The sequence below is a fragment of the Bacillus infantis genome (assembly GCF_008180445.1).
In the GTDB taxonomy this organism is placed as follows: Bacteria; Bacillota; Bacilli; order Bacillales; family Cytobacillaceae; genus Bacillus_AB; species Bacillus_AB infantis_B.
Genome location: NZ_VTER01000004.1, coordinates 56,089 through 170,114, shown reverse-complemented (window position 1 = coordinate 170,114; position 114,026 = coordinate 56,089). Strand labels below are relative to the sequence as shown.

The window sequence follows — 114,026 nt, the reverse complement described above, 5'->3', positions numbered from 1 at the left end:
CCGGAAACTGATCCAGAAAGGATTTATTGAGATACTTGACGGCTTTTCGGATGATGGAATACGCTTTGAAAAGTATTCGCTCGAACCCCTTTGGGAAAGGGTGGTTGACCAATTTCTCCTCGAAGACAAACAAAAGGATCATAAATCCCACCAGCAGGAAGAGATGGATCTGTATACCTGCTTCGAAAAAGAATTCGGAAGGCCGCTTTCGCCTTTTGAATGTGAAACGCTGGCAATGTGGATGGATGATGACCACCATGATCCTGTCATCATTAAAGCGGCATTGCGGGAAGCAGTTATATCCGGTAAGCTGAATTTCCGTTATATCGACCGTATTTTATTTGAATGGAAGAAAAATGGAATCAAAACAATTGAACAGGCTAAGAGCTTTGGACGCAAATTCCGTCAAAACCAGCCGCAGTCTTCAAGGCAAAAAACGGATGAACGCCCTGTTCAGCAAAAATCAATTCCTTTTTACAACTGGCTTGAGCAATAATGTTAATGGCGGGGGACCTTCTCCCGCCCTTTTTGTATGATTTCCAGGATGCTCCCTCCAAGGTGCTTGAAGAGCGTTTGGAAGGACAGGATATAGAGAAAAGGGTAAGATAATGAAAACACATTTAAATACAGAGTGGTGATACAAATGCTGAATAAAACACAAATCAGGCATTGCCTGGATGTGATGGGCGAAATGTTCCCTGATGCCCATTGCGAGCTTAACCATGAAAACCCTTTTGAACTTGTTATTGCAGTGGCCCTTTCTGCTCAATGTACAGATGCACTGGTCAACAAGGTTACCAGAAACCTGTTTCAAAAATATAAAACGCCAGAGGATTATTTAGCTGTTTCCCTTGATGAGCTGCAAAACGACATCAGGTCGATCGGCCTGTTCCGGAACAAAGCAAAGAACATCCATAAGCTCTGCAGGCTCCTCATCGACGAGTATAATGGGATTGTCCCGCATGACAGGGACGAATTGACAAAGCTGCCCGGGGTAGGAAGGAAAACGGCAAATGTCGTCGTTTCTGTAGCTTACGATGTGCCTGCAATCGCTGTAGATACCCATGTGGAAAGAGTCAGCAAACGCCTCGGCTTCTGCAGATGGAAGGATTTTGTTCTTGAAGTAGAGAAAACACTGATGAAAAAGGTGCCTGAAGACGAATGGTCAGTTACGCACCATAGGATGATTTTTTTTGGCAGATATCACTGCAAGGCGCAAAACCCGCAGTGCGAAATCTGCCCGCTCCTTGACCTTTGCAGGGAAGGCCAGAAAAGGATGAAGAGGAAATAATGGCGGATAGCGAAAAAATCATGCTGCAGGTGTCTCCTGAAGTCTCCCATCCATTCCTGATGGGAGAGGAGGAAGCCTGGGATCCAGCTTGGGCAGATGAGTTTAAGGCAGATGCTATCTTCATCTATGAGATTGCTTTTTATAATGGGATTGAAGCGCTCAGGCCATGGGAGAAGGCGGAAGAGTTCTTTCCGGCCAGGATTGAACAGTGGGGGGAGGTAAAATCCTCCATCTCCGCTTTGCATGAAAAACGGGAGAGGTCGGGATTGGCGGAATTGATGAGGTCTGCTATAGGCCTTTTCGTTCAAATGCTGTTCTGGACCAACGGACAGCCGGCCAGGCTGGATACTCCCGAAGAGTTTATGCTATTGAATGTTAAGCCGGCCAACTTAAATGAACGGCTGGAATTTGTTTTGTCCAGGCCGCTTCTTTATCATTCTTTCATTCAATTATGTGAGCTGCAGGCTGAACTGGAAAAGCAGCGCCAAAAGAAAGCAAGCATAGAAAAAGCGTTTAAGCATAAAGCTTAAACGCTTTTTACATTTAGATTGCTTTTGAAAGATGCGCCGGATTAATTGCTGCCGTCAGACCCGGATCCGCTGCCTGATCCGGATCCGCTTCCGGAACCAGAACCTCCAGATCCAGTACCTGTGCCGGACCCTCCAGACCCGGATCCTGAGCCTCCAGACCCGGAGCCTCCAGATCCAGTACCTGTGCCGGATCCTCCAGACCCGGAGCCAGTTCCGCTGCCGGACCCGGACTGTCCGCCATTCTGGCCGGTTTGCCCGGACTCACCGCCGGAGCCGGATTCACCCTCAGAACCGCTGTCGCCGCCCTCTCCGTCATCTTCTTCATTTCCTCCATTGCCATTACCGTTGCCATTGCCTGGATTCTGATTGTCTTCCTCATTTTCCTCATCATTCTGGTTAGCATCGTCATCCTTGCTGTCGTCTTCCCCATCTTCAGGTTCTTCCAGTCCATCATCCTCAGGAGCTCCCGGGATGGTGACAGAAACAGAAGCAGGATCGCTGCGCATATCATCTCTAAACGCCGTTACGCTAAAAGTATATGTGCTTCCAGGGGAAGGAGCAGTGAACCTTAAGCCTTTTTCAGCTGTTACCGCAGGCTGCTGGCCGCTGCCGTCAACCGAAGCATTCACCTCGAATTGCACGCCTTCTTCTGAACCATATTCCCAGCCAACCACGACTTCATTGGCTTCAGGATCAAATACTGCTGATAAGCCTTGCGGCGCATCAAGTTTGTCGTATTTCTTTGAAACCTGTGTAGGCGCTTCTCCTTTAACTGCATATTCAGTAAGGATCTGGTCGCTTGGCGTATAGGCGCTTGCGAGCTTTGAAGTGCCTTTTTCAATCTTTACGACTTCTACGCTTTTCGGCATTTTGAAGTCAGGTGTTTCTTTGCCTTCCGACACATGGGCAATCAGGTTTTTAAATAGATTTTGAGCTATTTTCTGGTCTCTTCCGTTTGAAGGAAGGTAATTCTTCCTGTCTTTATAGCCAGTCCATACGGCCGCTGTATAATTCGTTGTATATCCTGCAAACCAGGCATCTGGAACCGCCCCGTCAGGGACATTGTATTTGGCTATTTCATCACTGCTGTAATTAGTTGTTCCAGTCTTTCCTGCGATTGGCAGGCCTTGTACATTGGCCTGCTGGCCGGTGCCATATGAATCCTTTACAACACTCTTGAGCATGTCAGTGATCATAAAGGCAGTATAATCTTTCATTACAGCCTTGGATTCCGGTATCAGGTCAAGCTTAGTTCCATCCCGAAGTTCAACGCTCTTTACAGTATGGGGGGCGTTGTAAATGCCGTTATTCCCAAATGCGCTGTATGCGCCTGCCATTTGCATGGATGTTACTCCATTTTTTAGTCCTCCGATAGCATAGGACTCCTGGATATCTTCCAATGGAATTCCCAGGTTAACAGCAAAATCTTTAGCCTTTTCAAGGCCGACTTCCTGCAGGGCCATGACTGCTGGCACATTGCGGGAACGGGCGAGTGCTTCCCTCATACTCATCGGTCCCATATGGCGGCCGTCCCAGTTATTGAATTTGGTCCCATTGGAATATGCATAAGGCTTATCATCCAATGTATGGTAAGTTCCCCAGCGTTCATATTCAATTGCCGGTCCATAATCTAAAATTGGTTTGATGGTTGATCCAGGCTGGCGTGTATGGCTGGTTGCGTAGTTGAAGCCAAATTCCACATCAGAGTTTCGGTTTCCGCCAAGTGCCCGGATTTCCCCTGTCTTTGTATCCAGGAGTGTTATGCCCGCCTGGAATTCTTCATTTGGAAATTGTACAATTTCATTGCCGTTAAGCATTGTTTCCACATATTCCTGTGCATCTTTGTCCAGTGTTGTGTATATTTTGAGTCCATCTGTAAAGACATTAATCGTTGGATATTTATGATCAATTTCCTTAATGGCCTGCCCAATGAAGGAATCATAAGGAATGTCTCCATTGATTTTTCGATTCTCTTCGGCGACCAGGGAGGATGTGACCGGGATCTTCTTGGCCGCTTCCATTTGTTCTTTTGTGATGTATCCATGCTTATTCATCAGCGTCAGTACAATATTCCGCCTTTTTTCAGCTTTGTCCGGGTGGTTGAAAGGATTGTAATTGTTCGGGCTTTGCGGCAGTCCTGCAAGCAGTGCTGCTTCGTGAAGCTCAAGATCCTTCAGCGGCTTGCCGAAGTATGTTTCTGATGCAGTCGCGAACCCGTATGAGTACTGCGACATATTCACTTTGTTCATATAAAGCTCTAAAATTTCATGCTTTGTATATTTGCGCTCCAGCTGGATGGCCAGCCATGCTTCCTGAGCTTTACGGGAAAGCTTTTTATCAAACTCGAGGAAATAGTTTTTAGCTACCTGCTGGGTGATGGTGCTCGCGCCTTCTGCACCGAAGCCTTCTGTGATGTTGGCAAGGACTGCACCGCCGAGGCGGATCGGATCAATGCCATGATGTTTATAAAAGCGGGAGTCTTCTGTTGCAATGACTGCTTCCTCAACGATCTTTGGTATGTCCTCATACTCGACATAATCCCTGTTTTCGGAACCAATGGTTGCAATCTGCTCCCCGTTCATATCATATATTTCAGATGCGATAGCGGATTTCAGCTTCTCTTCATCAAGCTTTGGCGTATCTTTGACCATGTATGCAAATGCACCGGCTCCGATGATGATGCCGGCAAGCCCGAGTGCGATCAGCACCAGAAATATCTTTTTGAAGATACCGCCTTTTTTCTTTTTGGGAGTTTTTTTCTTTTTGGTGCCGGCAGACTGCTGCTTCCGGCGTTCCTCCCTTGAGTTGTAGTTTTCTGCCATATATATATTCATCCTTTCTTACATCTGCATAAAATCATGTAAGATTATAAAGATAATCTATTACTTTAATATAGTCAATCCTGGGCTGGAAGCCAAGCTGGATCCTATGGCCATTTTCTTCTATTTCCGTTTTGGCAATGGATTTGCGCCCGCCATTCTCCATTCTCTCCCAAAAAGGGAAAAGGGAGCAGGCTTCCAAAAGGAAGATTTCTTCGCTCTCTGAGAAACGGAGCAGCACAAAACAGATCCCCCCCTGGGCAACTATCCTGCGCATATGGGATATCTGGTGGGCATGGAAGTTCTTAAGAGGAAAAGAAGTGCCATTTTTCGTTTCCTTTGCTTCAAAATCAATATATCTTCCTTTATAAAGGCCATTATAATCTGTGGTTGAGGCTTGCTTGAAATAGGCCTCCTTAATAACCGCAGCACTTCTTTTCGGATAGTCAACATTCACAATCTGGACTGGCGTGGGCTTTTTATGGATTACAGCCAGCCCTCTTTCCAGGTAAAAAGCATTTGTTTCATTTATATCATCCTCTAGTGTCATCCCCCTGTTGGAATATGTCCATTTTTTCTCCTTTTTCACAGGCGCAGCAGCCGCCTTTTGCGGCAAATACTTTCGTCCGTTCGGGTAGTGGAAATTCAATTGCATTCACCTGCCTGTTTTTCATTGTGCCGCTATGCCGGCAATCGCTCACTACTCATCATACCAAAAGTGCCGGCTGGAATGTTGAATAAAAAGCACCAAAAAGTGAACGATAACAACAGTGAGCAAGGAGGTTTGCTTTGAGAAAGACAGCCAATTTCACATTTGACAGCTCCGAACGGATGCTCGCCGAGGAAATCCGTTCGATTGCGGATCATTATAACAAAGATAATATCAGCCGGACCGATGCATATTTTGACTTTTATCAATCCCACCAGGACATCCTATGGGCTTTCCTGGCGAGTATGGTTTCCAGAAATGCAGGCTGGAATATGTGCGATCTGGAAGAGGATTCATTGTCCTGCCTCCTTGGACCGGAAATCAGGGAGCGGCTTTTCCTTACATATGAGCGTGCCAATTGGCTCATTTTCTCAGATGCCTTTCCACAGCTGCTTCTCTATGAATATTCGACGAAAAAAAACTCGCCAATGTTTCATCTTCTGCCATTCTTTCATGTTTCTTCATTTATGGAAGCAGAATGGAACCGCTACTGGCGGGAGGGGGACAGGGAAAGACTGATGACAGCCCTCATTATAAATGAACAAAATCTGATCCAGCGCCCTGTGATTGAACATCCGGTTTATAAAAGGAGGGTGTTTCATTCACTGTTTTTTTCCATCCAGGACTGGATGCATTTCAGCTCGGTCCTGCTTCCAACCTGCAGCGGCCGGCTTTATGGCGCAAGTGTAAAGAAATTCAGAAAAACAGACGAAAGAATCAAGCTTGGAAAAAGGCTTGCAGGGATTCTGTTCTCGCCCCCTCATTTTCCGGAGTTCCTGAAGTTTGCAGGAAAAGTGCCTCACACGGGATCAAGGGCGGATTACGAACAATTCCTCAATGGCGGGACAAGGCGTGCTTTGCAAACCTTAAAAGATACTTACCCCGTTATCAGCCATCACATACATGAAAGCATTGATTGGTCAGAGGAAAGAAGGGCCGACCCGGATTGGTTTGCAGAAGAAGGGGAAATCAAAGAGCCTGTCTTAATGACAGAGTGGTTTTTGCATAAGCAAAGGCAGCTGGACCGGGCAGCGGGATTAAAGAAGTTTATTTGGTTTAAAAGGTAAACGCAGTCCGGCATTGCGGATCAGCTGCAGATTGAGGGTTTTGTATGTGAGCAGGATATAGTTCACGAGCTGGCGCTGCTATTTAAAGAAAAACCGAGAAATAGCGGTTCTAGAACATGAGGCTGGGACCACTATTCTGCTATAAACGAAAAATAGTGGTTCTAGAAAGTCAGGCTGGAACCACTATTCCGGCAAAACCGAAAAATAACGGTTCTAGAACACCAGCCGGAACCGCAATGCTGACAAGTTCAGAATATAATAACCAAGGTCCAAAATACAGACTCTAATCTTCCTCTATCCTATTGAATGAAGTTCTAGGATTAAGGAACCTTGGTTTTACTAAAACCCATTCATAGTCTGCCCAGTCAGCAGCACAAAAAAAGCAAGGGATTCCCCTTGCTCTCATCAGGTGGAAGGTCTGTCCGGGCCTTCCAGCTTTTTGCTGCCGTATCCAGTTTTTGTTTCTTCCTGCTTTTTCGGCTGAACTTTATTTTGTTTTTCCTTGTTTGCCATCTTTCAACACCTCCATCCTTTAGTGTGTTCAATCACCAATATTTCATCCATTCAAGATGTGTCGAAACGTTCTTTGTTCCATTGAAAAATATAACTTTCTTTGGCGAATCGCTTCTAGTTTTGTCAGGGGTGAAGGGAAGTAAAAAGAGAAGGCGAATACAGTGAATAGCAAAAAGCCGCACAGTCGGGCAGATATATGCAAAAGGGAGGTTATATGATGAAACACACTTCACAGAAAGAAGAATTGCTCCATATGCTGAATGAGATATATGACCAGCTGGAAGAATTGGATGCAGCACTTGAGACAAGCCTTTCAAAATTCAGGGGAGAAATGGCGGAAGAACATCAGCAAAAGATGATATATTGTGAATCAAGGCTCGCCAATGCTGAGAATCGGCTTCATGAGACCGGGAAAAAGGACGGCAGGGACCGAAAGATGACAGGTGGAAATGACAGCATTAAGCTTGAATTGGGCTATTAGGTTGTCTAAAATAAAGAAAGATCTTTAGTAGCTGGATACCCACGCTACTTTTATTTTTTTGGACAAATATCCAACTGGAGATGAAATATATGGACGAGGTAAAACATTTAGACAGGCTGACTAGAGAGCTGCTGGAATGCACGGAGGAAGCGGCAGAGCATTACTGCCAGGCGCGGGAAAGAGGAACGAAGCCTGATTTCTATGCGGAAGTAAAGCCTTTTGCCGATCATAGCAAACAGCTGCTGGACGAATGGTCCTCTCAGGCTGCCCGCTGGATCTCGGAAAACAGGCCCAAGAACCTGCATGAAAATCAGATCAGTTCGGCAGCGGAGCATATAGAACTGATTACTGTCCAATGCTTTTTCCCGGAAACAAGCCGGACACGTTTCATTAATTACTATAACTCCACTAAATATGTCCTCAATGTGCTCCTTGGCCATTTAGACGAAAAAAAATAAAGCCTGCAGGACAATTGTCCGCAGGCTAAGCTTTTTTTTAGATTAAAGTTATGCGGCCCGTGTCCCGCTATACCCTCCGGGGATCAATTCTGCAGATTTGCTGCTGCGGTGAAGGAACAGTCAGCTGCGGCTCCCTGTGCTTCAAGCTCACGAATAAGGTTGCGGTATTCATTAATGGTGATCTCATTGTGGATATAGGCTTTCTTGGCGAAATCCAATAGTTCATTGACGCTCTCGGGGCTATAATCTTTCAGCTGCAAAAATTTCAGTCTCAGTTCGTGAATGTTCATTAATGTTCCTCCTCCGCCTTTTCCCATATCGTATCATGAAACAAAAAAGTTTCTCCGTTTTTAAAAAATTGAAACTTCCGACAAAATTCATCATAAGCAGACAAAACCGGATAATCTTACCTGCAATGCACAAATTGGGCAGATGCATCATAATTTAAAGTAGCGACCAGTATTAGGAGGATGTCTGCCCATGTTTCAAAAAAACAGAAGATTTCCGGCACGAGTGCAGCAGCCAGGGGGCAGCGGCATAAACGGCCGGCACCGGTACTATTCTGCATTCCCGACTATGCAAGGAAGCCCCCAGGCTCAATATCAGCCACAGTACCAGCCTTTTGCCGGCAGTCAATCAGCATACTTCAATCCGTTTCAGCAGGCACATAATCCGCCGCCCTATTTCCAGGGCTATCAGCATCAGATGCAGCCGCCCATTCAGCCTCAAGTCCAGCCTCAGGCCCAGCAGCCTGTAAGCCAGGGGCTTTTTCAAAATCCTCTGCAGCAGGAGGAAGCATATCAGCAGCCGCAAAGCCAGCAGCCCAGCAATCCGTATCCTTTCATGAATCCGTACCCGAAGCAGTCTTTCATGGCAAAGCAGCCTTCAGGGGTCCAGTCGATCATGAATTCCTTTAAAGGCCAGGATGGATCCCTTGATTTCAATAAAATGATGAATACAGCCGGGCAGATGATGAGCGCGGTCAATCAGGTTTCATCCATGGTCAAAGGGCTGGGAGGTATATTCAAAGTATAAAGAACAGCTGATGCAGGCTGTTCTTTTCTATGTGGCTTATAACAATATAAAGCGAAAATTTCGGAATTCACGGAATATTATTGACAAAATTGTGAAGGAATTGGAAAATGGAAACATTGACTGTAGGTCATATAAAAAGGGGTGGTCAATATGCTTAGGCAAATACAGCAGCTTATCATCGTGGTATTGCTTATCCTGCTCATTGCCTCACTGCCGTTGATGGTAACCGCGGATCCGGAAACACAATCGCTGAGCTTTGATCCGGGTGCGCTGCCGCAGGTGTACGGCGAATTTTTCACACAAATAGCAGACGGGGATTTAGGTACATATCAGCAGGGGACGAGGACGCGGTCCATCGGGGAGGATATCGGGCGGTTCTTTATCACAAGCCTGAAAATCATGGAAGCAGGGATCCTGGCAGCGGTCGTGCTCAGCCTGGTTTTCGGTGTCTTTATCAGCAGGTTCCGGGCAGCCAGGGGATTCAATTATATCCTTAACATTCTGGCATCCATTCCGGATTTCATCATTATTGTTGCCAGCATGATCCTTGCGGTGAAATTTTATAAAATGACGGGGATCAGGATCATTTCCCTGAGGCCGGATTCCGGTGCGCTGAACACGTGGTTTCCGACAGTGCTTGTGGCGATAGCCCCCACCTTGTATCTGTTTAAGCTGGTGGCGGTGAAATACTATCAGCTGAGCGGCGAAGATTATATCAGGACCGCGGTGGCTAAAGGGATGCGGCTGGATTATATTAATCTTCAGCATGTTTTTAAAAACATCGAGCCTTTTATCCTGGCGGAAATGACAAAGGTGATTTCGCTTGGGATAGGAAATTTATTTATCGTTGAATACATAATGAACGTTTCAGGAATCACAAAATTCATTTTCCAGGCTAATGGATTCCAGCCCATTGCGATCGGCTTGTTCGCAATGCTTTTGATGTCGCTGATCGTTTATCTTTCTATCAGATTATTATTTTACTTATTTAAGCGGGTGCTGATCCATGAATAAGCTCCTCAGAGTGAATTACTCATTATATATTGGCGTATTTCTAGTCAGTGTTCTGCTTTTCTTTGCTGTTTTCGGGCCGTATCTGGCGCCCCATCAATTATCTGAAGCGCTGGAGACTCAGTATAAGGATGGAAAGGTGCTCGCACCGCCGATCCAGCCGTTTGAATCTGGCGAATATCCATTGGGGACTGACAGATGGGGCTATGATATTGCATCCATGATTCTAAATGGCCTGAAATACACAGTTTTCATCGCGATTGCCGTAACTTTTATCAAGATGGTGCTGGGCACTATTATCGGCTTGTATGTGGGGACCTGGAAGCGGACACCGGGATGGCTGCTGGCGTTTGAAAATGCGTGGAGCTTTGTCCCGCTGTTTCTGATCGTTTACTTTTTCTTCAGGGGAATTAATGCGCTGTCATTCATTCCGACATGGAAGCTTATCATGCTGTTCATCCTGATCACTTCCCTTGTCAGCATTCCAAGCATTGTCTCATCTGTCCGGCAGAAAACGGCAGAGCTGAACAAATCTGTATACATAGAAGCTGCCAGGGCATTGGGGGCAGGGAGGCACAGGCTGATCTGGAAACATATTTTCCCTCAGCTCAAGGAAACATTTCTTGTCATGTTCATTCTTGAAATTGTCTATGTGATCACGATTATGGGGCAGCTTGGCCTGCTGGAGATATTTGTCGGCGGTACAAGGGTCACCTATGATCCGCTCTTGTTCCATTCCATAACGAAAGAGCTGGCAGGGCTGGTCGGCCAGGCGAGGGGGAATATTTATGGGAACCTTCATATTTTAATGGTGCCCCTTGCAGTCTTATTGATCACGACCATTTCATTCAGCCTGCTGGCCAATGGCATGAAAAACCGCTTCCAGTCCAATTACCAGAGAACACCTTGGATCAAAACCGGACAGGAGCCAAAGCTGAAGCCGGTAAGGAAAAATTATGATGCCCAAAAAGGAAGGAAGCTGCTGTCGCCTGAGCCGATGGCGCTTATAATCCTTTTGATCCTCTTTATCAGTGCCGGCACTTATGTGTATGCCACAAAGGATCAGGATATAGGGGTGAAAAACTTCAGCCAGGCTGAATATGACCTGAGCCTTAAGATGAACAAGCAAGGAGAATTCTCATCGACAGCCAATATTGAAGTGAAGAATGAGTCAGAAGATGACTGGGATAAGCTGGTGTTCTATTTTATCCCGAATGTATTCAAGGAAGGCCATTCATTCCAAAGCGTGGAAGGCTACGCCTCCGTTACTCTGGATACCATCAAGGTGGACGGGAAGGAAGCAGACTATGAACTGAAGGATGATACCTTAACCGTCTTCCTTTCAGAAAAATTGGGTGAAGGCGATAAAGGCAGTGTTGAGATAAACTATGAATTCACCCTTCCCGAAAACGGGAATCGTTTCTCAAAAGTGGATCATAATTATTACCTTGCCCAATGGTACCCGATGCTGGCAACCTTCCGTGAACATAAATGGAATAAGGAGGAATATTCCGAAGGGCTGGAAACCTATCATACCGATTTTTCGGATTATAAGGTTACCTATGATATACCAAAAGGCTATACGATTGCCTCAACAGCAGATGAGGACCCGCCAGCTTCTGAAACCAGGGGAACTTTGAAGGCTGAAAAGGTCAGGGATTTTTTCATCAGTATTCTTAAGGATACAAAGGTTTATGAAGCAGAAGCAAAAGATGGGGTTAAGGTAAGGCTCTTTACGAAGGATGATCATAACAAAGATCCTGAACAGTCGCTTGATCTTGCCAAAAAGGCTCTTTCCTTCTATCAGGATAAAATCGGGGATTATCCTCATGAAACGCTTGATGTCGTCCTGGATGAAGGCCAGTTCATGGAATATCCCGGCATCGTTACGATTAATCCGTATATTGAGGATTCGTATTTCTACCAGGTTTCCATCGTCCATGAGATCGCCCATCAATATTTCTACGGAACCGTTTCTAATGATCCTTATTATGAAGCATGGGTGGATGAGGGGATTACCGAGTTTGCAACCAGCATGTATTTCTATGCGGGAAAAGGCGAGGGGGAAATAAGGGCTTTTTCTCTTCCTCTTAACCGGATGAAGAGTATAGAAGAAGAATCGGTTAAACGACAGCATTCAAATGTGCCGCTGGATGAAGTGGCTCATAACGGATTTGTATACGGACAGCCGGCAGTCAAGCTGCTCGAACTGGTCAATAACCGTTTCATGGTTAAAGGCAATGACCCGCGTGATGTGGGAATGGACTTCCTCTCAGCGTATTATGATAAGTATAAATATAAAGAAGTGGATTCTGAAATGTTTGTAGATTTTGCTGCAGATTACTTCTTTGTGCCGCGGGGCTATTTTACAGATTGGCTGGAGCTCGAATAACAGTCTTCAGCAGAAGAATATATGCAAAAAGCTCCCTTGCCGCAGCAGCAAGGGAGCTTTTCAGCCTGTAAAGAGGAACTTTTGCTGCCGCTGGCAGGGGAGTTTCCCGATAAGCATTAATTGTTTTCATCAATGATGATTTTCTTGCCTGACTGCTTAGCTATCCGGATGATCAGCAGACCGTCCTGGTAAGAGGCCCTAACCTTTTTTTCATTGATAGGCTGAGGAAGCGGGATGGTCCTGGATGATTGCTGCATCGTCTGCTTCCGGCTGAAGGTCCTGTGTTTATCATCTTCCTGCAGGATGGTTTCCGCATGGCTGACTGAAATCGTAATATAATTGTCCAGTACATCAATATGGATCTGCTCCCTTTTTATCCCCGGCAGCTCTGCTGTAATATGATGCTCTTTATCGGTTTCAGATACCCGGACAGAAAAGGTACTGGTACTCTGCGGAAACGGGGTCTTAAAGAAATCATCAATGCTCTGCAAGAACCCTTTGACGGGTTTTTCCTGAAAGAATGTGTTCATCGATTTCATGATATCGCTGAAAGGCTCATTTTTCTCTTTCTTTTTTGGGCCATCAGGCAGCTGTGAAGACATTCATGCATCTCCTCCCAAAACAGAATCTTGGGATATATTATGCAATCAGCGCCCGATTGGTCCCTTGGAGAAAGGCTCAGCCTCTTACTTATAGATACCTGATTTTCCGCGCAAAAATATTCTTGATCCCCTGGGAAAGGAGATTGAAGGTGAATATAGAAAAAGTCATGAACAAGGCTGCAAAAAATGGAATCCAGATCGGGCCCCGGATGTCGATAAACGCATCCTTTAGGAGCATCGGCCAGGAGATGGATGTGTTGACAAATTCCCATAGCCCTGTTGGCGTCTGGACAAACTGCTGGGAAATGAAGATGCCGACAAAGCCAAGCTGTCCCAGGAGGAACATGACTTTTCCCAGGTCTGAGATCATATAGACCAGAATTTTCCCATACAGAAAAGGCATATAATATCGTTTGAACATGGCAAAGGGAGTGGTTCCTGCTGCTATTCCCCCTGTAATGAAGTCTTTTGATGATACTTCGTCGAACTCCAATTTGATCATGTCGGCAGCCCTGGCTGCTTCAGAAAGGGCAACCACAAGGATCAGCCAGAAAGGCCGGTCTTCTGCAAACAATAAAGGCGGCAGATTGACCACCAGTATGACAATGATGATGGTCGGGATATAAGATAGGAAGCCATTCAGCCATTTCAGGACAGAATCGGCCGCCAGCACCTTTTTATGCGCCAGGAAAGCAAAGGGGATTGCCAGTGCATATCTGAGGGCTGTAATGACAATCACAAGGAGAAGCGTTTCCTTGGCGCCAAGCACAATGATGCTCAGCAGATCCCTGCCCGATTTGTCCGTTCCGAGGGGGAAGTCTTCATTTGGCCCGTATGGCGGGATGACAGGCTTGCGGTTCTCATCCATAATATAAGTGATTGTGGACAGCTCCCGGTCGATAAAAGGGAGGAAAGGGCCGATGAAAGCAATAAATGCCAGGATCCCGAGACAAACCAGGCTTATAATAAATACACTATATTTTTTCCACTGAAATTTTCTGTTCATATCAGTTCACTTCCCCCTGCCCTTTTTGGCATAAAGAGATATTTAGCTGATTGAGAGGCCAGTATGGTTAAAAACATCAGCACCAGGAACGGCAGCATCAGCGCAAAAGAAGAAACATCATTATAATTCAGGATGCTTTTAAGCAGATTGTTTCCTGCTCCCTCGTAGCCGGATAATTTCTCCACGATCGGCAGGCTCGATAAGATATACAGCATAATGAACTGCGCCTGATTGAGAAGTGTCCCGGCACAGTTAAAAAGGATATGCAGATAAATCTTTTTCTTTCCCAGCCCTTTTGAGTAGGCTGTCCGGATATAATCTTCCCCGCTTTCCTTGTCCATCGCAGCAGCGGTAAAATTGACCATATGAATGAAAGGGAAAAGTGTCAGTGAGATCATTGGGAGAAGGAAACTGTACCAATGCTCATGGCCGTATAGTGTAATCTGCGGAAATCCCCATTGAATCAGCTTGATCAGTATATACTGCAGGCTCATATACAGAAAAAAATCAGGAACCGATGAAAACAGCCAGGACAATGCTTCCTGAATTTTACCCCGCATACGGAGGCGCATCGAAAACTTGGCGATTCCGGCCAGTATGCCGGCTGCCATGCTGATGAAGAAAGCAGGAAGTATGATTCCGAGGCTTCTTTTCATATAAAGGATGGTTTCTTCGGACACCTTCCTTCCAGTCCGGCTCTCGCCAAATCCATTTTCCTTCTGGATAAATTGAAAGAAGGATGTAATCTTATTTTTGTAGGCCTCTGCACTGAAAGGATAATCCATTTCAATGTGAAATGCGGAAGGCTGATGGATGACAGGTTCTCTCGGCAGCAGCAGAATCAAGAGAAAGCTCGCCAGCACAAGGATAAAAATGAACAGCTTTTTAAGCAGCAGCATAAAACGATTGACCCCCATTCTTCTATATATCTGTTAAAATAGGTTAACTGCGGCCAAAGGGCCGCTTTCAAAAAAAATATATCTGAATTGTCGCAAATTTTATACCAACAGTCAATTTGTTTTTTGGAAAAATCTGATAATGTTAAAAGCAGGCCGGCTGGTTCTGTTCCAAATAAATCCAACAGGAAAACGAAAGAAAATCCTTTTTGAACGAACGTTTATTCGGTAGAATGAGTGTATGAGGTGAACGGAAAATGAAGCTCAGGAAAAATCTCCAGGAGATATTGAATGATTTAAAGATGACTGAAGAATTCAAGGACAATATTGTCCATTGGCATACTATTGAAGAAAAAGAGGCAAAAACAGAGGAACTGCCGGAGGATATACATCCGTCCTTGAGAAATGCTTTGGAAAAGCGGGGCATCAGCCGTCTTTACACACACCAGAGGTCTGCCTATGCGGCTGCTTCTGAAGGAAAAAGCCTTGTGGCTGTCACTCCAACTGCATCCGGGAAAACACTATGCTATAATCTTCCCGTCCTGCAGACGGCCGTCAGCGATCCGAAGGCGAGGGCATTGTATATATTCCCTACCAAAGCACTGGCCCAGGACCAGAAGAGTGAAATAAATGAATTGATCCAGGAAGCGGAGCTCCCTGTCAACAGCTACACGTATGATGGCGACACTCCGGCTAATATAAGGGAAAAAGTCAGGAAAGCAGGCCATGTTGTCATAACGAACCCTGATATGCTGCATTCGGCGATTCTTCCCCATCATACCAAATGGGTTTCTCTTTTTGAAAATCTCAAATATGTTGTCATTGACGAGGTTCATATATACAGAGGCGTTTTCGGCAGCCATGTGGCAAACGTGATCCGCCGCCTCAGGCGCATCTGCCGTTTCTACGGGAGCGATCCGCTCTTCATCTGCACATCGGCTACCATTGCCAATCCGCTTGAGCTTGCTGAAAACCTGACGGAAAAGAAAATGGAGCTGATTGATAATAACGGGGCGCCAAGCGGAAGGAAGCACTTCTTGTTCTATAACCCGCCGATCGTCAATATACCGATGAATATTCGGCGAAGCGCCACGCTTGAAGCAAGGAAGCTGGCCGGGAGGCTTTTGAAAAACCGCATCCAGACTATTGTATTTGCCAGGAGCCGGGTCAGAGTCGAAATCCTGCTCACCTACCTCCAGGAGCTGGTCAAGCATCAGCTGGGGCCGAAAGCCATCAGAGGCTACCGGGGAGGCTATCTGCCGACAGAGAGAAGGGCGATTGAAAAGGGTTTGCGTGCGGGTGAAATCTACGGGGTCGTCAGTACAAATGCATTGGAGCTTGGCGTGGATATAGGCCAGCTTCAGGTATGCATCATGACGGGTTATCCGGGGTCAATTGCAAGCTCGTGGCAGCAGGCGGGACGGGCAGGGCGGAGGCATGGCGAGTCTCTCGTCATCCTTGTCGCAAGCTCCAGCCCACTGGACCAGTATGTCATTCAGAACCCGGACTATTTTTTTAATAAAAGCCCGGAAACGGCCAGGATCAATCCTGACAACCTTATCATTTTAATCGACCATATGAAGTGTGCCGCCTATGAGCTGCCATTTAAATATGGAGAGAAATTCGGTACTGCGGATACAGAGGAACTCCTTGAATATCTGACAGAAGAAAGGGTGCTGTTCCAAAACGGCGATAAATGGCATTGGATGAACGATTCTTTTCCTGCCCACAATATCAGCCTGCGGTCTGCATCACAGGAAAATGTCATCATCATTGACCAGTCTGACATTGCAAACGTGAAGGTGATAGGTGAAATGGACCGTTTCTCTGCGATGACGCTCCTGCATGATGAAGCCATTTACCTCCATCAGGGCACCCAGTTCCAAGTTGAGTATTTGGATTGGGATGAAAAGAAAGCGTATGTGAGGGAGGTTGATGTGGATTATTTCACAGATGCCAATCTTGCCGTTGAGCTGAAAGTGCTTGAAGAAGATAAAAACAGGTCACGCGGTGAAATGGAAATCGGATATGGCGATGTGAGCGTGCTGGCCATGGCAACGATATTCAAGAAGATCAAGTTTGAAACACATGAAAACATCGGTTCCGGGCCGATCCACCTGCCGCAGGAAGAGCTGCATACAAGCTCGGCGTGGATATCCATCGGCAAGGAGCAGATCCAATTTGATGAAGACAGGATTGAAGAAGGATTGATCGGGACCGCGCATGCACTCAAGCATATTGCCCCGCTGTTTGTCATGTGCGATCCGCAGGACATTTTCGTTGTGCCGCAGGTAAAGGCTGCGCATAATGAGAAGCCGACCATCTTCTTTTATGACCGCTACCCGGGAGGCATAGGTCTGAGCGAAAAGCTCTATGATGGGATTGAAACGGTCATACTGAAGGCTGAAGGCATGGTAGCAGGCTGCTCCTGCGAGAACGGCTGCCCATCGTGCATTGGCACTGATTCAGCTATGAATACGGCAAAAAGCGATGTTTTGAAGCTTTTGGCATTATTCAGAAAAACGGCTATGGAGGGGGAGCGGTATGAGCCTCAAAAATAAGCTGAACCGATTAAAGCCTCATCTCTCAAAAGAACAGGGGAGTGAACCGGCTAAGCCTGCCGTGGCAGCAGAAGTCCCCGAGGATTTTATGATCCATGACCTGTGGAAGGAAAACGGGGTTGTCCCATTTCATTTTGAGGACAGCTTCTGCCTCGTCAGGGAAAAAGAATATCCGCTTGACTGGAAACATGGGAATTACCGGTTCTCTGATTTTGCGGCAGCAGTGAATGCCTGGAACAGCGGGGATGTATCCCATCCGCTTTCCTCTGCGGGGCATCAGCCTGATGAGCTGTTCTTCTTTGATACAGAAACCACGGGTCTTGGCGGCGGCACCGGAAACACGATTTTCCTGCTGGGGCATGCCAGTGTGACGCGTGATGGTGTGAAGCTCAAACAGCATATCCTTCCCCATCCCGGTGCAGAGGTGCCGCTTTATAAGAGCTTCCTGGACAGCGTGGATTATTCAACCATGGTCACCTATAATGGCAAAGCTTTTGACTGGCCGCAGGTGAAGACAAGGCATACCCTTATCAGGGAACAGGTGCCCAAGCTTCCGCCTTTCGGGCATTTCGATCTTTACCACGCATCCCGAAGGATCTGGAAGCACAGGCTTGAGAGGCTGAAGCTTTCCATCGTCGAGAAGGAAGTGCTTGGCGTTGAGCGGAAAGATGATATACCAGGCTTCCTTGCACCGATGATCTATTTCGATTACGTCCAGACAAAAAACCCCGAAGGCATGCTCGGAATCCTGAAGCATAATGAAATTGATATCCTGTCGCTCATAACGCTGTACACACATCTATCCTATCAGCTCCTCGGGCTGGACGGCAGCCGGACCGCAGCGGAAACCTATGAAGTAGGGCGGTGGTTTTCTTCTCTCGGCAACACTTCTTCGGCAAAAGCAGCCTTTGTGCAGGCAGCACAGACAGACAATGAAGAATCAGTGAAGGCCAGGAATGCACTCGCCTTTGAACACAAGAAACTGAAGGACTGGGAACAGGCGGCAGCGCTGTGGCAGGAATGCGCCGATTCGGAGGCAGATCCGAAAATTACGGCTGAATCATCCATTGAACTGGCAAAATACTTTGAGCATCGAAGCAAAGACCTTGGACGCGCGGTCCATTATGCTGAAAAAGCGAGAGAGGCGCTGGAAGCCGTTCCTGCACCAGGTACCTCAGATAAGCTCAAACCGGAAACAGATAAAAGGATCCGGAGGCTCTATGCTAAGCTGGAAAAAGAACTGTCCCGGAATGATACCGCTTCTGCAGGCAGAAAAAGCGCAGCATCAGGAAAATAACATCCTGGCTGCGTTTTTTTGTACCCGGAAAAGCCGCGTTGCCCGCTGTAACAAAACTTTAATATTTCTATGTGTAAAAACCATTATTTATTGGTTGTCTGTACCTCATTGAAGCTGTAAAATTGAATGTTGTATGCTGCATATGCTGCATACAGTGAATAAAAAGAGTGAGGCTGGTTTGGATGTATAAAGCAATATTGTTCCTGTTTTTTGTTGTCATCTGTCTGACAGTCATTATTTTTTCCAGCATGAAGGACAGTTTTTATGTTATGCTGTAGCGAAAAAAACCCGGCAAATGCATAAAATTAGGTGTTTTCCTTAGTACAAGATTCCCCCTTTCATCATAACTTGTTAGTGTAAATATAACAGAATGAAAGGAGATCTTAATTATGCATTGCGGACCAAGACCGAATATTTGCCCGGCAGTTGTCCACCCGACAAAATGCTGTGTAAATCATACTTTCCAGAATAATGTGGTGCCTCATATCCATCCTACACACACTACGACAGTCAACCACATTAATTTTCAGCATCAGCATTATTTCCCACAAACACAATCAGTTGTAAATGAAGTGACAAACCAGCAGTTTGTCGCAGGCCCTGGACCGGCACCTGGATTTGGAGGACCTGGCTTCGGAGGCCCTGGAGCAGGCGGCTTCGGCGGACCTGGGTTCGGAGGCCGCCCTGGCTTCGGAAGATAATAACCTGCCATATTAAGATGCATTACCAAGGCAGGGGCCTGTATACAGGCCCTTGCTCAATTTTTTCCCATGAATGGCATATTATTTTTACATAGAAAGGAGCAGCCCAGATGAAAACAGCGGTTGTCTCAGGCTATAAACCCCACGAGTTGGGAATCTTCAAACGAAATGACCCTGCAGCAGCTTTCATAAGGGCTGCTATCAGGAAGAGCCTGCTCGGTATGCTTGACGAAGGGCTTGAATGGGTGATCATCAGCGGGCAGCCGGGCGCAGAGTTATGGGCTGCTGAGGAGGTCTTCCAGCTGCAGCTTGATGAATATCCTGATCTGAAGCTGGCCGTCATCACACCTTTCCTTGACCAGGAGCAGAACTGGAGCGATTCCAATAAAGAATGGTATGAATCTGTGATTTCCCAGGCCGATTTTGTAGATTCGGTAACAAGGAAGGCTTACGAAAAGCCTTGGCAATTCAGGCTGAAGAATCAATTCCTTATCGAAAAAAGCGATGTGCTTCTTCTCGTCTATGATACGGAAAAGGAAGGAACGCCAAAATTCATTTATGAAACAGCTAAAAGCTATCAGGAAAAGAATCCATATGAAATCAGGATGATTTCCTTTTATGATCTTCAGCTGATCGTTGAAGAAGAGCAGCTGAAGAACCAGGATTTTTAATTTAGTTCCAAAGATAAATTGACAAAAGTACATATTTTTGAAAAAATATATTAAGATTATTCAGCGATAGACTGAGGTGAATGTGATGCTATCCGATAAAGTTAAGTTAACAGCAAAAGACATTTTGGAAAAAGAATTCAAGGCAGGGATGCGGGGGTACAAGCCTGAAGATGTCGATAAGTTCCTGGATCTGATCATCAAGGATTATGAAACCTTCCACCAGGAAATTGAAGATCTGCAGCAGGAAAACCTGCGCCTGAAGAAACAGCTTGATGAAGCCTCAAGAAGGCCTGCAAGCACCCAGACTGCCGGAACAACGAACTTTGATATCTTAAAGCGCCTTTCCAACCTGGAAAAGCATGTTTTTGGCAGCAAACTTTATGAATAACAGCTTTTAACTGATTTTCCTTTTTAAAACCATTGCTATTGGAAGCCAGATTGCATATAATATCATTTGTAATCATTAATAACGTTCGGGTAATCGCTGCGGCAGCTTGCTGCTGCAGAGGAAAGTCCATGCTCGCACGGACTGAGATGTCCGTAGTGTTCGTGCCTGGCGAAGTCATAAGCCAGGGCAGCCGGGCGATTGCGCGGCTGACGGCAGGGAAAATGCCTAAGTCCTTCGGGATATGGCATGAATACCTTGAAAGTGCCACAGTGACGGAGCCTTTCCAGAAATGGGAAGGGTGGAACGAGGTAAACCCCGCGAGCGAGAAACCCAAATAATGGTAGGGGCACTTTCTCTGAGGAAATGAACAAGGAGAAGGACAGATTTTATATCTGTAGATAGATGATTGCCGCCTTAGTACGAGACGCAGGTCGATTGCAGTACAAAGGAACAAAACATGGCTTACAGAACGTTATTAGTGAGATGATTTTTGAAATGGTAAAGCTCTCCTTTTGCAGGAGGGCTTTTTTAATACATACCAAAACCCGCATGGGGAACACTTGCACGCGGAAACTTCTTCAGGCTATCATGGATGAAGCAGACCGCTGGCCGGCAATAATTAAGGGAGACCTACTGGAAAGGATGTCTTACATGGGAAAATATCAAATCATCGCTACAGCGGCAATGGGACTTGAAGCGCTCGTTGCAAAGGAAGTGCGGGCACTTGGCTATGAATGCCAGGTGGAAAACGGAAGAGTTGAATACACAGGGGATGAGACAGCCATAGCGAGAAGCAATTTATGGCTGAGAACGGCAGACCGGATCAAAATCAAAATCGGCGAATTTAAAGCTTATACTTTCGATGAGCTGTTTGAAAAAACAAAAAGCCTTCCATGGGAACAGTATATTGCAGAAGATGCTGAGTTCCCTGTAATCGGCAAGTCTGTCAAATCAAAGCTGTTCAGTGTTTCCGACTGCCAGGCAATCGTCAAAAAGGCGATTGTCGAGAAGCTGAGGACAAAGTATAAAAAAACAGGCTGGTTTGATGAAACGGGTCCATTATGCCGCATTGAAATCTCTATGCTGAAAGATACAGCAACCCTGACCCTGGATGCCAGCGGAAGCGGACTTCATAAACGTGGATACCGGGCAGGACAGGGAGAAGCGCCGCTGAAGGAAACACTGGCTGCTGCGCTCGTCCAGCTGACGAACTGGACACCGGACAAGCCATTCGCAGACCCTTTCTGCGGATCCGGGACCATCCCGATCGAGGCGGCCTTGATCGGGCAGAATATTGCCCCGGGCTTTAACCGGGAATTCACCTCTGAGAAGTGGGGGTGGATGCCGGAAAAAGTGTGGGATGATGCGAGAGATGAGGCAGAAGATCTGGCTGACTATGATCAGGCATTAGATATAACCGGATCGGATATAGACCACAGAATGGTGAAGATCGCCCAGGAGAATGCTTTTGAAGCAGGGCTTGGAGATATGATCCAATTCAAGCAGATGCAGGTACGGGATTTTACCACGACTAAGGAATATGGCGTGATCGTCGGCAACCCTCCATATGGTGAAAGGCTTGGAGAAAAGGGTGCGGTACAGAAAATGTACCGTGAAATGGGAGAGGCCCTCTCAGGACTTGATACATGGTCCATTTATATGCTTACATCTGATGAGGACTTTGAACAGCATTTCGGGCGCCAGGCAACCAAGAAAAGAAAGCTGTTCAACGGATTCATCAGAACGGACCTCTACCAATACTGGGGCAAGCGCCCGCCAAGAGAAAACAGGCAGAAAGAGGAATAAAAGGTTCTCTTATTGAATAAACTAGCAATACTATATCGTTTTTGGATTAGATAGCCTAGTTTTATTTACAGGAGGAGAGCCAATGGATTACAGGACTCTTGATTTCAATAGAATTTCTCAGGCGCTTGACTACTCAATGGAAATGCTGGTAAAAGAAACGCCTGCCGATCAGGTGCTGGATGAATTGAAAAGCGCCCAGCATGAGCTCCGGCAGGCCCTGTCCTTTTCCCTTTCCGGCAGGCAGCAGTAAATCCTGCCCGGTGAACGGCAATAACCAGGCACCAGGCTGGCCCCCTCGAAGGGAGCGCCGGTTTTTTGCCGTTCAAATGATAATTGTACAGCCTGCCCTGACGAATTCCTGATTCATCCCTTAGTGCTCCCGGCCCCTTGAGCTTGACTAGTTGAAAAAATAGTATAAAATGATTCTTGGCCTCCTGGTTTGGAGGCCGAAGATGCTGCATATGGCAGCTTGTATATAAAAAGTGAAGGGCCGTGCTTCCATGGCCATAAATAATATTGAAAATCACCGCCTGTGACAGGCGGTTATACTTTTTTATGCTGAGAAATCGCAGGAACTTCTGCATGTACAGGAGTTTTTCCGCTATAGGCGGACGAGGCACACAGGCCGATGTCCGGTCCCCCGCCATTTTCCAAAGATACAGGAAGCCCCCGGGACGCTTCTGGATATAGGAGGATTACATGCAAAACCAATTGCCCTTTGCAGTAGCAAAAACAGAATCATTTTTTGAAAAGCTTGGCGACTGGATCGGGGATGTTTTCTATGACCTGCTCCCTGAAGCCGGTTTTGAATTAAGAGACGAACAAATCTATATGGCTTTCCAGCTGGAAAATGCCTTTAAGGAGAAAAAGACGATCTTCGCTGAAGCTGGTGTCGGGACAGGAAAAACGCTTGTGTATCTCCTGTACTCCATCTGCTATGCAAGATATACGAATAAACCGGCTATCATCGCCTGTGCAGATGAAACCCTCATTGAGCAGCTTGTTAAAAAGGAAGGGGACATCGCCAAGCTTGAAAAGGCGCTTGGACTGAATATTGATGTGCGCCTGGCAAAATCCAGGGATCAGTATCTCTGCTTGAACAAGCTGGACAAGGCCGTCGCAGAACAGGACTATGAGGCATATGGAAACATTTATGACCAGCTTCCGTCCTTTACCCACAGCGGCGGATCACTGCAGAACTTCGAAAGATACGGTGACAGGAAAGATTATCCTGAGCTGACAGACAGCGAATGGACCGGTGTATCATGGGATTCCCTTCAGGATTGCTTTACATGCGAGAAAAGGCACCGGTGCGGGCAGACACTTCACAGAGACTATTACCGGAACAGCCAGGACCTGATCATCTGCTCGCATGACTTCTATATGGAGCATATCTGGACAAAAGAATCCCGCAAAAGGGAAGGCCAGCTGCCCCTGCTGCCTGAATCCTGCACAGTTGTATTCGATGAAGGGCATCTGCTTGAGTATGCCAGCCAGAAAGCCTTGACATACAGGCTGACCGAGCAGATTCTGGAATCGCTTCTTACCCGCCTGATGGCAAATGACGTAAGGGAAAAAACGCTGAACCTGATTGAAGACACTATCGTCCAGAATGAGACATTCTTCCATGCGCTTTCTGCTGCTGCCGGCAGCCGTACGGACTCTGAGAAGCAGCAGATTGCCAAAGGGCCGGCTGTTCTGAAGGAAGGAAAGCTCCTGCTTGAAATGATCGGCTCACTGGAAGAGGAGCTTGTCTTTGAAAGCGAAATGTATGTTATTAATGAATATGACCTGAAGGTTGTCGAAGAATATCTTGAGCAAATTTCATTCTCGCTCTCCCTGTTCATGAAAGATAAGGGCGGCATCAATTGGTTTGAAGAGCATAATGGTGAAAGGACACTTGTCATCATGCCTAGAATGGTAGAGGAAATCATGAGGGATGAGGTATTTTCACAAAAGAAACCATTCATCTTTTCTTCAGCCACTTTATCGGAAAAAGGCTCCTTCGAGTACATGGCTTCAAGCCTGGGCATCGACGACTATTTATCATTCACTGTAGCATCACCATTCAGCTATGAAGAAAAAATGGCCATTCATATGCCTGAATACAGTGAAGAAGATATGGCCGGCAAAATGGAATATACCCTGGAGCAGCTCAAGAAATCAGGGGGCAGAGGCCTTGTCCTCTTTACAGATCAGAGAGAACTGACTCTTTTTAAAGACTATGTCCAGGGCAAAACGGAATTCCCGGTCTATTTTGAAGGGGAGGCTGAAATCAGTACACTCGTCTCAAAATTCCAGAACGAAGAAGAAGCAGTCCTTTGCTCTACAAACCTTTGGGAGGGCCTTGATATTCCAGGCAGGTCGCTCGAAAATGTAATCATTTTCTCACTCCCGTTCCCTCCGCATGATCCGGTGTTTGATGCCAAGCGTGAAAGCGCGGAAGATTCGTTCCGGGAAATCGACATGCCATACATGCTCCTCAGGCTCCGCCAGGGAATCGGCAGGCTTATCAGGAGCCATGAGGACAGAGGAACAGTGCACATCCTGACCAGCAGAGAAGAAGATGTTTCTGTGCTTGAGTCTGTTGAAGCTGTGCTGCCTGTCACACCTGTTAAATAAGTTTTGATTGCCCCCCCTTGGCAGAGGGAGGGGCTTTTTGCATCCATTGAAGGGGACGGACAGGAAGAATATAGTTTACTTCGGTCCTCATTCGCTGCAGGTCTGTATGCACGTTTTTCAGCAGGGGCCAGCATGCAAACTAACGGCACAATCTTAAAGAGAAATCTATTCCTTCAGCCTTCTTCACTGCATTCAAAGCAGATCGTTTCCTTGTCATCCGTTATGATTCCATTGAAAAATCCGTCCAGGCAATAAATCGTTTTCCCGCATCGTACGCAGGTTCCGGCAGGTTCACTCATCATTCTTCCTCCTGTTTTTAGGTGATTTGCAGTTCTATTCTAGCGTTTTATTCAGAAAAATGTGATAAAATATATTTTGCAAATGATTTTTAGGGGGATGCCAGCATGAATGAAGCATTGAAAAAAACTGAAAAAGACTTTCTTGATTTTGTCAAAAAGATGGGCGCTTATAATGAGGCTCTGTCATTAATATACTGGGATCTTCGTACGGGCGCTCCCAAGCAGGGGGTGGACCAGCGCACAGAAGTAATTGGCATGCTGTCTTCTGAAGTGTTCAAGATGTCCACTTCCGAGGAAATGGCTGCATACATAGCAAAGCTTTCAGGAGAAGAAGCGGCTGCATCACTTGATGCGATTACTGTGAAGGTTCTTGAAGAAAGCAAGAAAGAATATGACCGGAATAAGAAGATTCCCGCTGAGGAGTATAAGGAATACGTTATCCTGCAGTCAAAGGCTGAAAGTGTGTGGGAAGAGGCAAAAGACAAATCGGACTTCACGCTTTTCCAGCCTTATCTGGAAAAGCTTGTTGAAGCCAATAAGCGTTTTATCCAGTATTGGGGCTATGAAGGCAATAAATACAACACACTCCTGGATATGTATGAACCGGGCGTGACAGTCGAAGTGCTGGATGAAGTCTTTGGCGAGCTCAGGAGCAAAATCGTGCCCCTCGTCCAGAGCATATCCGAATCAGATTCCAAGCCGGATACCAGCTTTTTGTATGAAAATTTCCCAAAGGAGAAGCAGCGTGATTTCAGCCTGGAAATCCTGAAGCAGATGGGCTATGACTTTGATGCAGGAAGGCTTGATGAAACGGTACATCCATTTGCGACCGGCTTGAATCCCGGGGATGTCAGGGTAACAACGAAATATGATGAGAAGGACTTCCGCACTGCTGTATTCGGTACAATCCATGAAGGCGGCCATGCGCTGTATGAACAGAATATTTCCAAAGACCTGATAGGCACTCCGCTGTGCACAGGGACATCCATGGGAATCCATGAATCACAGTCTCTCTTTTATGAAAATTTTGTAGGGCGCAGTGAGTCATTCTGGAAGAAAAATTACGGACTGCTCAAGGATTACGCTGATGGCCAGTTTGATGGAGTGGAGCTGGAAGATTTCTACCGTGCCATCAATGAGTCGAAACCGTCGCTGATCAGGATTGAAGCAGACGAACTGACCTATCCGCTTCATGTTATTGTCCGCTATGAAATCGAAAAAGGGCTGTTCAATGATGAAATTGAAGTGAAGGACCTTCCGGAAATCTGGAACAGCAAATACGAAGAATACCTCGGAGTAAGACCATCCAATGATGCGGAAGGAGTTCTTCAGGATGTCCATTGGGCAGGGGGAAGCTTTGGGTATTTCCCTTCCTATGCACTCGGCTATATGTATGCGGCACAGCTAAAGCAAGCGATGCTGAAGGATCTTCCGGATTACGACCAGCTCCTGGAAAATGGTGATCTCGCGCCAGTCAAGGAATGGTTCACGAAAAATGTCCATCAGTACGGCAAGCTGAAAAAGCCGCTTGAGATTCTTGAAGATGTGACTGGCGAAGGACTGAATGCCAGCTGCCTGTCTGACTATCTTTATGAGAAATACGGGAAGGTGTACCGTTTAAAAGAGTCCTCCCGTTAATTTGAAAAAAATAATGAAAGGGAAAAAGAGCGGGACGCATCCGCTCTTTTTCTGCAGGGTGAGGCAATGAAGAAGCTGATGCCGTATTTTGCAATCTCTGCCGGTGCATCTTTATGGGGCCTGATTGCCTATTTTATCAGGGGCTTGTCCGGGTTTGGCTTTTCTTCAATGGAAATCGTCGGGATCCGGGCAGTAACTGCCGCTGCGGCTTTGCTGCTGATAGGGCTTTTTTTGGGCCCTGGCCGGCTGGCTCTGAAAAGGCCTTCTGATATTGGCCTGTTTGCCGGCACAGGGATTTGCAGCATCGTATTTTTTAATTGGTGCTATTTTACCAGCATCAATCTGATGGATATCTCGCTTGCGGTCATACTGCTGTATACTTCTCCTGCATTTGTCGCAGTTTTGTCCTACCTTTTCCTGAAAGAGAAAATAACCGGGAGGAAAATCATTGCCGTTTGCGGGACCATTGCCGGCTGCATCCTGATTGCAGGGGTGGGGGGCGGAGCTGGTTTGAGCGTGACAGGAGTGATCATCGGGCTGGGAGCAGGTCTAGGCTATGCGCTTTACAGCATCTTTGGGAAGTTTGCTCTCCAAAAGTATGAGCCGTTTACTGTCACGCTGTATACCTTCCTGACTGCCTCGGCAGTCCTGCTGCCGATTACCAGGCTGTGGGAAAAAGCTTCTCTGTTTTTAAAGCCGGAGGTTTTGTTCCTTGGCCTTGGCCTCGGGCTGCTGCCGACCGTGCTTGCCTACTTTCTATACACCTGGGGCTTAGAAAAGACAGAAAGCAGCAAAGCAGCGGTCATTGCTACAATTGAGCCAGTTGTAGCCATCCTCATGGGTGTTGCTTTATATTCAGAATCACTGGGTTACATGCAGCTGTCCGGCTCTATCATAATCCTTCTGTGCGTCATCCTCGTGAACCTCCCGGAAAGAAAGGGGAGAACACCCCTTGAGACCGGCAATAGTGCATAAAGAAACACTCCAGCAGCTGCTGGAGTGTTTTCTTTCAGGCTGGAAAATTGTTTTGGCTTGTCTTAAGCTGGTCCCGCAGGACGCGGCGTTTTTCGCCTGTGTTCCTTACTCCGGGCAAGATGCCTACCACAGTTTATACCCCTTTGACCCCGGCGGTGCGTTTTGGATCAGGTCGATGAACGGGATGGTGTATGCAAACAGGATGAGGGCAGCGGTGATGCCGATCCAGAGCTTCCAGTTTTCAAAGACAAGCGGCGTTTTTTCGGCATTTTCCGCTGTTTCGCCTACCGGGAATTCTTCAGAGCCTTTAGGGGCCATGAACGCGAGATTTACAAATATATACAGCATCAGGATGATAGCAAGGAACAGGATGGATCCCCCGATTGCCTGTGCGACTTGATAGGGGATCCATTCAGCTGCCTGTGCCGCGCCGCCGTACTCGGAAAAGGAAGAGCGGCGGGGGGCGCCCAATAATCCTGCAGCATGCATGGCCCCGGACATGAATGTCATGCCGATTGCCCAAAGCACGCCTTGTGTAATGGCGAGGCGGTTCATCGCTTTTGTCAGGACCCTGCCGGTCAAATGCGGGACCAGCCAGTAAGAAATGCCGAAGAATGTCAGGACCACCGCAGTTGCCACGGTCAAATGGAAGTGGCCGGTTACCCAGATTGTGTTGTGCACTACCTGGTTCATCTGGTGTGATGCGTTAACAATGCCTCCTGCACCTGCAGGGATGAAGGCAACCATCCCGATGAATGGGACTGTAAAGCGGGCATCCCCCCATGGCAGTTTTTTGAGCCAGCCGAATAAGCCGGTTGCCCCTTTGGATCTTCCAAATCCTTCAAATGTAGCAAACAGTGAAAAGGCAGTCATTAAAGAAGGGATAACAACCAGGAATGTCAGGATTACCTGCAGGAATTTCCAGGCCGCATCGATACCCGGCTCCATCAGCTGATGGTGGAATCCGACCGGTATGGAAAATAGCAGAAATAGAATGAACGACATCCGGGCCAGTGAATCAGAAAAGATCTTTGCGCCAATTACTTTCGGAATGACAACATACCAGCCCATATAAGCAGGAAGGAGCCAAAAATAGACCAGCGGATGTCCGAAATACCAGAAGAGCGTCCGGCTTACTCCGACATTGACGGTCTCGACAAGGCCAAGCGACCATGGCAGCAGCTGGATCAGCACCGTTGCGGCCACTCCAATGGTAGCAACGATCCACATGATGGTATTTACCAGGCTCATGAATGTAAGAAGGGGACTCGGCTGCCCGGGATTATTCCTGCGCCATTCTGCATACTTCATGATAATGGCAGCGCCATCAAACCAGCTGCCGACTACTACGAAAGTCAGTCCAAGATAATAAATGGCATGTGCCTGCAACGGGGCATAAAAGGTATACAAGACGCTTGCTTCATTCAGCAGTATCATGACGGCTGCCATGATGGTTCCGGCTGTCATGAGCCAAAAACCGATCCATCCCATCGTCCGCTGCTTTTTCGTCAAGGTCCCGGCTGTTTTGCTGACTGCTGCAAGCTGGAAGCCCATAATGAAGAATGTTGTCAGTACCAGTCCCAATACGACTCCATGGACAGTGAGAATCTGATAATAGCCGATTCCAGCCGGCAGCTGGAACTTGCCGGAGCGGACGAGCACCTGCAGTAAGCCGGCAAGGCCGCCGATTGCGAGCGCTGTGAAGGCTACATAGAAATGAGCCATGGCGAGCTTCCCGTCCTGTCTGTCAACCTTTGGATTCTGATTTTGCTTCATGATGCTTCAACCACCTTTATTTTTGACGTCATCATATGATGTCCTGCACCGCAGTACTCGTTGCACAAGATAAGATACTCTCCAGCTTTATCGAAAGTTGCTGTATGCTCACTGATATATCCGGGCTCCAGCATCATATTGATGTTTGAGCCGGCGACCTCAAAGCCGTGGATAACATCCTTTGTTGTTGCCATGATCTTCACCCTTGATCCAAGAGGTATTTCAATATCGCCAGGATTATAGGAAAAGGCGGAAGCAACGAATACCAGCTCATAATCCCAATCCTTTCCCTCCACTTTTTTAAGGCCGGGCTCATTGAAAGGCGCCGTCTGGTCCACTTTCTCCGGATTGATGGTTGCAAGGCAGCTCGGGGGCTGGTTGCCAAGATAGAATGCGCTGATGCCAAGAACCGTCAAGAAAACGATCAGTGAGCCGATACCGAACCCTAGCCAGGCTTTTTCAAATTTATGCATATGCATAGCTTTCTTCTCCCTTCAGGCATTTCAATCATAATGGATTGCATGCTGGATGATTAAAATCGATCTGTAAATAAGAAATAGACGCCTGCCCATACCCCGATTAAAAATAAGCCCAGAATGAATACAGAGGCCAAGGTTCCCTTTAAAGAGGAAGCATCCTCGATCTTTGTTTTATTTTTCCTGCCAAGTTCCGTGTTTGCCATGGCTTTTTTCTCCTTTCAATATGGATGAATAAATAATGATTACATGTTCATCATACAAGGAATTCCTCCGGTTTCTACCAGTCTTCACCTGTTTCACAAAGTGTTCATTCACTCTGTTGGCACTATGCCAATAGTGTAAAATTGCTGCAGCAGGCCGGAAGGACCGGGATTTCTATAAAGAAATGTGAAATTTATGTGAAAAGGAGAAATACTCAGCTCGTCATTAAGAAAAATTGCCCAGGCTGAAGAAATGGATTGACACTCCACAGGGGATTATAGTCGATATTTTGGGATTATTCAGAAATGAACTATATAAATGCTTCTCAAGAGCCAAAAAGCACCTTATTACCACTAAAAGCGAACAATGCAAGTGAAATAAAAACAAATAATTCGACTTTTTCTCTTATGAATCTATTGAAATATCTTACTGGGATGTTATAATGAAACATAATTTCATAACGATACACTCATATAATCGCGGGGATATGGCCTGCAAGTTTCTACCGGACTGCCGTTAACAGTCTGACTATGGGTGAGCAATGGGAGGCATTGGGATCTTTTGCTGTGCCCCTGCCTTATAAAAGCCTGAAGGGATTGCTTCACTCATTTTTTTTGCAGTGAGTGATTTCCTTCAGGCTTTTTTATTTTTCTATTCAATAGGGAGGATAATGATGAAACTACTAGAAGAAACAATCAAAAGAGAAGGACGGGTGCTGTCTGACAGTGTCCTTAAGGTAGACTCGTTTCTTAACCATCAGATCGACCCTTTCCTGATGAAGGAAATAGGCAAAGAGTTTGCAGCCCGTTTTGCAGGGGAGGCTATTACGAAGATTCTTACGCTGGAATCGTCAGGGATTGCTCCATCTGTCATGGCTGGGATCGAGCTTGGGGTGCCCGTGCTGTTTGCTAGGAAAAGAAAATCATTGACTCTTTCAGAAGGGCTGCTTTCCGCCAATGTCTATTCTTTCACAAAGCAAGAGTCCAACGAGATTTCAGCATCTTCCAAATATATTGGCGCTGACGACAGGGTTCTTATCATCGACGACTTCCTGGCCAATGGCCAGGCTGCTTTGGGGCTCATCGAGCTTGCCGGACAGGCAGGGGCTTCAGTTGCCGGCGTGGGGATCGTTATTGAAAAGTCCTTCCAGGAAGGACGCAGCCTTTTGGAAGAGAAAGCTGTCAAAGTGGTATCCCTTGCACGGATCCAGTCGCTTGGGAATGGAAGCATCACATTCTTGGAAAATAGCAGGGAGGCATCAACACGATGAAAAACTCACCATTTAAAATAGCTTCATTGGGTATCCAGCATGTTTTAGCCATGTATGCAGGTGCTGTCATTGTACCCCTTATAGTGGGCGGGGCCCTGGGCCTGTCAGGAGAAGAGCTGACCTATCTTGTTTCCATTGATATCTTAATGTGCGGAGTGGCGACGATCCTCCAGGTATGGCGCAATCAATTCTTCGGCATCGGCCTTCCGGTTGTGCTTGGCTGTACGTTTACCGCAGTCAGCCCGATGATTGCGATTGGCGGGCAATATGGCATTACAGCTATTTATGGATCTATATTGGTTTCGGGTCTTTTTGTTATACTGGTAGGTAAATATTTCGGAAATCTTGTGCGTTTCTTCCCTCCGGTGGTAACAGGCTCGGTTGTTACCATCATTGGTATCACACTTATTCCGGTTGCCATGAATAATATGGCTGGCGGCGAAGGCAGTGCAGACTATGGTTCGCTCTCCAATCTGGCACTGGCGTTTGGGACTTTATTCTTCATCATTATTTTATATCGTGTGTTTACCGGGTTTATCCGCTCAGTTTCAATCCTGCTTGGTTTATTTGCGGGAACAGCCGCTGCATTCCTGATGGGGAAATCAGATTTCTCGGCAGTGGGTGAGGCTTCATGGTTCCATATGGTCCAGCCTTTCTATTTCGGGATGCCGACATTTGAACCTGCAGCAATCCTGACGATGATCATTATCGCGATGGTCAGCCTGGTTGAATCAACAGGCGTTTATTTTGCCCTGGGGGATATTTGCGGCAAGAAGCTGGATAAGAAAGACCTGGCAAACGGCTACAGGGCAGAAGGGCTTGCGATTGTCCTTGGCGGGCTGTTCAATGCATTTCCATATACAACGTATTCCCAGAATGTCGGCCTTCTCCAGCTGTCAGGCGTGAAAACCAAGAATGTCATTTACACAGCGGGCGTATTCCTTGTCCTCCTTGGCCTGGTTCCGAAAATCGGCGCCATGACTACAGTCATACCATCAGCTGTATTGGGCGGCGCAATGATCGCCATGTTTGGGATGGTCATTGCCTATGGAATCAAAATGCTCAGCCAGGTGGATTTTTCTTCACAGGAAAATCTGCTGATCATTGCCTGCTCTGTCGGCATGGGTCTCGGAGTCACAGCAGTGCCAGGCCTGTTTGCAGAAATGCCTGAGAGCATCAGGATCCTGACAGACAACGGCATTGTAGCGGGAAGTTTGACGGCTATTGCACTCAACCTTGTATTTAATGTAAAAACCTCGAAAGCAAAGACCGCGGCCTCCAATCTTGAAGAGAAGGCAGCATAATAATAGCCAGCCATCCTGATTTTTATGGGGATGGTTTTTTTGTGAAACATATTCTCATGACATTCGTATTGAATAACATGAAACTTAAAGGAGGAATGAGAGTATTGAAGATAATCTTCCGGCTGTTCATGTTGGCGGTGACAGCCCTTTCCCTTGCAGGCTGCTCCTTTCTCGAAGAGGCTGCCGGCACTGTAGAGTATAGCAATAAAGCTGCAGAGCATATTGAAAAGCTGAATGCGTTTGCCGAGGATGCCCCGGGGATGATTGAAGAAGCTGCCGGGGATTCTGAAATCCGGCAGCAGCTTGAGGAAAGGCTGGTTATGCTAAAAGAGGATATTGAGAACTTTATTCAGCTTCAGGATATACCGGCTGCCGCTGAGGCCATTCATGAGGAGCTGGCTGCCAAAAATGAAGTGCTGCTGGCAGAAATCAATCTGGCGATCAATGGCGGCAATCTGGCCCTTGATCAATTGGAGAGCTCAGAGATGATTAAAACAATTAATGATGCATCAGCCCTGCTGAACCGGATTGAAGGGCTGATGAATTAATGGATAAAAGGGCATCTTCAGGATGCCCTTTCAGCTTTGTCATTTTCCTTCCAGCAGCTCATCCGTAAATCTTATGCTCTTTTCCAGCCTCTCCCTGTAGCTGCCTTTGATTATTTTATAGGATACATGATGTTCATCAAGGAGAGATTTCAGAAGGAGGTGATTCTTCCAGCGCAAATCCTGATCCCCGAAGCTTCTTGTCCCGTCATCGACCCAATCCACATCCGGCTCCAATAATAGCCATAAATCATACTCCTGCAGCCTGGCCATTTCATCGAGCACAGGCTGTCTTTTATTCAGATAGGCGTGAGAGAAAAACTGGGTGGTGATTGCCTCAGTATCAACAAAAAGGATTTTGTCTGCCAGCTTCAGCTGCTTCCATTCCTCCAGCTTATGAGCATATGCAATATGGGGGTAATCTTCCGGTACTGTTATTCCCTCGCATCCTCCAAGTTCTTCGTAAAAGGTCCGGCCATACTCCTTCACAAAAGAAGTATTATAAAGCTGTGCCATATTGGCTGCCAGCGTGGATTTTCCGCAGCTTTCGGTCCCGGCAATCACCACTTTTTTGACGAAATGCGGCCGGACGCATTTAGGCACCATATCCCAATGCTTCAGCACACCATCTTTCCTGAACATCGTACCTGATACCGGATATCTTTTTCTCTCCGGATCTATGAGGATATGCTCAGCTTCCGGGTAAAGACGGGAAAAAATCGGTCCATAATCCGGCTCTGAGCTGAACACAAAATCAATCGGACTGCCGATTGCGGCACGGATCTTTTTTGCGCCATTTTCCCAATCGGAGAAAGAGCCGGTCTGTTCATCATAAATTTCATGGACATGTACATGCGGCAGCTCCCTGGTCAGCTGTTTCCACCAGCGGAGCCGCAGTGTAAAGCTGACATGCTCTGCACAGCTGCCTTCACAAAGCTTTCTTTCATAGTCACTGTCGTGTGAGATGATGACATGAAGCTCGTCAGCTATTGAAGCTGCCGCCGTCATGCTGTATACATGGCCAAGATGGGGGAAAGGAAGGAACTTTCCCCCGTACATACCAATTGTTTTTTTCTTCAAACCGCTGCAGCTCCCTGTTTTTTATAAAGTTTCGTCCAATTTATATAACCATAAATGCTGTTAAACAAGAATGCCGTCCACATGACGAGCATAGATATATCATTGCCCCCTGTTGAAATCAGAGCATTGAACCAGAGGATGACCGACAGGACATTAACAAGGATCCATAGAAGCCACTGCTCGGCAAATCTTCTTAGCATCAATATCTGTGCTGTTACGGAAAGGACATTTGTGGCAGAGTCAATATAAACAGATCTTCCTCCCAGATAGTCAAGGAGGAGGGCATATAGAAAAATGGACACCAGCACCGTAATTCCGAGAAGGGACCATCCCTTGGAATCAAGCGTTTTAACCTTCACATCTTCCCCTTTTATGCTGTCCTTTGTCATATTCTTTCTCCAGAGATAAATGCCGATAAACTGAATGGGAAAATAGAACAGGCCATTGAGCATGGCTTCCCCGTACAGTCCGTAGGTATAGGAAATGTAAGCATATGTCCCTGTCTGGATAATGCCAAAATAATAGTTTGCGATTTTTCCCTTTGCTACGAGGACAACGCAAAGCATCCCGGCCAAAGAAGAAATAAGGCCAAGAAGGGAATCCCGCCAGGCAATAAACAAATACACGTTAATAAGTGTAAAAACAAGAAGCCAGCTTATTTCAAATATCGTCCAATCACGGAATCTTTTCATGGTTTCCTCCTATAAAAGCAGATGCGGCCATACAGCCTAAAACTTATTATAGGTGATTATTTTCTGAATAGGGAATAATTTTCCTGTTTTTTTACCATGGAAGCTTAGCGCAGGAACAATTTGTTTTTATTAAAATAAAATATAATTGCAGCAATACAGACTGAGGGTGAAAAAGTGGAAAAGTTCTATTGTGAGCATTGCAGGCTCCTTTACAATGAAGAGGGAAGCTGTAAAGTATGCGGTTCTGCTGCAGGCAAAAAGATTATTATAAACGTCCAGGCACAGGAGCTTTCATCTGATAATTCCAAGGAATAGGCTAAAAGGGCGCCGGCTGCGTGCCCTTTTTCCTGCATGAGGCAGAGAGTTAGGTGTCCTGGCATGCTGTATGTTAAAATTTATATGAATTTTCTAAAAAGGGTGATGGATATGTATTTGCCTGATTTCAGGGTAGAGGGGAAAAAGGCATTAGTGACCGGTGCGGGGCGGGGAATAGGACGGGCCCTTGCGATTGGGCTGGCAGAGGCAGGCGCAGATGTAGCCCTGCTGGCAAGAACGAAGGCCGATCTGGAGGAAACCGCCGCAGAAGTGAGGAAGACTGGTAGGGAGGCCATCGTCATCCAGGCTGATGCAGCCAAAAGGGAAGATGTACATAATGCAGTCAGAACCGCTGCAGAACATTGGGGAAGACTGGATATTGCCGTCAACAATGCAGGCATGAATATCCGTTCTAAAGCGCTTGATGTAACAGATGAAGAATGGCAGACAATTATGGATACGAATCTCAAATCCGCTTTCATGGTCTCCCAGGAGGCCGGAAGGATTATGAAGGACAGCGGGACACCTGGCAGAATCATTACAATTGCCTCAGTTGCCGGACATGTCGCTTTAAGGACGGGGGTTGTGTATGCAGCAACAAAAGCGGCTTTAATCCAGATGACTAAAGTACTTGCCATGGAATGGGGCCCTTATAATATTAACGTCAATGCAATAGGTCCGTGGTATTTCAAAACGCCGCTTACAGAAAAGCTCCTTGCAGATCCGGAATATCTGCAGGAAATATTGGATGTTACGCCGCTGAACAGGGTCGGCGAGCTTGAAGAGCTGGTTGGTCCGACAGTATTCCTGGCGAGTGCTGCCGGCAGCTATGTGACCGGCCAGACACTATTTGTTGATGGCGGCATGACGATTAAAGGATTTTAGACAGGATAGCCAAATCCCCCGGCGATGTGCCGGGGGATGTCTTTTCTTTTTATCCAGCTGATAGGCGTGCGCTGAGATTATTCAAGCATCAGGACGACCATCAGCTCACCTGCGCCTGCAATCTTTACAGGCAGGCTGTAGGCCTTCTCAAACCCATAGACCTTCGTCTCGCCTACAAGGACAGTAGGGGTGGTGATATCAATTTGCAGGCCCTGCCCTGATAAATAAATTGATAGATTGCCGGCAATCATGTTTCCGAGTTCACCTGCAAAAGATTCCAGCATTTCACCTTCCAGAAGCATACCAAACATAGCTTCGCCGATTTTGCTGAAAACCTGCTCTTCTCCATCTATAATGATTCTGCCCGGCAAATCGCCCGTCATTCCAATCAGCACACCGATGCTATGCTGTGTAAAGGGCTGTGAAAATTGCGCCGGCTCCTCAACTGAAGACTCAAAAGGAAAAACACTTTTAATTGATTCAATAGTCCCGCTAATGATATCTTCAATACTTTTTGTCAATGACATGAACGATCCCTCCAGCAACCAGCTATCATTAATATTAACATAATTTCCCGATGCTGGTAGTATGTTTTTGCAAAAATACCCCTGATTATTTCCCGGGATACACAGGGCAAAAGCAGCAGGGATAAAAGTATCGCTCCAGGTGGATATTAATTGGAAAAGATTAAATAATGAATGCCCCTGTAAAACAATATATAATAAAAGAGCACAGCAACTCCTTCAAAACGTGAAGCTTCCTCCGGGCGGGGAAGCTTTTTTTTTGTTTCGTGCCCCTGTACATGCGCTTCCGGATTTCCATTCCGGTTGAAAACCTGTGTATAATACTTCTTTGTTTGGAAAAATTAACAAGGAATTGTTTATAGAGCGAGGAGCGTATTAGAATGCCAGCTATCATCTCGGCTGCTGAAGCCATTCCTGCCCACAGGCTGGAGCAGGGACAAGTAATGGAGTTTGCAAGGGACTTGTTTTCGGAGTCCTTCAAGGATGTTGAAAGGCTTTTAAAAGCCTTCCATAATGGCCAGATACATAAGAGGCATTTTGCCAAAGGAATGGACTGGTACAGGCGTGAACATTCTTTTGAAGAAAAGAATGAGGCTTTTATTGAGTGTGCGGTAGAGCTTGGGTCAGAGGCCATACGGAATTGCCTCCATAACAGACAGTTTCTGGGACGAAAAATAGATTATTCGGAGATTGATGCCATATTCATGGTGACAAGCAGCGGAATTGCCACTCCAAGCCTGGACGCAAGAATCATGAACGTCCTGCCTTTTTCACAGCATATAAAAAGGATCCCTTTATGGGGGCTCGGCTGTGCCGGAGGAGCGTCAGGGTTATCAAGGGCTTATGAGTACTGCCTTGCTTATCCAAAGGCGAAAGTGATTGTCCTGGCAGTCGAGCTTTGCAGCCTGACCTTCCAGAAAAATGATCGGAGCAAAAGCAATCTGATCGGCACATCTTTATTTGCGGACGGTGCTGCATGTGTCTTAATGGCCGGTGATCATGCGGAATTGGTTAATATGGAGCGTTCTCACGCCATTCCAAGGATAATTGGCACAGCTTCGACAACCATGCCAGATTCTCTTGACGTAATGGGGTGGGATGTGAGGAACGAGGGTCTCTTTGTAGTGTTTTCCAAGGATATTCCCTCCATCATTGAAAACTGGCTCAAGCCCAATGTAGAAAGCTTTCTGAAAAGGATGGACACCAGGCTGGACGAAATAGAACATTTTGTCGCTCATCCCGGCGGGAAAAAGGTGCTGGATGCCTATGTCACCAGCCTGCAGTTTTCTCCCCATATGACAGATATATCCCTTCAGGTGCTGAAGGAGTTCGGCAATATGTCTTCTGCTACGATCTTGTATGTACTGAGAAGATTCATGGAAAAAGGGAAGGCAGGCGAGCTTGGGATTGCGGCTGCACTGGGGCCGGGCTTCAGCTCTGAACTGCTGTTGCTGAGGTGGGAATGATATGGATTTGTTCACCGTTTTTATTTTGATCATCATGCTGCAAAGGGTCGGGGAACTGGCAGTAGCCAGAAGCAATGAAAAATGGATGAAAGGCCGGGGAGCCCTTGAGTTTGGCAAGGGGCACTACAGTATAATGGTCATGATTCATGCTTCTTTCTTTCTTTTTTACAGTTTTGAGGTTTTGTGGGGGGGCAGGACTCTTTCATCCTTGTGGCCAGCTATTTTAACAGTGATCATCATCACGCAGGCTGGCAGGCTGTGGGCGCTGCTTTCCCTGGGGAAGTACTGGAATACAAAAATCCTGGTTATACCACATGCCAATGTGGTCATGAGGGGGCCTTACCGGTTCATCCGGCATCCGAACTATGTAATTGTAACCTTGGAATTCCTCGCTTTTCCTCTGATGTTCCAGGCGTACTGGACATTGGCCGTATTTTCAATTCTCAATCTTGCCATCCTCTCGGTCAGGATACCTGCAGAAGAACAGGCTCTCAGCGGCCTGACTGAATACCGGCAAAAATTGCAGCATAACCGTTTTCTTCCTGGAAGAAAACGAATTCCTGAAGAAAGCAGTTGAAAATGATTATCATTAATGCTAAACTTCTAAATGAGGCTGAATATTATTCTCAATTGAAAAAATAATTCAACCAAGGACGGTGTTACATATGGTATCTGTTTTTATAATAGGTGTGATTGCTGTATACTCGTTTGTCATGAAGCACGTCTTAAGCCATGTTGCTAAGCCGCAGACAGTGAAATAAAATATCCCAGGCCCTTTCCCTTTAAGGAAAGGGTTTTTTGTTTATATTTTTTAGCTTGGCTGGGTTAGTGTACCTTGTTGATTTTGGGCTCACGCGTGTAAAACTCTGTTATACACGCATTTCAGCACAGCAACAATGTTCAACAAAGCCTTTAGCTTATAAAAGCTCCTTCCGCACGGCCTTGCAGCTGCATAGTTATAAATATATGAAAAGAGCGAATTATCGTTTAAAATGATAGTAAATTCATAAAAGCAAGGAGAAGTATCGGATGTCATTCACATTGCCAGAACAGCGGACAGCAGAGATGCTCAACAAAGCCGCTGCCCTTCATGATTATTTAGCAGAACAGAAAGATGCCCACACAGCGGAAAAGGCGGGCCAGCTTGCCAGAAAAATCAGCCGGGATGAGTTTACTATTGCTTTTTGCGGCCACTTCTCAGCCGGAAAATCAAGCATGATCAATAAAATCATCGGTGAAGACCTCTTGCCGTCAAGCCCGATCCCTACCAGCGCCAATTTAGTGAAAATTAAAGCGGGGGAGGATTATGCCAAGGTCTATTTTAAAGAAGGAAATCCCCGCCTCTATCCTGCTCCATATGATTATGAGCGTGTAAAGCAGTATTGCCGGGATGGCGGCCAGATCCACTCGATCGAAATCAGCAAGCCGGGAACAAGCCTTCCGGAGAATATTGCAGTCATGGATACACCGGGAATCGATTCGGCAGATGACGCCCACAGAATTTCAACAGAATCTGCCCTTCACCTTTCCGACCTCATTTTTTACGTGATGGATTATAATCATGTCCAGTCAGAGCTTAATTTTCTGTTTACAAAAGAGCTTGCCGCTGCTGGAAAAGAGATTTATCTGATCATCAATCAGATTGACAAACACCGTGAAGAAGAAATAAGCATGGCTAAGTTCAAAGCCAGTGTGAGAGAGTCATTTTCTTCCTGGGGGGTTCAGCCTGAACATATTTTTTATACATCACTAAAGCAAGAGAATCATCCTCATAATCAGTTCGGAAAGCTGCGCCAATTCATCCATGAAAAGATGGCTTTAAGCAGGGAATTGCTTCCCCGGGCGGCAGAGGAAGCTATAAAAAGGCTCGCTGATGAGCATATCCGATTCCGGGAGGCGCTCGATGAGTCAGAAGAACAGCGTTTGAACGGAATATTGGAAGGGCTTCCGGCACAGCGGAGGGAGACTTTAGAAAAGGACGCTGCTGCTTTGGAGGATAAGCTCAATAAGAGAAAGGCAGAAAGGGATTCCTTCCAGGAACATCTTGGAAAGGAGCTGGAAAAGGTATTAAAGAATGCTTACCTGATGCCTTACCAGACAAGGGAGCTTGCAGAAAAGTATCTCGAATCCCGTCAGCCGGGATTCAAAGTCGGCCTGTTTTTCTCACGCCAGAAAACCGGGGAGGAATCAGCCCGCCGCCTTGATGCTTTTTATCAGGATCTGCACGATCGGGTGAAGTCAGAGCTGGTCTGGCATATAAAGGAAGTGTTTTCAAGAACCATAAAAGAAAAAGAGCTCCATGATCCTGAACTGCTGGAGGCTGTGCAAAGCTTCTCCATCCCGTTTACAGCGCAGATGATCGAACAGACTGTGAAAAGCGGAGCCATGCTGACAGGTGAATATGTGCTTAACTATACAGAGGATGTTGCCTCAGCGGTGAAAAAAACGGCTAAGGATCATTTCGGACAGATCAAAAATATCATGATCCAAAAGGCGGCAGAAAACTCTTCCGAAGCCATTGAAAAATCAGAAGCGGAATACAGGGAAATCAAAGGTCTTGCAAAAGCGTGGATCAGCCTGAATGAAATGAAAGAAAAACAGCTGGCCGCAAAAATGAGGCTGGAGCATGTAATCCATGAAGACTATCCTTCTGATCAGCTCAGTGCCAGCGCAATCGAGCTGACAGCGGACACAGAAACAGCCGAAGTTGCGCCGGATGAAGAAGAAAACTTTGCAGATAAGGTGAACGATAAAGCAGAGATGGAAGAAGAAGAGCTTCAATTTGCCGGGCGAAGCGCAGACCCGGATGACATAATCAAAAAGCTAATATTTACAGCTGAAAATCTGAAGGGCGTTCCCGGCTTTTCCAAGACTGCTTCCGAATTGGCCAGAAAAGCAGCGCGGCTGAAGGACAAGGACTATACGGTTGCATTATTCGGAGCCTTCAGTGCCGGCAAGTCATCGTTCGCAAATGCGCTGATTGGCGAAAGGCTGCTGCCGGTTTCGCCAAATCCTACTACAGCAGCAATCAATAAGATCAGGCCTGTCGATCATGACCATGCCCATGGCACAAGCCTTGTGCATTTCAAAACAGCCGAGGTTCTTTACGGAGATGTCAATCGTTCCCTTAAGGCTTTCAATGAACAGGCATCAGATCTTGAAGATGCCCTGCGAAAAATCGGGAAGCTTAGTGAAGCAGGGGATCTGAACAGCAGTGAAAAAACCCATCTGGCATTTCTGAATGCCTTTTCGAAAGGTTATCCGGAGTACCGTGCCAAGCTGGGAGATACGATGACAGCGAGTCTGGCAGAATTCGGGGCCTTTGTGGCAGATGAAGAGAAATCCTGTCTGGTGGAGCTGATTGAGGTGTTTTATGACTGCCCATTGACGAGGCAGGGCATCACCCTTGTCGACACTCCTGGAGCGGATTCCATCAATGCCCGCCATACAGGCGTTGCATTCGATTATATAAAAAATTCTGATGCCATCCTTTTTGTCACCTATTATAATCATGCATTTTCAAGGGCTGACAGGGAATTCCTCATCCAGCTTGGAAGGGTGAAGGAGTCTTTCGAACTCGACAAAATGTTCTTTGCCGTCAATGCAGTGGATCTCGCCTCAAGTGAGGAGGAGATGGAGTCTGTGCTCCGCTATGTGGAAGATCAGCTGACTCAGTATGGTATTCGCCGGCCGCATCTGTATCCGGTCTCAAGTCTTCTTGGACTGCAGGAGAAGCTGGGGAAGGCAGCCGGCAAATCTTATTTGGCAGAGTTCGAGAAACGGTTTTATTCGTTCATTTCCAGCGAGCTCTCCGCCATTGCCGTAAACTCGGCTGAAAATGAATGGGAACGCGCAATCGGCCAGCTCAGGAGCTTTATCCGCTCTTCCCGGGAAGATGAGTCGGCAAAGCAGATGAAACGCGAGAAGATAGCGGGGGAGAAGGCTGGAGTCCGGGATATTCTTGAAAAAGGCTCTTCCCTGGTGCTGAAGAAAAGGCTTGAACAGGAAGCGGATGAGCTCATTTTTTACATTAAGCAGCGGGTATTTTTCAGGTTCGGCGATTTTATCAAAGAAGCCTTTAATCCTTCTGTCCTGAAAGATGATGGAAGGAATATGAAGAAAGCACTCCAGGATGCCCTGGCAGACTTTCTAAGCTCTTTCGGGTTTGATTTTGCCCAGGAGATGAGGGCGACCTCGCTGAGACTTGAGGTATTCGCCGGCAAGCTGGCAAAGGAAGCCCAGGCCTCCCTGGTATCTTCCATCAGCAAAATCAGCGGAGACATTACGTTTACAGAATTTGAAGTCTCCAGCCATTCAGGGCTTGATTTCACATCCGCTTTTTCGGACCTGGAGCACGTGCTGTTCAAAAAGGCTTTAAGCTATTTTAAAAGTCCGAAGACATTCTTTGAACAGGATGGCAGAAAACAGCTGGGCGAGGAACTGCACAAAGTGCTGGATGGACCGGCTGACCATTACCTGTCTTCCGGGAGCAGCAGGCTGAAAGACTATTATGCAGGCATTCTGGAAGAAGAATACCGAAAGCTGACTGCCGAAATGGCAGATCAGGCAGCAGAATACTTTGAAGGGATTTCCGCGGCGCTGAGTGATGAAATTCCTCTTGAAAAGTTGACTGAACTGGAGCGCTCACTCGTCCAGTTCACATCTGGCAGTAAAGGGTGATCGCGTGAAGGAGTGGCTTCAGGACCTGGAAAAGAAGCATAACATCACCATATATTATGCATGTGAAGCAGGAAGCCGCGCCTGGGGAACGGCTTCCGAACAATCGGATTACGATGTTCGTTTTATTTACAAATACAATGAGGTACGCAGCTATTTAGCATTAAAGCCTGAGCAGCAGACAATCGTCCATGCCTCGCCTGCAGACTCGGCAGGCTGGGATTTGTTAAAGGCTTTCAGCCTGCTGGAAAAATCGAATCCGAGCCTGTATGAATGGGCGTATTCGCCAATCGTCTATATTGACAGGCAGGATTTTGCCAGCCGCCTCCGGAACTTCATCAGTGAAGAATATTCTTCTTTTAAGCTTGCAAAGCATTATCAGGGACTGATGGTTCGGAACTTAAAAGAAATCACGGGCAAGGAATTGACGCCAAGGAGGCAGAAACAGCTGATCCACGCTGCAAGGTCCGGCCTGCTGGCAGGAATGCTGTCAAAAGAAAATAAAGCTGTGCCCTGGACCGATCTCTTTGCCTGTGCACCTGAAGCACAGGACTTTGCCAAAGTACTGCAACACTATCATATCCTTGGAGAAGCGAAGGCCAGCGGCAGACTGATAAAGGAAAGCGAAAGAGCAGAATTGGAAGTCCTTTTATTCCGGCAGACAAACCAGCTGGACACTCCGGCAGGGGAGGCCGGCAATAGGGAAAATACCAGGGGGAAGCTGAACCAATGGCTTTGGGAACTTCTCGATATTTAGGGGGGAATGATGGGGAAATCATTTCATGCTTGTGCTACCTGCATCCATTTCCAGGCAGAGAGGGCCGGGGGGAAAATGGAGTACCGGTGCAGGCGGCTCGGCTTTGACACATTGCCATATTACAGATTCAATTGCTGGAATCCAAAGGAAAATGTCAGGAAACTGATGGAGAAAAGGGAAGGGGGAAAAGAAAATGAAATGGGTGAAAGAACTGAATGAGGTGGTAGAAGGGCTCGGCAGCGAAGACGTCAGGTTCTGTGATTGCCGGTTCAGTCTGGGGGAGCCGGAAAAAGGGGAACAGGCCTATCTTGAGGAACATATCCCGGGCGCTGTTTATTTTCACTTGGAAAAGGACCTTTCCGGACAAGTGTCAAAGCATGGCGGAAGGCACCCCCTCCCGGATATGGATGATTTCAAGGGAAAACTTGAACAGGCGGGAATCTCCAATCATTCAACTGTCATTGCTTATGACGGCGGAGAAGGGGCGTTTGCTGCAAGATTATGGTGGCTGCTGAAATATGCCGGCCAGGAAAACGTCTATGTCCTGAATGGCGGCTTCAAAGCATGGAAGAAGGAAGGACAGCCTGTGACAAAAGAAATTCCCCACATTGCGAGGAGTGAATATAACTTAAGCCTGAATGCCGATATACTGGCTGATGCAGAAGAGGCAAAAAAGGTTTCCGCGGCTGAAAGCAAGAAAACCTTAATAGATTCACGGGAGAAAAAACGCTATCTGGGAATAGAGGAGCCTATTGATAAAAAAGCGGGCCATATTCCCGGAGCCGTCAATTACCCATGGACAGACGGATTCTATGGCGGAAAATACAGGAATGCAGAAGGACAAAGAAAAAGATTCAGCAGCATCAGCCCGGAAGATTCTGTCATTGTTTATTGCGGTTCAGGCGTCACGGCCGCCCCGAATTACATTGCTTTAAAGGAAGCAGGCTATGAAAATGTAAAGCTCTATATCGGCAGCTTCAGCGACTGGATTTCCTATGAGGAGAATCCAGTCGCTCAGGCAGCTGGCAAATAAAAAGAAAATCCCTTAAAAAGGGATTTTTTTACTTTTGCTTCTATTGTATAATTGAGAAGGTTCTGAAATATTATTAGGGGGATCTTTTTTCATGAGCACAGGCTATACCATTACAAAAAAGAGAAAAACGGAAAAGAGCCAAATCTTTGTTTCATGTGCGATCATCTTGATATTGTCGTCGTGTTTTGTGCCGATTTTCATCCTGATACCTCTGCAGGAAATCCTGTTTTCACCATCAGGGGAATGGTTCTTTGAACCATTGAGGGCTGCTTATGGCGTTTTCATTGCCGGCCTGCTGCTGCTTGCAGCCATATGCATAACTGCAGCTGTTCTCATTAGCAGGCAGAGAATGACAGCAGGATTGAAAGGGTTATTGGCAGGCAGTGCTGTTATTGGTGTGCTGCTCATCCTGCTTAGTACAGATGGGTATCATTATGCAGACCAGAAGGGCATTACCATCGACCCTATTTTTTCGCTGAAGGAAAAAACATACACATGGGATGAAGTGGCAGCTGCGGAGCAGACAGCCAAACTATCAGGAGGAATAGCAACTGATGACAAATTCATTGTGACCTTTAAGGATGGAAAGAAATATTCCATGGTGCTGAATAACAATGTAGTCAAAGCAAGGGTTGCCATGCAGTATGTACTCAAAGAAAAGGGAATAGAAGTCATAAAAAAAGACCCGCAGGCAGAGTGATGGACCTGTAAACAGAAAGGCCTTTACAAGGCCTTTTTACTGTTAAAGGACCCTAAATCTTTACAGGGAAGCCGTGTCTTCATCCATGTTATAATAGTGAAATATGAAGAGAAAAGGGGCTGTACAATATGAATGAAAATAAACCTTCCCTGCTGCTTGTTGATGGCATGGCGCTCTTATTCAGGGCGTTCTTTGCAACTGCTGTCACCGGCCAGTTTATGATCAATTCAAAAGGGGTTCCGACTAATGCGATCCAGGGATTCCTGAAGCATTTTTTCACGGCCGTATCATCCTTTAAGCCAACACATGTGGCTGTTTGCTGGGATATGGGCAGCAAAACCTTCAGGACTGAAATGTTCAGCGAATATAAAGCAAACCGCTCAGAAGCTCCAATCGAACTGCTTCCACAGTTCGATCTGGTTAAAGAAGCTGTAGAAGCTTTGGATATTCCCAACATCGGGCTGGCCGGGTTTGAAGCCGATGACTGCATCGGCACGATTGCGAGAAATCTTCAGCAGGAGGCCAGGGTTTCAATCCTGACGGGCGATCAGGATATTCTGCAGCTCCTTGACGAAGATATTTCGGTCATCCTGCTTAAAAAAGGGTTTGGCAATTATCTTGTCCATACAGCAGACACCTTTTATGAAGAAAAAGGGATTACGCCAAGGCAGATGATCGACCTCAAAGCTTTTATGGGAGATCCAAGCGATAACTATCCAGGGGTAAAAGGAATCGGCGAAAAAACAGCATTGAAGCTTCTGCAGCAGTTCGAACATGTGGATGGCGTTATCGAGAATCTGGATAAGCTCACAAAAGCGCAAAAAGCTAAAATTGAAGAGGGGCTGGAAATGCTCCATCTGAGCAGGCAGCTGGCAGAGATTAAATGCGATGTACCAGTCGAATGCGTACTGGAGGATGCCGTTTATAAAATCAATCAGCAAAAGGCGATGGAAAAGTTCAGTGAACTGGAATTAAGGGGGCTGTACAGGCACCTCGAAAAGCTTGAGGAAAGTAAGAGCCTTGCCTGAGTTCAGCATAGTATAAGATTGGAGGAGCTGCCATAGCTGCAGCTCCTTTTGCTGTTATTTCGTATTTTTCTTTTTTGCAGCATTCTCAAGCTTGCTTTTTGGCTCTTCGGCAAACTCGGCATCCTGTCCGTAGCCTTGGGGATTGACGCCAGGGGCTTTTTTCCCCCTGTTGGCATGGCCGTTTTTACTCACGTGCATTCACCTCCGGAAAAGGTATGCAGCTGCTGATTATTGCACCTGCAGCTTTAGTATTTGCCAAACGAATATTTAAACCCCCTCATCTTCACAATATAAGATGAGGTGATGGCCATTGAATAAAGGAGTAATTGTAGCGCTGCTCAGCATCTGCCTTGCACAGGGCATGAAAATACCTCTCCACTTTCTAAAGAAAAGGGAATGGAAGCCGGGTTTGTTTTTCCAGACAGGGGGGATGCCGAGTTCCCATTCAGCAGGCGTGTCCTCCCTGACTACATTCATCGCCCTGAAACGCGGGATGCCGACAATTGATTTTGCTTTGTCCCTTGTGTTCGGCCTGATTGTCATGTATGATGCCCAGGGTATTCGGAGGCAGACGGGCGAGCTGACCTTGAAGGTTAACTCTATGGAAGAGCTGATGGACAAAGTCCATAAAGATGAAGCTGTTGAATTCAGTGAAGAAAAACCGAAAAAGCTTAAAGAAATGCTCGGGCATCAGCCACAGGAAGTGCTGGGAGGCGCCCTGCTTGGAATCCTTACCGGTTCGGCAGGCTATCTGCTCTCAAAAAAAGATAGAAAATTGTCGAAATTTAAGGTAAAATTTAGAAGATAGGATGACAAGATTCAGGGAGCTGCAGCATATTGAAAACCGTTGAAGAATATTTGACTCACCTTGAAAGCAAAGGCTTTCAATTCCGTGAAGACGCAAAAGGATTTGTATACTTTGGCAAGCAATATACGAATGCCTCGGATGAACTGGCAAATGCCGCTATCGAAATAACACTAAAAGCACAAAAAGCCTTTGACGGGAGCTTTTATGTGTCCCTGCTGGAAATGCTGATAGCAAATGGGATCACTACCCGCAAAGAAGCGCTCCATTTCATCAAACAAAAAGAGCTTTTGGCTATATAAGCCAGAGGGGAGGCCCGTGCCTCTCCTCTTTTTTTATCCTGCAGTTTGGATTGGTGCAGCTGCCGGAGAAGAAATATAGGCCCTGGCAAGTGCCAGGGCCTATCGTCTCTATAAACGGCATTCAGCCGTGCTTTCTGCTGTCTTCTATATTAAGCGGATTTTTGCTCACGGGCCGCTGCTCGTTTTTCCTTACTCGAAGGCATCTCTGCATAGACCATGCCCGCAAAAATCAGCCCGCATCCAGCAAGGGCTGTAATGGTAAGGCGGTCCCCTGCCCAGAAATAACCGGCTGCCGCGGCAAAGACTGGCTCCATTGCAAAGATTAGCGCCACTCTCGTGGGAGTGGTGAATTTCTGGAAGGCAGTTTGAGCCAAAAAGGCGAGAGCGGTTGCAAATAGGGAAGTCACCAGCAAAGCTGTAACCACATTTGCTTCGAGGATGATATCAGGATTAAGAGCTGACTGCCAATCCTCGAAAAAGATAGCAGAAACACTTGAAAGAGCTGACACAGTCAGTATTTGCACAACAGTCAAAAGCAGGGCCGGATGATGTTTGCTGAATTTGCCGGTGAAAATGATATGAAGGGCAAATCCTGCAGCACAGACAAAGGTCAGCATATCCCCTTTGTTCAGGGAAGATGCATCAGTCATGGCGAGCAGATAGAGGCCGGCCGCCGCAGCAGCCACTCCGATGACGCTGTTGCCGCCTGGCTTCATTTTCAGGAGAGCAAATGATAATAAAGGGACCATCACTACACTTAAGCCCGTAATAAAGCCTGCTTTTGAAGAAGTTGTATAAAGAAGGCCGGCTGTCTGGAAGGCATATCCTGCAAACAGCCAAAGGCCAATAAATATTCCGGAGGACACCAGCTTCCAATTGAGATGGACCAGCTGCTCCCGTTTAAAAATAACGAGCCACACGGCAAGGAGCATACCTGCGATAAAAAAACGCACCGCATTGAATGTGAAAGGCTCCAGAAAAGAAATGGCATTCTGGACCAGCACAAAGGTTGCACCCCACACGAGTGCTACCAGAAGAAGGCAGATATCTGCCAATGACCGGGACTGTTTCATTCGACGGTCCCATCTTTCCCATTGCCGCGGACCGCTTTCCTGGCCAGTTCATCGGCTGTTTTATTCTCACTGCTTGGAATCCATTTCATAAAGAAAAGGTCGAACTGCCTGGAGAGGCCCAGAGCTTTTTCCAGCAGACTGCTGTAAAGAGGGTTTTTGACGAATTCCTTCTCGACTGCTGCATTCACAAGCTGGGAATCAGTCCGAAAAGAAACGGTCCTGTAGCCATTTTGCAGGCAAATCTCCAGTCCGTGGATAAAAGCGTGGTATTCTGCCTCATGATTGCTCATTTCACCGAGCGGTATGCTATGGCGTTCAACAGTGCCTCCAGCCTTGATGAAAATTCCGGCGCCGCTTGGTCCCGGGTTGCCGGCGCTTGCACCGTCGATATATACTTCGATCATCATCGCAAATCCTCCATATAAAAGAATGAAACTTGCTTATCCCGCATGAGAACGGGTAACACTATATGTAAGTTTATCACAGAAACGGTTCTTTCTTATCACCGTGAATGCAAAAAAAAAGAGTGCCGCGGCACTCTCTTCATTCTATTGGTCGATGGATGTTTTCGCCTTATTTGTTTTATGCATCTTCTTGGCAAGATAGCCAAAAGGCGTATCCAGGATGGCAACAAAGAACTTCAGCAGGTAAGTTGTAATGAATATCTGGATCCATTCATTGAAGGGAAAGACCCCTGCAAAAGCAATCCCGGTAAAAACGAGTGTATCAACAAACTGGCTGATGATCGTACTTCCGTTATTCCTGATCCAAAACTGGTTGTCTTTAGGGAATTTTCTTTTCAGGAACTGAAAAATATATACATCCAGGAACTGGCTTGCAAGATAAGCTGCAAGGCTTCCCAGCGCTATTTGCGGAAGAAACGAGAAAATCGTGCTTAATGCACCTTGTGCCATATCGATTTCATGCGGTTTGAAAAACAGCACCATCTGCATGATCACTGTCATGGACAGAAGTGTCAAAAATCCAAGCCAGACCGCCTTTTTCGCTTCTTCTTTACCGTACTTTTCGTTCAGGATGTCCGTAACAAGGAAGGCGGTGCCATACATGGCATTTCCCAGGGTGGCGGTCATCCCGAATATTTCAATTGTTTTTATAACCTGCAGATTGGCAAGTACAGTAGAAAGGCCAATCCAGACAAAAAGTCCGGTTTTGCCGAAAATGCGGTAAAATAATAGGACAAAAGCAAAATTAACTAAAGCAAAAATGAAGCCAAACCATTCGTTAAACATGAGATCCTCCTAGTTTTGATAGTGCGGGAAGTTGCGAACCGCCATATATTTAATTGTCCTTGACCATTATAGCGTGAATATAGAAGGAAAGACACATCTCAGGAGAAGTGAAAGTTTTAGCAATTTTGTGATACTTGTGCATGAACTGGAATAGGCTAAACAAATACTTGATACTGTAGCGAAAGGCGGATACTATGAAATACAAGTTAGAGTGGCTCTACAGGCTGAAAGGAACAGACGGAATCCGGTTCACCTCAGATTGGATGGACGGGGAAACTGCGCTCGAGCTCGGCGGAGACCTCGAAAAGGGAGGAAAGGCCCTGGATCTTGAGTTTTTCGATGAGATGGGAACCGGCTGGTCACTGAAGGAAATGAGGAAGCTGCTGGCCGAAGTGGAGGCCGAGCCTCATGACATAACCGTGTACTTTGACGGAGGATTCAATAAAGATACCTATCAGGCTGGACTGGGAGCAGTCATTTATTATAAGCAGGGAAAAAAGAAATTCCGCATCCGGGCCAATGAAAGAATCAGCGAAATGGAAACAAATAACGAAGCGGAATATGCTGCCATGCATTATGCTGTTACACTGCTGGAAGAAATGGGAGCTCATCATATGACATGCCGCTTCCTTGGTGATTCACAGGTCGTGCTTAAGCAGCTTGAAGGTGAATGGCCCTGTTATGAAGAGAGTTTGAACAGATGGCTTGACCGGATAGAAGAGAAAATAAAAAAACTTGGCCTTGAGCCGAAATATGAGCCTGTACCGAGGTCCGAGAATAAAGAAGCGGATAAGCTGGCCAGCCAGGCGCTGGAAGGAAAGCTGATCAACAGCAGGATGCAGATTATATAAAAGCTGGGATAATTGTTTTCTGAAGAGGAAAGGAAGGACAGAGTTGGAACGTAAGGATATCTATAAAGAAACAGAAGAGCTTATGGAACAGTACTGCAAAGGCTGCTTTCTCCACAAGTATCACAAAGAAGAAAAAGGGAAGAGGTTCGCCCACCGATTTTGCATTACTCAATGCACGATCGGGGAAAAAATAAAAAAATGCGGCAGCAGACTGTCTTAGAAACAGTCTTCTGCCGCTTTTACTTACCTATGTAAAAAAGGCTGGCAAAATGCCAGCCTTTTTTAATTGGTCTCCAATGGGCCAATTATCTATAAGTGCTGATTAAAGTTTTACAACATTAGCTGCTTGAGGTCCGCGGTTTCCTTCAACGATTTCAAAAGAAACTTCCTGGCCTTCTTCCAAAGACTTGAAGCCGTCGCCTTGGATAGCAGTGAAGTGAACGAACACATCGTCTCCGCCTTCAACTTCTATAAAACCAAAACCTTTTTCGTTATTGAACCATTTAACTTTGCCGTTTTGCATGTGAACTTTTCCTCCTAAGCCTTTCAAGACACAGATTGTGTCGAAATAAATATTATCACTAGCAGAATAATAAACTGGTACTATAACTTAATAAATTATTCTGTTAAATGATGTCTATAATATACACGAAGGAAAATTTCCAGTCAAGGAATAATGCAGAATTTTTACAAAAATCCCTTAAATTTTTCGAATCTTTTGTATTTATGAAAAAAAGGATAAAAAATGATAGGTGGCTTTTCCTGTTTTTGTTAAAATTAAAGCTATAAAATAATTCTGGAGGCAGGGTGAGATGGTGAGAACCTTTAAGGAACCCGGCAGGGAGAAGCCTTTATCTTCAGCAGAAATCGATCGGCTCCTTTTCCAGCTGAAAAGAGACAGGCCAGGACCTCCGGCGTTTGCTTCAGGCTGCATAAGCGATGGAGAAGGCGGGAAGGATACTGCCGGGCTGATCGATCATGCGGCGAAGCAGGTGGAGGATATATTTGCTGGAGCAAGACTAGGGAAGGGTGTTGGAATAACTGCAATCAAAAAAGATATATTGCCTGCCATCCGGACACTTGCTGATATTCCCGGAGTGTCCCATGTTTTCCATCAGCTCGACAGAAAAGACAGATATACCTCGAGCCATGCCGTATGTGTCAGTATGATAGCCGGGATGATCGGACGCTGGCTTGGCATTGGCGGAGCCCTGATGGAGGATTTGCTTCTGGGATCCATCCTTCACGATATCGGTAAAATTAAGATTCCGGATGAAATTCTATCAAAACCCGGAAAACTTACTCTATCAGAATATGAAAAAATGAAACTTCATACTGTTTATGGATATGAAATGGTCAGGGATTTGGATGCTGTCAGCCCAAAAGCAGCCCTTATTGTTCTGCAGCATCATGAAAGAGAAGACGGAAGGGGATATCCGCTGGGCCTGAAAGGAAGGGAAATAGAGCATTTAGCGAAAATCACAGCCATTGCAGATGTTTTCCATGCTATGTCGTCTGCACGCATTTACCATGAGGCCCTGCCTTTTTACCAGGTCATGCGCAAAATGAAGGATGGCGCTTTCGGTTCATTTGAACCTGGTTTTATGCTTATTTTTATCCAAAACCTGATGAACAGCCTGGCCGGTTCAAGGGTCAGGCTGACAGACCAGTCAGAGGGAAGGATCCTGATGATTCACCCATATGATCCTTTATCCGCACTTGTGCAGACAGAAGACCGCCTCATTGACTTAAGATACAGCAGGGAGCTGCAGATCGAACGGATATTATGAATAGGAGAGATTGCTTGTCATTTTCAGCCCTTTTTCTCATAAATTATAAAACAGCAGACTTCATCCTGAATAAGGTGCAGCCTGCTGAAAAACAAAGAAAAAGGTGAGAAGATGTTCAGGTTCTTGATAGGGAATGAGGAATGGATATTAAGGTTTTCCCCGAATATCGGGCTGGATCCTGAAATCAAACAGGCTATCTTCAGTTCGCTCATACAGCTGGGCAAAACTTTTGTGCAAAGTTCACACGGCGATTCCTTTTCTATCATAGATGAACAAATCGGCATGATCATTTTTACTCTCGAGAAAGTTCCGTCCCTGATCCTTACTGTATCACATGTGATTCCAAAAGAAAGATGGTATACCCAGTGCAATCTTTCTATAAAGCCATATCAACCCTAAACCGGCGCAGCCGGTTTATTTTTTTTATTTGCTTTGTTAAACACTGTTGTTGGTTTTTGGCTGCATTTCAGCTGTGCTGAAATGGTGTAAAACAGAGTTTTACACGAATGAGCCCAAAATCAACAAGGTAAGCTAACACAGCCTTTTTATAAAATAGATTGACATATCTTACAATGAGGTTAAAATGTTTACCAAGGGAAACTTTTATGTTTTAGTTTAAAATTTATAGTTATGTTTAAAAAGTGTGCACATCACTAAAAGAGGTGCATACAATTTAGGACTGAGGATGAAGAAAAAAAGAAGGAAGAGGTGTTGGAATTGAAAAAATGGATGATGCTGGCTTTTGCTTTTAGTCTGATTATGCTGGGAGGATGCTCCGGGACGACCGCTGAAAGTGAAGGGGATGGAGAGAAGCTTTATATCACCACAACGATCGGGCAGATAGCCGATGCTGTGAAAATAATAGCGGGGGATAAGGCGGAAGTGCACAGTTTGATGGGGCCGGGCACAGACCCCCATCTTTATAAAGCAACACAGGGTGATATGGAGAAGCTTCAGGAAGCGGATGTCATTTTTTACAGCGGTCTGCACCTGGAGGGGAAGATGCTTGATATCTTTGAGAAAATGAACGAACAGAAACCCACATACGCCATAGCTGAATCTATAGAACAAGAAAAACTTTTGTCTGCAGATGGCAGCAAAGCCCATGATCCCCACGTATGGTTCGATATCGATCTATGGAAAACAGCTCTGGAAAAGGCAGAAGAAGGACTGATTAAGGCAGATCCTGATAATGAACAATATTACCGGGAAAATGCAGATGCCTATTTTGCGGAAATGGATGAATTAAAACGATTTGCGGAAAAGGAAATGGCAGGGATTCCGGAAGAACAGCGTGTGCTGGTTACAGCCCATGATGCTTTTGGCTATTTCGGAAGAGCATACAATATGGAAGTGATGGGCCTTCAGGGATTGAGCACAGATGCCGAATACGGACTCGGTGACGTTCAGGAGCTAGTTGATACACTGGTTTCGCGCAATATTAAGGCAGTTTTCGTTGAATCGAGCATCTCGGAAAGATCCATCAACGCGGTCATAGAAGGTGCAAAGGAAAAAGGCCATACCGTTTCTATTGGAGGGGAGCTGTTCTCTGACGCAATGGGAGAGGAAGGGACAGAGGAAGGAACTTATCTGGGGATGTATAGGCATAATGTCGATACCATCGCGAAAGCGCTGAAATAGGAGGAAAGGCCATGAATCCAGTAGAGATAAAAAATCTGACAGTCGCATATCAGAAGAAGCCGGTCCTGAGCGATGTAAGCTTTTCAGTTGGGGAAGGAAGCCTGGTAGGAATAATCGGGCCGAATGGAGCCGGAAAATCTACGCTTATTAAAGCCATACTGGGCCTGATTCCGAAAGCCTCGGGGGAGATAAAGGTTTACGGCAAAGAATACCGGCCCAAAGACAGGCTCGTTGGGTATGTGCCGCAAAGGGGAACGGTAGACTGGGATTTCCCGACGAATGCGCTTGATGTTGTCCTTATGGGGCGATACGGCCATGTCGGCTGGTTCAAGCGTCCTAAAAAGGCCGATGTAGAAGCAGCAAGGGAATGCCTGCGCAAAGTAGGGATGGAAGCTTTTCAGCACAGGCAGATCAGCCAGCTGTCAGGAGGGCAGCAGCAGCGGGTCTTCCTTGCAAGGGCACTTGCACAGGATGCAAGCGTCTATTTCATGGATGAACCATTTGTCGGGGTGGATGCTGCTACGGAAAGGGCAATCATCAGCCTGCTGAATGAATTGAAGGCCCAGGGTAAAACGGTGCTGGTCGTGCATCACGACCTGCAGACTGTAAAAGAGTATTTTGATTCTGTCATTCTGCTTAATATGAGAACCATAGCCCACGGTCCGGCAGATAAAACATTTACAATGGAAAACCTGCACAAGACATATGGCGGCAAACTGGCCTTCCTGGAAAAGGGCCAAGTGATGGTCGAGCAAAAGTGAGGTGTTTTATATGAATGAACTATTGCAAATGCTGGGCAGCGCGAATACACAGTGGGTCCTCTTCGGAACAATGCTGCTGGGAGTGGCAAGCGGAGTGCTTGGAAGCATAGCACTTCTAAGAAAGCAGAGCCTGATCGGGGATGCGGTTGCACATGCAGCATTGCCGGGGATATGCATTGCTTTTATGCTCACAGGTGAAAAATCTCTCCCTGCCCTCCTTATCGGAGCAGCAATTACCGGTCTGCTTTCCGCCTATTGCATCCAATTCATCACTTCGAGCTCAATTTTAAAAGAGGATAGCGCGATTTGCCTGGTATTGTCTGTATTTTTCGGATTCGGGATTGTCCTGCTGACAAAGATATCCCAATCGCCTGCAGGCAACAAGAGCGGGCTGGATGACTTTATCTTCGGGCAGGCTGCTTCCATGGTAGGGAGCGATGTAAAGCTGATGGCAGGGGCTTCTGCCGTGCTCATCGTGGTAACTTTACTGTTCTTTAAAGAGCTGAAGGTCCTGACCTTCGATCCTGATTTTGCGAGGGGGCTCGGACTTCCTGCCGGCTGGCTGAACTTTATGTTTCTTACCCTTCTGGCTGCCACTGTCGTCATCGGTATCCAGGCAGTAGGCGTAATCCTTATGGCTGCAATGCTGATCACTCCAAGCGTTGCAGCAAGGTATTGGACAGAGTCACTTGGGAAAATGGTCGTCATTTCAGGAGGATTCGGGGCCTTATCAGGAATGGCGGGAACCCTTCTGAGCACGCTGGGGCAGGGTCTTGCAACTGGGCCGTTCATTGTTGTTACCGCTACTGGCTTATTTCTGTTCTCTGTCCTGGCTGCCCCGCAGAGAGGACTGCTGACAAAGCTGGCCAAAAGAATCGTCTTTAACAGGAAGACGAAGAGGAGCCAGGTGCTTAGGGCAATGTACAAACTGACAGAATCTGCTTACAGGGAGACAGGAAAGGAACAAATGATCATTGCCGAAAGCAGGATCTCCGATGAGCTCGCTTTCTCAAAATCACATACCATGAAGCTGATGAGCGACCTGTACAAGGAGCATTTAATTGCAAAAGATCCAGGAGGCTGGATGCTTACGGACAAAGGCGTTCTCGAAGGTTATATCCTGACGCTGAAAGGGCGCATAAATGAACTTTGCCTGATGCACAGTGAAGAATTCAATGAGGACCAGAGGGAAGCGCTGGCTGAAAAGCTGATGGTAAAACCGTCAGATCCGCTTGCCGAAAGAGCTGAGAAACTGCTCTGGCAATATAATATGATGCCGGCCCTTTCACCTTTTCCCCTTCCAGAAAGGAGAGAGAATCTATGAGCTATGAATTATGGATATTGGCAGTAGGATCACTGGCCGGAATCACCTGTGCCATCACCGGATGCTTCCTGATATTGCGGAAGCTGTCCATGCTTGCCGATGCCATCAGCCATACCGTGCTCCTTGGGATCGTCCTTGCTTTTCTGATCAGCGAGAGCATGAACGGATTTTACATGCTCCTTGGAGCAGCAGCTACGGGGCTCGCAACGGCCTTCCTTGTCCAGACCTTTAACAGCAGCGGCGTTCAGGAGGATGCTTCAATCGGTGTAGTGTTCACCTTCCTGTTTGCTGTAGGAGTAATCCTGGTCTCGCTTTTTGCTGAAAATGTCCACCTGGATGTAGACCATGCATTGATGGGGGAGATTGCTTTTGTTCCCTGGGATGTCGTCCGGATTGGAATGCTTCCAGAAGTCCCGAAAGCCTTTCTGATGCTTGGGGGTGTTCTGCTGTTCAATCTGCTGCTGATCGGATTATTCTACAAGGAATTCAAAATTACATCTTTTGATCCCCAGATGGCAGCAGCGATAGGGATTCCGGTTCTGTTCATCCATTACCTGCTCATGGGGATGGTCTCGATTACGACTGTAGCTTCTTTTGACAGCGTCGGGGCAGTTCTTGTCGTTGCTATGCTGATTGCACCGGGAGCATCAGCATACCTGCTGACAGACAGGCTTGGGACCATGCTTATCTATAGTGCATTGATCGGAGCGGCTGCGGCTGTCGGCGGATATTTCGCTGCAAGCTGGCTGAATGCATCGATATCCGGAAGCATGGCAGCTGCCAATGGAATACTATTTGCCCTTGTTTTCCTGTTTTCGCCTACTAAAGGGTATATAATGAAAAAACGGAACAGCATGCGGGTCCGTACAGCAGAATGATCATACTCTCTAGTCTTTTGGTTTGCAGGGATCTTTAAAGAGAGAAAGTTTAATAGTATAATAGAAGAAGCGCCGGGAATGGCGCTTTTTTCTGCTGCCTCAAGCCATATGTACATCAGCAGCTACCCTCAAGCCATCCATCCCCCATAGAAACTCCCCATAGATTCAATTCTGAAAAAAGTGCATGGTCTCAATCTGACAGGAGCTAAAGGGTGCCTGAACAGCCTGGAATCATGTATAATCTTTTTTTCGGGCCCTGCTGCCATTGAGGTTAGCAGTAAAATAATCAAGTCGGACTTGCGCAGTCCCGAGCAAGGAGAATGAATATGAAACTGATTATTGCAGAGAAGCCTGATCAGGGAATGAAGCTTGCCGCCCCATTTTCATTTAAGAAAAAAGAAGGCTATCTGGAAATCGCTCCGAACCACCTGTTCCCTGATGGTGCTTTCATGACTTGGGCCATTGGCCATTTATGTGAACTGGTTCCTCCCGAGGAATATGATTCTAAATGGAAAAAGTGGTCACTGAGCACTCTGCCGATACTTCCGGAGCAATTCAAGCACCGTGTATCCAAGTCAAAGTGGAAGCAATTCAAAGTCATCAAAGAACTGGTCCACCATAAAGAAGTCGATGAAATCATCATTGCCGGTGATGCAGAAAGAGAAGGGGAAGCCATTATCCGAGTCATTCTGACTCAGTGCGGCAGCAGAAAGCCGATGAAGAGGCTATGGATTTCATCGCTCACCGCCAAATCTGTAACAAATGGCTTTGCCAATCTCCTTGATGAGTCTAAGACAAGAAATATTTATTATGAGGCGCTCAGCAGGGCATGTGCCGACTGGCTTGTCGGTATGAATGCTTCGAGGGCATACACCCTGCTGCTCCAGCAAAAAGGGATCCAGGATGTGTTTTCTACCGGAAGGGTCCAGACCCCGACCCTTGCACTGATTGTAAAAAGAGAGAAAGAAATCGAGAACTTTAAGTCAGAGCCTTTCTGGGAAGTCATGGCTACTTTCAATATGGAAGGAAAGACATATAAAGGGAAATGGCATAAAGATGGGAATTCCCGTCTCGATAATGAAGGGATGGCCAGGAAAATCCAGCAGTTTGCAGCAGGAAAGAACGCCAGGATTGAATCGATCGATAAAGAGAGGAAGGAATTCCTGCCTCCTTATTTATTCAATCTCTCGTCCCTGCAGGCTGAAGCGAATAAACTTTACAAATTTTCCCCGCAAAAAACATTGGAAATCGCCCAAAAGCTTTATGTAAAAGGAATTATTTCGTACCCCCGCTCGGACTCAAGCTTTGTCACTAAAGAGGAAGCGGCGGCATTTCCTGAAACACTGGAAAAGCTTGCAAAAATGGATGCTTTTAAAGCCTTTTTTCCGCTTCCTGTTTCATCGATACTGGATAATAAGAGATTTGTGAATGAAAAGAAAGTGACAGACCACTATGCCATCATTCCTACAGAACAGGCAGCCGATCCGGCAAAAATGGGTGCCGATGAAGCAAGGATATATGAGCTGATTGTAAAAAGGCTGATTGCCGCCCATTATGAAAAAGCCGTCTTTGATTACACGACTATCCATACACTGGCGGACGAGAGGGCTGCCTTCCTTTCAAAAGGCAAGGAAATGATCCAGGAGGGCTGGAGGAAGGTCCTGTACAGCCAAAAAAAGAGTGCAGCAAAAGATGAAGATGAGCAGGATCTTCCGTCCCTGGAATCCGGCGAAAGAGGGATCGTGCAGGATACTGAGGCTAAAGAAAGCAAGACGCAGCCGCCAAAGCGGTACACGGAGGGGCAGCTTATCACCCTGATGAAAACCGCCGGGAAGCATTTGGAGGATTCTGATCTGGTTAAAGTAATGAACCAGACTGAAGGGCTTGGCACTGAAGCGACGCGTGCGGGTATCATTGGGATTCTTAAGGACCGGATGTATATTGATGTCCGCAAAAACCAGGTGTATGCGACAAACAAAGGAAAGCTTTTGATCGACTCAATCGGAGAAAGTGTGCTCGGCTCCCCTGAAATGACCGCCAAATGGGAGCAGCGCCTGAATGAAATCGGTGAGGGGGCAGCATCGCCCAAAGAATTCATGGAGCAGGCGAAGAAGCTGTCAATCAAGTTAATTAATGATGCGACAGAACAGAGTGCCCAGTGGAGCTTCGATGGATATGACCTGGAGGAATTTAAGGATAGAAGGCCAGGGAAGAAAGGAAAAAGGGGCGGTGCTGGCACGAAGGTCGGCAAATGCAAGCTTTGCGGCGGCGATGTTGTCGACAAAGGGACCTTTTATGGCTGTGCGAATTATAAAGCTTCTGAGTGCCGTTTCACCATTTCCAAAAAAGTGCTTGGGAAAACTGTGAGCCAGGCAAATGTCCGCAAGCTTTTGAAAGATGGGCAGACAGATCTTATCAAAGGGTTTAAAAAAGGCGAAAAGGAATTTCAGGCCAGGCTCGAATGGGGAGAAGGCAGGCTGAAATTCGTCTTTGAAAACAGCATAAAACAGAAATGAATGCAGGGGAGGAGCATCAGCTTCTCCCTGGTGTTTCGCTTGACTGACTTGTTTGTCCTCTCCATCTATAGTAAAATTTTTATTGGACAATTTTTACTGGGCTGCAATATGGACCTTTCTGTTTGCAGGAAAGCATAGGCCGGTGGATATTTTTTAGCAGAAAAATAGCAATGAAGCTGAAACCGGGTGCAGATTTCTGTCCGGCAAAAAGCTGGTTTTAATACTTAGGAGGTTATCGGATGCCTACTCCAAGCATGGAAGATTATATAGAACAAATATACATACTGATAGAAGATAAAGGTTATGCACGTGTATCCGATATCGCCGAAGCTTTGTCCGTCCATCCATCTTCAGTTACTAAGATGGTGCAGAAGCTGGATAAAGATGAATATCTTGTTTATGAAAAATACAGAGGGCTGATTTTGACTCCAAAAGGCAAAAAGATCGGCAAAAGGCTTGTATACCGCCATGAACTTCTTGAACAGCTGTTAAGGATCATCGGCGTGAAGGAAGAGAATATTTATGAAGATGTGGAAGGCATAGAGCATCATTTGAGCTGGGATGCGATTGACCGGGTGGGTGACCTTGTCCAGTTTTTTGAAGAAGATCAGGGGAGAGTGGATTCTCTCCGCGAAATCGCCAGGAAAAATGAGCAGACTGAAGGATAAAGTCAAAATAAAAAGCGGTTAGGTATGGAAGGATACCTTTCCGCTTTTTATTATCCCATTTTTTAAAAGGTAAAGAAGGGGTGGTGGTAATAAGAGAACTGCCATTTAATTTTTTGAGCCCTGTTGATTGGAGTGGAAGGCACGCAGACTCCTGCGGGATTGCAGCGGAAATGTTGAGACCCCACAGCGCGGAGCGCGAGGAGGCTCAACTTCGCCCCGCGGAAAGCGAAGTGCCTGGAACGCAAATCAACAGACTGCATTTGAAAGGCAAACTTCATGAAACTTTCTTACATATTTTGCTGAAGGCATAGAATAAATACCAATACCTATTAATTTTACATTAACAGCATGATTAAGCCTCGTATTTACCCCTATCCAAAACTCGGAAAATCCTCTAACAGATTCACCGTGTTAACATTGTTTTCCATCAGGCTGTGTTCCGCCTCTGCAAGCTCGATGAGCCCTTCCTCTGCCTCCATCAATGCTTTTCTGAACGATATGATGCGCCCGCCTGATGTCTGGAAAGACATAATCTCTCCCAGGTGGTTTCTTTGGACAGCTATTAATTTTTCCGGCTGCATGTAAAGCCCCTCCTTTAATTTCCTTAGTACAAAGGATTACCAGCTGCCCTTATAGAAATACAAGAATGAAACTTTTTTAGAATATATCCGTAATAAAAGTGAGGGATCATCACGATGGAATTTAATTGGGCCACTGAAGCAGAAAGGCTTTGGGATGAGAAATCCGGCTCATGGAGCCGGCAGAGCAGGGAAATGTGGGAATCAGGCAGCCGGAAGGAAATTGCAGGCTTCTTCAGTCAGCATGTCCCTGCAGGTTCTGCAGTCTGTGACCTTGGATGCGGAGATGGCTTTGGCACACTGAAACTCGCAAATGCCGGCTATAAAGTAACAGGGGCGGATGTTTCAGAGGAAATGATACATAAAGCCATCAAGGTGAATGAAGGAAATGATGCAAGATTTATTAAAACTGATATTGCATCTTTGGATATTCCAGATAATGCCTTTGATGCAGTGCTTGCGATCAATTCCCTTGAATGGACTGAGAGCCCCCTTGCAGTCCTCAGGGAAATGCAGAGGGTGGTCAGGCCGGGAGGATTTGGGTGCGCCGGCATTTTAGGCCCAACTGCGAAGCCGCGGGAAAACAGCTATGAAAGGCTTTACGGCAAGAAAGCTGTCTGCAATACAATGATGCCTTGGGAGTTCGAAAGGCTTGCTGCTGAAAATGGATGGAGCAGGACAGCCGGGTTTGGTGTTTATAAAAGGAGTGCAGAACAGATTTCCAAAGGCTCCTTAACAGAAGAATTGCAGCAGTCATTATCGTTTATGTGGGTATTCATGATCAAAAATGATAAATAAGAGGAGAGTAGTAGAATGAGCAGATATTCAATCGAAGAATTCGTCAGCCAGACAAAACAGCAGGATAAAGGAGAAGGCCTGTTTGAGCTTGAAACACCAAGGATGCTTGAGATCAACCTGACAAATCAGATCTGGGCAAAGACCGGTGCCATGGTTTCCTACAGGGGAAACATTAAGTTTGAAAGAGAAGGGATCCTGGAGCACGGTCTCGGGAAAATGTTCAAAAAGGCGCTGACAGGGGAAGGGACCTCTCTGATGAAAGCGACAGGGAATGGCAAACTCTATCTGGCAGACCAGGGGAAAAAGATATCGATCCTCAACCTTGGCGGTGAAGCGATTTTTGTGAACGGAAATGACTTGCTGGCATTCGAACCCGGCATCAGCTGGGATATCAAGCTGATGAAAAGGATCGCCGGCATGATGGCAGGCGGGCTCTTCAATGTCCGCCTTGAAGGGCGCGGCATGGTCGCCATCACTTCCCATTATGAGCCGCTGACACTGCTGGTCACACCGGATAATCCAGTGTACACAGATCCAAATGCGACAGTAGCCTGGTCAGGCAGCCTTCAGCCGGAGTTTGTGACGGATATATCCTTTAAGACCTTCCTTGGAAGAGGAAGCGGGGAATCAATCCAAATGAAATTCTCGGGCAACGGGTTTGTTGTAGTGCAGCCGTTTGAGGAAGTCTACTATAGCCAGCAAAGCTGATTGAATGGATGAAATGAAAATGGCTGCCTCTAAGAGTGCAGCCATTTTGCTATTCTTTCAGAAGACAGGGCGTTACCATTCGTATGGAGTTTCCTGGTATACATAATAGTTCAGCCAGTTTGAAAAAAGCAGATGCGCGTGAGACCTCCATCTGTTCTTTGGAGGCAGCATAGGGTCGTCTTCCGGGAAATAGTGCAATGGCAGGTCCGGCAAGAGCCCCCTTGCTTTGTCCCTTTCATACTCATCAGCCAGTGTGCGTGATTCATACTCGAGATGGCCGGTGACCATGATTCTTCTGCCGTCCTTAGAACTGATGATGAATGCGCCGGCCTCTTCTGATACGGACAGAAGCTTCAGGGAAGGATGCTCATTTATTTTTTCAATCGAAACGTCTGTGTTCCTTGAATGCGGGGCAAGGAAATGGTCATCAAATCCCCTCAGCAGCTTTATGGAAGGATCGCAAACGGTGTGGGCGTATACCCCGGAGCATTTCCGCGAAAGGATCTCCTTGCCGATCCCATAATAATGATAAAGTGCAGCCTGCGCACCCCAGCAGATATGCATGCTGGAGGTCACATTCTCTTTCGCCCAATCCATGATCCCGGTCAGCTCTTCCCAATAGTCGACTTCCTCGAAATCCAGCATTTCAATCGGCGCTCCGGTTATGATCATCCCATCGAATTTATGATGCCTGATCTCTTGAAAAGTAGTATAAAACTGCTCAAGATGCAGTTCACTCGTATTTTTTGAATCATGTGTCGCTGTTTTAAGGAACGATATATTTACCTGAAGCGGTGTGTTGCCAAGAAGCCTCAAAAGCTGTGCTTCTGTTTTTTCTTTTTCAGGCATGAGATTCAGAATGATGATATTTAGCGGACGGATGTCCTGCTGCCTTGCCCGGCTGTCATCCATGATAAAGATATTTTCTTTCTCCAGGATCTCACGGGCAGGCAGCAGAGGCGGGATACAAATGGGCACGGGTCCTTCCTCCTCGTTGGAATATTCAATTATCTAATTATAAAAGCAAACGGCATGATCAGGCAATGCCGGGCAAAAGATTCATTATTTAAAATTCTATCACTTATTATTGGACGCGGTGGTACAATATAGAAGGAAACTTTGCATATTTCGGGGGGACAAGAATGAACGTGAAACCAAAGGTAAAGTCAGATATCGAAATCGCACAGGAATCAGAACTGAAACCAATCAAAGAAATCGCAGCCGGAATCGGGCTGGAAGAAGATGATTTAGAGCTCTACGGGAAGCACAAGGCCAAGCTGTCATATGAGGCCATGAAAAAGCTGCAGACAAAAGAGTCGGGAAAAGTCATTCTGGTTACAGCCATCAATCCAACTCCTGCAGGAGAAGGGAAGTCTACAGTGACTGTCGGTCTTGGTGATGCCCTGACAAGACTCGGTAAGAAAACCGTGATAGCGATGCGTGAACCTTCACTTGGCCCAACCATGGGAATCAAAGGGGGCGCCACCGGCGGCGGATATGCACAGGTGCTGCCTATGGAGGATATCAATCTTCATTTCACGGGGGACCTGCATGCCATTACTTCAGCAAATAATGCGCTCTCTGCCTTGATTGATAACCATCTGCAGCAGGGAAATGAACTGGGTATCGACCAGCGGAGGATTGTCTGGAAGCGGGCAGTCGATTTGAATGACCGGGCCCTGAGAAAGGTGATCGTCGGCCTTGGCGGCCCAATGCAGGGAGTTCCAAGGGAAGATGGGTTTGATATTACGGTGGCATCGGAAATCATGGCCGTTTTATGCCTGGCATCAGATCTGGCAGATTTGAAATTGAGGCTTTCAAGGATGGTCATTGCTTATAATGATCAAAAAGAACCTGTCACAGCCGGCGATTTAGGTGCAGAAGGCGCACTTGCCCTGCTTTTAAAGGATGCCATTAAGCCGAATCTGGTCCAGACGATTGAACATACACCTGCATTGGTGCATGGAGGGCCCTTCGCCAATATCGCCCATGGCTGCAACAGCGCTGCCGCGACAACAGCTGCGTCAAAGCTGGCCGATTATGTGGTCACAGAGGCAGGGTTCGGTGCAGATCTTGGAGCGGAGAAATTCCTGCATATCAAAACAAGGAACGCGGACATCCAGCCTGAAGCAGTGGTAATCGTAGCCACAATCAGGGCGCTTAAGATGCATGGCGGAGTAAAGAAAACAGATCTTGCAGAGGAAAATGCCGCTGCATTGGCAGAAGGATTCGCCAATCTGAAGAAGCACGCTGAAACGATTAAGAGCTTTGGCCTTCCGTTCACTGTTGCCATAAATAAATTTGTAACTGATACAGATCTGGAAGTGAGCACACTGCTTGGACTCTGCGAGAAAGAAGGCTTCCCTGCTGCCCTTACAGAAGTATGGGAAAAAGGCGGGGAAGGCGGACTTGCATTGGCAGAAACTGTCCTGAAGCTTATTGATAAAAAGGAAAGCAGTTTTGCTCCGTTATACAGCCTGTCAGATCCGCTTGAAGAGAAAATCAGGACTATCGTCCAGAAAGTATACGGGGGAGCCGATGTAGAATTTGCGGGCAAAGCTAAAAAGCAGCTTGCTGATTTTGAGACCTTTGGCTGGGGAAGCCTTCCGGTGTGCATGGCCAAAACCCAGTATTCGCTGTCAGATGACCCTGCAAAGCTGGGAAGGCCTGAAGGATTCACAGTAACAGTCCGCGAGCTGAAGCCTTCCATCGGGGCAGGTTTCATCGTCGCCCTTACAGGAGATGTCATGACAATGCCGGGGCTGCCAAAAGCGCCTGCTGCTTTGAAAATGGATGTGGATGAAAACGGAAATGCTGTTGGTCTATTTTAAAAGGGGTGTTCAGCTTGTTTGACCCGACTGCGTATGAAAATATGAAGATCGTCATGGAAGGCCTTCTGTATGATAAGGACCTTGCCGGTCAAATCAGCATTATAGACCGCAATGAGCTGATCAATACCGCCAAGCTTTCGAGAACATTTGAAATCACTTTTCAGGACAGGGAATCTGTCATTGCTTCATGCACCTTCATCATGAAAGCGGCGCTCGAAAACCTGGCGGCTGAGCTGCATCCCGCCCTCCTTTCTGAAAAGCTCTCAGGCTGCATGATCTCTATCCGATTTTCCTTCAGCCAAAGAAATGAGCCGGAACAGACGGCCGGCATCGACAGGCTCATGAAGTCCATCTGGGGGGAAAACAGAACCATCACCCAAACGGTTTCCTATGATCCCTTAAGCGGGCCGGACACTCTGCTGAATTTAACGGAAATCACTTTTGGCAGACTTATTTATGAAGACCAAATCGATGATCTTGCCCTTCTGTCCGATCATATGGCCGAATGCCTGAGGAAGCTTGAGGATGTGCTCTCTTAAACAAGAGTTTAAACTGGCATTATAGGCTTATCGTGATTACGATAAGAGCAGGAGGTGCGATGATGTCTATATATCAATTTAATGCGATGAAAAGTGATGGCTCGGATGTACCGCTGAGGGAGTTTGAGGGGGATGTGCTCCTCATTGTCAATACAGCGAGCAAATGCGGCTTTACACCACAGTTCAAGGAGCTGCAGGAAATCTATGAACAGCTTAACAGGGAAGGCCTGGAAATTCTCGGATTCCCCTGCAATCAATTCATGAATCAGGATCCGGGCAGCAACGAGGAAATCCAGCAGTTCTGCCAGCTGAACTATGGGGTGTCGTTCCCGATGTTCGCGAAGGTGGATGTGAACGGGAAAAATGCCGACCCCATTTTTCAATATTTAACAGAAGAAGCGCCTGGCATGCTTGGCATGAAGGCTGTTAAATGGAACTTCACCAAATTCCTTGTGAACAAAAAAGGAGAAGTCGTCAAGCGGTATTCTCCCAATACAAATCCAAAAGAAATCCTCGGCGATATTGAGGAAGAATTGGCAAGATAATGCATCCGGTCTGGAACTGGATGTACAAAAGGCTCTGCTTAGGCAGGGCCTTTTTGCGTGCCATTTTTTCCGTTTTAAAAATTTAGAATTGTCTTTACTTTGATTCTTTAACCTAATACGATAAGAATGGGCGTGCCAAAATGTTCCACCAAAGGGGAACAAGGCAAATAACTGCCCTGATTGAAGGAGGAAATAAGATGGACAAAGCAGGAAAAATACAAATTCAATGCAGCGATAAGATGGAAGGCACGTAGTTAAGAATCGAGGAGGAAGAGACATGGAAAAAGTGATGAATAAGATACAGGTGGTCCGCTACCAGCCGGGATTGGCGGATGCAGTTGCGAAAATGTGGAATATGAGCCGCGATAGCTGGGGCGGCGACAACCGGGTGATGACAGGTGAGCAAGTGAAGACAAAAGAGGAAAACTCGGATAATATCGAACTGTATATCGCACTGGATGGGAAAGAGGTCGTAGGCTATTGCGGACTTTCAGAATATAAGGAAGATGAAAGTGCGCTTTATATTCCTCTCCTGAATGTGCGCCCGGATTATCATGGCAGAAAAATCGGCAAGCTCCTTGTTCTTGAGGCACTTGGAAAGACAGTGGAGCTCGGATGGCCTCGTCTGGACCTGTATACCTGGCCTGGCAATACGAAGGCTGTGCCATTGTATAAAAAATGCGGCTTCTTTTGGGAAGACAGAGACGACTCCACTCACTTGATGAACTTCATTCCCGCTGTTTTGAATACGCCGCTATTGAAGCCGGTTTTTGAAAAACTGGACTGGTACAGTTCGAGCACCAGGAAAATCGAAGTGAAGCCTGATGGGAAAAACGAGAATGGCTTCACTTATTATGATTATGAGTGGGAAGATGAAGGGACTCATGCAAGAGTCCAATTTGAACGTTCAGGAAGGGGCATGCGCCTGATTGAAACAGATGAGTTCCTGGCTGAACTGGTATTGAACGGGCACCAGCTGATTGAGGGGCGCAAGGAGTCCATTTCCTTAAGGATTGTTAATAAATCGGGAAATCCTCTTGCGGTTGAAGCAGCCGGGAAGGATAGCGGCCGGGTGAATTGCAGCTTATCATCGTCCGTTATGGTCTCTGGTGAAGAAGTCATCACAGGAGTGCTGGACATCAGAGAAGGGGAAGCGCCTGACTCCTGGAAGACACACCCGTCTGCAGAAGTGGATTTGTCTATAAATGGGCTGAGCTGTTCATTGAGTCTGGGCATCCATCCGAAAAAGCCTGCTGATATAACTGTCTCCCTTCTGGGGCATCTGAGCTACCTGGGCAAACAGTCAGAGGTTGCTGTCGAGGTTAAAAATAATCTGCCGGAAGAGGCAAAAGTGAAAATCCAGTTTCCGGAAACAGAAAAGCTCCTTTTCGAACAAAAAGAAATTGTGCTGAATGTAAAACCGAAAGAACGGAAAAGCTTCTTCCTTCCAGCTGTGGTAAAGAAGCATGGTTTTTCCGAACACTTACTGCAGGTGGCTCTGACGGGATCCAAAGGCGGCCGATTCCATTTCGAAAAGAAAGCGGGTCTGGCACTGAAGGGTTTTGGCAGCCAATTTGGCGGTGAGACAGAGGAATACTGGCAAATCTTCAATGGAAACAGCCAGGTGAATATCAGAAAGCGGGACTATACTGTGAAAGCCGGCCGAAGCGGGAAATTGGATCAGCCATTTGCGTTCTTCCAGCCGAAACTGGGAAAACCCTATACCGCAGAATTCGCCAAAAAGAAACCTGTATCTGCAGAGTGGTATAAAGATGGGGCAGCAGTAACACATAAGCTGGAATTCCTTTCGGAAAATATGCCGGGAATCAAGCTTAGCATCTTTACATCCCTTTATGCTGAAGGACTTGTAAAGAGGTGGATGGAATGTGAGAATGGCAGGGAAGAGCCTGTTGAACAGCTGTATATCTCTCAGTCCATGTACCATGAAGGCCGGGAGATGGTGTTTCCGCTTGCCGGGGAAGCGGTTGCGTTTTCTGATATGAAGGAGCTTCTGTATGGAGATGTCAACTTTAGCTCTCTGTCAGGAAATTGGTATTTCGCAGGACAAGGAGGGGAACCTGTAGGGCTTGCCTGGCCGGAAAGCGCAAGGGCGGTACCGGATAATTGGCAGCTTTCAATCGAATTCCGGACCGGTGAGATCCAGGCGAAAGAAAAGGCGGTCCTTGAACCTGTTTATCTATCAATTGGAGCCTTCCAGTCCTGGGAAGAGTTCGCAGCATTTGCTACCCACTCCCCTTCAGCTGATAAAAAAAGTACAGCTCCTGAGAAGGAAATGAACATCACTTCTGTATTCATGCGTGATGAAAAATATGCAGCAGACCTGACGTTAAACAATCACAGGCTCCAGCCATTTGAAGGGAAGCTCTCCATCTCGGCTGACGGCAGTGTCAAGGCAGCTGAGGAGATTAGGCTTGAGGGAGGAAAAGATTATAAAACCAGCGTTACATTGGGGGAAAAAGCAGGAATCAGCATTGTGTCTGCAATTCTTGAGGAAGGCAGCAGCTGCGAAAAAATCGATAGCATCGTTCTGATGCCTGGAGGAGAAGTGCAGATATCATCGGAAGAGGAAGCAGGACTGAAAGTGGCAAAAGCAGTAAACGGGACAGTGGAAATCAAATCGGCACCAGGCTTCTATCCGGGGATTTACTCCATCACGGTGAACGGAAGAAAATGGCTGGACCATTCCTTTCCTTCTCTCCAGGCAAAAGGCTGGTGGAATCCATGGGGCGGAGGAATGAAGACAATTCCTTCAAAACTGAATGTTTTCTCGATCCTGAAAGGCCAGACAGAGGCAGAGGCAGCTGCGGTCCGTGATAATTCCGGGGAATTGTGGCAGGGACTCAAGGTTACAACAAGGCTTGGGGAGCATCCTGTATGGCAGGGACTTGCATTTGCACAATATTATCTCATGCTCCCAGGTGTACCGTTGATCGCGTCATTTCTCCGAATAGAGGAAGCGGGAGGCAAGCTCCTTGCCGGTGAGTATGCTGTCACGGATGCTTTCCTGAATGGCGGTAAGCTTGAAGATCTTTCGATCAGGCCGGACGGAGCAGATGAGAATGGCTTTTATACAGCAGGAAAGGACGAGAATGTTCTCTTTTTGGGGAATGGCTCATCCGTCTGCAGCACTCATGCAGAAGAAAAGCTGTATATGGCAGCAAACAGCATGGCTGACCTTAATGAGGCATATATGAACAAAGAGGCATGCCAGCTTATATCAAGGCAGCCATTCAGCGCCGGAGGGCGGGATAGCCAGACGAAACCGGTATTCATGCTGTTTGACAGCAGGGATTTATCCGGGAAGCTGCTGGATAGGCTGCAGAAAATCAGTTTCAGCAATGAGGAGACAGAATGAAAATAATAGACGCGCATATGCATTTTTCACAAATTAAATCTTTTCACGAAACTGCAAGGGACCTTTCGTTTGTTGATTATTCCTATAAAGGGATTGCGGCGGAGTACCGGGATGCCGGTGTCGTGCTCGGAATCGGCATGGGCCTTGAGGAAACAGGCGGGATGGGTTTTCCGGACCATGATGCAAGGACACCGATGATGCTGGACCTGGCTGAATCCCAGCCGGATATAATAGTGGCATGCGCCGGCATAAATCCATTCAATATGGATTCTGAGGCACTTGAAAGGCTGGAAGACGTGATTCAGCGGCCCGGGACTGTCGGGTTTAAAATCTACCTGGGCTATTATTCTTTTTACGCTTACGACGAAGTATATGAACCGGTCTATAAGCTTGCTGAGAAATACAGTGTGCCGGTTGTCTTCCATACTGGCGACACTTATTCAGAAAGGGGGCTGCTGAAGTACTCCCACCCTCTTGCCATCGATGAAGTGGCTGTCAGGCACCGGAATGTCAATTTCATGATGGCTCATTTCGGCGATCCCTGGACCCTGACGGGGGCTGAGATCATCTATAAGAATCCGAACGTGTACGCTGATCTCTCAGGACTGATAGTGGGTACGGAAGAAGAGCTGAAGAAAAGGAGCGGAGGGCGGTTCCTAGACCACCTTCGCCACGCGCTTGAGTTTGCGGATTCTTATGATAAATTGATCTTTGGGACTGACTGGCCCTTGATCCCTATAGCTCCATATATTGAGTTTATCAAGGATCTTATCCCTGAAGAGCATCATGAAAAGGTATTTTACCACAATGCCTTGAAACTGTTTCCGAAAATCGCGGCTTTTCTGCCGGAAGAATAAAAGTTGCGGCTATCCTTTTTCCTGGGATAGCCGTTTATAACAAATACAGAAATACATAATTACCGCAAGGAGGAAACCTGATGGGAAAAGTGGCATGGGTTACCGACAGCACAGCATGCCTGGATGAGGAATTAGCGGCGCACCCGGATGTCTATGTTGTGCCGATGACAATCATCATGGATGGCCAGGAGTATATAGAGGGGAGGACCATAAGCGCTGAAGACCTGTTCAGGCGCCTGAAGACACTTTCTTCGCCTCCAAAGACCTCACAGCCTTCTGTGGGCTCTTTTCAGGCTCTTTTTGAAGAGCTTGAAGAAAACTATGATTCTATTGTGGCCGTCCTTGTATCGGCGAAGCTCAGCGGGACTGTTTCATCCAGCCAGCAGGCAGCACAGCTGGTGAACATACCTGTCTATACAGTCGATTCGGGTATCTTATCTTATCCTTTGACAAGGCTGATAAAGGAAGGGATGCTTTTGACAGAATCAGGGATCGAAAGCAGCGAAGCAGCCCGCAGGATTGAGGAAATCGGATCCACATCGCAGACATTAGTCCTTGTCGGGAGCCTCGAACAGCTTCATCGCAGCGGAAGGATGTCCGGGCTGCAATTCTATTTTGGCAGCCTATTGAGCATTAAGCCGATCATTGCCATAAGCGGCGGGGCACTCAGCATAAAAGAAAAGGCAAGGAGCATCAGGAAGGCCAGGGAACGGATGAAGGCCTTGCTGAAGGAAGCGTATGAACAGCATGGTTTCCGGGAGGTCTTCATTCTGTATGGCCTATATGACAGAGAGGCAAAAGAATGGATGGCGGATCTAAGGGCCAGCTTCCAGGAAATCGAGTTCAGCACCTTCCCTCTGGGGGCCACCATCGGGGTTCATGCCGGGGAAGATACCATTGGATTCAGCTGGTTCAACGGGCTGAAATAGATCAGTAAGCAGAAAGCCTTGCACAGCAGCAAGGTTTTTTCTTTTGATTTTGCTCAGATAAAGGCAGATATAGCTGAGAAGAAACATCCTCCTCCTTTTCATGATAAAATAAGCATCAGCAGGAAAGAGGTGCGTGTTAATGGAAAAAATAATCTTGCAGGCAGAGCGGTATGTCCGCGCTGAGCTTGGCCGGGATGCTTCAGGGCATGACTGGCATCATATAGATAGAGTCAGGAAAAATGCGTTATATATACAGAGGCAGGAGAAACGGGGAGATGCTTTCATTATTGAAATGGCAGCCCTTTTACATGATATACCCGATGCTAAGCTGAATGCCGATGAGGAAAAAGGATGGGACAGGCTCCGCAGCTTTTTTAGGGAGGCAGGGATTGAAACTGGACTGCAAAAGCAGCTGGAAGCGGTCATCTCCTCTGTTTCCTTCAAAGGGGGCTCCGGCATAAAGGCAGCATCTCCTGAGGCAATGATTGTCCAGGATGCAGACAGGCTGGATGCCATTGGTGCAATCGGGATTGCCCGGGCATTTGCCTATGGCGGGATGAAAGGCCATGCCCTTTATGACCCGGCGCTTTCAGCCAGGGAAGAAATGACACAGGAGGAATATAGGAATGGGCAAACCTCCTCCATCCATCATTTTTATGAAAAGCTGCTGAAGCTCCGCGATCTTCTGAATACAGATACAGCTAAAGAGATGGCAAAACAGCGCCATGAATTTATTCAATTATACTTAAAAGAATTTTACAGGGAATGGAATGGTCAGGCATGAAAATGATTTCAATTGAAAACTTATCAAAATCTTATGGGGAAAAGCAGCTCTTCCGGGATGTTTCTTTCACGATAGCTGAAAAAGAAAGAGTAGGGCTAATCGGCGTCAATGGAACTGGAAAGTCTTCTTTGCTGAAGATCGTGGCTGGAGTGGATGTACCGGATTCAGGGGAGATTGTATGCCCGAAAGATTATAAAGTGTCTTACTCAGAACAGAAGCCTGAGCTGAATCCCGGCCTGACAGTGCTTGAGCAGGTATTTGAAGGGGATGCGCCGATATTCCGCCTTTTGAGGGAATATGAACAGGTTATGGCGGGACTCGGAGCTTCGCCTGAGGATACCGGGCTCCAGGACAAGCTTTTTGCTCTTCAGAAAAGGATGGATGAGCTGGATGGCTGGGAAGCGGATGCCAGCGCGAAGGCAATCTTAAGCAGGCTCGGCATCGAGGAATACAGCAGGAAAATCGGGGAGCTTTCCGGAGGGCAGAAGAAGAGGGTTGCCCTTGCACAGGTGCTGATCCAGTCTCCGGATCTTCTAATTCTTGATGAGCCGACCAACCATCTTGATTATGAAACCGTCAAGTGGCTGGAAGAATATCTTAGCCGATTCAATGGCGCGCTCCTGCTGGTCACGCATGACCGTTATTTTCTCGACCGGGTAACCAACAGGATGTTCGAACTGGATGCAGGAAGTCTTTACAGCTATAAAGGCAATTATGCCGCTTTCCTTGAAGCGAAGGCCGTCAGGGAGGAAAATGAGGCAGCTACGATAGAAAAGCAGAAAAATCTTTTCCGCAGGGAACTTGAATGGATCAGAAGAGGGGCAAAAGCCAGGACCACCAAGCAAAAAGCAAGGATTCAGCGCTTTGATCAGCTGGAGGACACCCTTTCTTCTGTCAAAGCATCAGAAAAGCTCGATATGGCTTTATCCGGAAGCAGGCTCGGAAAACAGGTCTTTGAGCTGAAGGATGCTTCCAAAGAGCTTGGCGGCACGGTTGTGCTTGATGATTTCAGCATTCTGGTCAAGCCGGGCGACAGAATCGGGATTATCGGCAGAAACGGGACAGGAAAATCCACATTCCTGAATATACTAGCCGGCAAAATCCCGCTGGATTCAGGCGAGCGGATCATCGGCCAGACAGTCAAGGTAGCCTATTATACGCAGGAAAGCGAAGACATGGACGAAAACAAGAGAATGATCGAGTATTTGAAGGAGACAGCCGAGATCGTGCATACCTCTGATGGCAAAACGATTTCGGCAGCGCAGATGCTCGAGCGGTTCCTTTTCCCGTCAAGCACCCATGGGACACCGATCAGGAAGCTTTCCGGCGGGGAAAAGAGAAGGCTATATCTTCTAAAGATCCTTCTGTCGGAGCCGAATGTCCTTTTGCTGGATGAGCCGACAAATGATCTGGATACACAGACACTGACCGTGCTTGAAGACTATCTCGACGATTTTGCAGGGGTGGTCATAACTGTTTCCCATGACCGCTATTTTCTTGATAAAGTGGCAGAGCAGCTGCTCATCCTTGAAGGGAGCGGCAGAATCGGCTCTTACTATGGAAACTATACAGATTATATTGAGAGCCAGCCGCAGCAGGCAAAGCCAAAGAGCGTGAAGCAGGAACCCAAACCAAAGCCGGACGCAAAACCGAAGAAAAAGCGCATGTCCTACAATGAGCAAAGAGAGTGGGACAGCATCGACGGAAAGATTGCCGCGGCAGAAAAGCGCCTTGAGGAAATTGCCGGTGAGATGGCAGAAACGGGCAGCGATTTCATGAAGGCAAATGAACTTCTCGAGGAAGAAGCAAGTTTGAATGAGCAGCTTGAAGAGCTTATTGAAAGATGGAGCTATCTGGCCGAGCTCGCAGAAGGCTGAGGGCAAGTACAGCAGAAGCAGAGGGCCGGCAATGGCCTGGCCCTATATGTTAAGATGAAACAAAATTATTAATATCTAATAATGAGGAGGAACCATCATTGAAAATAAAATCGATTGAGCCTACTCCAAGCCCGAATACGATGAAAATCATCCTTGATGAAGAATTGCCTATGGGCAAAAGCAATAATTATAAAAAGGACAAGACAGAAGGAGCGCCAAAGGTTGTCTTGGATATCCTGCAGATAGAAGGAATCAAAGGGGTATATCATGTAGCGGATTTCCTCGCGGTTGAACGGAATGCAAAATTCGACTGGAAGGAGCTTCTCCCACAGGTCCGTAAGGCATTCGGGGAGGTAGCAGAGGAAACTGCCGGTGAGGCAGGATTGAATGAGCATTACGGCGAGGTAAAGGTCCAGGTGCAGATGTACAAAGATATCCCGATGCAGATCAAACTGACTGACGGCACTGAAGAGAAGCGTTTTGGACTGCCGGAAGCATATGTACAGGCAGTCCGTGATGTGCAGCAGCCTGATGATAATGTCGTCATGAGCAGAAAGTGGAAGGAGTTCGGTGTCAGGTATGGGGATATGGACCAGGTCGGGCAGGATATTCTTGAAGAATTGCTGGCAGCCTATCCTGAAAGCAGGCTGAAGAGCCTGATCGAGCAAGGGAAGAATGGCGCAGCTGCAGACAGCAAACCTGTCAGGACAAAAAGGAAGCTGGTCCCAGAGGATCTTGACAGCGATGATTGGCGGATACGCTATCAGCTGATGGAACAGATGGAGGATCCGGCGGTGGAAGATTATCCTGTCCTCGAAAAGGCGCTTGAAGACGAAAAGGCATCGATCCGCAGGCTGGCAGCCGTTTATCTCGGGATGATTGAGGACAAAAGTGTCCTTCCATATCTGTACAAGGCGCTGAAAGATAAGAGCGTGACAGTAAGGAGAACGGCCGGAGACTGTTTATCAGATCTGGGATTTGCGGAAGCAGAGGAAGCAATGATGGATGCCCTCCAGGATCCGAGCAAGCTTGTCCGCTGGCGTGCAGCCATGTTCCTGTATGAAGAAGGTACTGAAAAGTCGCTCCCGGCATTAAAGAATGCTGAAGAAGATCCTGAATTTGAAGTCAGCATGCAGATCAAGATGGCCATTGAACGGATTGAACAGGGTGAAGAAGCCAAGGGTTCTGTGTGGAAGCAAATGACCGAAGCCAGGAACCAAAGCAGCTGATCTTTTAAACATCCTTTAATAGAAGTAATGAAGGGTTCTGAACAAAACGTTCAGGATCCTTCTTCTTTTTTTCTTGAGTTGTACTATGTTGCTTTAGTGCTAACTTGCTTTTAAGCAATAAAAAAACATTAAATTTTGTGAAAATTATTGCAATTACCGAAAAAGTCCTCTATATTGAAAAGAAAATCTTTCGGGAGGGCTCATAATTGGGAAGAGATCTTAGAATAAAAAGCCATGTGATCAGCGAGGATGAAAGGCGCGCACCAAACCGGGCGATGCTGCGGGCAGTGGGATTCACGGATGAAGATTTTAAAAAGCCGATGATCGGCATTGCTAGCACTTGGAGCGAAGTGACTCCGTGCAATATACATATCAATGAACTTGCATTCAAGGCGAAGGATGGGGCCAGGGAAGCCGGGGGAGCTCCGCTTGTATTCAATACGATTACTGTATCTGACGGAATCTCCATGGGGACAGAAGGGATGAGGTATTCCCTTCCGAGCCGCGACCTGATTGCAGATTCCATTGAAACGGTGGTCGGCGGTGAAAGCCTGGATGGCTTCGTTGCCATCGGGGGCTGCGATAAAAATATGCCCGGCTGCCTGATGGCCATCGCAAGGATGAACCTGCCTGCCGTATTTGTGTATGGTGGCACGATCAAGCCTGGGAAGCTGCAGGGGCAGGATATTGACATCGTGTCTGTATTTGAAGGGGTAGGACAGTTCAATGGCGGGGCCATTGATAAAGCTGGACTCAATGAGATCGAATGCCATGCATGTCCGGGGGCAGGCTCCTGCGGCGGCATGTACACAGCCAATACGATGGCTAGCGCGATCGAGGCACTGGGAATGAGCCTGCCGGGCAGTTCCTCCAATCCGGCAGAAACAGATGAAAAGCGGCAGGATTGCCATGAAGCAGGAAAGGCAGTCTACCGCCTTCTCGAACAGGATATCAGGCCAAGGGATATTCTTACGAAGGAAGCGTTTGAGAACGCGATTACTGTCGTGATGGCACTGGGCGGTTCGACAAATGCCATCCTCCATTTGATGGCGATCGCCCATTCTGCTGAAGTGGACCTGTCACTTGAGGACTTCAACCGCCTCCAGAAAACCGTTCCCCATATCGCCGATTTGAAGCCGAGCGGAAAATATGTCATGCAGAACCTGCATGAAGCCGGCGGAGTGAGTGCAGTAATGAAGATGCTATTAAGGGAAGGGCTTCTTCACGGAGATTGCCTGACTGTTACAGGGAAGACGCTCGCTGAAAATCTGGAAGGCGCAGAAGATCTGAAAGCTGGCCAAAAGGTCATCTACCCGCTTAATGCCCCTCTTCGGGCAAACGGGCCGCTCGTAGTCCTGAAAGGCAATCTTGCCCCGGAAGGCGCCGTAGCGAAGGTATCCGGCCTGAAGGTCACCAGGCACACCGGGCCTGCCAAGGTGTTTGATGATGAGGAGTCTGCTACAGATGCTGTCCTGAGGGGAGACATTCAGGCCGGTGATGTACTGGTTATCAGGTATGAAGGGCCAAAAGGCGGGCCTGGCATGCCTGAAATGCTATCCATTTCCGGAATACTTGTAGGAAAAGGGCTCGGAGAAAGCGTAGCATTGCTGACAGACGGGCGCTTTTCTGGGGGGACTCATGGCCTTGTGGTAGGACATATAGCTCCGGAAGCACAGGTTGGCGGACCGATTGCCCTCATTCAGACAGGTGATAGGATTACTATTGACAGCACCGGACAAACACTTGAAGTGGATGTCTCTCCTGCTGAGCTGGAAGAGAGGAAGAAATCCTGGAATCCGCCGCCGCTTTTATCCCGCGGAGCCCTGGCTAAGTATACAAGGCTCGTTTCCTCTGCTTCAAGGGGGGCTGTCACTGACCATTTTGAGGAAGAGCCTGCTGCCAGGCCGCTTAAAGTGTAGAGTGCCATCCAATTGCAATCAGAGCTGATGTTATAGTATGCTATCATTGCAAACGTTTAAAGGAGGCAATCAAACATGTCTATGGCATATGAAGAATATATGAGGCAGATGGTGAAGCCGATGCGTGCAGAGCTTACACGCGCAGGCTTCAATGAGCTAACAACAGAAGATGAGGTTGAACAGTTTATGGAAAAAAACACAGAGGGCACAACACTTGTTGTTGTTAACTCTGTCTGTGGATGTGCTGCCGGACTGGCTCGTCCTGCTGCAACGCAGGCTGTCATGCACGCTGAAAAGAAGCCTGATAACCTTGTGACTGTATTTGCCGGGCAGGATAAAGACGCAACAGCAAAGATGCGTGAATATTTCGATGGGATCGAGCCTTCTTCACCAAGCATGGCTCTCATGAAGGGTAATGAAGTAGTCCACTTTATCCCGCGCCACGATATTGAAGGTTTCCCGATGGAAACCATCATGGAAAATCTTCTGGCTGCATTTGAGGAAAACTGCTGAAGAAACATTGGAAGGATGCCGTAAAAGGCATCCTTTCGCATTTTCTCAAAACGGTATATGCTGTCAATGAGGACTAATAGTCAATTAATATTTCAGTCAGGAAGGTAAAAAAGATGTTTGTAACTACAGCGGGCAGGACAAGCCCTGGCATGATCCAGGCGGCAAAAGAAGCGGCAGCTGAGCTTGGTGTCGCCTTTCGTCCGCGAAAGAGTCTTTCTGTCTCTTCACTGCAGGAGCAGTGGAAGGATGATTGCATCGTATATGGCAAAAACAGGCTCGAATTATTTTCATATGGAGAAAGCTCACCGTACTTCTTTCATCCGAATTCTGCAGCATTCAGGATGAAAAGGCTGATGAGGGGCGAGTCTGACCCCTTTTTGGAAGCGGCGAAAATCGAGCCTGGGGACACAGTGGCGGACTGCACGCTCGGCCTAGCTTCAGACAGCATCATTGCAAGCTATGCAGCAGGTCCTTCCGGTAAAGTGACCGGTGTGGAAGGCAATCCCTTCCTTGCTTATCTCGCAGAGAAGGGGCTTAAAACCTGGAAGTCCGGAGTTCCGCAAATGGATGAGGCGATGGAGAGGGTCGAGGTCATCAGTGCTCTCTCCCTTGACTACTTGAAGGGCAGGCCGGATCAGTCCGAAGATATCGTTTACTTTGACCCTATGTTTGAAGAAAAACTTGTGGACTCCGACGGGATTAAGGAGCTGGCTAAATTTGCTGTGTATGGGCTGTCCAGGGAGCTGATAGAAGAAGCCAAAAGGGTATCGCGGAAGAGGGTCGTCCTGAAAGACCATTTCCGGAGCGAAAGATTCAGCACCTTCGGCTTTGAGGTTTACCGGCGGAAATCTTCCCGGTTTCACTTTGGGGTCCTGGAAAGAAAAAGATAAGCAGGCATCATTAAAGCGCAGGATTTCCGCCCTGCGCTTTGATTTTAATTTTCCGTTTCCCTTAATCCGTAATTGTCAGGAATACAAAGTATCCCAGCGTCAGCAGGCATACAGCTACAAAAACAATTTCCCAATTCATTATTTTTCCTCCTCGGACTATGTATTCATTTACCATTAGTCTTATATCATTCCCAATATTTTCTCCCTTTAATCGCTTTTTTCTAGGAAACTTTCTTTTTTTTCAAAAATTTTCTCCCCATTTTTTCTTTTTTCTTAAAAAAAGAGTATAATATTTTCTAAGTAAGCATCAGGCTTTTATGAATGCTGGAGGGTACTAGTATGAAGATATCCATGGCAGAAAGAATGGAAGCATTTGGGGAAAGTGTATTTGCAGAACTGTCCCGCATGAAGAAAGCGAAGATCTCAGCAGGTGAAGATGTGATTGATCTGAGCATCGGCAGCCCTGACCTGCCGCCTCCGTTATTTATCAGGGAGGCGATCGCTGAGGGGGCGCTGGACAGCACCCAGTACGGCTACTCCCTTGCAGGGACAGAAAGCTTCTGCAATGCAGTCAGCTCTTATTACCAGAATAATCACGGCGTATACATAGATCCCAAGGAACAATGCTCCCTCCTTATGGGCTCCCAGGACGGCCTCATCCATCTGCCGCTTGCTTTGTGCAGCCCGGGCGATTATATACTGATGCCTGATCCCGGATATACCGCATATGCAGCGGGTGCCGCCCTGGCAGGGGCAAAAATATATCCAATGCCTCTAATGAAAGAAAAGCAGTTTCTCCCGGATTTCTCAGAAATACCGGAAGAAATAAGGGAAAAAGCAAAGATGATGATCTTGAACTTTCCCGGCAATCCTGTGCCAGGCCTTGCAAATGAAGCATTTTTCAGGGAGGCAATAGAGTTTGCCAAAAAATACGAGATTGTCATATTGCATGATTTTGCATACTCTGAGCTCTATTTTGAAGAAAAACCGGTCAGCTTTTTAGCTGTTGAAGGCGCATTTGAAACAGGGATAGAAATGAATTCCCTTTCTAAGAGCTTCAACATGGCAGGCTGCCGGATTGCCTATGCAGCTGGAAATGAAGACATCATCCGCATGATCTCAGACCTGAAATCCCATCTGGATTACGGTGTATTCCATCCCATCCAGACCGCGGCTGCCAGGGCTCTTGAGGATCAGTCGGGTTTCCTGGCCAAATCAAGAGAGGTCTACAGGAAGCGCAGGGACGCCCTTGTAGAAAGCCTTGGTGAGGCAGGCTGGGATGTTGACAGCCCGAAAGGATCGATGTTCATATGGGCAGAGATTCCAAACGGCATCAGCTCCAGGGAGTTCAGCATCCGCATGCTGGAGGAGGCAGGAGTGGCTGTTACACCGGGAAGTGCGTTCGGTGCAGCAGGCGAGGGATTCGTACGGATTGCACTCGTTCAGCCTGAAGGCAGGCTCCGGCAGGCCGCTCAGAAAATAAGTTATTCCGGAATATTAAACACAAATCTATCGTTTGAAAATAGCTCTATGAGGAGGGATAAAAATGCCTAAGTGGCTGCGCAAATCGTTTGTGGTGATGGTGACCATCCTTACCTTTGGGCTGGTTACGCCATCACAGGCATTTCTGTATGATAATGCTAATCAGGACAGGTCCCCTAAGCGCGATGTGCTGGAGGCACAGGCAGAAGGACTGGACCTTGCTGCACCTGAGGAGGATGAGGAATCGATCAGGCAAAGGTTCATCCAGACTGCTGTCCAGGAGGCGGAGAACCAGTCTTATATTAAGTTCGGGGGAAAGATCAAACCTGTCATTGAAGATGAGTTCCGTGAAGTCATCCTGCCGAATATCGAAAAAGCAGTGGAGGAAACAGCTGGAAGGATACCAGGGAGCGACCTGGGCAATCTGGAAATTACCGAATGGCCAGGCGGGGGCAACTCGGAAAAAATCTTCCATATAGTCAACCGGCAGTCCAATGAAGATGTCCTTCGCTTTCATGTCAGGAGGGACCATCCGCCCCAGGAGGGTTACTGGTTCAACTTCCACTACCATACCTCAGAGGATGCCTTCCAAAAGCATCATGAGTTGGGTTCCATCTACTGGAATAAAAATACTCCGCCAAAATGGCTGAGCTGAGATTTGAAATGTAAGCAAAAGTATGAAAAAATATGCTTGTAGTTTTGAAACTTTTTAAAGATTGAAACGTAAGCATACTATCACAATAATTGGAGGTAGAAAAAATGGCAGTAAGTTTATCAAAAGGACAGAAGGTAGATTTGACAAAATCCAATCCGGGCCTCACAAATGTAATCGTAGGGGTAGGCTGGGATACAAATAAGTATGATGGAGGAGCAGACTTTGACCTGGATTCCTCGGTTTTCCTTCTTGGGGAAAATGGCAAGGTTACTTCCGAAGCGGATTTTGTTTTTTATAACAACACAACAGGCGGAAACGGCTCTGTCGTACATACGGGAGATAACCGGACAGGCGAAGGAGAAGGCGATGATGAGCAGGTAAAGGTTGAGCTCGGTGCTGTACCGGCAAATGTCCAGCGCATTACATTCACCATCACAATCCATGATGGCGAGGCGCGCAGCCAGAACTTCGGGCAGGTTTCCAATTCTTATGTCCGCATCCTTAACGGCGAAACAAATGAAGAGCTGATCCGCTATGACCTTGGAGAAGACTTCTCCATCGAGACAGCACTTGTTGTAGGCGAACTGTACAGGCACGGCGGAGAGTGGAAATTCAGCGCGATCGGGTCCGGCTATCAGGGCGGGCTTGGTGCACTTGCAACTGACTTTGGCCTGCAGATTGGATAATCACTTTTTTATTATTGATCTTTGAGACTCGGCTCTGCCGGGTCTTTCGTTAGCACTTATATAAGGTAATGGAGGAACTTCAAGAGATGACAATTTTACAAGGTTTTATAGATACATATGCCGCATTCTTTGACTGGCAGATGTGGGCGGAAGTTCTGAGCGACCCTGTTAGCTGGGGGCTTATCGGAACGCTCGTAATCCTGGAAGGACTGCTTTCAGCCGACAATGCACTGGTACTGGCTGTTATGGTAAAACACCTTCCGCCGGAACAGCGGAAAAAGGCGCTGTTCTATGGATTGCTTGGGGCATACCTTTTCCGTTTCATTGCAATCGGGATTGGGGTATTCCTGATTAAGCTGTGGTGGGTAAAGATTTTGGGGGCCGGCTACCTGGCATGGCTTGCTATTAAATATTTCATTGATAAGAAGAAAGGCGTCGGCGATGATGAGGAGCTTGAAGGCCTCAATCAAAGCGGTTTGCTGATCCGCCTGTTTGGTACCTTCTGGGGAACAGTAGCAGCGGTAGAGCTTATGGATATAGCTTTCTCAGTTGACAGCGTACTGGCTGCATTTGGAGTCAGTGATCAAATCTGGGTGCTTCTTCTCGGCGGAATGCTTGGGGTCCTGATGATGCGTGGAGTAGCAGGAGTATTCCTTAAGCTGATCGATAAAGTGCCTGAGCTGGAAACAAGCGCATATGTGCTGATTTTGCTTATTGCTGTGAAGATGCTTCTTGGAGTATTCCATATCCACATCGATCATATCTATTTCTTCCTTCTGCTGATAGTAGTCTTCGGGGCGACTTTCATCGTCCACTTTATGAATAAAAAGAAGGCTGAGCAGGGCCAGAAAAGCAACTGACAGACGTATAGAAACAAGGAAAGGGAACTGACAATTGTCCGCTCCTTTTCTTTTTATCCTTTTTTGGCAGTCTGAAAGCTTCTTAGATTGGACAAGTATGCTTTGAAGGATGCTTGAATAATCCTTGAAGACAAGTGTTTCCCTCTTTTACTTTGCATGAATAGGAGAATTAAAATGAAATTATTTGCTGATTTGGAAGACAGGGAAATTGACAGGCTCTTTTATAAAAAGCCGGGGTCCTTCTCTAAACGTTCCCCGAAAGAGCTGTTGTCCTATTGCTTAGGCGCAACGCTTTATATGCCTGCGACAAGGCCCAATATTCATCAGGATCTGCTCTCAAAGAAGCATTCTGGCCTTACTTCCATGGTGATCTGCCTGGAGGATGCCATTGGCGATTCAGAAGTGGAGCAGGCTGAAGAAAGCCTGCTGGCTGAACTTAAGCTCCTTCATCAAGAGCTGGGGAAGGGATATTTCCAGGAGGACGATCTGCCGCTTATTTTTATAAGGACCCGCAGCCATGGACAGCTGGAGCGGCTGTTTTCCGGGATGGGGCAGGAAATAAGCATGCTGACAGGAGTTGTCATTCCTAAATTTGACCCTGCAGAAGGAGCAGAATCACTGGCGGAAATCAGCCGCAGGAATAGAGAAGGCCACGTTCTGTATGCAATGCCGATTCTGGAAACAAAGAAAATCATCCAGAAAGAAACAAGAGTCGGAGAGCTTCTGGACATAAAAGGACTCCTTGAACAATACAGGGATATTATCCTTAATGTCAGGATAGGGGCGACCGATTTTTCCGGTCTTTACGGCATCAGGAGAAATTCGGATAACACGGTATATGATATAGCGGTCATACGGGACTGCATTGCTGATATTATAAATGTTTTTGGGCGTGCCGGCAGCCAGTTCACAGTATCAGGGCCGGTCTGGGAATATTTTTCCTCTAAAGATAGAATGCTTAAGCCCCAGCTGAGGCAGACGCCCTTCCTGGAGAAGTACGGTGAAGCAGGCATCAGGATGAGGACGGGACTGATCGATAAGCATATGGACGGCCTGATCCGTGAAATTATGATGGATATTGCCAATGGCCTGACAGGAAAGACGATCATCCATCCTACCCATATAAGGCCGGTGCAGGCTTTGAATGCCGTTACACTTGAAGAGTACGAGGATGCCAGGAATATTGCTGCCAGTGCAGAAGGCAGCATTGGCGTCATGAAAAGCGCCTACTCAAACAAAATGAATGAAATCAAGCCGCATTTATATTGGGCGCAGAAAATTCTTTTAAAATCTGAAATATACGGGGTGCTTCATGAAGAATACTCATACATTGACCTGCTCGAAAAAGAAGTATTTGCTTCCAGTTATTGAGGGGCTGAACGTTGAACTTGAAATAACTGAAAATCCATATAACATACCTGTTGATCATTTTTTTACAATGGCAGCCCGCATCAACAAAAAGAGATCATTCCTTTTTGTGAGCAAATTGCTGGGGAAGCATCTGCCCATCCATCCGGAAAAAGGGCTGATCACTGGAGAGCTGCTGGCCGCACGCTATGCTGAATTAAAGGAAGGCTGGCCGCTGCCGGAAACCGAAGAGCTTCTGCAAGCCTTTTTGCTGGATCCGGCAGTTAGCAGGCCGTCCATTCCCTTTGTTGATAAAAAGTATAATCCGGTGATCATCGGGTTTGCAGAGACTGCAACCGCGCTTGGCCACAGCTTTTATAATGCTTTCAAGGCAGCAGGGTATTTTCATACTACAAGAGAAACACTTCCTGAAGCAGTTTCCATAATAGACTTCGAGGAAGAGCATTCTCATGCAACCTCCCATCGCTGCTACGCGGACAGGGAGCTTCTTGACAATCAGCGTGAAGTCATCCTGGTTGATGATGAAATGACCACAGGCAAAACGGCAGTCAATATCATCAGATCCATCCAGGCAGAATTCCCGCGCAGTGAATATACGGTCGCTTCCATATTGGATTGGCGTTCACAGGAAAACCAGGCAGCATTCCAGATGCTTGAAAAAGAACTAGGGATCACGATCAACAGTGTAAGCCTCCTAAAAGGGGAAATGCAGGCTGCAGGAGAACCTGTCATCCAAACGAATATAGAAGACAGAAAACGGGATGCAGAGGGATCCAGCATAAGCTTCATCAATCTTAGTGAAGCAGGGCTTTCTTTTGAAAAAGCAGGGAGTCCTTCAATCACGCTTGGAGGCGGGATCTGCAATATCCCCTACCTCAAAGGAACAGGCAGATTCGGGCTCCAGAAGGGAGCGGAAGAGCCTGAACGGGACCTGGAGGCTGCAGCCGCACTCCTGGCTAAGAGAAGAAAAGGAGATCATACACTTATCCTGGGAACAGGCGAGTTCATGTATATCCCTATGAAAGTGGCATCGCAAATGGGGAAAGGGGTCTTTTTTCAGTCCACTACTCGAAGCCCTGTCCATGTTCTGGACCGGGAAGGGTACGGGGCAAGGGAAGGACTGTCATTTCCCAATCCTGAGGATGCAGATATCAGGCAATTTGTCTATAATATCACCCCTGGATTTTATGATGACCTCTATATACTCTTTGAACGGGAACCGAATCGGGAAGCGCTTGCCCCATTGCTGGAGGAATTGAAGAAAACAGGAATCAAGGATATAAAAATCGTTTATTTTAATGGAGGGAACAACAATGGCTGAAACAGCAGCAGAAACTTTTGGCTCCTACAGCAGTGAAGATGTCATCTTTCTGCTGAAGGACCTCAGTGCATACGAATTGGAAGGGGCAACTGAAAACAGGGAAAAAAAGATCCAGTCCGGCCAGCATTACAGTGAGACGCTTCCCATTGAGTACATCCCTCCAGCCCACTATTTAGAGCTGTTTTGGAAAACGCTTGAAGACTATAAGGAAAAGGTGGCGCTTTGCACTGCGGTGACGTCGGAAAAGCTGCTCAGCAGAAGAGGGGACAAGATTGTCCTTGTTTCCCTTGCAAGGGCCGGCACCCCGGTCGGGATCCTGATGAAGCGGTATATAAAGCAGGTATACGGTACAACCCTTCCCCATTACAGCATTTCCATCGTCCGTGACAGAGGCATTGATGAGAATGCCCTGAAATACATAATAGAAAAGCATCCCGGATGCAATATCCAGTTTGTCGATGGGTGGACAGGCAAAGGAGCTATCTCGCTTGAATTGACGAAAGCATGCAGCAGCATGAATGAAAAATATGGCTGGGATCTTGATGATACGCTTGCTGTCCTTGCTGATCCAGGCTATTGCACCAGTCTGTATGGCACAAGGGAGGATTTTCTGATTCCAAGCGCCTGCCTGAATTCGACTGTTTCCGGCCTTGTCAGCAGGACGGTGCTCAATGATTTGATCGGACCTGAAGATTTCCACGGTGCCAAATATTACCGCAGCCTTGCAGAAGCGGATGTTTCCAATGAATATATCAGCATAATAGAAGAACAATTCGATTACGTCATGGAAGAAGCGAAAAAAATCTGTGATGGCTATTCTGCTGAAGCTGAATCCGAACCTGATTTCAGGGGGATGGAGGAAGTGCTGGCGATCAAAGAGGAATATGATATTGAAAGCACGAATTTTGTTAAGCCCGGCGTTGGTGAAACAACACGTGTACTGTTAAGGAGAGTCCCCTGGAAAATTCTGATGAGGGACCCGGAAAGCCCTTATGTCAGGCATATCAAACTCTTGGCTGAAGAACGCGGGGTGGAGATCGTCCGGTACCCTGACATGAGCTATACATGCTGCGGGCTGATCAAAAAGGTTGGCAGCCAGTCATGAATATGTTTGCAACAGATCTTGACAGGACTATGATTTATTCAAACAGAGCACTTGAAGATCTTGGCTGTGAGGAAGATCTTCAGCTGACAGCCGCCGAGATGAAGGAAGGGCAGCCTGCTGCATTCATGACTGCAAGGTCGCTTAACCTGTTAAGGGAACTTGCAGAAGAAGCACTCGTTGTGCCTGTTACAACCAGGACATATGAACAGTATAAAAGAGTAGGGATATTTGGAAGAGATATCCCTGTCTCTTATGAGGTCACTTCAAATGGAGCCCAAATCCATTATAAGGGGAAACTGCTTGATGAGTGGACGGAGCGGGTAGATAAGCGCCTAAAGGAAGAGTGTGCGCTGCAGGAGGAAATGGCTGAGTTTGCTGCAGGATGGAGATTTTCCGGGACATTGAAAAAAGCAGGGGATTCCTTCTTCTACTATATCCTCCAGGAGCGCATCAGCCTTCAGGAAAAGAAAAAACTGGAAGAGGATGTCCGCCGTCTCGGATGGAGGATATCCCTGCAAGGCAGGAAGCTTTACTTTATGCCGATTCCTGTCTGCAAGGGAGAGGCGGTTAAATTCATCAGCAATAGAGAGGGAGCAGATATTCTTGCCGGTGCGGGAGATTCCCTTCTCGATTATGATTTCCTGAAGGTATGCCATCATGCTTTTGTCCCGGATCATGGAGAGCTTTCTATGGAGATGCCTCATGGATTCAGCTGCAATTTTTCGGAGAACAGGGGAATACTTGCCGGAGAAGAAATCCTCCTGAAGGCATACAGGCTGCTTCTTGGCCGGGAAGCTGCCGTCAGCGGTAATTCTGCCCCCGGCCGGACTGCCCTTTTGTAAAAAAATGAAGCAATAGCAGGAGCACGCTCCCAAATGCATAAAAAGCAAGAAAAACCGCAAGCGCATAAGACGGTGCGTGGTGAAGCGGGTATGTCATGATGGCGAGCACAGCTGACCACAGCAGGAGGTCAATGAATTGGTAAGCGCCGGAAGTCATGATCTGGCGGACAGCTTCCAGTTCATTCCTGCAGCTATCATAGGAGGGCCTTTTAATCAGGAAGCGCAAGGGATCACCTTCTTTAATTATTTGTACTCAACTATATGCAGGGATAAGCCCGTTGGTGATTGTGACGGGGAAGAGGGGATACAACTTGTTTTAATCATATTGAAACTTTTTTCAGCCTGTTCCGTATATTCTAATAGAGCTAAAAGCCAGTGCTGAAGGCTATCGTTGTTAAAACATGCACCTGATATGATATGATGAAAGAAATTTACATAAGCCAATAGGGCTAAATCTTTCGCTCCTAGAGGGAAGGGATAAACATGTATCCAACTTATAATAGATTAAAGGTCAATCTGCTGCCTGTGTCTGCGGACAATTGGCTGTCTGCCATTAAAAAGCGCAGCTCCGAACGCCCGCAGTATCAGGCAGGCGACGGCATCATCCAGATCAGCCAGGTTGCTGCAAGGTTTCTGGGCATTCCTGCGGATGAAGATGAATACTATAATCAGCTTTATGATTATATACACTCACCAGATAATGGACTTATCCTTTTAAGCAGCGATACTCTTGATAAAACGATCGACAACCAGCATTTCCAGGCCATTCAAAAGGTATTGAACATCAACAGGGAGCAGAAGCTTTCAATCAACCGCTTCATCGCCTTCCTTGATGGTGAGCAGCTGCTCTTGAAGCCTGATAATCCCCTTGTCCATAGAAAGGTAAGGGAGGCATTCACTAAAGTCATTGAGATGTTTGCCGGGAGGGAAAAAGAAGGCCTTGAAAGCCCAGACTTCCGAAGGGTGCTTGTAGATCTTGTGAAATGGTCCTTTAACCATCTCTCCCAGCCGCTAAGCGGCTGCAATCCGGAAGAAAGCATGCCGAAATTCCTTTGGTATGGAGAAGCAGGCAAGAGCCAGCAATATTTCCTGTCATTCATCTTTTTTCTTGGCTGCGATCTCGCGGCTTTCAGCCCGGATGGCCAGGATGTCCTTGCGCTCGCAGATCCGGGGAAAGAAGAAACATTTGTCCAGCAGTATCCTGAACAGAAGGCAGCTGAACCTTTTCCGGTGGAGAAAAGGAGAAGGAAATCAACGGTGGCCTATAAAGCCTCAAGAGAAATCGAAACCATCCTTAACCACGAAGGCTCCGGCCTTTATAAGGCATGGCAGCTGAGGGACTACAAACCTACTGCTGTGACGCTCAAAACAACTTATGATGAACTGTTCATCCTTGCCAAAGAAAAAGCAATGATCAGGCCGAACTTTGAAGTCAGCGGCGGAGAAGTGAAGATCCCTTCCATTTTTTCGAAGATCAACGGAGTGAGCAAAAGCCGGAAAGAATATTGGGACCGCTTGCATGCTCTTGCCGAGAATGACTGCAGCTTTCTGATCAGGCAGTTCCCTTTTTCAAACCCCCTGACAAGCGACTTTCGCTTTCATTACAGAAATGCCCTTGGAAAAGACGGGAAGCTGGATCCGGAGATTGTCACGGGTTCGCACTACTGGAAATACGGCCATCTTCCTGGGGGCCTCCAGAAAGGAATTTCCCATGCAATCAGGAATCTTTGTGCAAATCCGGAGCTTAAGCCCATCCATAATGAAAGCCAGGAAGAAATCAGCATCTATTTGTTTACACAGGCAATGCAGATGCCGGCCAGCATCCTGAAGCTTCTGCAGAAGTTTGACTACTCTCAGGATGTGCCCAAGCTGATCCTCTATAACAATGAAATGAATGGTACGATGACAAGGAGCGATGCAGCCCTCATGCTTCTCCTGAACCAATTTGGAGTTGATATCATCGTGTATAATCCGCCAGGCCACAATGACCTTGAAAACTATGTCAATGAAGGTGTCTTTGATTCGCACTGGCTGGAAGAAGTGGTCTTTGACCAGGACTATAAAGAGCCTTCACTGATCAAGAAAGTGTTTCTGCAAGGGCTGCTGAAAAATTTGAAAGGAGACTGAACCATGAATGATCCGCAACAAGCTAGTGCAGGACTGGTTACCCAGGATCCCGCTGATGTGCTTACAGAAACGAAGGTGCCGGAAATAAAACTGGCGCTGAGGCAGGAAGCGGAAGTGCAGAACCTCGCCAGATCGATCGATGAACGTGATCAGATTCAAATACTGGAATTCGGGAAAGAACCAGCGCAGCAGATCTCCCGTTTCTCTGACCAGATTCTCGGCAATATGAGGGCTACCAAGGTGGAAGACTCCGGTGTCCTCCTGAAGCAGCTGGGGAAGATAATGGACAGATTCGACAAGAAGGATTTTGAACAGACTTCAGGCGGCTTGTTCGGAAAGCTGTTCAAACGCGGGGAAAAAATGATTGAAAAGCTCTTTGGGAAATATCAGACAATGGGCAAAGAGATTGACAAGGTCTATGTCGAGATCTCCAAGTATCAGAGTGAAATGGTGGACTCCACCAATATGCTTGAACAGATGTATGATCAAAACTATCAATACTATCTCACGCTTGAAAAATATGCAGTTGCAGGCGAGATGAAGGCAGAGGAGCTTAAAAGCACACAACTTCCGCAGCTGGAGTCAAAAGCAGCATCTGGGGACCAGATTGCCTCCATGCAGGCAGATACGCTCCGCAATAGCATCGACCTTCTCGAGCAGCGTGTCTATGACCTGGAAATGGCGAAAATGGTGGCCCTGCAGACAGCTCCCCAGATCCGCCTTCTCCAGAGAGGGAACACCAAGCTGATTGGGAAAATCAATTCTGCGTTTGTTACAACCATACCGATATTTAAAAACGGCCTGATCCAGGCAGTTGCGGCAAAGCGCCAGAAGCTGGTTGCCGATTCTATGAGCGAACTTGACCGCAGAACCAATGAGATGCTCGTCCGCAATGCGCAGAATATCTCAAATCAAAGTGCAGAAATAGCCAGGCTTGCCGGAGGTCCAAGCATCAAGATTGAAACGATTGAAGAATCGTGGAACATCATCATGAAGGGGATGCAGGAAACGAAATCGATTGAAGATGAAAACAGGCGTTTAAGGGAAGAAGGCACCAAGAGGCTCGAACAGCTCCAGGAAAACTTCAAAAATATGAAAAATCAAGGCTGATGGCGCTTTTTTCAGCCTGACACAGGGCTGTTAAATATAAATAATACAGAAAAGTAAATTTATGAGGTGAAATGAATGGCGATTAATTTGCAAAAAGGACAAAGAGTAGATCTGACAAAAGGAAATCCGGGATTATCAAAAATCATGGTAGGCCTCGGGTGGGATCCGGTTGAAAACAAAGGAGGAGGGGGACTTCTCGGCTCTCTCTTCGGCGGCGGCGGAGGCGCCAATGTCGACTGTGATGCTTCAGTCATCATGCTGGGGGAGAATGATAAATTAAGGAATAACAGCGATGTCATCTATTTCGGGAACCTGAAGAGTTCAGATGGCAGCGTACAGCATACCGGTGACAATCTGACTGGAGAGGGAGATGGAGATGATGAGCAGATCAATGTTGATCTAAGCCGCGTCCCTTCCCACGTCCAGAAGCTTGTTTTTGTAGTGAATATCTATGATGCGGTTAAACGCAAGCAGCATTTCGGCATGATCCGCAATGCATATATCCGCATTGTAAATCCAATGGGCAGGGAAGAGCTTATCCATTATAACCTCACTGACGATTACAGCGGCAAGACAAGCCTCGTAGTCGGAGAATTGTACAGGCACGGAACTGATTGGAAATTTGCTGCAGTCGGAACAGGCACCAATGCACCAGGGCTGTCCGATGTGGTCCGTTCTTATACTTAATAGCTTGATCGTAATAAAAACACTATCAACAGAGGTGAAGATAAATGAGCAGCATCAATCTTTCTAAAGGGCAGCGCATCGATTTGACCAAAAGCAATCCGGGCCTGACAAAAGTAATCATCGGTCTTGGCTGGGACACAAACCGCTATTCCGGGGGCGGCGACTTTGACCTGGATGCGTCTGCATTCCTGGCTGATGAAAATGGGAAAGTCGTCCAGGACCATGATTTTATTTTTTATAACAATCTTGTCCACCCAAGCGGCTCTGTGGAGCATACAGGGGACAACCGGACAGGGGAAGGCGAGGGCGATGATGAGCAGATCAAAATCGACTTCACCAAGGTCCCGGCCCATGTCCACCGCATTGCCATCACTGTCACAATCCATGATGCGGAGAGCCGCAGCCAGAATTTTGGCCAGGTATCCAATTCTTTTGCCCGTGTAGTGAATGAAGACACAAACCAGGAAGTGCTCCGTTTTGATCTTGGAGAGGATTTCTCCGTTGAAACAGCCGTTGTCATCTGTGAGCTGTACAGGCATGGAGGCGAATGGAAATTCAATGCTGTCGGAAGCGGATTTTCGGGCGGGCTGGCTGCACTTTGCAAAAATTTCGGCCTTGCGGTTTAATTCTGTATACTCCAAAGCCCGGCATACTGCCGGGCTTTTGCTTTTGGAAAAAATGAGCAATAACGCTTGTTATGAAACTGGTTTCATGCTTTATGATTTCTTATGAAGAAAAGGGCGCTGTTTATCAGCAGCCGGCGTGACGCATTAGGCGGCGTAACGGCATTAGTGAGCAGAGAGCTCTTTTCTTTGAAAATGAAAAGATTCTATTGACAATATAAAAGGTACTGGAATATAATTCATTTAATCATTTTTAGCATTCCATTAAGCTGGGAAAAGGACATGAATCATTTCCGCTGCTTCTGACAGAGAAAAGGGCCGCCGGCTGAAAGCCCTTAGGAGAAAGAAATGAATTTACCGCCTTGGAGCTATCATGGGGAAAAGCTGGATGTCAGCTAACCATGGTCGGGAGACCGTTATCTTTTTGAGCGCCGCATGCGATGCATGAGGCGGAATTAGGGTGGAACCACAGCCGCAATTGTCCCTTGTACAGGGAGAATTGCGGCTTTTTGTGTTATAAGCAAATATAATATTGCGAAGAAAAGGACATGAATCATTTCCGCTGCTTCTGACAGAGAAAAGGGCCGCCGGCTGAAAGCCCTTAGGAGAAAGAGATGAATTTACCGCCTTGGAGCTATCATGGGGAAAGGCTGAAGTCTGCTAACCATGATCGGGAAACCGTTATCTTGTTTGAGCGCCGAATGCATTGCATGAGGCGGAATTAGGGTGGAACCACAGCCGCAATTGTCCCTTGGTACAGGGAGAATTGCGGCTTTTTTTATTCTAAAAAATTTTGGGAGGAATTAAAATGTCGATTAAAGCAGAAGCAGAAAAGAGAAATCACAGAAAACTGGGGGCTGAGCTGGAACTATTCATGTTCAGGGAAGAAGCACCAGGTATGCCGTTTTATCTTCCAAAGGGAATGCAGGTAAGAAATATACTGGAAAACCTTTGGAAACAAAAGCACCAAAAAGCTGGCTATCATGAGGTCAAGACACCAATCATGATGAAGCAGGCATTATGGGAGCAGTCGGGGCACTGGGATCACTATCATGAGAATATGTATTTTTCAAAAGTTGATGAACATGATTATGCGATTAAGCCAATGAGCTGTCCAGGTGCTGTATTGATTTACAGCAGCAAGAGAAGGAGCTACCGTGAACTGCCGCTCCGCTATGCAGAACTGGGTCTTGTTCACCGCCATGAGCTCTCGGGATCCTTAAACGGGCTTTTGCGGGTGCGTTCCTTTACACAGGATGATGCACACCTGTTTGTAAGGGAAGATCAAATTAAAGAAGAAGCCGCTAAGGTGCTGGAGCTGGTGCACGAATTTTATTCGCTGTTCGGCTTTGAATATAAGGTCGAGCTGTCTACTAGGCCGGAAGAATTCATGGGTTCGGAAGAAACTTGGAATCTGGCAGAAGCCTCTTTGGAATCGGTCCTGCAGGAAAGGGGCATCCCTTTTGAAATCAATTCCGGGGACGGAGCATTTTATGGGCCGAAAATCGACTTCCATATTACTGATTCACTGGGAAGAAGCTGGCAATGCGGCACTGTCCAGCTTGATTTTCAAATGCCGGAGCAATTCGGCTGCCAGTATATCGGCGAAGACAATCTGGCTCACAGGCCAATCATGATCCACCGTGCCATCTATGGTTCGATTGAAAGGTTCCTGGCCATTTTAATCGAGCATTATGCAGGGGATTTTCCTTTCTGGCTTTCTCCGGTCCAGGCCTTAGTGCTTCCGGTTTCAGAAGCGCATATCGGCTATGCACTGGAAGTCAAATCCCAACTTGAGGAAGCTGGCTGCCGCATTGACATTGACAGCAGGGCAGAGAAGCTCGGCCTCAAAATCAGGGAAGCCGAGCTTCAGAAGGTTCCTTATATGATCATCATCGGTGAGAAGGAAATAGAGCAGGGAGGAGCTGCCTTGAGGAAAAAAGGGGCAGGAAACCTGGGAGTATTGCACCTGCAGGAACTGCTCGACAGGTTTAGGGATGAAGACAGGCCTGGAGGTAAATAAGAGGTAAGACGGGGTCTTCAAGGCCCCTTTTTTAAAAGCTACAGATGAAGTTGAGAAAAAATTAACGGCGCATTCATTCATCTTAGCTGCAAGCCCTGAAAATGCCTGTCCTGCCGCACAACTTTAAAACTTCCTGAAATTGCCCATGAATCGCGGCCTTTTTACCCGATATGATATGCTATAATATTTTCATATATACATAGATAGCAGGCAGCAAACGGGGCTGGAAGCGTCTGAGAATGGACAGAAGGTGATAGCATGAGAATCAGGATTTTTTTTCTGCTTATTGTAGTAGTTTCCCTGGCGCTTATGGGCAATTCCCAGGCGGCAATGGGAGGTATAAAACTTAAAGATTTCCCTGGCAACTCAGTGCTTGTCAAGTCCCTGTCCCTGCATTCGGGACAAGATCTGGGCAGGATTATTATTCTTCCTTTAGAGGAGTTCGATCAGGAGGAAGCGGCAAGGATGATAGAAAGACTGGATCAGCTCCCCTTATCATTGCTGTCTAAAATCAGGCAGGAAGGCATCTCGCTTAAGCTTTTTACAGGGCAGCTCACAGATAATCCCACAGCAAGCCATCTGGCAGGCTTGACACCCAGGGGTTATAAAAATAAAGAAACGACCTGGGATGATGTACCCGGAATCGGCGGGGGACGGACAGTGCTTGTAAAGATCGGCTATAGCGGCAAAGGCATGGGGCATGGATCTGTCAACCTGGAGCTTCATGAGCTGGCACATTCGATCGACCGCTTTGTCTTGAGCGAGATCCGCTTTAATAAAAAGTTCCAGGGTATATGGAAAGAGGAGAAGGCAAAGCTGTTTCCAGGCCAGCCATACTTCCTTACATTCCCTGAAGAATATTTTGCTGAAACGTTTGCCATGTTTTATATGGGAGGAGAAGAGCGCCTGCGCTTAAAAGAAAAAGCTCCGCTCACCTGGCAATTTTTCAGTACACTTAATTAATAGATTCATATTAGGAGGTCAATGGAATGGAGCAGTATTTACAGCTTTGCAGGCATGTCCTGGAAAAGGGTACAATCAAAGAAGACCGGACGGGAACCGGCACAATAAGCACTTTCGGGTATCAGATGCGATTCGATCTGAAGGAAGGCTTCCCATTGGTTACCACAAAGAAACTGCATCTCAGGTCGATCATCCATGAGCTTCTTTGGTTTCTGAATGGAGACACCAACGTGAAATATCTTCAGGATAACGGGGTCAGGATCTGGAATGAGTGGGCCGATGAGGAAGGGAATCTCGGGCCTGTATATGGCCATCAATGGAGATCATGGACCGGTGCGGATGGTAAAACGGTTGACCAGATCAGTGAGCTGATCAGCTCAATCAAGAATAATCCTGATTCAAGAAGGCTGATTGTCAATGCGTGGAATGTATCTGAAATCGGCAATATGGCGCTGCCTCCCTGCCATTGCCTTTTCCAGTTCTATGTAGCTGACGGGAAGCTGTCCTGCCAGCTTTATCAGCGGTCTGCTGATGTGTTCCTGGGGGTGCCTTTCAATATCGCATCTTATGCCCTCCTGACACATATGGTCGCCCATGTGTGTGATCTGGAGCCGGGTGAATTCATCCATTCGTTCGGTGATGTCCATATTTACCGTAATCATCTGGAACAGGTGAATCTTCAGCTTTCAAGGGAGCCGCTCAAGCTGCCCCAGCTGAAGTTCGCCCGCAAGGTTGATGATATCTTCAGCTTTGCATATGAAGATTTTATCCTGGAAGGCTATGAATCACATCCTCATATTAAAGGAGTTGTCAGTGTTTGATTTCACTGCTATGGGCCATGGACGAAAATTCGGCCATCGGGAAGAATAATGATCTGCCCTGGCGCCTGCCGGAGGACCTGAAATACTTCAAACGGGTTACGATGGGCCATTCGATTGCCATGGGAAGGAAAACCTGGGATTCTATAGGCCGCCCTTTGCCTGGCCGGGAAAACATCGTGCTGACGCGGGATCGTGGGTTCACCTGCGAGGGCTGCACCGTTTTCTATTCTTTTGATGATTTTCTTGCAGAATGCAGCCAAAAAAGCGATCAGGAAATTTTCATCATTGGAGGGGCTGAAATCTTCAGGATGGCCCTTCCATCTGCCGACAGGCTTTATCTGACGATGATACATGAAAAGTTTGAAGCTGATACTTTTTTTCCTGATGTTGATTGGAAGGAATGGGAATTGGAGAGCAGGGATAAGGGGACCCGCGATGATAAGAATCCCTACGATTATGAATTTTTGGTTTACACAAGAAAAGAACAGCCATGAGGCTGTTCTTTTCTTGTGGCTGTGCTGAATTGCTTGTGAAACAGAGTTTCACACGAATGAGCCCAAAATCAACAATGTACACTAACACAGCCTTCTCTTTAGATTTCTTCCAGCTGTTCAAGCATGCTGCGGAATTGACTAGGATCGCAGAAATCTTCTTCGCGGAAATTGTTTTTCACCCATTGAAGCAAGTCTGCACTATTATTGAAAACTTCACCGCTTGTATCGGCCTTCCTGATCATATAGCGGCCATTGTCTTCATCGGCCGTCACTTCCACAGGCAGCCTGCTGTCAAAGCTGCAGAGCGAAAATTCCATGGTGTCCGCCCTCCTTTTGCTTTTTAATTCTATATTCCCTTAAACAAGAAAAAATGACCAGCTCGGCAATCTTTTCAATAGTATATGCATAAGTAGGATGCCGACTCTTTTTTTTTTGAAATATAAAAAAGGTAAATTTTTTGACTATTCTGTTGATTAATGATTCTGCCGTGGTATAATGTACAAATTATAACGGCAGAAATGAGGGTAGGATATGGAACAGAAATTAATGAAGAAAAAATGGGTGCAGCTGGAGGATATACTGATTGCATACCAGCAGCTCAAGGATATCGTTGCCCATACGCCGCTGCAGAAAAATGACCGGCTGTCAGAAAAATATAATTGCAATGTGTATTTAAAAAGGGAAGATCTCCAGCATGTAAGGAGCTTCAAACTGCGCGGTGCCTACTACAGCATGAAATCATTGGGAGAAGAGAAGCTTGCTAAAGGGGTTGTCTGTGCAAGTGCGGGCAATCACGCCCAGGGTGTCGCTTTTTCCTGCAGACAGCTAGGGATCAAAGGAAAAATTTATATGCCGGCTACAACTCCGAGGCAGAAGGTGAGCCAGGTTGAACTGTTTGGAAGGGGCTATGTGGATATCATTTTGACAGGGGATACTTTTGATGATTCTTATAAAGAGGCTGTAAAATGCGCAGAGGATGAGCAGATGGCTTTCGTCCATCCGTTTGATGATGAGAAGATCATTGCCGGACAAGGCACTGCTGCTGTTGAGATACTGAATGACTGTGAAGAGCCGATCGATTTTGTTTTTGCCAGCATAGGCGGCGGCGGATTGATGGCCGGCCTCAGTACCTATTTCAACAGCGTCTCGCCCCTGACAAAGATGATCGGGGTTGAGCCTGCCGGAGCAGCTTCCATGAAGGAGTCCTGCCTTTACGGCTCTGTGACCCCGCTTGCTGATATCGATAAATTTATTGACGGGGCAGCTGTTAAAAGTGTCGGGGAGAAAACCTTTGATATCTGCAGCGAGCTCATGGAAGATATTATATTGGTCCCTGAAGGGAAGGTCTGCACCTCGATTTTGGAGCTGTATAATGAGCATGCAATCGTAGCGGAGCCTGCAGGCGCCATGCCGATTGCCGCCCTTGATCTGTATCGTGAGGAGATAGCCGGCAAGACAGTTGTATGTGTTGTGAGCGGCGGAAATAATGATATCGGGCGGATGCAGGAGATCAAGGAAAGATCACTTCTATATGAAGGGCTTCTGTGCTATTTTATCGTAAATTTCCCCCAGCGGGCTGGTGCACTGCGGGAATTTCTCGATGAGGTCCTCGCCCCTTCCGATGATATCACAAGATTTGAGTACACGAAGAAAAACAATAAAGAAAACGGGCCGGCACTGGTTGGCATTGAACTAAAGGATAAAGAAGACTATTCCGGCCTGATAAAAAGGATGAATAAAAAAGGTTTCGCATATACAGAAATCAATAAAGACAGCAATCTTTTCCACCTGCTGATTTAAATGCAGCCCCCGTGCCCTGCGGGGGTTTTTATTTGCGAAATCGTTCTTTATAAAGTACAATTTTGTTATCGGTAAAGTTTGGGGGTTTCTTCCTTTGGAGAATGGGAGATTATGATTATAAATCAAGAAGGATAGGAAGCGGTGAGTCCATGAGGGGCATATACATCTATTTAGGAATATTGAATGTGCTGGATGCACTGGCCACCTGTCTGGGATTGAATGCAGGGCTGATAGAGGAAGCAAATCCGGTGATGGGTGGATTGTATGAAAAAGGGCCGCTGCTCTTCCTCCTGGTCAAAATATCATTCAGCGCGCTTCTGGGCTGCTTTGCTTATATGAAATATCTGCCTGAAACGAAATTACTGAAAAATCTGCTGCTGTTCTCTTCTTTTTTATATACCTCTGTATGCCTTCTCCACTTATATTGGATAGCAAGCCAGATATGATGAGGAACCTGCTGCACCTTTTTGAAAAATATCAGGAACAGCGCATATTTAGACACACTTCGGGACCATGATGAGGTATAATATAACAAACGGGTGAAAAAGAGGATTGATATTTTGCTATTCAAAAGCCTAGAGTTCAAAAATGCTGTTGGACAGAAGGTTAAGGTCATTGAAATTCCAGTATTGGAGGAAGATAGCCCAAATTTCTTTATGATCCAATTCCGTTTAAAAACATTCATCTCGGCCGTTCACAAAGATACCAGCAGGAGTAGTGTGTACTCATTCAGGGAGTATTTGAAAAGAGTCCTGAAATGGAAGGATTATGAACACCTGTTTAATGTAGTTGAATTAAAAAATAATGCTTAATTCCTTGCGCCGGTGTTGCCGGCGTTTTTATTTTGCCCGAATCACTGCATCAAAGAAACTTCACCTGGCATTTTAACCGCTTTCTATTTTATTTGCTGTCCAAATCCATGTATAATTACATTCATAAGTGGATTGTTGGGAAGTGATATATTTTGGCAAAGGTAAAGATAGTGACAGATTCAACAGCAGACCTGCCGGCAGCACTTGCAGCCGAGCTTGGCATTGAAGTGGTGCCCCTGTCGATTACTATAGATGGCGAAACCTATCTGGACAGGATTGATATAAGCCCTTCTGAATTTATGAAAAAAATGAAAACTTCTGCAGAACTGCCAAAAAGCTCGCAGCCGCCTCCGGGTAAGTTCGTTGAGCTTTATGACCGTTTTGGGGCAGAAGGCTATGAAGTATTGTCGATACATATGACAGGCGGGATGAGCGGCACTGTCCAATCAGCAGAAAGTGCTGCCAAGATGTCTTCCGCGAAGGTAACAGTGATTGATTCCCGATTCATTTCAAAAGCACTTTCTTTTCAGGTAAAAGAGGCTGCAAAGATGGCCGGCGAAGGGCTTGGTCTGGAAGAAATAATAGACAAGCTTGCAAAGATAAGAGAGAAAACTCATTTATATGTTGTCGTGGATACTCTTGAAAATCTTGTCAAGGGCGGAAGGATAGGCAAAGGAAAAGCGCTCATTGGCTCCCTGCTGAATATCAAACCGATTGCCTCGCTGGAAGGTGGAGTTTATACTCCTGTAACGAAGGTAAGAAGCTATACACAGGTAGCTAAATATCTTGTAAAGCAATTTGCTGAAGATGTTAAAGGCAGGACAATAAAAGGGGTAGGCATCTGCCATGCAGAAGGCCTTGACCTTGCAATGAAGGTCAAAGAGGGGCTCGTTGAATTGACAGGCTATGACAATATCGAAATTGAGGAAACGACCCCTATTATCAGCACGCATACAGGCCCGGGAGCAATTGGCTTCATGTATTATTATGACTGAAGAAAAGCTGGATATCTCCAGCTTTTTTCTATTTTGGACAGACCTTTGCTTACTCTTTTAATAAACCCTTCAAAAAAATGCCATCATAGACAGGCGGCTGCAATATCTTAGATAGGGGGGAGATGCAATGGCCAAAAATAAAAATGTCCTGTTTTTCAGCGACTTTGGAATAGATGATTTTGTGGCAGCCATTTATGCACTGTTTTCTGAGGAAGTCAATATCGTTGGAATTGTTGCCGACTATGGCAATATCTCCAGGCTTGATGCGCTGAGAAATGCGGCATATCTGCGTGAGGTCACCGGCATTGCTGATATTCCTGTGTTCAGCGGTGCCGAGCTGCCGCTGACAGGAGAGAACCCTGTCTATTATCCTGATGTCCATGGACTGGAAGGCCTCGGCCCGATTTCGCTGCCTGAATATGAAGTGAAAGGGGAATTTTTTGAGAACTTTGATGGCATAAAAGAAATAATAGCCAAGTACGAGGACGACCTTATCATAGTGAATGTGGGAAGGCTTTCTTCCCTGGCTACCGCATTTATTTTATATCCATCTTACATGTCCAGGGTTAAGGACTTCTATATTATGGGCGGCGCCTTTAATGTTCCCGGTAATGTCAGTCCGGTGGCAGAAGCCAATTTCTTCGGTGACCCTTATGCTGCCAATATTGTTATCAGGCAGGCCCCTAAGCAGATCCACATATTTCCGCTTGATGTGACCATGTCAGCTATTGTGACCCCCGTTCTTATAGACCGCCTGAATGAATATTATAAAGAGATAAACAGCAAGCCGGGATTGCTTGTAAAGCCGATGGTTGACTATTATTATGAATTTTATAAAAAAAGAGACCCAGATATAAGCGGAAGCCCTCTTCATGATGTTTTTACACTTTGGGCACTGACTGACGGTGCTGTGATAGAGTATAAGGATTTGCCTGTCATCATCCAGGTTGATCAAGGGGAAGGCCAGGGGCAGAGCATTGGAGATTTCCGCAAATATATAGAAAAAGCAGAATATCCTGTGCACAAGGTTGCCATTTCCTTTGATTATGCAAGATTCATCACCAGCTTCTACACGACGATGAAAAATCACTACAGCGATCAGCCGCGATCTTAGAATTATAGCCGTTTCTGCAGCCAGCTTCTATTTTTTAGGGCTGGCTTTTGTTATTTCAGGCCCTTTCCCGTTTGGCTGGAACAGCTTTCAATGTCAGGCTGATATTTTACCTTTATTGGGAAATGCTATAAAAAAATAAAAAAAGGTGTTCATTATGTTCAGAAGCAGACGAGGAAAAAACACAATAAAAGATCAGAAACAGACCCGCTCTCATTCATTGACGATCGATGAGCTGCAAAAAGAACTCAGCCGGGAACTGAATGAAAGCCCTGATTTGCATGTCCGCCTGCTGCGGAAGGAAGAGCAGAAAATAGCGGTCATATTTATAAAAACGCTGACAGATGCATTGATTTTGGACGAAAGAATCCTTTTGCCGCTACAAAATGCAAAAGGCCCTTTAGTGCCCGAGGATATATCCAACCTTCTCCCGATAGGAGAGCTGAGTTCCGCGAACCGGCTCAAAGAAATCTCAGCGGCTTTATTAAACGGCAATACCTACATCTATATAGAAGGACAGCCATTTGGAAGCCTTGCTGGTACCGGCAAGACGGCAGAAAGATCAATTGAGAAGGCCGAAACAGAATCTCTTGTCTATGGCCCGAAGATCTCGTTTACGGAATCGCTTGAATCGAATGTCAATATCATCAGGCGAAATCTGAATGGGGCAAATCTATGCATTGAGGATTTGGATGTGGGCGGGAGAAGCAAGCTAAAAGCGAAGCTCTTCTATATCAAGGATATAGCAGACGAAGACAATGTACGGACATTCCGCCAGCGCATCAGTGACTTGGAGTCTGACTATGTTCCCGATACTACTGTTCTTGCCCAGTATATTGAGGATAACAGCTGGTCGGTCTTTCCCCAGATTCTGACAACGGAACTGCCTGACAGGTTCTGCATTTCACTCATCAAGGGACAGGTGGGAGTCCTTCTTGACCGGAGCCCGAGCGCCTTGTATGGGCCGACCACTTTTTTCAGCTTTTTTGAAACGACCGAGGATCTTTATATGCGCTGGAATATGGGGACGTTCCTGCGCCTGCTGCGCTTTTTGTCCATCTTTCTTTCTGTCCTTTTGACGCCGGCCTATGTGGCGGTATTGACCTACCATTATGAGGTCATTCCTTCGCCATTGCTTGTTTCTTTGGGACAGTCAAGGTCAAATGTACCATTTCCTCCTGTATTTGAGGCCCTGCTTCTTGAGTTTATCATTGAGCTCTTAAGGGAAGCCGGTGCAAGGCTGCCGACGAAGGTCGGCCAGACGATGGGTATCGTCGGAGGTATTGTGATCGGGCAGGCTGCGGTTGAAGCGGGTTTTACAAGCAATATCCTGATCATCATCATTGCCCTAAGCGCCCTTGGATCCTTTACAGTCCCGAGTTATTCGATGGGAACAGCCATCAGGATCATCCGCTTCCCCATTATCATCATGGCCGGGCTATGGGGAGGAATCGGGATTATGATTTCTTTCTGCTTCCTGCTGATTCATCTTTTGAAATTATCGGCTATCGGCAGGCCGTATTTGGCGCCGATTTATCCGCTGAGGTGGAAAGATATCCGCTACAGCATGGTTCGCTTTCCGCTTCAGTATTTGTCAAAAAGGCCAGAGATGAATATGACTGCAGATCAATCAAGATATCCGCCGCGCAAAGCATCGAAAACAAAAGATGTGGATGAGTAGGGAGGTGTGAAGGTGAAGCCCCAGGTTAATATAAATCCAAAAGAAAATCTCCTGTTTGATGCGTTTTTTATGTTCTTCCTTATCCATTCTATCCAGACGGGGGTGGGAATCGCCGGCCTCCCGAGGATCGTTTATCTTTCAGCGGGGCATGATGGGTGGATTTCCATCATAATAGCCGGACTGCTTGTATCAGCAGTCATCTTTCTTTCGGTCATGATGCTGAAGCAATATGAAAGCGCTGATCTGTTCGGGATACATTATGATGTATTCGGCATCTTTTTAGGAAGGTTTGTTAACCTCTTCTATACGTTTTACCTTATTTCGGGCATCTATGTTATCGTCATGAATTACGTTGAAATAGTCCAGGCATGGGTTTTTCCTGACCTGCCCACCTGGTTCCTGGCGATGATTCTTTTGCTCTTGTCCGTGTATGCAGTGATGGGCGGTGTCCGCATTGCTGTCGGCTTTTCCTTCATGTCATTCCTGCTCACATTCTGGATTGTGCTGATCATCATCATACCAGCCAGAGATTTTGATTATACCCACTTATTGCCCATCCTGAATAGAGGCTATGCAGATATTTTAAAAGGGGTCTACAAAACGTCCCTTTCCATAGTCGGATTTGAAATGCTCCTTTTTCTGTATCCTTTTATTAAGAATAAAAAAAAGGCCCATTTGTATACCCAGCTTGGGGGCTTGTATACCACACTGCTGTTCGTCCTCGTGACAGTCATTTCCATTGGCTTCTTCGGGGAAAAAGGGCTTGAAAAGACAATTTGGCCGGTGCTTTCCATGTTCAAGATCGTCCGTCTCCCCAATCTTGAACGTTTCGAATTCATCGCGGTTTCCTTTTGGATGCTGATCATACTTCCGAATATCTGTTTATATCTCTGGGCAGCTTCAAGAGGGATGAAAAGGGTATTTCCCGGCATGAAACAAAAAACCTTTATAGTCCTGATCGCAATCCTGGTGTGGAGCTGCAGTTTCCTTGTTAAGGCCAGATACCAGATGAATCTCATAACCGATTATATAGGCATGGCTGGATTTTATATAGGGATCTGCTATCCCGCATTGCTCTCGATGCTTGTTCTGCTGAAAAAGAAGCTGACAGGAAGGAGGAAGCAAAATGAAAATGGTGCGTAGTCTCCTGATAGCACTTGCCCTCTTCCTGCCAATAGCCGGATGCGTGAAGACAAAGCAGCTTGAAAGACTTGGGCTCATCACAGCAGTTGGCTATGACGATAAGGGAGATATCATTGAAGGGACCGCAGTGCTGCATACCTTTGAATCCAAGGAGGAAAATGTCACGCAGATCGTTTCAGCCTCCGGCAACACAAGCAAGGGCATTCGCCAGAAGCAGAATATCAAAACCTCTCACAATCTTGTATCAGGACAGCTGAGGGTGGCGGTGTACAGTGAGGAAACAGCTGAAAAAGGGCTCATCCAGCTCGTGGACACATTGAATCGCGATGCTACAATCGGAAACCTGGTTTACTTGACGGTCAGCAAAGGGACAGCAAAAGACCTGCTGAAAAAGGCAGGGGAAAAAGAGAAGACCAATCTTGGCACCTATTTGTATAATCTGATCAAACAGAACATAAAAGACGAGTTAATCATCTCGCCAACGCTCCACGAATTTAATCACAGCTTTTTTGATCCGGGAAAGGATCCTGTCCTCCCCATCTTAAAGCTGGAAGAAGATAAAGTGATCATTTCAGGGATGGCTGCCTTTAAAGATGATCGGATGGCAGGAGAGATTGATATAGAAAAATTATTCTACCTGAAGACATTAGAAGACAACTATGAGTCAGGGAACCTTGAGCTTGAGATTCCGAAGGAGAAACTAAAGGAGTATATTATTCCTTTAAGCAGCGAAACGGAAGAACAAAAAGACGAACCGCTGTTCATTACGATCGATGATATCAGATCGTCAAAGAAAATCCGTCTGAAGGACATGGAAGATATCATATTTGCCATTGATGTAGAGCTGGATTCCCGTATACTTGAAGTGTCAAGCGACATGGATCTGGGCAATCCCGAGGTAATCAAGGCACTGGAAAAGGAAACAGCCTTTAAAATCAAGCAGGAGATGGAATCAATGCTGAAAAGGCTTCAAAAAATGGAGTCCGATCCTGTCGGCTTCGGAAATATTTACAGTGCCCATCTTCAGCGTGAAAAGCGTATGACAAAAGATGAATGGCGGAATCTGTACAAAAAGGCAAAATTTGAAGTCGATGTGGAGAACACAATCGTCAGGACCGGCGTTATCGATTGAGCAGGAGCTGCAAAATGAGTTCACTGATTTGTCATATCTTTTTCTTTCTTCTTTCTAATTCGTCTGCTAGAATTATGGCTATCTGATGAAGAGCAGGTGATCATATATGAAAAAAAAGCGGGTGTCGAAATTCAGCCTCGGTCTGATGCTGCTGATCATTCTTTCAGCCTGCGGCCAGAAGGGTATCGAAAATCCTTATAATTGGACGGTTCAAGACTTTACATACACCAACCAGGCTGGGGAACAGACAGGACTTGCTGACTTGAAGGGCAAGGTATGGATTGCAGATTTTATTTTTACAAGCTGTGAGGATGTCTGCCTTCCAATGACCTTCAATATGTCGAAGCTTCAGGATAAGGCAAAGGAAGAGGGCATTGAAAATCTTCAGTTTGTTTCCTTCAGTGTCGATCCTGCCGTTGATACGCCGGAAACCTTGAAGTCATATGGCGACAATTTTGAAGCAGACTATGACAATTGGAGCTTTCTGACGGGCTATGGACAGCAGGAAATCGAGGACTTTGCGAAGGAAAGCTTTAAGACTCTTGTCGTGAAACCGGAATCGGATGATCAGGTGATTCATGGAACCGAATTTTATCTGATAAACCAGGAAGGCAAAGTCCTTAAATCTTATACAGGGCTGAAGGACATACCTTATGAGGAAATCATCAAGGATATTAAATCGATACAATAAGCGAAGAGGCGGCCCTGCTGCCTCTTTTTCTGTCCCGGTGAAGCTTCCAGCCCTGATTGGTTTCGATTGAAAGCAAACGTGTTATAATAATTATACTAGAAAAGGCAGGTGATTAGATGAAAAAGACATTCACCTTACTTGTTTTGGCCGCTTTCCTTCTTTCTTCCTGCAGCGGGGCAGGAAACTCATCCCCTAAGAATCTGGGAATGAAGGATATTAGCATCGTTGAAAAGAAAATGGTGCCCAATGACTTTATTCCCCGTGATATTCATGTGGTTTCAATTGGGGATTCGCTGACAGAGGGTGTCGGCGACAGCACTGGAAGAGGAGGCTATCTGCCTTACCTCGAAGAACAGCTCGAACAGGAAAAAGGCGTCTCGCAGACTGAATTCCTTAATTTTGGAGTGAAAGGAAACCGGACAGACCAATTGCTGAAAAAGCTTAAATCAACGGAAGTCCGGTCTGCCATTTCGGAAGCGGACCTGGTCATTATTACAATCGGAGGAAATGATGTCATGAAAGTTGTAAGGCAGAATTTCTCCAATTTGAATGTCAGCGATTTTACGGGCCAGAAAGCCCAGTATGAAAAAAATCTTAAAGAGATCATCGATACAGTTCGGAGTGAGAATTCCGAAACACAGATTGCACTGATCGGACTATATAATCCATTTTATAAATGGTTTTCGGATATAACGGAAATATCTGATATCATGGATAACTGGAATGAAGCCAGCAGGGAGATTCTTTCCCGCTATGATTATACTTATTTTATTGATATCAAGGATATATTTGAAAATAAGGCAGAGGATTTGCTGTATACCGATTATTTCCATCCGAACGATAAAGGGTATGAGCTTATTGCTGAAAGAGTCTACAGGCAGATTGGCCGGGAGGCGCTCGAAGTGATTGCCGAGCAGCAGAAATATACAGTTAGGAATGAGGAGAATTGACTTGAACAAAAAAAACAAATGGAAGGTCCTGTTTTTCCTCTTATTGGGGATCGTGATTGCCTTCATAGCCCTTTTTTTCATCATGATAAATCTACCGGCGAAAGATGAACCGATAAATACAGCAGAAGTGGATGAAGACGGATATGTGCCATTTCATCTTCAAACCAATAAAAGCGACCTTAACAGAATCATTGCCCACTATATTGCCAAGGAAGGACTGGACGGTCCCATTGACTATGAAGTGATTCTTGACGATGAGGTCGAGCTTTATGGAAATCTTCCGGTATTCAGCCAAAACCTGGAAATGAAACTGACTTTTGAGCCTGAAGCATTGGACAACGGCGATGTTGTCCTTAGCCAGAAATCGATAGCTGTCGGCCAGCTGAATCTTCCGGTATCTTATGTGCTGAAATTTGTCCGCGACAGATATCAGCTCCCAGAAGGAGTTGTCATCCAGCCTGATAAAGAGCAGATATATGTCTCCCTTCAGGATATGAAGCTGAAGAGTGATCTTAAAGTTAAGGTGGATGAGTTTGATTTAAAAAAGGATGATATCCGCGTTACCTTATATGTTCCTACTAAATAAAAAAACTGGCTGATTTTTCAGCCAGTTTTTTTCGTTCCAATAAGAGATTAATAGCTGCAAGGCAATATAACTGTGCAGGCAATGGCCGGATCCGATTGATGAGTGCTTGGTGGGATGGGGCCGGCAGGGTTAAATGATGGCAGCACGCAGGCCTGGTCATCCCTCAATAATAAGGGCTTCGAGCGGCGGTTCCCCGGCCGCTGTACCCACTGCAAGGATGGTATACACTTTATTCGGCTGCAGCTTGACTCCTGGAAGGGAAAGGACTGTATTGCTGGAACCGGCAACCCTGACTTCAAGGTCGACTGTCATCGGAGTCAGCCCTAAATATTGAGTCGCCTGCCTGAAAGAGATGTTCGGGAAAATGACATCTCCTTTTTTGACGGCAATATCGACAGCCGGGGCGTCCGGTGAAAGGTGAATGAATCTGGCTTTTGTCTCGCCGGCCGGTACAGAAGGCTGATCTTCGAATGCCAGCAGCTTCAATTTGGCAGCCGGTCCTGCTGCTGCCAGCGTGTAGGATTTTCCGCCCTCCACAGTGACTTTTTTGCTGAGAACGGTTGACACCATATCACCGGCAGGATAGATATCTATCTGGTATTTTCCGGCCGGAAGGGATAAATAGCCGCTGACATCTTTGTAAGGGAAATCCTTCAATATCCTGTTGCCATTTACATAAATATCGACGTTGGGTGCATCAGGGGAAGCATGCACAACCCGGACCGTAGCTGGCTGCCGCATGCTTTCATACTGCTGGGCGGCTTCCATTCGCATGCTTTGGACAGCCCTTCTAATATATTTTAAATGCTGATAATAATAAGCAACATGCAAAGCTGGATCACTGTACTTATAATACTTGGCAAGAAGATCGTATTTACTGGCCTTGGCAAAATCATCATGATGATCTCTGTTAAAAGACATACCTTTCCGCTCCTATCCTCAAATATTCTCAGAGTATGATATGCCTCCAAGGATAGGTGTGTGCCTAGCGGAATTTTCAGAAAGGTGTTTACAGCTGATGATAAAAAGAATATAATGGTAACAAATACAAGCGAAAGCGGGTGAAGTGCTATGGGAAAATTATTATTTGCAAGAAATGAGATTGTATTTTCAATGAGCACGGCCCGGAGAGTAGCTGTATAAACCTGAGAATAGTTCTATTCCTTTTTTATGCTGACTAAAACCATGGGCTGTGTGCCTATGGTTTTTTATTATGTCAAAAAACAAATAAAACGGTCAGCATGGAGGAAATAATGAATACAAACTTAAAACAAATCGGCTTTGATGCACATTTTGAAACAGAGTTTAATAATTTTGCGGCGGAAGGGCTTATTCCCGGCAGGGTGGCTCTTGAACATAAAAGGATGTACCGCGTATGGACTGAAGAAGGTGAGCTGCTTTGCGAGGTTTCAGGCAAATATGCCTTTGCGGCAGGCAGCAGGGAAGATTACCCTGCAGTCGGTGATTGGGTGGCTGTGAAGCCAAGAATAGGAGAGCAAAAAGGGACCATACAGGCCCTTTTGCCGCGGACAGGCAAGTTTTCCCGTAAAATGGCTGGAAACACAACTGAAGAGCAGATTGTGGCAGCCAATGTTTCAACCATCTTTCTTGTCAATTCGCTGAATGACGATCTGAACCTCCGGAGGATCGAACGTTATTTGCTTCTGGCATGGGAGTCAGGTGCAAATCCCGTCATCATCCTGACCAAAGCAGATCTGTGTCAAGATGCGGATGAGAAAAAGTCGCTCGTTGAATCAGTCAGCATGGGGGTGCCTGTGATTCCGGTCAGTGTTATGTCTGAATCGGGGATTGCAGAGCTCCGTCCCTATATCGGCCATGGATCAACAGTTGCCCTGCTTGGCTCTTCCGGTGTAGGCAAATCGACACTTACCAACTATCTCATGGGAAAAGAAGTGCAAAAGGTGCAGGAGATACGCATGGATGATGATAAAGGAAAACATACGACAACACATAGAGAGCTGTTCCTTCTTCCTGACGGAGGCGTGCTTATCGATACACCGGGCATGAGGGAGCTTCAGCTCTGGAATAGTGAAAATGGGCTGTCCGAAAGTTTTACTGATATTGAAGCACTCGCGGATTCCTGCCGGTTCAGGGACTGTTCACATGAGGATGAGCCAGGCTGCGCTGTCCTGGGCAGCATACAGGATGGGGCACTGGAAGAAAGCAGGCTTGCGAGCTATAAAAAGCTTCAGCGTGAGCTGGCATACCTCGACAGAAGGATGGACAAAAAAGCCCAGTCTGATGAAAAGAAAAAATGGAAGAGCATCCATAAACAAATAAAACATAAAACCAGGCATTAACATAGAATGGCTGATGCTATTCCGATCTGGTGCTTATACCCCATATTGAAAGCCTCCTGAGTCAAGGAGGCTTTTTCTATTTCCTGGTTTCCTGGATAAAATAGGGCATAACAGCTGCCTGCCGCCTCATCAATGCAAAGCGCTTGCACTCACCCGGCATAATCGGATAATCTAGGGAAGATAGCTTTAAAACCCTGTTTTAAAGGGAATAAGAGTAAGGTGAATGTAAAGCTGGAAAGAGGTGTCTTCAAGTGAATGAGAAGAAATTCGAAAAGGCCGTTTTTGCTGGAGGCTGTTTCTGGTGCATGGTCAAACCATTTGACCAGGAGCCCGGAATTGAAAAAGTAGTTTCCGGATATACAGGAGGTACGGTGGAAAACCCAACCTACAGGGAAGTCTGCTCCGAAACGACAGGGCACTATGAAGCTGTTGAAATCACTTACGATCCTGAGGTCTACTCTTACAGAAGGCTGCTTGATGTGTACTGGCAGCAGATTGATCCAACCGACCCTGGCGGCCAGTTCTTTGACAGAGGCCAGTCCTACCAGACTGCCATCTTCTATTATAATGATGAACAGAAGGAGCTTGCAGAAGAATCAAAGAAGCAGCTTCAGGAGAGCGGCCGGTTCAATAAGCCGATTGCGACAAAGATACTGCCCGGCAAGGAATTCTACCCTGCTGAGGACTATCATCAGGACTATTATAAGAAGAACCCGGACAGATACGAATCATATCGCGTCGGCTCGGGACGAGATGCGTTCATCCGCAATAACTGGAGGGACATGAAATGAAGAATAAAGAAAACCTTGAAAAGAATCTGACTCCGATGCAATATGAAGTGACGCAGAACAATGGCACAGAACCGCCGTTCCGGAATGAATACTGGAACGAATTTAATGACGGTATCTATGTGGACATCGTTTCCGGCAAGCCGCTGTTCAGCTCAAGAGATAAATATGATGCAGGGTGCGGCTGGCCGAGCTTCACCAAACCGATTCAGGACGAAGAAATCATTGAAAAAGCGGATATGAGCCATTTCATGGTCCGGACGGAAGTGCGGAGCAAGGAAGCTGATTCCCATCTTGGCCATGTGTTTGATGACGGCCCCGGGCCTAATGGGCTCCGCTATTGCATCAATTCTGCTGCGATGCGGTTCGTCCCGAAGGAAAAGCTCGCAGAAGAAGGATATAAAGAGTATGAAAAGCTTTTTGGCGAGGGCGAGAAAAAATAATTGGCGGTGTTTGAATGTTCAAGAAATTATTTGGCAAAAAAGAAGAAATTACCGAGGTAGTGCTGAAGGCGCCATTGACAGGGAAGGCGGTTGATTTGGCCGAAGTGCCCGATCCTGTATTCTCAGAAAAAATGATGGGAGACGGGCTGGCAATTGAACCTTCTGAAGGAATTGTCGTTTCACCTGTGGATGGGGAGGTTGTACAAGTGTTCCCTACAAAGCATGCGATCGGTTTAAGAGCTGAAAATGGAGCGGAAATTCTGATCCATATCGGCCTTGAAACGGTATCAATGAAAGGGGAAGGCTTTGAAACCCATATTTCCGAAGGCTCAAAAGTGAAAACCGGGGACAAGCTTGTGAGCTTTGATATTGATCTGGTTAAAGAAAAGGCTAAAAGCACGGTCACTCCTGTAATCATTACCAATGGAGATGCTCTTTCTTCAATTGAAAAGAAACCTTTAGGAGCCGTAAATCGCGGGGAGACTCCTGTTATCACTGTTATTAAATAATGAAAAAAAGCCGTTGGAAGACGGCTTTTTTCTATTCAGAACCATTTCCCTTATGGGTGGCCATGCCTCCGGATAAAATGAACTTCATCGCTTCCTCCGGCTTTACATCAATGATCTCTACCTTGTCCTTTGGAATCAGGAATGTGAAGCCTGCCACCTGAAAAGTCTGCGGGATATAGACAGCAATGTCATTTTTCAAAGGCTCATAGAAATGTTCCAGATTTTCTGCTGTTATGAAACCGATGCTTTTCATGCCGGTGCCAGGTATGGTGACAATAGCCACTTTGGAAAAGGCACGCTTTTCACCCAGAAAAGAATTGATTGTATCTTTAATGACAGAGTAGATGGTCTTAACCAGCGGAATCCGATCCAGTATCCTGTCAATGAGCCTGATCACGCTGCCGGTAATGAATTTGGTTGACAGCCATCCCAATATCGTAATGGCTGCAGCTGTAGCCAGCAGTCCCGCGCCAGGAATATAATCTTCCTTCAAATAGGGCTTCAGGGTGCTGCCCAGAAGATTATCCAGGAAAATGAATAATTTGTATATGACGAATATCACCAGAATGATTGGTACAATTGTCAGAATACCATTAATAAAGTTTTTCAGAAGGCTTTTCATCTTATTTTCTCCTTTACAATTGTTTCCTCTGCAAAAAAAAACTGCCGCATGGCAGCCCAGTGCTCTTTATTGTTTTTCCGGCACGATTATCGAGGATATGCTGACAGACGAGTAGGTCAATAGACTTTGGAGGCTCCTTTCGCCCTTTACGACAAATCTAATGGTATGCGGTCCGTCGGGCAGCCCGCTTGCTGCATATAGCGCCCTTTTTCTCTCAAATGGCCACCAGGTGGAAAGGGTGGTGTAGTACTGGCCGTCTATAAAGACATCCAGCATGCCGCCTTCGTCACTCCTCAATACATTTACACCTACAAAAGTGCCTCTAAATTCATATTCCAGAAAGCTGCCTTTTGCCGAGCTTTTCAGAAATCCGTTTTGATACCGGAAATCTCCTTCCATCTTTCGGGCATAGCTTTTTCTATCCATGGAAAAATCGGCAGCATCGTGGATGGGAGATTCCAGTGAAGCAATAGCAGGATTGGCTTCTGTAAGTGAAAGGATGAGAGTAAAAAGCTCTTCAGCATAAAATTTATAGCCTATTCCATTTGGATGGACCAGATCTTCGGTCAATTGTTCATCTGCAAGACCTGACTTTTTAAATACTTCTCTCATATTCACGTTTTTTGCGTGATAATGGTTCGAAATTCTCTCGATTTCATTCGTGAAAAGTTCATTGTCCAGCGGGCTTTCCGTAATGGTAATAATTTCACTTGCGGGATATCTCGTTTTCGCTTTTCTTAGCAGCATTTCATAAAAATAGGAAAAATCCTGTTCTGTCATGTACTTGCGGTCATTTTCCCCGAATACAAGAAAAATCAGGTCGATGCTTCCCTGATGTTCTGTATGCTGCAGCTTGTATATACCTTCAAAAGCAGTTGCACCGCTTTGGACGACTGAAACTCTTTTATAACTATTGTGGAACTTTGCCTTTAGCAGCTCCTCAAGCTGGGCAAACCAGGTAAGCTCCTTCTCCTCGGCTCCTGAGCCCCTGCCGATGCTGTCTCCGATGATCATATACCGGATGTCTTCATTTTGTGCCAGTTTTTCATATACTGTCGCCTCTGCTTCGTCCGCCATTGAGAAAATCTGCAGGCTCCAAAGAGAGGCTGCCGCCAAAATCAGTGAGATAACAGCCATTAATCTTCTTTTCATCTTCATCGATGTCTCAAGTTCCCCCTGATGTTCGATTTGACTTTTTCATACTATCCTGCTCCGGGCTGCCCGGTGTGTCATATGCTTATAAGCTGAGCAAGAGCCTCCACTTTTCTTTTGTCCAGTTCCGGCTCCTAGGTGCTCGAGTCATAAGCCACACAAGAATTAAAGGCAAAGAACGCCTTTTATTCTTGTGCGTCTTATGCTTGAGGCCCACAGGATGTGGGTCATGCAGGCGTTGCCACAGGACGTGGCGTTCTTAGCCTGCGTTCCTTTTGGAACAGTCGCCTCCACTTTTCTTTTGTCCAGTTCCGGCTCCTAGGTGCTCGAGTCATAAGCCACACAAGAATAAAAGGCAAAGAACGCCTTTTATTCTTGTGCGTCTTATGCTTGAGGCCCACAGGATGTGGGTCATGCAGGTGTTGCCACAGGACGTGGCGTTCTTAGCCTGCGTTCCTTTTGAAACAGTCGCCTCCACTTTTCTTTTTATAATAACTCAATGGATGTTATCTTAAAAGGGGTTTTTAAGCGGGTTTGGGCATGCACAGTTAGTTTTATGAATAATATGGGCGAATGCACATACAGGTCAAGTACCTAATACATATGGTGTATGGAAAGAGAAACAGAGAAAACGAGGAGTGATTCGAAATGAATTATGGGTACTCAGGCTACGGGTGCGATCCATGCTATAGCGGAGGATATGGATATCCGGCATATCCGGTTGCAGGCGCGCAAGGCGGCTATGCAGGGTTTGCGTTAATAGTTGTTCTGTTCATTCTGTTGATTATCATCGGCGCAAGCTGCTACGGTAAATGGTAAAAAGGAAGGGATTGCCTCTGCGGCAATCCTTTTCTTTTCGCATATTCAGATTTTGAATTTTGAGACCAAAGCCCTCAGCTGCTCTGCCTGCCTTGACAGCTGTTCCGAGGAGCCGGCTATCTGGGACATGGCCGCAGAACCTTCCTCAGCTGCAGCAGCGGAAGAGTCAGTGCTGGCTGCTGTTTCCCTGGCAATCGCAGAAACCGAATCAAATGCGGCTGTGACTTCTTCTGCCAGGCTTCGGGATGCAGTTATCTCAGAAGCCATCTTCTCAATATGTCCGGCTGTTTCCTCAGCCTTGACCCTGATTTTCTTAAGCGATGTATTCGTTGACTCGGAAATGATGACGCCCTGTTTCACTTCCTCTGCACCTTGCTGATTCCCGGCAATGATCTTTGCGATTTCCTCCTGGATGGAGCCGACGATAAGCGTCACTTGCTTGCCCGCCTGCTGGGACTGTTCTGCCAGCTTCCTGACTTCATCGGCTACCACAGCAAATCCTCTGCCTGATTCTCCCGCCCGGGCAGCTTCAATGGCTGCATTGAGTGAAAGGAGGCCTGTCTGATCGGCAA

The 114,026-nt window shown here is 46.6% G+C and carries 115 protein-coding genes, 1 other RNA gene, 1 pseudogene and 1 riboswitch (2 of these 118 only partly in view); of the genes and pseudogenes, 91 read left to right on the top strand and 26 right to left on the bottom strand.

What is annotated here, in order from left to right; all coding sequences use genetic code 11:
• From FZD51_RS08645 to FZD51_RS08635, 3 genes are all read left to right on the top strand, one after another.
• A protein-coding gene (locus tag FZD51_RS08645) for a DnaD domain-containing protein (protein WP_148974412.1) crosses the window boundary here: on the top strand, positions 1 to 496 show its 3' portion. The gene continues 212 nt to the left of window position 1, outside the view; only the last 496 of its 708 coding nucleotides appear in the window; its start codon lies beyond the left edge, outside the window; the stop codon is at positions 494 to 496.
• A 147-nt stretch (positions 497 to 643) separates the two neighbouring features.
• Complete coding sequence (nth, locus tag FZD51_RS08640) at positions 644 to 1,291, top strand: endonuclease III (RefSeq protein WP_148974411.1); 648 nt, start codon at positions 644 to 646, stop codon at positions 1,289 to 1,291.
• Positions 1,291 to 1,821 (top strand): YpoC family protein, encoded by a 531-nt coding sequence (locus FZD51_RS08635; RefSeq protein WP_148974410.1) that lies wholly within the window; start codon positions 1,291 to 1,293, stop codon positions 1,819 to 1,821. The genes nth and FZD51_RS08635 overlap by 1 nt, the downstream gene beginning before the upstream one ends.
• Before the next feature lie 41 nt (positions 1,822 to 1,862).
• On the opposite strand, the gene FZD51_RS08630 is transcribed toward FZD51_RS08635, so the two are convergent.
• Both FZD51_RS08630 and recU read right to left on the bottom strand, forming a co-directional pair.
• Positions 1,863 to 4,643: a penicillin-binding protein 1A gene (locus FZD51_RS08630; protein ID WP_148974409.1), complete on the bottom strand. Its 2,781-nt coding sequence runs from the start codon at positions 4,641 to 4,643 to the stop codon at positions 1,863 to 1,865.
• 34 nt (positions 4,644 to 4,677) lie between these two features.
• The gene (gene recU, locus FZD51_RS08625) at positions 4,678 to 5,295 is read right to left on the bottom strand and encodes a Holliday junction resolvase RecU (protein ID WP_276528728.1); all 618 of its coding nucleotides are present in this window, start codon (positions 5,293 to 5,295) and stop codon (positions 4,678 to 4,680) included.
• Positions 5,296 to 5,429: 134 nt separating this feature from the next.
• Between recU and FZD51_RS08620 the strand changes: the two genes are divergently transcribed.
• The 3 genes from FZD51_RS08620 to FZD51_RS08610 all read left to right on the top strand — a co-directional run bounded on the left by FZD51_RS08620 (position 5,430) and on the right by FZD51_RS08610 (position 7,868).
• On the top strand, positions 5,430 to 6,416 hold the full coding sequence (locus FZD51_RS08620; protein WP_148974407.1) for a DUF2515 domain-containing protein: 987 nt from the start codon (positions 5,430 to 5,432) through the stop codon (positions 6,414 to 6,416).
• A gap of 727 nt (positions 6,417 to 7,143) precedes the next feature.
• Complete coding sequence (locus tag FZD51_RS08615) at positions 7,144 to 7,410, top strand: hypothetical protein (RefSeq protein ID WP_148974406.1); 267 nt, start codon at positions 7,144 to 7,146, stop codon at positions 7,408 to 7,410.
• Positions 7,411 to 7,499: 89 nt separating this feature from the next.
• A complete protein-coding gene (locus FZD51_RS08610) occupies positions 7,500 to 7,868 on the top strand; it encodes a YppE family protein (protein ID WP_262380823.1) in 369 nt (122 codons plus the stop codon).
• An 83-nt stretch (positions 7,869 to 7,951) separates the two neighbouring features.
• Here FZD51_RS08610 and FZD51_RS08605 read toward each other — a convergent pair whose 3' ends face one another.
• Complete coding sequence (locus FZD51_RS08605) at positions 7,952 to 8,158, bottom strand: YppF family protein (RefSeq protein WP_148974404.1); 207 nt, start codon at positions 8,156 to 8,158, stop codon at positions 7,952 to 7,954.
• A gap of 190 nt (positions 8,159 to 8,348) precedes the next feature.
• On the opposite strand from FZD51_RS08605, the gene FZD51_RS08600 reads away from it, so the two are divergent.
• The 3 genes from FZD51_RS08600 (at position 8,349) to FZD51_RS08590 (ending at position 12,306) form a co-directional block, all read left to right on the top strand.
• Positions 8,349 to 8,903, top strand: coding sequence for a YppG family protein (locus FZD51_RS08600; RefSeq protein ID WP_262380822.1), 555 nt, complete (start codon positions 8,349 to 8,351; stop codon positions 8,901 to 8,903).
• Positions 8,904 to 9,053: 150 nt separating this feature from the next.
• Positions 9,054 to 9,917: an ABC transporter permease subunit gene (locus tag FZD51_RS08595; protein ID WP_009791244.1), complete on the top strand. Its 864-nt coding sequence runs from the start codon at positions 9,054 to 9,056 to the stop codon at positions 9,915 to 9,917.
• On the top strand, positions 9,910 to 12,306 hold the full coding sequence (locus FZD51_RS08590) for an ABC transporter permease subunit (protein WP_148974403.1): 2,397 nt from the start codon (positions 9,910 to 9,912) through the stop codon (positions 12,304 to 12,306). Before FZD51_RS08595 ends, FZD51_RS08590 begins: the two co-directional genes overlap by 8 nt.
• A gap of 116 nt (positions 12,307 to 12,422) precedes the next feature.
• Here FZD51_RS08590 and FZD51_RS08585 read toward each other — a convergent pair whose 3' ends face one another.
• The 3 genes from FZD51_RS08585 to FZD51_RS08575 all read right to left on the bottom strand — a co-directional run bounded on the left by FZD51_RS08585 (position 12,423) and on the right by FZD51_RS08575 (position 14,813).
• Positions 12,423 to 12,908 carry an Hsp20/alpha crystallin family protein gene (locus FZD51_RS08585; protein WP_148974402.1) on the bottom strand — a complete coding sequence of 162 codons (486 nt, stop codon included), beginning with the start codon at positions 12,906 to 12,908 and terminating at the stop codon, positions 12,423 to 12,425.
• An 88-nt stretch (positions 12,909 to 12,996) separates the two neighbouring features.
• The gene (locus tag FZD51_RS08580; RefSeq protein ID WP_148974401.1) at positions 12,997 to 13,914 is read right to left on the bottom strand and encodes a peptide ABC transporter permease; all 918 of its coding nucleotides are present in this window, start codon (positions 13,912 to 13,914) and stop codon (positions 12,997 to 12,999) included.
• Positions 13,911 to 14,813: an ABC transporter permease subunit gene (locus tag FZD51_RS08575; RefSeq protein WP_148974400.1), complete on the bottom strand. Its 903-nt coding sequence runs from the start codon at positions 14,811 to 14,813 to the stop codon at positions 13,911 to 13,913. The genes FZD51_RS08580 and FZD51_RS08575 overlap by 4 nt, the downstream gene beginning before the upstream one ends.
• A gap of 254 nt (positions 14,814 to 15,067) precedes the next feature.
• On the opposite strand from FZD51_RS08575, the gene FZD51_RS08570 reads away from it, so the two are divergent.
• From FZD51_RS08570 to FZD51_RS08535, 9 genes are all read left to right on the top strand, one after another.
• Complete coding sequence (locus FZD51_RS08570) at positions 15,068 to 17,371, top strand: DEAD/DEAH box helicase (RefSeq protein ID WP_148974399.1); 2,304 nt, start codon at positions 15,068 to 15,070, stop codon at positions 17,369 to 17,371.
• Positions 17,355 to 18,668 (top strand): ribonuclease H-like domain-containing protein, encoded by a 1,314-nt coding sequence (locus tag FZD51_RS08565; protein WP_148974398.1) that lies wholly within the window; start codon positions 17,355 to 17,357, stop codon positions 18,666 to 18,668. Before FZD51_RS08570 ends, FZD51_RS08565 begins: the two co-directional genes overlap by 17 nt.
• Positions 18,669 to 19,057: 389 nt before the next feature.
• Positions 19,058 to 19,369: a CotD family spore coat protein gene (locus FZD51_RS08560; protein WP_148974397.1), complete on the top strand. Its 312-nt coding sequence runs from the start codon at positions 19,058 to 19,060 to the stop codon at positions 19,367 to 19,369.
• 110 nt (positions 19,370 to 19,479) lie between these two features.
• Complete coding sequence (locus FZD51_RS08555; RefSeq protein ID WP_148974396.1) at positions 19,480 to 20,040, top strand: SLOG family protein; 561 nt, start codon at positions 19,480 to 19,482, stop codon at positions 20,038 to 20,040.
• An 85-nt stretch (positions 20,041 to 20,125) separates the two neighbouring features.
• Positions 20,126 to 20,428: a cell division regulator GpsB gene (gene gpsB, locus FZD51_RS08550; protein ID WP_009791232.1), complete on the top strand. Its 303-nt coding sequence runs from the start codon at positions 20,126 to 20,128 to the stop codon at positions 20,426 to 20,428.
• 81 nt (positions 20,429 to 20,509) lie between these two features.
• Positions 20,510 to 20,898, top strand: an RNA gene (gene rnpB, locus FZD51_RS08545) — RNase P RNA component class B.
• A 181-nt stretch (positions 20,899 to 21,079) separates the two neighbouring features.
• Positions 21,080 to 22,234, top strand: coding sequence for a THUMP domain-containing class I SAM-dependent RNA methyltransferase (locus tag FZD51_RS08540; protein WP_148974395.1), 1,155 nt, complete (start codon positions 21,080 to 21,082; stop codon positions 22,232 to 22,234).
• Positions 22,235 to 22,316: 82 nt separating this feature from the next.
• Positions 22,317 to 22,484: a hypothetical protein gene (locus FZD51_RS26095; protein ID WP_009791228.1), complete on the top strand. Its 168-nt coding sequence runs from the start codon at positions 22,317 to 22,319 to the stop codon at positions 22,482 to 22,484.
• A 449-nt stretch (positions 22,485 to 22,933) separates the two neighbouring features.
• Positions 22,934 to 24,856 (top strand): ATP-dependent DNA helicase, encoded by a 1,923-nt coding sequence (locus tag FZD51_RS08535; RefSeq protein WP_148974394.1) that lies wholly within the window; start codon positions 22,934 to 22,936, stop codon positions 24,854 to 24,856.
• A 173-nt stretch (positions 24,857 to 25,029) separates the two neighbouring features.
• On the opposite strand, the gene FZD51_RS26565 is transcribed toward FZD51_RS08535, so the two are convergent.
• Positions 25,030 to 25,158, bottom strand: coding sequence for a hypothetical protein (locus tag FZD51_RS26565; protein ID WP_262380821.1), 129 nt, complete (start codon positions 25,156 to 25,158; stop codon positions 25,030 to 25,032).
• 102 nt (positions 25,159 to 25,260) lie between these two features.
• On the opposite strand from FZD51_RS26565, the gene FZD51_RS08530 reads away from it, so the two are divergent.
• Positions 25,261 to 26,793 (top strand): carboxypeptidase M32, encoded by a 1,533-nt coding sequence (locus tag FZD51_RS08530; RefSeq protein ID WP_148974393.1) that lies wholly within the window; start codon positions 25,261 to 25,263, stop codon positions 26,791 to 26,793.
• A 66-nt stretch (positions 26,794 to 26,859) separates the two neighbouring features.
• Positions 26,860 to 27,768, top strand: coding sequence for a DMT family transporter (locus FZD51_RS08525; protein WP_148974392.1), 909 nt, complete (start codon positions 26,860 to 26,862; stop codon positions 27,766 to 27,768).
• A gap of 123 nt (positions 27,769 to 27,891) precedes the next feature.
• Here the strand turns inward: FZD51_RS08525 and FZD51_RS08520 are convergent, their stop codons facing one another.
• Genes FZD51_RS08520 through FZD51_RS08510 form a run of 3 tightly spaced genes read right to left on the bottom strand, consistent with a single transcriptional unit; the run spans position 27,892 to position 30,226 of the window.
• Entirely contained in the window at positions 27,892 to 29,544 is a 1,653-nt protein-coding gene (locus tag FZD51_RS08520; RefSeq protein WP_148974391.1) for a b(o/a)3-type cytochrome-c oxidase subunit 1, read from the bottom strand.
• Positions 29,541 to 30,023, bottom strand: a complete 483-nt coding sequence (locus tag FZD51_RS08515; RefSeq protein ID WP_148974390.1) for a cytochrome c oxidase subunit II — start codon at positions 30,021 to 30,023, stop codon at positions 29,541 to 29,543. Before FZD51_RS08515 ends, FZD51_RS08520 begins: the two co-directional genes overlap by 4 nt.
• Positions 30,024 to 30,076: 53 nt before the next feature.
• Positions 30,077 to 30,226: a hypothetical protein gene (locus FZD51_RS08510; protein WP_009791219.1), complete on the bottom strand. Its 150-nt coding sequence runs from the start codon at positions 30,224 to 30,226 to the stop codon at positions 30,077 to 30,079.
• A 447-nt stretch (positions 30,227 to 30,673) separates the two neighbouring features.
• Positions 30,674 to 30,775, top strand: a riboswitch (purine riboswitch).
• A 122-nt stretch (positions 30,776 to 30,897) separates the two neighbouring features.
• Here FZD51_RS08510 and FZD51_RS08505 point away from each other — a divergent pair.
• The 3 genes from FZD51_RS08505 (at position 30,898) to FZD51_RS08495 (ending at position 33,346) form a co-directional block, all read left to right on the top strand.
• Positions 30,898 to 31,494, top strand: coding sequence for a xanthine phosphoribosyltransferase (locus FZD51_RS08505; protein ID WP_148974571.1), 597 nt, complete (start codon positions 30,898 to 30,900; stop codon positions 31,492 to 31,494).
• A complete protein-coding gene (locus FZD51_RS08500; RefSeq protein ID WP_148974389.1) occupies positions 31,491 to 32,798 on the top strand; it encodes a nucleobase:cation symporter-2 family protein in 1,308 nt (435 codons plus the stop codon). Before FZD51_RS08505 ends, FZD51_RS08500 begins: the two co-directional genes overlap by 4 nt.
• Positions 32,799 to 32,893: 95 nt before the next feature.
• The gene (locus tag FZD51_RS08495; protein ID WP_262380820.1) at positions 32,894 to 33,346 is read left to right on the top strand and encodes a DUF6376 family protein; all 453 of its coding nucleotides are present in this window, start codon (positions 32,894 to 32,896) and stop codon (positions 33,344 to 33,346) included.
• A gap of 39 nt (positions 33,347 to 33,385) precedes the next feature.
• On the opposite strand, the gene nadR is transcribed toward FZD51_RS08495, so the two are convergent.
• The gene (gene nadR, locus FZD51_RS08490) at positions 33,386 to 34,423 is read right to left on the bottom strand and encodes a multifunctional transcriptional regulator/nicotinamide-nucleotide adenylyltransferase/ribosylnicotinamide kinase NadR (RefSeq protein ID WP_148974388.1); all 1,038 of its coding nucleotides are present in this window, start codon (positions 34,421 to 34,423) and stop codon (positions 33,386 to 33,388) included.
• Positions 34,420 to 35,115, bottom strand: coding sequence for a nicotinamide riboside transporter PnuC (gene pnuC, locus FZD51_RS08485; RefSeq protein WP_148974387.1), 696 nt, complete (start codon positions 35,113 to 35,115; stop codon positions 34,420 to 34,422). Before pnuC ends, nadR begins: the two co-directional genes overlap by 4 nt.
• Before the next feature lie 174 nt (positions 35,116 to 35,289).
• On the opposite strand from pnuC, the gene FZD51_RS26090 reads away from it, so the two are divergent.
• Both FZD51_RS26090 and FZD51_RS08480 read left to right on the top strand, forming a co-directional pair.
• Positions 35,290 to 35,430: a hypothetical protein gene (locus tag FZD51_RS26090; protein WP_187445683.1), complete on the top strand. Its 141-nt coding sequence runs from the start codon at positions 35,290 to 35,292 to the stop codon at positions 35,428 to 35,430.
• Positions 35,431 to 35,541: 111 nt separating this feature from the next.
• Positions 35,542 to 36,315: an SDR family NAD(P)-dependent oxidoreductase gene (locus tag FZD51_RS08480; protein ID WP_148974569.1), complete on the top strand. Its 774-nt coding sequence runs from the start codon at positions 35,542 to 35,544 to the stop codon at positions 36,313 to 36,315.
• 77 nt (positions 36,316 to 36,392) lie between these two features.
• Here FZD51_RS08480 and FZD51_RS08475 read toward each other — a convergent pair whose 3' ends face one another.
• On the bottom strand, positions 36,393 to 36,842 hold the full coding sequence (locus FZD51_RS08475; RefSeq protein ID WP_148974386.1) for a chemotaxis protein CheX: 450 nt from the start codon (positions 36,840 to 36,842) through the stop codon (positions 36,393 to 36,395).
• 377 nt (positions 36,843 to 37,219) lie between these two features.
• Between FZD51_RS08475 and FZD51_RS08470 the strand changes: the two genes are divergently transcribed.
• The 8 genes from FZD51_RS08470 (at position 37,220) to FZD51_RS08435 (ending at position 46,500) form a co-directional block, all read left to right on the top strand.
• Entirely contained in the window at positions 37,220 to 38,305 is a 1,086-nt protein-coding gene (locus tag FZD51_RS08470) for a type III polyketide synthase (protein ID WP_148974385.1), read from the top strand.
• 1 nt (position 38,306) lies between these two features.
• On the top strand, positions 38,307 to 38,882 hold the full coding sequence (locus FZD51_RS08465) for an isoprenylcysteine carboxyl methyltransferase family protein (RefSeq protein ID WP_148974384.1): 576 nt from the start codon (positions 38,307 to 38,309) through the stop codon (positions 38,880 to 38,882).
• A 452-nt stretch (positions 38,883 to 39,334) separates the two neighbouring features.
• Positions 39,335 to 42,985: a dynamin family protein gene (locus FZD51_RS08460; RefSeq protein WP_148974383.1), complete on the top strand. Its 3,651-nt coding sequence runs from the start codon at positions 39,335 to 39,337 to the stop codon at positions 42,983 to 42,985.
• Positions 42,986 to 42,989: 4 nt separating this feature from the next.
• Entirely contained in the window at positions 42,990 to 43,739 is a 750-nt protein-coding gene (locus tag FZD51_RS08455) for a nucleotidyltransferase domain-containing protein (protein WP_187445682.1), read from the top strand.
• 6 nt (positions 43,740 to 43,745) lie between these two features.
• Positions 43,746 to 43,958: a hypothetical protein gene (locus tag FZD51_RS08450; RefSeq protein ID WP_148974381.1), complete on the top strand. Its 213-nt coding sequence runs from the start codon at positions 43,746 to 43,748 to the stop codon at positions 43,956 to 43,958.
• Positions 43,933 to 44,772: a sulfurtransferase gene (locus tag FZD51_RS08445; RefSeq protein WP_148974380.1), complete on the top strand. Its 840-nt coding sequence runs from the start codon at positions 43,933 to 43,935 to the stop codon at positions 44,770 to 44,772. The genes FZD51_RS08450 and FZD51_RS08445 overlap by 26 nt, the downstream gene beginning before the upstream one ends.
• Positions 44,773 to 44,863: 91 nt before the next feature.
• Positions 44,864 to 45,472 carry a hypothetical protein gene (locus FZD51_RS08440; protein ID WP_148974379.1) on the top strand — a complete coding sequence of 203 codons (609 nt, stop codon included), beginning with the start codon at positions 44,864 to 44,866 and terminating at the stop codon, positions 45,470 to 45,472.
• A 128-nt stretch (positions 45,473 to 45,600) separates the two neighbouring features.
• Complete coding sequence (locus FZD51_RS08435; RefSeq protein ID WP_148974378.1) at positions 45,601 to 46,500, top strand: 5'-3' exonuclease; 900 nt, start codon at positions 45,601 to 45,603, stop codon at positions 46,498 to 46,500.
• A gap of 54 nt (positions 46,501 to 46,554) precedes the next feature.
• Here the strand turns inward: FZD51_RS08435 and sspL are convergent, their stop codons facing one another.
• On the bottom strand, positions 46,555 to 46,692 hold the full coding sequence (sspL, locus tag FZD51_RS08430; protein ID WP_022544111.1) for a small, acid-soluble spore protein L: 138 nt from the start codon (positions 46,690 to 46,692) through the stop codon (positions 46,555 to 46,557).
• Between the two features lie 118 nt (positions 46,693 to 46,810).
• Here sspL and FZD51_RS08425 point away from each other — a divergent pair, with 118 nt between their 5' ends.
• Positions 46,811 to 47,308: a divergent PAP2 family protein gene (locus FZD51_RS08425; RefSeq protein ID WP_148974377.1), complete on the top strand. Its 498-nt coding sequence runs from the start codon at positions 46,811 to 46,813 to the stop codon at positions 47,306 to 47,308.
• Positions 47,309 to 47,337: 29 nt separating this feature from the next.
• Positions 47,338 to 47,607 carry a DUF6123 family protein gene (locus FZD51_RS08420; protein WP_101550137.1) on the top strand — a complete coding sequence of 90 codons (270 nt, stop codon included), beginning with the start codon at positions 47,338 to 47,340 and terminating at the stop codon, positions 47,605 to 47,607.
• A gap of 149 nt (positions 47,608 to 47,756) precedes the next feature.
• Here FZD51_RS08420 and FZD51_RS08415 read toward each other — a convergent pair whose 3' ends face one another.
• The 3 genes from FZD51_RS08415 to FZD51_RS08405 form a co-directional block, all read right to left on the bottom strand.
• The gene (locus FZD51_RS08415; RefSeq protein WP_148974376.1) at positions 47,757 to 48,680 is read right to left on the bottom strand and encodes a DMT family transporter; all 924 of its coding nucleotides are present in this window, start codon (positions 48,678 to 48,680) and stop codon (positions 47,757 to 47,759) included.
• Positions 48,677 to 49,084 (bottom strand): reverse transcriptase-like protein, encoded by a 408-nt coding sequence (locus FZD51_RS08410; protein ID WP_148974568.1) that lies wholly within the window; start codon positions 49,082 to 49,084, stop codon positions 48,677 to 48,679. The genes FZD51_RS08415 and FZD51_RS08410 overlap by 4 nt, the downstream gene beginning before the upstream one ends.
• A gap of 144 nt (positions 49,085 to 49,228) precedes the next feature.
• Positions 49,229 to 49,930 carry a queuosine precursor transporter gene (locus FZD51_RS08405; protein WP_148974375.1) on the bottom strand — a complete coding sequence of 234 codons (702 nt, stop codon included), beginning with the start codon at positions 49,928 to 49,930 and terminating at the stop codon, positions 49,229 to 49,231.
• A gap of 194 nt (positions 49,931 to 50,124) precedes the next feature.
• Here FZD51_RS08405 and FZD51_RS08400 point away from each other — a divergent pair, with 194 nt between their 5' ends.
• Complete coding sequence (locus tag FZD51_RS08400; RefSeq protein WP_148974374.1) at positions 50,125 to 50,781, top strand: ribonuclease H family protein; 657 nt, start codon at positions 50,125 to 50,127, stop codon at positions 50,779 to 50,781.
• A 43-nt stretch (positions 50,782 to 50,824) separates the two neighbouring features.
• Entirely contained in the window at positions 50,825 to 51,001 is a 177-nt protein-coding gene (locus tag FZD51_RS08395) for a zinc-finger domain-containing protein (RefSeq protein ID WP_009791750.1), read from the top strand.
• Between the two features lie 102 nt (positions 51,002 to 51,103).
• Here FZD51_RS08395 and cspD read toward each other — a convergent pair whose 3' ends face one another.
• Positions 51,104 to 51,304, bottom strand: coding sequence for a cold-shock protein CspD (gene cspD, locus FZD51_RS08390; protein WP_009791749.1), 201 nt, complete (start codon positions 51,302 to 51,304; stop codon positions 51,104 to 51,106).
• Positions 51,305 to 51,593: 289 nt separating this feature from the next.
• Between cspD and FZD51_RS08385 the strand changes: the two genes are divergently transcribed.
• The 8 genes from FZD51_RS08385 to mntR all read left to right on the top strand — a co-directional run bounded on the left by FZD51_RS08385 (position 51,594) and on the right by mntR (position 60,359).
• The gene (locus tag FZD51_RS08385; RefSeq protein WP_148974373.1) at positions 51,594 to 52,571 is read left to right on the top strand and encodes an HD-GYP domain-containing protein; all 978 of its coding nucleotides are present in this window, start codon (positions 51,594 to 51,596) and stop codon (positions 52,569 to 52,571) included.
• A gap of 111 nt (positions 52,572 to 52,682) precedes the next feature.
• Entirely contained in the window at positions 52,683 to 52,970 is a 288-nt protein-coding gene (locus FZD51_RS08380) for a hypothetical protein (RefSeq protein ID WP_148974372.1), read from the top strand.
• Positions 52,971 to 53,288: 318 nt separating this feature from the next.
• Positions 53,289 to 54,212 carry a metal ABC transporter solute-binding protein, Zn/Mn family gene (locus FZD51_RS08375; RefSeq protein ID WP_148974371.1) on the top strand — a complete coding sequence of 308 codons (924 nt, stop codon included), beginning with the start codon at positions 53,289 to 53,291 and terminating at the stop codon, positions 54,210 to 54,212.
• A gap of 11 nt (positions 54,213 to 54,223) precedes the next feature.
• A complete protein-coding gene (locus FZD51_RS08370; RefSeq protein WP_148974370.1) occupies positions 54,224 to 54,973 on the top strand; it encodes a metal ABC transporter ATP-binding protein in 750 nt (249 codons plus the stop codon).
• A 10-nt stretch (positions 54,974 to 54,983) separates the two neighbouring features.
• Positions 54,984 to 56,297, top strand: a complete 1,314-nt coding sequence (locus FZD51_RS08365) for a metal ABC transporter permease (protein WP_262380813.1) — start codon at positions 54,984 to 54,986, stop codon at positions 56,295 to 56,297.
• On the top strand, positions 56,294 to 57,175 hold the full coding sequence (locus FZD51_RS08360) for a metal ABC transporter permease (RefSeq protein WP_148974369.1): 882 nt from the start codon (positions 56,294 to 56,296) through the stop codon (positions 57,173 to 57,175). The genes FZD51_RS08365 and FZD51_RS08360 overlap by 4 nt, the downstream gene beginning before the upstream one ends.
• 326 nt (positions 57,176 to 57,501) lie before the next feature.
• Positions 57,502 to 59,691 (top strand): DNA topoisomerase III, encoded by a 2,190-nt coding sequence (locus tag FZD51_RS08355; protein WP_148974368.1) that lies wholly within the window; start codon positions 57,502 to 57,504, stop codon positions 59,689 to 59,691.
• Between the two features lie 239 nt (positions 59,692 to 59,930).
• Entirely contained in the window at positions 59,931 to 60,359 is a 429-nt protein-coding gene (gene mntR / locus FZD51_RS08350) for a transcriptional regulator MntR (RefSeq protein WP_009791612.1), read from the top strand.
• A gap of 371 nt (positions 60,360 to 60,730) precedes the next feature.
• Here mntR and FZD51_RS08345 read toward each other — a convergent pair whose 3' ends face one another.
• Positions 60,731 to 60,940, bottom strand: a complete 210-nt coding sequence (locus tag FZD51_RS08345; protein WP_094767195.1) for a DUF3892 domain-containing protein — start codon at positions 60,938 to 60,940, stop codon at positions 60,731 to 60,733.
• Positions 60,941 to 61,054: 114 nt separating this feature from the next.
• Between FZD51_RS08345 and FZD51_RS08340 the strand changes: the two genes are divergently transcribed.
• Together FZD51_RS08340 and FZD51_RS08335 are read left to right on the top strand one after the other, a co-directional pair.
• Positions 61,055 to 61,735, top strand: a complete 681-nt coding sequence (locus FZD51_RS08340; protein ID WP_148974367.1) for a class I SAM-dependent methyltransferase — start codon at positions 61,055 to 61,057, stop codon at positions 61,733 to 61,735.
• A 15-nt stretch (positions 61,736 to 61,750) separates the two neighbouring features.
• Positions 61,751 to 62,443: an AIM24 family protein gene (locus FZD51_RS08335; protein WP_009791608.1), complete on the top strand. Its 693-nt coding sequence runs from the start codon at positions 61,751 to 61,753 to the stop codon at positions 62,441 to 62,443.
• A gap of 72 nt (positions 62,444 to 62,515) precedes the next feature.
• Here FZD51_RS08335 and metA read toward each other — a convergent pair whose 3' ends face one another.
• Positions 62,516 to 63,421, bottom strand: coding sequence for a homoserine O-acetyltransferase MetA (metA, locus tag FZD51_RS08330; protein ID WP_148974366.1), 906 nt, complete (start codon positions 63,419 to 63,421; stop codon positions 62,516 to 62,518).
• A 164-nt stretch (positions 63,422 to 63,585) separates the two neighbouring features.
• Between metA and FZD51_RS08325 the strand changes: the two genes are divergently transcribed.
• The 20 genes from FZD51_RS08325 to FZD51_RS08230 all read left to right on the top strand — a co-directional run bounded on the left by FZD51_RS08325 (position 63,586) and on the right by FZD51_RS08230 (position 87,051).
• Positions 63,586 to 65,274 carry a formate--tetrahydrofolate ligase gene (locus tag FZD51_RS08325; RefSeq protein ID WP_148974365.1) on the top strand — a complete coding sequence of 563 codons (1,689 nt, stop codon included), beginning with the start codon at positions 63,586 to 63,588 and terminating at the stop codon, positions 65,272 to 65,274.
• A 14-nt stretch (positions 65,275 to 65,288) separates the two neighbouring features.
• Positions 65,289 to 65,813 carry a hypothetical protein gene (locus FZD51_RS08320; RefSeq protein WP_148974364.1) on the top strand — a complete coding sequence of 175 codons (525 nt, stop codon included), beginning with the start codon at positions 65,289 to 65,291 and terminating at the stop codon, positions 65,811 to 65,813.
• A gap of 62 nt (positions 65,814 to 65,875) precedes the next feature.
• Positions 65,876 to 66,358: a glutathione peroxidase gene (locus tag FZD51_RS08315; protein WP_148974566.1), complete on the top strand. Its 483-nt coding sequence runs from the start codon at positions 65,876 to 65,878 to the stop codon at positions 66,356 to 66,358.
• A gap of 277 nt (positions 66,359 to 66,635) precedes the next feature.
• A complete protein-coding gene (locus FZD51_RS08310; protein WP_148974363.1) occupies positions 66,636 to 69,734 on the top strand; it encodes a GNAT family N-acetyltransferase in 3,099 nt (1,032 codons plus the stop codon).
• Entirely contained in the window at positions 69,731 to 70,591 is an 861-nt protein-coding gene (locus FZD51_RS08305; RefSeq protein WP_148974362.1) for an amidohydrolase family protein, read from the top strand. Before FZD51_RS08310 ends, FZD51_RS08305 begins: the two co-directional genes overlap by 4 nt.
• An 80-nt stretch (positions 70,592 to 70,671) precedes the next feature.
• Positions 70,672 to 71,520 (top strand): DegV family protein, encoded by an 849-nt coding sequence (locus FZD51_RS08300; protein ID WP_148974361.1) that lies wholly within the window; start codon positions 70,672 to 70,674, stop codon positions 71,518 to 71,520.
• A 139-nt stretch (positions 71,521 to 71,659) separates the two neighbouring features.
• Positions 71,660 to 72,304 (top strand): HD domain-containing protein, encoded by a 645-nt coding sequence (locus tag FZD51_RS08295; RefSeq protein ID WP_148974360.1) that lies wholly within the window; start codon positions 71,660 to 71,662, stop codon positions 72,302 to 72,304.
• Positions 72,301 to 74,181: an ABC-F family ATP-binding cassette domain-containing protein gene (locus tag FZD51_RS08290; protein ID WP_148974359.1), complete on the top strand. Its 1,881-nt coding sequence runs from the start codon at positions 72,301 to 72,303 to the stop codon at positions 74,179 to 74,181. Before FZD51_RS08295 ends, FZD51_RS08290 begins: the two co-directional genes overlap by 4 nt.
• Positions 74,182 to 74,279: 98 nt before the next feature.
• Positions 74,280 to 75,410, top strand: coding sequence for a conserved virulence factor C family protein (locus tag FZD51_RS08285; protein ID WP_148974358.1), 1,131 nt, complete (start codon positions 74,280 to 74,282; stop codon positions 75,408 to 75,410).
• A gap of 206 nt (positions 75,411 to 75,616) precedes the next feature.
• A complete protein-coding gene (gene ilvD, locus FZD51_RS08280; RefSeq protein WP_148974357.1) occupies positions 75,617 to 77,329 on the top strand; it encodes a dihydroxy-acid dehydratase in 1,713 nt (570 codons plus the stop codon).
• Between the two features lie 75 nt (positions 77,330 to 77,404).
• Positions 77,405 to 77,842 (top strand): BrxA/BrxB family bacilliredoxin, encoded by a 438-nt coding sequence (locus tag FZD51_RS08275; RefSeq protein WP_148974356.1) that lies wholly within the window; start codon positions 77,405 to 77,407, stop codon positions 77,840 to 77,842.
• A gap of 113 nt (positions 77,843 to 77,955) precedes the next feature.
• Positions 77,956 to 78,732, top strand: a complete 777-nt coding sequence (locus FZD51_RS08270; protein WP_148974355.1) for a class I SAM-dependent methyltransferase — start codon at positions 77,956 to 77,958, stop codon at positions 78,730 to 78,732.
• A gap of 339 nt (positions 78,733 to 79,071) precedes the next feature.
• Entirely contained in the window at positions 79,072 to 80,286 is a 1,215-nt protein-coding gene (locus FZD51_RS08265; RefSeq protein WP_148974354.1) for an LL-diaminopimelate aminotransferase, read from the top strand.
• Complete coding sequence (locus FZD51_RS08260; RefSeq protein ID WP_148974353.1) at positions 80,279 to 80,869, top strand: YpjP family protein; 591 nt, start codon at positions 80,279 to 80,281, stop codon at positions 80,867 to 80,869. Before FZD51_RS08265 ends, FZD51_RS08260 begins: the two co-directional genes overlap by 8 nt.
• 104 nt (positions 80,870 to 80,973) lie before the next feature.
• On the top strand, positions 80,974 to 81,555 hold the full coding sequence (locus tag FZD51_RS08255) for a TerD family protein (RefSeq protein WP_148974352.1): 582 nt from the start codon (positions 80,974 to 80,976) through the stop codon (positions 81,553 to 81,555).
• 86 nt (positions 81,556 to 81,641) lie between these two features.
• Positions 81,642 to 82,415: a TerC family protein gene (locus FZD51_RS08250; RefSeq protein ID WP_148974351.1), complete on the top strand. Its 774-nt coding sequence runs from the start codon at positions 81,642 to 81,644 to the stop codon at positions 82,413 to 82,415.
• A 174-nt stretch (positions 82,416 to 82,589) separates the two neighbouring features.
• Positions 82,590 to 83,786: an HpcH/HpaI aldolase/citrate lyase family protein gene (locus FZD51_RS08245; RefSeq protein ID WP_148974350.1), complete on the top strand. Its 1,197-nt coding sequence runs from the start codon at positions 82,590 to 82,592 to the stop codon at positions 83,784 to 83,786.
• Complete coding sequence (locus FZD51_RS08240; RefSeq protein ID WP_262380812.1) at positions 83,728 to 85,104, top strand: phosphoribosyltransferase family protein; 1,377 nt, start codon at positions 83,728 to 83,730, stop codon at positions 85,102 to 85,104. The genes FZD51_RS08245 and FZD51_RS08240 overlap by 59 nt, the downstream gene beginning before the upstream one ends.
• Positions 85,097 to 86,209: a cysteine protease StiP family protein gene (locus FZD51_RS08235; RefSeq protein WP_262380811.1), complete on the top strand. Its 1,113-nt coding sequence runs from the start codon at positions 85,097 to 85,099 to the stop codon at positions 86,207 to 86,209. The genes FZD51_RS08240 and FZD51_RS08235 overlap by 8 nt, the downstream gene beginning before the upstream one ends.
• Complete coding sequence (locus tag FZD51_RS08230) at positions 86,206 to 87,051, top strand: HAD family hydrolase (RefSeq protein WP_148974348.1); 846 nt, start codon at positions 86,206 to 86,208, stop codon at positions 87,049 to 87,051. Before FZD51_RS08235 ends, FZD51_RS08230 begins: the two co-directional genes overlap by 4 nt.
• Here FZD51_RS08230 and FZD51_RS08225 read toward each other — a convergent pair.
• On the bottom strand, positions 87,011 to 87,277 hold the full coding sequence (locus FZD51_RS08225; RefSeq protein WP_148974347.1) for a hypothetical protein: 267 nt from the start codon (positions 87,275 to 87,277) through the stop codon (positions 87,011 to 87,013). The two genes, FZD51_RS08230 and FZD51_RS08225, sit on opposite strands and share 41 nt — an antisense overlap.
• A 257-nt stretch (positions 87,278 to 87,534) precedes the next feature.
• On the opposite strand from FZD51_RS08225, the gene FZD51_RS08220 reads away from it, so the two are divergent.
• The 8 genes from FZD51_RS08220 to FZD51_RS08185 all read left to right on the top strand — a co-directional run bounded on the left by FZD51_RS08220 (position 87,535) and on the right by FZD51_RS08185 (position 95,899).
• Positions 87,535 to 89,178 (top strand): YceG family protein, encoded by a 1,644-nt coding sequence (locus tag FZD51_RS08220; protein WP_148974346.1) that lies wholly within the window; start codon positions 87,535 to 87,537, stop codon positions 89,176 to 89,178.
• Positions 89,179 to 89,181: 3 nt separating this feature from the next.
• Positions 89,182 to 90,288 (top strand): toxic anion resistance protein, encoded by a 1,107-nt coding sequence (locus FZD51_RS08215; protein ID WP_148974345.1) that lies wholly within the window; start codon positions 89,182 to 89,184, stop codon positions 90,286 to 90,288.
• A 75-nt stretch (positions 90,289 to 90,363) separates the two neighbouring features.
• On the top strand, positions 90,364 to 90,975 hold the full coding sequence (locus FZD51_RS08210) for a TerD family protein (RefSeq protein ID WP_148974344.1): 612 nt from the start codon (positions 90,364 to 90,366) through the stop codon (positions 90,973 to 90,975).
• Between the two features lie 44 nt (positions 90,976 to 91,019).
• Entirely contained in the window at positions 91,020 to 91,601 is a 582-nt protein-coding gene (locus tag FZD51_RS08205) for a TerD family protein (protein ID WP_148974343.1), read from the top strand.
• An 805-nt stretch (positions 91,602 to 92,406) separates the two neighbouring features.
• Positions 92,407 to 93,621: a threonine--tRNA ligase gene (gene thrS / locus FZD51_RS08200; RefSeq protein ID WP_148974342.1), complete on the top strand. Its 1,215-nt coding sequence runs from the start codon at positions 92,407 to 92,409 to the stop codon at positions 93,619 to 93,621.
• Between the two features lie 258 nt (positions 93,622 to 93,879).
• Positions 93,880 to 94,584: an anthrax toxin lethal factor-related metalloendopeptidase gene (locus tag FZD51_RS08195; RefSeq protein WP_148974341.1), complete on the top strand. Its 705-nt coding sequence runs from the start codon at positions 93,880 to 93,882 to the stop codon at positions 94,582 to 94,584.
• Between the two features lie 26 nt (positions 94,585 to 94,610).
• Complete coding sequence (locus FZD51_RS08190) at positions 94,611 to 95,405, top strand: thymidylate synthase (protein WP_148974340.1); 795 nt, start codon at positions 94,611 to 94,613, stop codon at positions 95,403 to 95,405.
• The gene (locus FZD51_RS08185; protein WP_148974339.1) at positions 95,402 to 95,899 is read left to right on the top strand and encodes a dihydrofolate reductase; all 498 of its coding nucleotides are present in this window, start codon (positions 95,402 to 95,404) and stop codon (positions 95,897 to 95,899) included. The genes FZD51_RS08190 and FZD51_RS08185 overlap by 4 nt, the downstream gene beginning before the upstream one ends.
• Positions 95,900 to 95,997: 98 nt before the next feature.
• On the opposite strand, the gene FZD51_RS08180 is transcribed toward FZD51_RS08185, so the two are convergent.
• Complete coding sequence (locus FZD51_RS08180; protein WP_148974338.1) at positions 95,998 to 96,216, bottom strand: hypothetical protein; 219 nt, start codon at positions 96,214 to 96,216, stop codon at positions 95,998 to 96,000.
• 214 nt (positions 96,217 to 96,430) lie between these two features.
• Between FZD51_RS08180 and ilvA the strand changes: the two genes are divergently transcribed.
• The 11 genes from ilvA to FZD51_RS08125 all read left to right on the top strand — a co-directional run bounded on the left by ilvA (position 96,431) and on the right by FZD51_RS08125 (position 106,800).
• Complete coding sequence (gene ilvA / locus FZD51_RS08175; RefSeq protein WP_148974337.1) at positions 96,431 to 97,699, top strand: threonine ammonia-lyase IlvA; 1,269 nt, start codon at positions 96,431 to 96,433, stop codon at positions 97,697 to 97,699.
• A gap of 101 nt (positions 97,700 to 97,800) precedes the next feature.
• Positions 97,801 to 98,145: a DUF5658 family protein gene (locus FZD51_RS08170; protein WP_148974336.1), complete on the top strand. Its 345-nt coding sequence runs from the start codon at positions 97,801 to 97,803 to the stop codon at positions 98,143 to 98,145.
• Positions 98,146 to 98,259: 114 nt separating this feature from the next.
• The gene (locus tag FZD51_RS08165; protein ID WP_148974335.1) at positions 98,260 to 98,511 is read left to right on the top strand and encodes a YpmP family protein; all 252 of its coding nucleotides are present in this window, start codon (positions 98,260 to 98,262) and stop codon (positions 98,509 to 98,511) included.
• Between the two features lie 152 nt (positions 98,512 to 98,663).
• Positions 98,664 to 99,506, top strand: coding sequence for a DegV family protein (locus tag FZD51_RS08160; protein ID WP_148974334.1), 843 nt, complete (start codon positions 98,664 to 98,666; stop codon positions 99,504 to 99,506).
• A gap of 127 nt (positions 99,507 to 99,633) precedes the next feature.
• Positions 99,634 to 100,620 (top strand): nucleoside hydrolase, encoded by a 987-nt coding sequence (locus FZD51_RS08155; protein WP_148974333.1) that lies wholly within the window; start codon positions 99,634 to 99,636, stop codon positions 100,618 to 100,620.
• A 154-nt stretch (positions 100,621 to 100,774) separates the two neighbouring features.
• Complete coding sequence (locus tag FZD51_RS08150; protein ID WP_148974332.1) at positions 100,775 to 102,298, top strand: spore germination protein; 1,524 nt, start codon at positions 100,775 to 100,777, stop codon at positions 102,296 to 102,298.
• Between the two features lie 12 nt (positions 102,299 to 102,310).
• A complete protein-coding gene (locus FZD51_RS08145; protein ID WP_262380807.1) occupies positions 102,311 to 103,441 on the top strand; it encodes a GerAB/ArcD/ProY family transporter in 1,131 nt (376 codons plus the stop codon).
• Complete coding sequence (locus FZD51_RS08140; protein WP_148974330.1) at positions 103,425 to 104,573, top strand: Ger(x)C family spore germination protein; 1,149 nt, start codon at positions 103,425 to 103,427, stop codon at positions 104,571 to 104,573. The genes FZD51_RS08145 and FZD51_RS08140 overlap by 17 nt, the downstream gene beginning before the upstream one ends.
• Positions 104,574 to 104,679: 106 nt before the next feature.
• The gene (locus tag FZD51_RS08135) at positions 104,680 to 105,264 is read left to right on the top strand and encodes an SCO family protein (protein ID WP_148974329.1); all 585 of its coding nucleotides are present in this window, start codon (positions 104,680 to 104,682) and stop codon (positions 105,262 to 105,264) included.
• A 116-nt stretch (positions 105,265 to 105,380) separates the two neighbouring features.
• Entirely contained in the window at positions 105,381 to 106,214 is an 834-nt protein-coding gene (locus tag FZD51_RS08130) for an SGNH/GDSL hydrolase family protein (RefSeq protein ID WP_148974328.1), read from the top strand.
• A 1-nt stretch (position 106,215) separates the two neighbouring features.
• The gene (locus FZD51_RS08125; RefSeq protein WP_420886222.1) at positions 106,216 to 106,800 is read left to right on the top strand and encodes a YpmS family protein; all 585 of its coding nucleotides are present in this window, start codon (positions 106,216 to 106,218) and stop codon (positions 106,798 to 106,800) included.
• A gap of 156 nt (positions 106,801 to 106,956) precedes the next feature.
• Here the strand turns inward: FZD51_RS08125 and FZD51_RS08120 are convergent, their stop codons facing one another.
• Positions 106,957 to 107,721 carry a DUF4397 domain-containing protein gene (locus tag FZD51_RS08120; RefSeq protein WP_148974327.1) on the bottom strand — a complete coding sequence of 255 codons (765 nt, stop codon included), beginning with the start codon at positions 107,719 to 107,721 and terminating at the stop codon, positions 106,957 to 106,959.
• A 320-nt stretch (positions 107,722 to 108,041) separates the two neighbouring features.
• On the opposite strand from FZD51_RS08120, the gene rsgA reads away from it, so the two are divergent.
• The 4 genes from rsgA (at position 108,042) to FZD51_RS08100 (ending at position 110,861) form a co-directional block, all read left to right on the top strand.
• Complete coding sequence (rsgA, locus tag FZD51_RS08115; protein WP_148974326.1) at positions 108,042 to 109,121, top strand: ribosome small subunit-dependent GTPase A; 1,080 nt, start codon at positions 108,042 to 108,044, stop codon at positions 109,119 to 109,121.
• A 251-nt stretch (positions 109,122 to 109,372) separates the two neighbouring features.
• Complete coding sequence (msrA, locus tag FZD51_RS08110) at positions 109,373 to 109,912, top strand: peptide-methionine (S)-S-oxide reductase MsrA (protein WP_148974325.1); 540 nt, start codon at positions 109,373 to 109,375, stop codon at positions 109,910 to 109,912.
• Positions 109,909 to 110,352 (top strand): peptide-methionine (R)-S-oxide reductase MsrB, encoded by a 444-nt coding sequence (gene msrB, locus FZD51_RS08105; protein WP_148974324.1) that lies wholly within the window; start codon positions 109,909 to 109,911, stop codon positions 110,350 to 110,352. The genes msrA and msrB overlap by 4 nt, the downstream gene beginning before the upstream one ends.
• A gap of 14 nt (positions 110,353 to 110,366) precedes the next feature.
• Complete coding sequence (locus tag FZD51_RS08100) at positions 110,367 to 110,861, top strand: PTS sugar transporter subunit IIA (RefSeq protein ID WP_009795664.1); 495 nt, start codon at positions 110,367 to 110,369, stop codon at positions 110,859 to 110,861.
• Between the two features lie 31 nt (positions 110,862 to 110,892).
• Here FZD51_RS08100 and FZD51_RS08095 read toward each other — a convergent pair whose 3' ends face one another.
• Entirely contained in the window at positions 110,893 to 111,483 is a 591-nt protein-coding gene (locus FZD51_RS08095; RefSeq protein WP_148974323.1) for a DUF502 domain-containing protein, read from the bottom strand.
• Between the two features lie 66 nt (positions 111,484 to 111,549).
• Positions 111,550 to 112,641, bottom strand: a complete 1,092-nt coding sequence (locus tag FZD51_RS08090; RefSeq protein ID WP_262380805.1) for an SGNH/GDSL hydrolase family protein — start codon at positions 112,639 to 112,641, stop codon at positions 111,550 to 111,552.
• A 642-nt stretch (positions 112,642 to 113,283) separates the two neighbouring features.
• Between FZD51_RS08090 and FZD51_RS08080 the strand changes: the two genes are divergently transcribed.
• On the top strand, positions 113,284 to 113,454 hold the full coding sequence (locus FZD51_RS08080) for a YjcZ family sporulation protein (protein ID WP_009795448.1): 171 nt from the start codon (positions 113,284 to 113,286) through the stop codon (positions 113,452 to 113,454).
• Positions 113,455 to 113,499: 45 nt separating this feature from the next.
• Here the strand turns inward: FZD51_RS08080 and FZD51_RS26865 are convergent.
• Positions 113,500 to 114,026, bottom strand: a pseudogene (locus FZD51_RS26865) (methyl-accepting chemotaxis protein) (its annotated part continues 106 nt past the right edge of the window); the annotation flags it as partial.

Excerpts from the sequence above, each read along its gene's own strand:
- FZD51_RS08235 (WP_262380811.1), top strand. The coding sequence starts at position 85,097 with ATGGCTGAAACAGCAGCAGAAACTTTTGGCTCCTACAGCAGTGAAGAT.
- FZD51_RS08585 (WP_148974402.1), bottom strand. The coding sequence starts at position 12,908 with ATGTCTTCACAGCTGCCTGATGGCCCAAAAAAGAAAGAGAAAAATGAG.
- FZD51_RS08260 (WP_148974353.1), top strand. The coding sequence starts at position 80,279 with ATGCCTAAGTGGCTGCGCAAATCGTTTGTGGTGATGGTGACCATCCTT.
- FZD51_RS08155 (WP_148974333.1), top strand. The coding sequence starts at position 99,634 with ATGGCCAAAAATAAAAATGTCCTGTTTTTCAGCGACTTTGGAATAGAT.
- FZD51_RS08470 (WP_148974385.1), top strand. The coding sequence starts at position 37,220 with ATGCCAGCTATCATCTCGGCTGCTGAAGCCATTCCTGCCCACAGGCTG.
- thrS (WP_148974342.1), top strand. The coding sequence starts at position 92,407 with ATGTCGATTAAAGCAGAAGCAGAAAAGAGAAATCACAGAAAACTGGGG.
- FZD51_RS08220 (WP_148974346.1), top strand. The coding sequence starts at position 87,535 with ATGTATCCAACTTATAATAGATTAAAGGTCAATCTGCTGCCTGTGTCT.
- FZD51_RS08215 (WP_148974345.1), top strand. The coding sequence starts at position 89,182 with ATGAATGATCCGCAACAAGCTAGTGCAGGACTGGTTACCCAGGATCCC.
- FZD51_RS08100 (WP_009795664.1), top strand. The coding sequence starts at position 110,367 with ATGTTCAAGAAATTATTTGGCAAAAAAGAAGAAATTACCGAGGTAGTG.
- FZD51_RS08340 (WP_148974367.1), top strand. The coding sequence starts at position 61,055 with ATGGAATTTAATTGGGCCACTGAAGCAGAAAGGCTTTGGGATGAGAAA.
- FZD51_RS08460 (WP_148974383.1), top strand. The coding sequence starts at position 39,335 with ATGTCATTCACATTGCCAGAACAGCGGACAGCAGAGATGCTCAACAAA.
- FZD51_RS08120 (WP_148974327.1), bottom strand. The coding sequence starts at position 107,721 with ATGTCTTTTAACAGAGATCATCATGATGATTTTGCCAAGGCCAGTAAA.
- FZD51_RS08505 (WP_148974571.1), top strand. The coding sequence starts at position 30,898 with ATGAAACTACTAGAAGAAACAATCAAAAGAGAAGGACGGGTGCTGTCT.
- FZD51_RS08540 (WP_148974395.1), top strand. The coding sequence starts at position 21,080 with ATGGGAAAATATCAAATCATCGCTACAGCGGCAATGGGACTTGAAGCG.
- FZD51_RS08130 (WP_148974328.1), top strand. The coding sequence starts at position 105,381 with ATGAAAAAGACATTCACCTTACTTGTTTTGGCCGCTTTCCTTCTTTCT.
- FZD51_RS08615 (WP_148974406.1), top strand. The coding sequence starts at position 7,144 with ATGATGAAACACACTTCACAGAAAGAAGAATTGCTCCATATGCTGAAT.
- FZD51_RS08345 (WP_094767195.1), bottom strand. The coding sequence starts at position 60,940 with ATGCAGCCGGAAAAATTAATAGCTGTCCAAAGAAACCACCTGGGAGAG.
- FZD51_RS08210 (WP_148974344.1), top strand. The coding sequence starts at position 90,364 with ATGGCGATTAATTTGCAAAAAGGACAAAGAGTAGATCTGACAAAAGGA.
- FZD51_RS08635 (WP_148974410.1), top strand. The coding sequence starts at position 1,291 with ATGGCGGATAGCGAAAAAATCATGCTGCAGGTGTCTCCTGAAGTCTCC.
- FZD51_RS08370 (WP_148974370.1), top strand. The coding sequence starts at position 54,224 with ATGAATCCAGTAGAGATAAAAAATCTGACAGTCGCATATCAGAAGAAG.
- FZD51_RS08500 (WP_148974389.1), top strand. The coding sequence starts at position 31,491 with ATGAAAAACTCACCATTTAAAATAGCTTCATTGGGTATCCAGCATGTT.
- FZD51_RS08570 (WP_148974399.1), top strand. The coding sequence starts at position 15,068 with ATGAAGCTCAGGAAAAATCTCCAGGAGATATTGAATGATTTAAAGATG.
- FZD51_RS08590 (WP_148974403.1), top strand. The coding sequence starts at position 9,910 with ATGAATAAGCTCCTCAGAGTGAATTACTCATTATATATTGGCGTATTT.
- gpsB (WP_009791232.1), top strand. The coding sequence starts at position 20,126 with ATGCTATCCGATAAAGTTAAGTTAACAGCAAAAGACATTTTGGAAAAA.
- FZD51_RS08415 (WP_148974376.1), bottom strand. The coding sequence starts at position 48,680 with ATGAAACAGTCCCGGTCATTGGCAGATATCTGCCTTCTTCTGGTAGCA.
- FZD51_RS08575 (WP_148974400.1), bottom strand. The coding sequence starts at position 14,813 with ATGCTGCTGCTTAAAAAGCTGTTCATTTTTATCCTTGTGCTGGCGAGC.
- FZD51_RS08140 (WP_148974330.1), top strand. The coding sequence starts at position 103,425 with ATGAAAATGGTGCGTAGTCTCCTGATAGCACTTGCCCTCTTCCTGCCA.
- FZD51_RS08445 (WP_148974380.1), top strand. The coding sequence starts at position 43,933 with ATGAAATGGGTGAAAGAACTGAATGAGGTGGTAGAAGGGCTCGGCAGC.
- FZD51_RS26565 (WP_262380821.1), bottom strand. The coding sequence starts at position 25,158 with ATGATGAGTGAACCTGCCGGAACCTGCGTACGATGCGGGAAAACGATT.
- FZD51_RS08270 (WP_148974355.1), top strand. The coding sequence starts at position 77,956 with ATGTTTGTAACTACAGCGGGCAGGACAAGCCCTGGCATGATCCAGGCG.
- FZD51_RS08245 (WP_148974350.1), top strand. The coding sequence starts at position 82,590 with ATGAAATTATTTGCTGATTTGGAAGACAGGGAAATTGACAGGCTCTTT.
- rsgA (WP_148974326.1), top strand. The coding sequence starts at position 108,042 with ATGGAGGAAATAATGAATACAAACTTAAAACAAATCGGCTTTGATGCA.
- FZD51_RS26095 (WP_009791228.1), top strand. The coding sequence starts at position 22,317 with ATGGATTACAGGACTCTTGATTTCAATAGAATTTCTCAGGCGCTTGAC.
- FZD51_RS08090 (WP_262380805.1), bottom strand. The coding sequence starts at position 112,641 with ATGAAGATGAAAAGAAGATTAATGGCTGTTATCTCACTGATTTTGGCG.
- FZD51_RS08205 (WP_148974343.1), top strand. The coding sequence starts at position 91,020 with ATGAGCAGCATCAATCTTTCTAAAGGGCAGCGCATCGATTTGACCAAA.
- FZD51_RS08600 (WP_262380822.1), top strand. The coding sequence starts at position 8,349 with ATGTTTCAAAAAAACAGAAGATTTCCGGCACGAGTGCAGCAGCCAGGG.
- FZD51_RS08275 (WP_148974356.1), top strand. The coding sequence starts at position 77,405 with ATGTCTATGGCATATGAAGAATATATGAGGCAGATGGTGAAGCCGATG.
- FZD51_RS08630 (WP_148974409.1), bottom strand. The coding sequence starts at position 4,643 with ATGGCAGAAAACTACAACTCAAGGGAGGAACGCCGGAAGCAGCAGTCT.
- FZD51_RS08595 (WP_009791244.1), top strand. The coding sequence starts at position 9,054 with ATGCTTAGGCAAATACAGCAGCTTATCATCGTGGTATTGCTTATCCTG.
- FZD51_RS08325 (WP_148974365.1), top strand. The coding sequence starts at position 63,586 with ATGAACGTGAAACCAAAGGTAAAGTCAGATATCGAAATCGCACAGGAA.
- FZD51_RS08150 (WP_148974332.1), top strand. The coding sequence starts at position 100,775 with ATGTTCAGAAGCAGACGAGGAAAAAACACAATAAAAGATCAGAAACAG.
- FZD51_RS08440 (WP_148974379.1), top strand. The coding sequence starts at position 44,864 with ATGAGCACAGGCTATACCATTACAAAAAAGAGAAAAACGGAAAAGAGC.
- FZD51_RS08360 (WP_148974369.1), top strand. The coding sequence starts at position 56,294 with ATGAGCTATGAATTATGGATATTGGCAGTAGGATCACTGGCCGGAATC.
- cspD (WP_009791749.1), bottom strand. The coding sequence starts at position 51,304 with ATGCAAAACGGCAAAGTTAAATGGTTCAATAACGAAAAAGGTTTTGGT.
- FZD51_RS08525 (WP_148974392.1), top strand. The coding sequence starts at position 26,860 with ATGAAGAAGCTGATGCCGTATTTTGCAATCTCTGCCGGTGCATCTTTA.
- FZD51_RS08170 (WP_148974336.1), top strand. The coding sequence starts at position 97,801 with ATGGGAGATTATGATTATAAATCAAGAAGGATAGGAAGCGGTGAGTCC.
- FZD51_RS08565 (WP_148974398.1), top strand. The coding sequence starts at position 17,355 with ATGAGCCTCAAAAATAAGCTGAACCGATTAAAGCCTCATCTCTCAAAA.
- FZD51_RS08510 (WP_009791219.1), bottom strand. The coding sequence starts at position 30,226 with ATGGCAAACACGGAACTTGGCAGGAAAAATAAAACAAAGATCGAGGAT.
- FZD51_RS08265 (WP_148974354.1), top strand. The coding sequence starts at position 79,072 with ATGAAGATATCCATGGCAGAAAGAATGGAAGCATTTGGGGAAAGTGTA.
- FZD51_RS08385 (WP_148974373.1), top strand. The coding sequence starts at position 51,594 with ATGGTGAGAACCTTTAAGGAACCCGGCAGGGAGAAGCCTTTATCTTCA.
- FZD51_RS08180 (WP_148974338.1), bottom strand. The coding sequence starts at position 96,216 with ATGGAATTTTCGCTCTGCAGCTTTGACAGCAGGCTGCCTGTGGAAGTG.
- FZD51_RS08480 (WP_148974569.1), top strand. The coding sequence starts at position 35,542 with ATGTATTTGCCTGATTTCAGGGTAGAGGGGAAAAAGGCATTAGTGACC.
- FZD51_RS08400 (WP_148974374.1), top strand. The coding sequence starts at position 50,125 with ATGAAATACAAGTTAGAGTGGCTCTACAGGCTGAAAGGAACAGACGGA.
- ilvA (WP_148974337.1), top strand. The coding sequence starts at position 96,431 with ATGGAACAGAAATTAATGAAGAAAAAATGGGTGCAGCTGGAGGATATA.
- FZD51_RS08305 (WP_148974362.1), top strand. The coding sequence starts at position 69,731 with ATGAAAATAATAGACGCGCATATGCATTTTTCACAAATTAAATCTTTT.
- FZD51_RS08335 (WP_009791608.1), top strand. The coding sequence starts at position 61,751 with ATGAGCAGATATTCAATCGAAGAATTCGTCAGCCAGACAAAACAGCAG.
- msrB (WP_148974324.1), top strand. The coding sequence starts at position 109,909 with ATGAAGAATAAAGAAAACCTTGAAAAGAATCTGACTCCGATGCAATAT.
- FZD51_RS08475 (WP_148974386.1), bottom strand. The coding sequence starts at position 36,842 with ATGTCATTGACAAAAAGTATTGAAGATATCATTAGCGGGACTATTGAA.
- FZD51_RS08195 (WP_148974341.1), top strand. The coding sequence starts at position 93,880 with ATGAGAATCAGGATTTTTTTTCTGCTTATTGTAGTAGTTTCCCTGGCG.
- FZD51_RS08135 (WP_148974329.1), top strand. The coding sequence starts at position 104,680 with ATGAAAAAAAAGCGGGTGTCGAAATTCAGCCTCGGTCTGATGCTGCTG.
- FZD51_RS08410 (WP_148974568.1), bottom strand. The coding sequence starts at position 49,084 with ATGATCGAAGTATATATCGACGGTGCAAGCGCCGGCAACCCGGGACCA.
- FZD51_RS08450 (WP_148974381.1), top strand. The coding sequence starts at position 43,746 with ATGATGGGGAAATCATTTCATGCTTGTGCTACCTGCATCCATTTCCAG.
- FZD51_RS08250 (WP_148974351.1), top strand. The coding sequence starts at position 81,642 with ATGACAATTTTACAAGGTTTTATAGATACATATGCCGCATTCTTTGAC.
- FZD51_RS08520 (WP_148974391.1), bottom strand. The coding sequence starts at position 29,544 with ATGAAGCAAAATCAGAATCCAAAGGTTGACAGACAGGACGGGAAGCTC.
- mntR (WP_009791612.1), top strand. The coding sequence starts at position 59,931 with ATGCCTACTCCAAGCATGGAAGATTATATAGAACAAATATACATACTG.
- pnuC (WP_148974387.1), bottom strand. The coding sequence starts at position 35,115 with ATGAAAAGATTCCGTGATTGGACGATATTTGAAATAAGCTGGCTTCTT.
- FZD51_RS08315 (WP_148974566.1), top strand. The coding sequence starts at position 65,876 with ATGTCTATATATCAATTTAATGCGATGAAAAGTGATGGCTCGGATGTA.
- recU (WP_276528728.1), bottom strand. The coding sequence starts at position 5,295 with ATGCAATTGAATTTCCACTACCCGAACGGACGAAAGTATTTGCCGCAA.
- FZD51_RS08435 (WP_148974378.1), top strand. The coding sequence starts at position 45,601 with ATGAATGAAAATAAACCTTCCCTGCTGCTTGTTGATGGCATGGCGCTC.
- FZD51_RS08495 (WP_262380820.1), top strand. The coding sequence starts at position 32,894 with ATGAGAGTATTGAAGATAATCTTCCGGCTGTTCATGTTGGCGGTGACA.
- nth (WP_148974411.1), top strand. The coding sequence starts at position 644 with ATGCTGAATAAAACACAAATCAGGCATTGCCTGGATGTGATGGGCGAA.
- FZD51_RS08405 (WP_148974375.1), bottom strand. The coding sequence starts at position 49,930 with ATGTTTAACGAATGGTTTGGCTTCATTTTTGCTTTAGTTAATTTTGCT.
- FZD51_RS08310 (WP_148974363.1), top strand. The coding sequence starts at position 66,636 with ATGGAAAAAGTGATGAATAAGATACAGGTGGTCCGCTACCAGCCGGGA.
- FZD51_RS08290 (WP_148974359.1), top strand. The coding sequence starts at position 72,301 with ATGAAAATGATTTCAATTGAAAACTTATCAAAATCTTATGGGGAAAAG.
- FZD51_RS08240 (WP_262380812.1), top strand. The coding sequence starts at position 83,728 with ATGAAGAATACTCATACATTGACCTGCTCGAAAAAGAAGTATTTGCTT.
- FZD51_RS08610 (WP_262380823.1), top strand. The coding sequence starts at position 7,500 with ATGGACGAGGTAAAACATTTAGACAGGCTGACTAGAGAGCTGCTGGAA.
- FZD51_RS08255 (WP_148974352.1), top strand. The coding sequence starts at position 80,974 with ATGGCAGTAAGTTTATCAAAAGGACAGAAGGTAGATTTGACAAAATCC.
- FZD51_RS08230 (WP_148974348.1), top strand. The coding sequence starts at position 86,206 with ATGAATATGTTTGCAACAGATCTTGACAGGACTATGATTTATTCAAAC.
- FZD51_RS08515 (WP_148974390.1), bottom strand. The coding sequence starts at position 30,023 with ATGCATATGCATAAATTTGAAAAAGCCTGGCTAGGGTTCGGTATCGGC.
- FZD51_RS08080 (WP_009795448.1), top strand. The coding sequence starts at position 113,284 with ATGAATTATGGGTACTCAGGCTACGGGTGCGATCCATGCTATAGCGGA.
- FZD51_RS08530 (WP_148974393.1), top strand. The coding sequence starts at position 25,261 with ATGAATGAAGCATTGAAAAAAACTGAAAAAGACTTTCTTGATTTTGTC.
- FZD51_RS08535 (WP_148974394.1), top strand. The coding sequence starts at position 22,934 with ATGCAAAACCAATTGCCCTTTGCAGTAGCAAAAACAGAATCATTTTTT.
- FZD51_RS08555 (WP_148974396.1), top strand. The coding sequence starts at position 19,480 with ATGAAAACAGCGGTTGTCTCAGGCTATAAACCCCACGAGTTGGGAATC.
- FZD51_RS08355 (WP_148974368.1), top strand. The coding sequence starts at position 57,502 with ATGAAACTGATTATTGCAGAGAAGCCTGATCAGGGAATGAAGCTTGCC.
- FZD51_RS08365 (WP_262380813.1), top strand. The coding sequence starts at position 54,984 with ATGAATGAACTATTGCAAATGCTGGGCAGCGCGAATACACAGTGGGTC.
- FZD51_RS08580 (WP_148974401.1), bottom strand. The coding sequence starts at position 13,914 with ATGAACAGAAAATTTCAGTGGAAAAAATATAGTGTATTTATTATAAGC.
- FZD51_RS08300 (WP_148974361.1), top strand. The coding sequence starts at position 70,672 with ATGGGAAAAGTGGCATGGGTTACCGACAGCACAGCATGCCTGGATGAG.
- FZD51_RS08095 (WP_148974323.1), bottom strand. The coding sequence starts at position 111,483 with ATGAAAAGCCTTCTGAAAAACTTTATTAATGGTATTCTGACAATTGTA.
- FZD51_RS08295 (WP_148974360.1), top strand. The coding sequence starts at position 71,660 with ATGGAAAAAATAATCTTGCAGGCAGAGCGGTATGTCCGCGCTGAGCTT.
- FZD51_RS08605 (WP_148974404.1), bottom strand. The coding sequence starts at position 8,158 with ATGAACATTCACGAACTGAGACTGAAATTTTTGCAGCTGAAAGATTAT.
- FZD51_RS08190 (WP_148974340.1), top strand. The coding sequence starts at position 94,611 with ATGGAGCAGTATTTACAGCTTTGCAGGCATGTCCTGGAAAAGGGTACA.
- FZD51_RS08380 (WP_148974372.1), top strand. The coding sequence starts at position 52,683 with ATGTTCAGGTTCTTGATAGGGAATGAGGAATGGATATTAAGGTTTTCC.
- FZD51_RS08465 (WP_148974384.1), top strand. The coding sequence starts at position 38,307 with ATGGATTTGTTCACCGTTTTTATTTTGATCATCATGCTGCAAAGGGTC.
- FZD51_RS08560 (WP_148974397.1), top strand. The coding sequence starts at position 19,058 with ATGCATTGCGGACCAAGACCGAATATTTGCCCGGCAGTTGTCCACCCG.